Origin of the sequence: Streptomyces sp. NPDC029041 (genome assembly GCF_040637515.1) — a bacterium.
Taxonomy (GTDB): domain Bacteria; phylum Actinomycetota; class Actinomycetes; order Streptomycetales; family Streptomycetaceae; genus Streptomyces.
Genome location: NZ_JBEZWO010000004.1, coordinates 295,205 through 409,575, shown reverse-complemented (window position 1 = coordinate 409,575; position 114,371 = coordinate 295,205). Strand labels below are relative to the sequence as shown.

The 114,371-nt window shown below is 71.7% G+C and carries 99 protein-coding genes and 5 pseudogenes (1 of these 104 cut by a window edge); 58 read left to right on the top strand and 46 right to left on the bottom strand.

Features of this window, described 5'->3' with window-relative positions; translation table 11 throughout:
* A protein-coding gene (locus AB0F04_RS12210) for a transglycosylase domain-containing protein (protein ID WP_362040433.1) crosses the window boundary here: on the top strand, positions 1-1,351 show its 3' portion. Its footprint begins 947 nt before the window's first position; only the last 1,351 of its 2,298 coding nucleotides appear in the window; its start codon lies off the left edge, out of view; the stop codon is at positions 1,349-1,351.
* 72 nt (positions 1,352-1,423) lie between these two features.
* Here the strand turns inward: AB0F04_RS12210 and AB0F04_RS12205 are convergent, their stop codons facing one another.
* The 4 genes from AB0F04_RS12205 to AB0F04_RS12190 all read right to left on the bottom strand — a co-directional run bounded on the left by AB0F04_RS12205 (position 1,424) and on the right by AB0F04_RS12190 (position 7,809).
* Entirely contained in the window at positions 1,424-3,559 is a 2,136-nt protein-coding gene (locus AB0F04_RS12205; RefSeq protein ID WP_362040431.1) for a SpoIIE family protein phosphatase, read from the bottom strand.
* A gap of 322 nt (positions 3,560-3,881) precedes the next feature.
* Positions 3,882-4,574: a DUF402 domain-containing protein gene (locus AB0F04_RS12200; RefSeq protein ID WP_362040430.1), complete on the bottom strand. Its 693-nt coding sequence runs from the start codon at positions 4,572-4,574 to the stop codon at positions 3,882-3,884.
* 83 nt (positions 4,575-4,657) lie between these two features.
* A complete protein-coding gene (locus AB0F04_RS12195) occupies positions 4,658-6,061 on the bottom strand; it encodes a class II fumarate hydratase (protein WP_362040428.1) in 1,404 nt (467 codons plus the stop codon).
* A 77-nt stretch (positions 6,062-6,138) separates the two neighbouring features.
* Positions 6,139-7,809, bottom strand: a complete 1,671-nt coding sequence (locus AB0F04_RS12190; protein ID WP_362040425.1) for a fumarate hydratase — start codon at positions 7,807-7,809, stop codon at positions 6,139-6,141.
* A gap of 166 nt (positions 7,810-7,975) precedes the next feature.
* Here AB0F04_RS12190 and AB0F04_RS12185 point away from each other — a divergent pair, with 166 nt between their 5' ends.
* Together AB0F04_RS12185 and AB0F04_RS12180 are read left to right on the top strand one after the other, a co-directional pair.
* Entirely contained in the window at positions 7,976-8,692 is a 717-nt protein-coding gene (locus tag AB0F04_RS12185; protein WP_362040423.1) for a DUF1707 domain-containing protein, read from the top strand.
* 114 nt (positions 8,693-8,806) lie between these two features.
* A complete protein-coding gene (locus tag AB0F04_RS12180; RefSeq protein WP_362040421.1) occupies positions 8,807-9,184 on the top strand; it encodes a WhiB family transcriptional regulator in 378 nt (125 codons plus the stop codon).
* A 167-nt stretch (positions 9,185-9,351) separates the two neighbouring features.
* On the opposite strand, the gene glpX is transcribed toward AB0F04_RS12180, so the two are convergent.
* The gene (gene glpX / locus AB0F04_RS12175) at positions 9,352-10,386 is read right to left on the bottom strand and encodes a class II fructose-bisphosphatase (RefSeq protein ID WP_351636234.1); all 1,035 of its coding nucleotides are present in this window, start codon (positions 10,384-10,386) and stop codon (positions 9,352-9,354) included.
* 127 nt (positions 10,387-10,513) lie between these two features.
* Here glpX and AB0F04_RS12170 point away from each other — a divergent pair, with 127 nt between their 5' ends.
* Both AB0F04_RS12170 and AB0F04_RS12165 read left to right on the top strand, forming a co-directional pair.
* Positions 10,514-11,038 carry a DUF4245 domain-containing protein gene (locus AB0F04_RS12170; RefSeq protein ID WP_362040419.1) on the top strand — a complete coding sequence of 175 codons (525 nt, stop codon included), beginning with the start codon at positions 10,514-10,516 and terminating at the stop codon, positions 11,036-11,038.
* A 66-nt stretch (positions 11,039-11,104) separates the two neighbouring features.
* Positions 11,105-11,407: pseudogene (locus tag AB0F04_RS12165) on the top strand (IS30 family transposase); the annotation flags it as partial.
* A gap of 66 nt (positions 11,408-11,473) precedes the next feature.
* Here AB0F04_RS12165 and AB0F04_RS12160 read toward each other — a convergent pair.
* The 3 genes from AB0F04_RS12160 to xseA all read right to left on the bottom strand — a co-directional run bounded on the left by AB0F04_RS12160 (position 11,474) and on the right by xseA (position 13,658).
* Positions 11,474-12,064: a malonic semialdehyde reductase gene (locus AB0F04_RS12160; protein ID WP_362040417.1), complete on the bottom strand. Its 591-nt coding sequence runs from the start codon at positions 12,062-12,064 to the stop codon at positions 11,474-11,476.
* A 121-nt stretch (positions 12,065-12,185) separates the two neighbouring features.
* Positions 12,186-12,440: an exodeoxyribonuclease VII small subunit gene (locus tag AB0F04_RS12155; protein ID WP_362040415.1), complete on the bottom strand. Its 255-nt coding sequence runs from the start codon at positions 12,438-12,440 to the stop codon at positions 12,186-12,188.
* A gap of 9 nt (positions 12,441-12,449) precedes the next feature.
* A complete protein-coding gene (gene xseA / locus AB0F04_RS12150) occupies positions 12,450-13,658 on the bottom strand; it encodes an exodeoxyribonuclease VII large subunit (RefSeq protein WP_362040414.1) in 1,209 nt (402 codons plus the stop codon).
* A gap of 148 nt (positions 13,659-13,806) precedes the next feature.
* Here xseA and AB0F04_RS12145 point away from each other — a divergent pair, with 148 nt between their 5' ends.
* Positions 13,807-14,832 (top strand): 4-hydroxy-3-methylbut-2-enyl diphosphate reductase, encoded by a 1,026-nt coding sequence (locus tag AB0F04_RS12145; protein WP_362040412.1) that lies wholly within the window; start codon positions 13,807-13,809, stop codon positions 14,830-14,832.
* Between the two features lie 68 nt (positions 14,833-14,900).
* Positions 14,901-15,647 carry a polyphosphate--glucose phosphotransferase gene (gene ppgK, locus AB0F04_RS12140; protein ID WP_362040410.1) on the top strand — a complete coding sequence of 249 codons (747 nt, stop codon included), beginning with the start codon at positions 14,901-14,903 and terminating at the stop codon, positions 15,645-15,647.
* A 92-nt stretch (positions 15,648-15,739) separates the two neighbouring features.
* Here ppgK and AB0F04_RS12135 read toward each other — a convergent pair whose 3' ends face one another.
* Positions 15,740-16,330 (bottom strand): DUF6542 domain-containing protein, encoded by a 591-nt coding sequence (locus AB0F04_RS12135; protein ID WP_362040408.1) that lies wholly within the window; start codon positions 16,328-16,330, stop codon positions 15,740-15,742.
* 196 nt (positions 16,331-16,526) lie between these two features.
* Here AB0F04_RS12135 and ychF point away from each other — a divergent pair, with 196 nt between their 5' ends.
* Positions 16,527-17,615 (top strand): redox-regulated ATPase YchF, encoded by a 1,089-nt coding sequence (gene ychF / locus AB0F04_RS12130; RefSeq protein ID WP_030842729.1) that lies wholly within the window; start codon positions 16,527-16,529, stop codon positions 17,613-17,615.
* 261 nt (positions 17,616-17,876) lie between these two features.
* On the top strand, positions 17,877-18,125 hold the full coding sequence (locus tag AB0F04_RS12125) for a hypothetical protein (RefSeq protein WP_362040407.1): 249 nt from the start codon (positions 17,877-17,879) through the stop codon (positions 18,123-18,125).
* Between the two features lie 33 nt (positions 18,126-18,158).
* On the opposite strand, the gene AB0F04_RS12120 is transcribed toward AB0F04_RS12125, so the two are convergent.
* The 5 genes and pseudogenes from AB0F04_RS12120 to AB0F04_RS12100 form a co-directional block, all read right to left on the bottom strand.
* Complete coding sequence (locus AB0F04_RS12120) at positions 18,159-20,417, bottom strand: pentapeptide repeat-containing protein (protein ID WP_362040814.1); 2,259 nt, start codon at positions 20,415-20,417, stop codon at positions 18,159-18,161.
* Between the two features lie 22 nt (positions 20,418-20,439).
* Positions 20,440-20,730: an ABC transporter permease subunit gene (locus AB0F04_RS12115; RefSeq protein WP_362040404.1), complete on the bottom strand. Its 291-nt coding sequence runs from the start codon at positions 20,728-20,730 to the stop codon at positions 20,440-20,442.
* 257 nt (positions 20,731-20,987) lie between these two features.
* A complete protein-coding gene (locus AB0F04_RS12110) occupies positions 20,988-25,604 on the bottom strand; it encodes a caspase family protein (protein ID WP_362040402.1) in 4,617 nt (1,538 codons plus the stop codon).
* Positions 25,601-26,476, bottom strand: a complete 876-nt coding sequence (locus AB0F04_RS12105; protein WP_362040399.1) for a hypothetical protein — start codon at positions 26,474-26,476, stop codon at positions 25,601-25,603. The genes AB0F04_RS12110 and AB0F04_RS12105 overlap by 4 nt, the downstream gene beginning before the upstream one ends.
* A gap of 564 nt (positions 26,477-27,040) precedes the next feature.
* Positions 27,041-27,318 (bottom strand): annotated as a pseudogene (locus tag AB0F04_RS12100) (nuclear transport factor 2 family protein); the annotation flags it as partial.
* An 83-nt stretch (positions 27,319-27,401) separates the two neighbouring features.
* On the opposite strand from AB0F04_RS12100, the pseudogene AB0F04_RS12095 reads away from it, so the two are divergent.
* Positions 27,402-27,551 (top strand): annotated as a pseudogene (locus tag AB0F04_RS12095) (site-specific integrase); the annotation flags it as partial.
* Between the two features lie 163 nt (positions 27,552-27,714).
* Here AB0F04_RS12095 and AB0F04_RS12090 read toward each other — a convergent pair.
* The 4 genes from AB0F04_RS12090 to AB0F04_RS12075 all read right to left on the bottom strand — a co-directional run bounded on the left by AB0F04_RS12090 (position 27,715) and on the right by AB0F04_RS12075 (position 30,256).
* A complete protein-coding gene (locus AB0F04_RS12090; RefSeq protein WP_362040397.1) occupies positions 27,715-28,098 on the bottom strand; it encodes a hypothetical protein in 384 nt (127 codons plus the stop codon).
* Entirely contained in the window at positions 28,086-28,700 is a 615-nt protein-coding gene (locus tag AB0F04_RS12085) for a class F sortase (RefSeq protein WP_362040395.1), read from the bottom strand. Before AB0F04_RS12085 ends, AB0F04_RS12090 begins: the two co-directional genes overlap by 13 nt.
* Before the next feature lie 25 nt (positions 28,701-28,725).
* A complete protein-coding gene (locus tag AB0F04_RS12080) occupies positions 28,726-29,553 on the bottom strand; it encodes a DUF4397 domain-containing protein (protein ID WP_362040392.1) in 828 nt (275 codons plus the stop codon).
* 97 nt (positions 29,554-29,650) lie between these two features.
* Positions 29,651-30,256 (bottom strand): sigma-70 family RNA polymerase sigma factor, encoded by a 606-nt coding sequence (locus AB0F04_RS12075; RefSeq protein WP_053675282.1) that lies wholly within the window; start codon positions 30,254-30,256, stop codon positions 29,651-29,653.
* A 162-nt stretch (positions 30,257-30,418) separates the two neighbouring features.
* On the opposite strand from AB0F04_RS12075, the gene AB0F04_RS12070 reads away from it, so the two are divergent.
* From AB0F04_RS12070 to AB0F04_RS12055, 4 genes are all read left to right on the top strand, one after another.
* A complete protein-coding gene (locus AB0F04_RS12070) occupies positions 30,419-31,699 on the top strand; it encodes a MerR family transcriptional regulator (protein WP_362040389.1) in 1,281 nt (426 codons plus the stop codon).
* A 324-nt stretch (positions 31,700-32,023) separates the two neighbouring features.
* Positions 32,024-33,256 (top strand): lycopene cyclase family protein, encoded by a 1,233-nt coding sequence (locus AB0F04_RS12065; RefSeq protein ID WP_362040386.1) that lies wholly within the window; start codon positions 32,024-32,026, stop codon positions 33,254-33,256.
* Positions 33,253-33,981 carry a class I SAM-dependent methyltransferase gene (locus AB0F04_RS12060; protein ID WP_362040384.1) on the top strand — a complete coding sequence of 243 codons (729 nt, stop codon included), beginning with the start codon at positions 33,253-33,255 and terminating at the stop codon, positions 33,979-33,981. Before AB0F04_RS12065 ends, AB0F04_RS12060 begins: the two co-directional genes overlap by 4 nt.
* A gap of 185 nt (positions 33,982-34,166) precedes the next feature.
* Positions 34,167-35,675, top strand: a complete 1,509-nt coding sequence (locus tag AB0F04_RS12055) for an FAD-dependent oxidoreductase (protein WP_362040382.1) — start codon at positions 34,167-34,169, stop codon at positions 35,673-35,675.
* A gap of 61 nt (positions 35,676-35,736) precedes the next feature.
* Here AB0F04_RS12055 and AB0F04_RS12050 read toward each other — a convergent pair whose 3' ends face one another.
* From AB0F04_RS12050 to AB0F04_RS12020, 7 genes are all read right to left on the bottom strand, one after another.
* On the bottom strand, positions 35,737-36,753 hold the full coding sequence (locus AB0F04_RS12050) for a DUF5914 domain-containing protein (protein ID WP_362040379.1): 1,017 nt from the start codon (positions 36,751-36,753) through the stop codon (positions 35,737-35,739).
* Positions 36,746-37,726 carry a phytoene/squalene synthase family protein gene (locus AB0F04_RS12045; protein ID WP_362040376.1) on the bottom strand — a complete coding sequence of 327 codons (981 nt, stop codon included), beginning with the start codon at positions 37,724-37,726 and terminating at the stop codon, positions 36,746-36,748. Before AB0F04_RS12045 ends, AB0F04_RS12050 begins: the two co-directional genes overlap by 8 nt.
* Positions 37,713-39,275 (bottom strand): phytoene desaturase family protein, encoded by a 1,563-nt coding sequence (gene crtI / locus AB0F04_RS12040; protein ID WP_362040374.1) that lies wholly within the window; start codon positions 39,273-39,275, stop codon positions 37,713-37,715. Before crtI ends, AB0F04_RS12045 begins: the two co-directional genes overlap by 14 nt.
* Positions 39,272-40,414 (bottom strand): polyprenyl synthetase family protein, encoded by a 1,143-nt coding sequence (locus AB0F04_RS12035; protein ID WP_362040371.1) that lies wholly within the window; start codon positions 40,412-40,414, stop codon positions 39,272-39,274. The genes crtI and AB0F04_RS12035 overlap by 4 nt, the downstream gene beginning before the upstream one ends.
* Before the next feature lie 84 nt (positions 40,415-40,498).
* The gene (locus AB0F04_RS12030; protein WP_362040369.1) at positions 40,499-41,872 is read right to left on the bottom strand and encodes a deoxyribodipyrimidine photo-lyase; all 1,374 of its coding nucleotides are present in this window, start codon (positions 41,870-41,872) and stop codon (positions 40,499-40,501) included.
* Between the two features lie 4 nt (positions 41,873-41,876).
* Positions 41,877-43,460: an SDR family oxidoreductase gene (locus AB0F04_RS12025; RefSeq protein WP_362040367.1), complete on the bottom strand. Its 1,584-nt coding sequence runs from the start codon at positions 43,458-43,460 to the stop codon at positions 41,877-41,879.
* 119 nt (positions 43,461-43,579) lie between these two features.
* Entirely contained in the window at positions 43,580-45,661 is a 2,082-nt protein-coding gene (locus AB0F04_RS12020; RefSeq protein ID WP_362040365.1) for an MMPL family transporter, read from the bottom strand.
* Between the two features lie 88 nt (positions 45,662-45,749).
* On the opposite strand from AB0F04_RS12020, the gene AB0F04_RS12015 reads away from it, so the two are divergent.
* From AB0F04_RS12015 to AB0F04_RS11975, 9 genes and pseudogenes are all read left to right on the top strand, one after another.
* Positions 45,750-46,259: a MarR family winged helix-turn-helix transcriptional regulator gene (locus AB0F04_RS12015; protein WP_362040362.1), complete on the top strand. Its 510-nt coding sequence runs from the start codon at positions 45,750-45,752 to the stop codon at positions 46,257-46,259.
* Between the two features lie 254 nt (positions 46,260-46,513).
* A pseudogene (locus AB0F04_RS12010) lies at positions 46,514-46,846 on the top strand (substrate-binding domain-containing protein); the annotation flags it as partial.
* 146 nt (positions 46,847-46,992) lie between these two features.
* Positions 46,993-48,150: a septum formation family protein gene (locus tag AB0F04_RS12005; RefSeq protein ID WP_362040359.1), complete on the top strand. Its 1,158-nt coding sequence runs from the start codon at positions 46,993-46,995 to the stop codon at positions 48,148-48,150.
* A gap of 147 nt (positions 48,151-48,297) precedes the next feature.
* A complete protein-coding gene (locus tag AB0F04_RS12000; RefSeq protein WP_362040356.1) occupies positions 48,298-49,050 on the top strand; it encodes a GntR family transcriptional regulator in 753 nt (250 codons plus the stop codon).
* Between the two features lie 308 nt (positions 49,051-49,358).
* A pseudogene (locus AB0F04_RS11995) lies at positions 49,359-49,586 on the top strand (SPOR domain-containing protein); the annotation flags it as partial.
* Positions 49,587-49,650: 64 nt separating this feature from the next.
* On the top strand, positions 49,651-50,082 hold the full coding sequence (locus AB0F04_RS11990; protein WP_362040353.1) for a (deoxy)nucleoside triphosphate pyrophosphohydrolase: 432 nt from the start codon (positions 49,651-49,653) through the stop codon (positions 50,080-50,082).
* 281 nt (positions 50,083-50,363) lie between these two features.
* Positions 50,364-50,795 (top strand): ATP-binding protein, encoded by a 432-nt coding sequence (locus tag AB0F04_RS11985; protein ID WP_362040350.1) that lies wholly within the window; start codon positions 50,364-50,366, stop codon positions 50,793-50,795.
* Positions 50,796-51,047: 252 nt separating this feature from the next.
* Positions 51,048-53,684: a SpoIIE family protein phosphatase gene (locus AB0F04_RS11980; protein ID WP_362040347.1), complete on the top strand. Its 2,637-nt coding sequence runs from the start codon at positions 51,048-51,050 to the stop codon at positions 53,682-53,684.
* A gap of 69 nt (positions 53,685-53,753) precedes the next feature.
* Positions 53,754-54,842 carry a hypothetical protein gene (locus tag AB0F04_RS11975; protein ID WP_362040344.1) on the top strand — a complete coding sequence of 363 codons (1,089 nt, stop codon included), beginning with the start codon at positions 53,754-53,756 and terminating at the stop codon, positions 54,840-54,842.
* On the opposite strand, the gene AB0F04_RS11970 is transcribed toward AB0F04_RS11975, so the two are convergent.
* From AB0F04_RS11970 to AB0F04_RS11955, 4 genes are read right to left on the bottom strand one after another with little or no spacing between them, the layout of a single operon-like run.
* The gene (locus AB0F04_RS11970) at positions 54,843-55,619 is read right to left on the bottom strand and encodes a succinate dehydrogenase/fumarate reductase iron-sulfur subunit (protein WP_362040341.1); all 777 of its coding nucleotides are present in this window, start codon (positions 55,617-55,619) and stop codon (positions 54,843-54,845) included.
* Positions 55,616-57,556, bottom strand: coding sequence for a fumarate reductase/succinate dehydrogenase flavoprotein subunit (locus AB0F04_RS11965; RefSeq protein WP_362040338.1), 1,941 nt, complete (start codon positions 57,554-57,556; stop codon positions 55,616-55,618). The genes AB0F04_RS11970 and AB0F04_RS11965 overlap by 4 nt, the downstream gene beginning before the upstream one ends.
* A gap of 18 nt (positions 57,557-57,574) precedes the next feature.
* Positions 57,575-58,411, bottom strand: coding sequence for a hypothetical protein (locus tag AB0F04_RS11960; RefSeq protein WP_362040336.1), 837 nt, complete (start codon positions 58,409-58,411; stop codon positions 57,575-57,577).
* Between the two features lie 57 nt (positions 58,412-58,468).
* Positions 58,469-58,759 carry a hypothetical protein gene (locus AB0F04_RS11955; protein WP_362040333.1) on the bottom strand — a complete coding sequence of 97 codons (291 nt, stop codon included), beginning with the start codon at positions 58,757-58,759 and terminating at the stop codon, positions 58,469-58,471.
* A 288-nt stretch (positions 58,760-59,047) separates the two neighbouring features.
* Between AB0F04_RS11955 and AB0F04_RS11950 the strand changes: the two genes are divergently transcribed.
* The 9 genes from AB0F04_RS11950 to AB0F04_RS11910 all read left to right on the top strand — a co-directional run bounded on the left by AB0F04_RS11950 (position 59,048) and on the right by AB0F04_RS11910 (position 71,066).
* The gene (locus AB0F04_RS11950; RefSeq protein WP_362040330.1) at positions 59,048-61,249 is read left to right on the top strand and encodes an ABC transporter family substrate-binding protein; all 2,202 of its coding nucleotides are present in this window, start codon (positions 59,048-59,050) and stop codon (positions 61,247-61,249) included.
* A gap of 48 nt (positions 61,250-61,297) precedes the next feature.
* The gene (locus AB0F04_RS11945; protein ID WP_362040327.1) at positions 61,298-62,017 is read left to right on the top strand and encodes a hypothetical protein; all 720 of its coding nucleotides are present in this window, start codon (positions 61,298-61,300) and stop codon (positions 62,015-62,017) included.
* A 158-nt stretch (positions 62,018-62,175) separates the two neighbouring features.
* On the top strand, positions 62,176-64,083 hold the full coding sequence (gene typA / locus AB0F04_RS11940; protein WP_362040324.1) for a translational GTPase TypA: 1,908 nt from the start codon (positions 62,176-62,178) through the stop codon (positions 64,081-64,083).
* 611 nt (positions 64,084-64,694) lie between these two features.
* Positions 64,695-66,335: an ABC transporter substrate-binding protein gene (locus AB0F04_RS11935; RefSeq protein ID WP_362040321.1), complete on the top strand. Its 1,641-nt coding sequence runs from the start codon at positions 64,695-64,697 to the stop codon at positions 66,333-66,335.
* 147 nt (positions 66,336-66,482) lie between these two features.
* Complete coding sequence (locus AB0F04_RS11930; RefSeq protein ID WP_053671697.1) at positions 66,483-67,409, top strand: ABC transporter permease; 927 nt, start codon at positions 66,483-66,485, stop codon at positions 67,407-67,409.
* On the top strand, positions 67,402-68,370 hold the full coding sequence (locus AB0F04_RS11925) for an ABC transporter permease (protein WP_362040318.1): 969 nt from the start codon (positions 67,402-67,404) through the stop codon (positions 68,368-68,370). Before AB0F04_RS11930 ends, AB0F04_RS11925 begins: the two co-directional genes overlap by 8 nt.
* An 11-nt stretch (positions 68,371-68,381) precedes the next feature.
* Complete coding sequence (locus tag AB0F04_RS11920) at positions 68,382-69,440, top strand: ABC transporter ATP-binding protein (protein WP_362040315.1); 1,059 nt, start codon at positions 68,382-68,384, stop codon at positions 69,438-69,440.
* On the top strand, positions 69,433-70,581 hold the full coding sequence (locus AB0F04_RS11915; RefSeq protein WP_053671694.1) for a dipeptide ABC transporter ATP-binding protein: 1,149 nt from the start codon (positions 69,433-69,435) through the stop codon (positions 70,579-70,581). The genes AB0F04_RS11920 and AB0F04_RS11915 overlap by 8 nt, the downstream gene beginning before the upstream one ends.
* Positions 70,582-70,649: 68 nt before the next feature.
* Positions 70,650-71,066 (top strand): VOC family protein, encoded by a 417-nt coding sequence (locus AB0F04_RS11910; RefSeq protein ID WP_362040312.1) that lies wholly within the window; start codon positions 70,650-70,652, stop codon positions 71,064-71,066.
* 122 nt (positions 71,067-71,188) lie between these two features.
* On the opposite strand, the gene AB0F04_RS11905 is transcribed toward AB0F04_RS11910, so the two are convergent.
* On the bottom strand, positions 71,189-73,315 hold the full coding sequence (locus AB0F04_RS11905) for a prolyl oligopeptidase family serine peptidase (protein ID WP_362040309.1): 2,127 nt from the start codon (positions 73,313-73,315) through the stop codon (positions 71,189-71,191).
* Between the two features lie 177 nt (positions 73,316-73,492).
* Here AB0F04_RS11905 and AB0F04_RS11900 point away from each other — a divergent pair, with 177 nt between their 5' ends.
* From AB0F04_RS11900 to AB0F04_RS11865, 8 genes are all read left to right on the top strand, one after another.
* Positions 73,493-73,687, top strand: coding sequence for a hypothetical protein (locus tag AB0F04_RS11900; RefSeq protein ID WP_003992731.1), 195 nt, complete (start codon positions 73,493-73,495; stop codon positions 73,685-73,687).
* Between the two features lie 28 nt (positions 73,688-73,715).
* Positions 73,716-74,576, top strand: a complete 861-nt coding sequence (mshB, locus tag AB0F04_RS11895) for an N-acetyl-1-D-myo-inositol-2-amino-2-deoxy-alpha-D-glucopyranoside deacetylase (RefSeq protein ID WP_362040306.1) — start codon at positions 73,716-73,718, stop codon at positions 74,574-74,576.
* Positions 74,573-74,983 carry a DUF6113 family protein gene (locus tag AB0F04_RS11890; protein WP_362040303.1) on the top strand — a complete coding sequence of 137 codons (411 nt, stop codon included), beginning with the start codon at positions 74,573-74,575 and terminating at the stop codon, positions 74,981-74,983. The genes mshB and AB0F04_RS11890 overlap by 4 nt, the downstream gene beginning before the upstream one ends.
* A gap of 155 nt (positions 74,984-75,138) precedes the next feature.
* The gene (locus tag AB0F04_RS11885) at positions 75,139-77,763 is read left to right on the top strand and encodes a hypothetical protein (RefSeq protein WP_362040300.1); all 2,625 of its coding nucleotides are present in this window, start codon (positions 75,139-75,141) and stop codon (positions 77,761-77,763) included.
* 143 nt (positions 77,764-77,906) lie between these two features.
* Positions 77,907-78,818, top strand: a complete 912-nt coding sequence (locus AB0F04_RS11880) for an ABC transporter ATP-binding protein (RefSeq protein WP_362040297.1) — start codon at positions 77,907-77,909, stop codon at positions 78,816-78,818.
* Positions 78,815-79,555 (top strand): ABC transporter permease, encoded by a 741-nt coding sequence (locus AB0F04_RS11875; RefSeq protein WP_362040294.1) that lies wholly within the window; start codon positions 78,815-78,817, stop codon positions 79,553-79,555. The genes AB0F04_RS11880 and AB0F04_RS11875 overlap by 4 nt, the downstream gene beginning before the upstream one ends.
* Positions 79,552-80,718, top strand: a complete 1,167-nt coding sequence (locus AB0F04_RS11870) for a histidine kinase (RefSeq protein WP_362040291.1) — start codon at positions 79,552-79,554, stop codon at positions 80,716-80,718. The genes AB0F04_RS11875 and AB0F04_RS11870 overlap by 4 nt, the downstream gene beginning before the upstream one ends.
* Entirely contained in the window at positions 80,715-81,329 is a 615-nt protein-coding gene (locus AB0F04_RS11865) for a response regulator transcription factor (protein ID WP_362040288.1), read from the top strand. Before AB0F04_RS11870 ends, AB0F04_RS11865 begins: the two co-directional genes overlap by 4 nt.
* Before the next feature lie 91 nt (positions 81,330-81,420).
* On the opposite strand, the gene AB0F04_RS11860 is transcribed toward AB0F04_RS11865, so the two are convergent.
* Together AB0F04_RS11860 and AB0F04_RS11855 are read right to left on the bottom strand one after the other, a co-directional pair.
* Complete coding sequence (locus AB0F04_RS11860) at positions 81,421-82,272, bottom strand: transglutaminase-like domain-containing protein (protein WP_362040285.1); 852 nt, start codon at positions 82,270-82,272, stop codon at positions 81,421-81,423.
* Between the two features lie 30 nt (positions 82,273-82,302).
* A complete protein-coding gene (locus AB0F04_RS11855) occupies positions 82,303-83,310 on the bottom strand; it encodes a GNAT family N-acetyltransferase (protein WP_362040282.1) in 1,008 nt (335 codons plus the stop codon).
* Positions 83,311-83,450: 140 nt separating this feature from the next.
* Here AB0F04_RS11855 and fdxA point away from each other — a divergent pair, with 140 nt between their 5' ends.
* Positions 83,451-83,771, top strand: coding sequence for a ferredoxin (gene fdxA, locus AB0F04_RS11850; protein ID WP_003973842.1), 321 nt, complete (start codon positions 83,451-83,453; stop codon positions 83,769-83,771).
* A gap of 121 nt (positions 83,772-83,892) precedes the next feature.
* The gene (locus tag AB0F04_RS11845; RefSeq protein ID WP_362040279.1) at positions 83,893-84,984 is read left to right on the top strand and encodes a bifunctional succinyldiaminopimelate transaminase/glutamate-prephenate aminotransferase; all 1,092 of its coding nucleotides are present in this window, start codon (positions 83,893-83,895) and stop codon (positions 84,982-84,984) included.
* An 88-nt stretch (positions 84,985-85,072) separates the two neighbouring features.
* Here AB0F04_RS11845 and AB0F04_RS11840 read toward each other — a convergent pair whose 3' ends face one another.
* Together AB0F04_RS11840 and AB0F04_RS11835 are read right to left on the bottom strand one after the other, a co-directional pair.
* On the bottom strand, positions 85,073-85,519 hold the full coding sequence (locus AB0F04_RS11840) for an ATP-binding protein (RefSeq protein WP_362040276.1): 447 nt from the start codon (positions 85,517-85,519) through the stop codon (positions 85,073-85,075).
* A 344-nt stretch (positions 85,520-85,863) separates the two neighbouring features.
* Positions 85,864-86,844, bottom strand: coding sequence for a heavy metal transporter (locus AB0F04_RS11835; protein ID WP_362040274.1), 981 nt, complete (start codon positions 86,842-86,844; stop codon positions 85,864-85,866).
* An 85-nt stretch (positions 86,845-86,929) separates the two neighbouring features.
* Between AB0F04_RS11835 and dapE the strand changes: the two genes are divergently transcribed.
* Both dapE and AB0F04_RS11825 read left to right on the top strand, forming a co-directional pair.
* Positions 86,930-88,009 carry a succinyl-diaminopimelate desuccinylase gene (gene dapE / locus AB0F04_RS11830; protein WP_362040271.1) on the top strand — a complete coding sequence of 360 codons (1,080 nt, stop codon included), beginning with the start codon at positions 86,930-86,932 and terminating at the stop codon, positions 88,007-88,009.
* 119 nt (positions 88,010-88,128) lie between these two features.
* Positions 88,129-88,887, top strand: a complete 759-nt coding sequence (locus AB0F04_RS11825) for a TIGR00730 family Rossman fold protein (RefSeq protein WP_094057422.1) — start codon at positions 88,129-88,131, stop codon at positions 88,885-88,887.
* Positions 88,888-88,982: 95 nt separating this feature from the next.
* Here AB0F04_RS11825 and folP read toward each other — a convergent pair whose 3' ends face one another.
* On the bottom strand, positions 88,983-89,843 hold the full coding sequence (gene folP / locus AB0F04_RS11820; protein ID WP_362040268.1) for a dihydropteroate synthase: 861 nt from the start codon (positions 89,841-89,843) through the stop codon (positions 88,983-88,985).
* A gap of 145 nt (positions 89,844-89,988) precedes the next feature.
* On the opposite strand from folP, the gene AB0F04_RS11815 reads away from it, so the two are divergent.
* Both AB0F04_RS11815 and AB0F04_RS11810 read left to right on the top strand, forming a co-directional pair.
* A complete protein-coding gene (locus tag AB0F04_RS11815; protein ID WP_362040265.1) occupies positions 89,989-90,369 on the top strand; it encodes a DivIVA domain-containing protein in 381 nt (126 codons plus the stop codon).
* Positions 90,366-90,953: a DNA-3-methyladenine glycosylase I gene (locus AB0F04_RS11810; RefSeq protein ID WP_362040262.1), complete on the top strand. Its 588-nt coding sequence runs from the start codon at positions 90,366-90,368 to the stop codon at positions 90,951-90,953. Before AB0F04_RS11815 ends, AB0F04_RS11810 begins: the two co-directional genes overlap by 4 nt.
* 66 nt (positions 90,954-91,019) lie before the next feature.
* Here the strand turns inward: AB0F04_RS11810 and AB0F04_RS11805 are convergent, their stop codons facing one another.
* Positions 91,020-91,823, bottom strand: a complete 804-nt coding sequence (locus AB0F04_RS11805; protein WP_362040259.1) for an enoyl-CoA hydratase-related protein — start codon at positions 91,821-91,823, stop codon at positions 91,020-91,022.
* Positions 91,824-92,208: 385 nt separating this feature from the next.
* On the opposite strand from AB0F04_RS11805, the gene AB0F04_RS11800 reads away from it, so the two are divergent.
* Positions 92,209-92,376, top strand: coding sequence for a DUF3117 domain-containing protein (locus AB0F04_RS11800; RefSeq protein ID WP_003966491.1), 168 nt, complete (start codon positions 92,209-92,211; stop codon positions 92,374-92,376).
* A gap of 118 nt (positions 92,377-92,494) precedes the next feature.
* Here AB0F04_RS11800 and AB0F04_RS11795 read toward each other — a convergent pair whose 3' ends face one another.
* Complete coding sequence (locus tag AB0F04_RS11795; protein ID WP_362040813.1) at positions 92,495-93,193, bottom strand: O-methyltransferase; 699 nt, start codon at positions 93,191-93,193, stop codon at positions 92,495-92,497.
* 277 nt (positions 93,194-93,470) lie between these two features.
* On the opposite strand from AB0F04_RS11795, the gene sigE reads away from it, so the two are divergent.
* The 5 genes from sigE (at position 93,471) to AB0F04_RS11770 (ending at position 98,756) form a co-directional block, all read left to right on the top strand.
* Positions 93,471-94,130, top strand: a complete 660-nt coding sequence (gene sigE, locus AB0F04_RS11790) for an RNA polymerase sigma factor SigE (RefSeq protein WP_362040257.1) — start codon at positions 93,471-93,473, stop codon at positions 94,128-94,130.
* A complete protein-coding gene (locus tag AB0F04_RS11785) occupies positions 94,127-95,164 on the top strand; it encodes a zf-HC2 domain-containing protein (RefSeq protein WP_362040255.1) in 1,038 nt (345 codons plus the stop codon). Before sigE ends, AB0F04_RS11785 begins: the two co-directional genes overlap by 4 nt.
* 132 nt (positions 95,165-95,296) lie before the next feature.
* Positions 95,297-97,189 (top strand): trypsin-like peptidase domain-containing protein, encoded by a 1,893-nt coding sequence (locus AB0F04_RS11780; protein ID WP_362040252.1) that lies wholly within the window; start codon positions 95,297-95,299, stop codon positions 97,187-97,189.
* A 217-nt stretch (positions 97,190-97,406) separates the two neighbouring features.
* Positions 97,407-97,859, top strand: coding sequence for a sec-independent translocase (locus AB0F04_RS11775; RefSeq protein ID WP_362040249.1), 453 nt, complete (start codon positions 97,407-97,409; stop codon positions 97,857-97,859).
* A gap of 225 nt (positions 97,860-98,084) precedes the next feature.
* A complete protein-coding gene (locus AB0F04_RS11770; RefSeq protein ID WP_362040246.1) occupies positions 98,085-98,756 on the top strand; it encodes a hypothetical protein in 672 nt (223 codons plus the stop codon).
* Between the two features lie 113 nt (positions 98,757-98,869).
* Here the strand turns inward: AB0F04_RS11770 and AB0F04_RS11765 are convergent, their stop codons facing one another.
* From AB0F04_RS11765 to AB0F04_RS11755, 3 genes are read right to left on the bottom strand one after another with little or no spacing between them, the layout of a single operon-like run.
* Entirely contained in the window at positions 98,870-100,003 is a 1,134-nt protein-coding gene (locus AB0F04_RS11765; RefSeq protein WP_362040243.1) for an Mrp/NBP35 family ATP-binding protein, read from the bottom strand.
* A 42-nt stretch (positions 100,004-100,045) separates the two neighbouring features.
* On the bottom strand, positions 100,046-100,645 hold the full coding sequence (locus AB0F04_RS11760) for a DUF1003 domain-containing protein (protein WP_362040241.1): 600 nt from the start codon (positions 100,643-100,645) through the stop codon (positions 100,046-100,048).
* Entirely contained in the window at positions 100,635-101,918 is a 1,284-nt protein-coding gene (locus AB0F04_RS11755; RefSeq protein ID WP_362040239.1) for a CBS domain-containing protein, read from the bottom strand. The genes AB0F04_RS11760 and AB0F04_RS11755 overlap by 11 nt, the downstream gene beginning before the upstream one ends.
* Before the next feature lie 225 nt (positions 101,919-102,143).
* On the opposite strand from AB0F04_RS11755, the gene AB0F04_RS11750 reads away from it, so the two are divergent.
* On the top strand, positions 102,144-102,899 hold the full coding sequence (locus tag AB0F04_RS11750; protein ID WP_362040236.1) for a hypothetical protein: 756 nt from the start codon (positions 102,144-102,146) through the stop codon (positions 102,897-102,899).
* 4 nt (positions 102,900-102,903) lie between these two features.
* On the opposite strand, the gene AB0F04_RS11745 is transcribed toward AB0F04_RS11750, so the two are convergent.
* Positions 102,904-103,416 (bottom strand): hypothetical protein, encoded by a 513-nt coding sequence (locus tag AB0F04_RS11745; RefSeq protein WP_362040234.1) that lies wholly within the window; start codon positions 103,414-103,416, stop codon positions 102,904-102,906.
* A 22-nt stretch (positions 103,417-103,438) separates the two neighbouring features.
* Positions 103,439-104,554 carry a magnesium and cobalt transport protein CorA gene (locus AB0F04_RS11740; protein ID WP_362040231.1) on the bottom strand — a complete coding sequence of 372 codons (1,116 nt, stop codon included), beginning with the start codon at positions 104,552-104,554 and terminating at the stop codon, positions 103,439-103,441.
* A gap of 455 nt (positions 104,555-105,009) precedes the next feature.
* Between AB0F04_RS11740 and AB0F04_RS11735 the strand changes: the two genes are divergently transcribed.
* Entirely contained in the window at positions 105,010-105,594 is a 585-nt protein-coding gene (locus AB0F04_RS11735) for a suppressor of fused domain protein (protein WP_362040228.1), read from the top strand.
* 30 nt (positions 105,595-105,624) lie between these two features.
* Here AB0F04_RS11735 and AB0F04_RS11730 read toward each other — a convergent pair whose 3' ends face one another.
* Positions 105,625-106,848 carry an MFS transporter gene (locus tag AB0F04_RS11730; RefSeq protein WP_362040226.1) on the bottom strand — a complete coding sequence of 408 codons (1,224 nt, stop codon included), beginning with the start codon at positions 106,846-106,848 and terminating at the stop codon, positions 105,625-105,627.
* A gap of 160 nt (positions 106,849-107,008) precedes the next feature.
* On the opposite strand from AB0F04_RS11730, the gene AB0F04_RS11725 reads away from it, so the two are divergent.
* From AB0F04_RS11725 to AB0F04_RS11715, 3 genes are all read left to right on the top strand, one after another.
* Positions 107,009-107,650 (top strand): DUF6758 family protein, encoded by a 642-nt coding sequence (locus tag AB0F04_RS11725; RefSeq protein ID WP_234850136.1) that lies wholly within the window; start codon positions 107,009-107,011, stop codon positions 107,648-107,650.
* 192 nt (positions 107,651-107,842) lie between these two features.
* Entirely contained in the window at positions 107,843-108,703 is an 861-nt protein-coding gene (locus AB0F04_RS11720; RefSeq protein ID WP_362040223.1) for a PHP domain-containing protein, read from the top strand.
* Positions 108,704-108,861: 158 nt separating this feature from the next.
* Positions 108,862-109,467, top strand: coding sequence for a MarC family protein (locus AB0F04_RS11715; RefSeq protein ID WP_053671659.1), 606 nt, complete (start codon positions 108,862-108,864; stop codon positions 109,465-109,467).
* A 15-nt stretch (positions 109,468-109,482) separates the two neighbouring features.
* Here AB0F04_RS11715 and AB0F04_RS11710 read toward each other — a convergent pair whose 3' ends face one another.
* Together AB0F04_RS11710 and AB0F04_RS11705 are read right to left on the bottom strand one after the other, a co-directional pair.
* On the bottom strand, positions 109,483-111,582 hold the full coding sequence (locus tag AB0F04_RS11710) for a serine protease (RefSeq protein ID WP_362040220.1): 2,100 nt from the start codon (positions 111,580-111,582) through the stop codon (positions 109,483-109,485).
* Positions 111,583-111,715: 133 nt separating this feature from the next.
* Positions 111,716-111,868, bottom strand: coding sequence for a hypothetical protein (locus AB0F04_RS11705; protein WP_003992775.1), 153 nt, complete (start codon positions 111,866-111,868; stop codon positions 111,716-111,718).
* A 199-nt stretch (positions 111,869-112,067) separates the two neighbouring features.
* Here AB0F04_RS11705 and AB0F04_RS11700 point away from each other — a divergent pair, with 199 nt between their 5' ends.
* Positions 112,068-112,961, top strand: a complete 894-nt coding sequence (locus AB0F04_RS11700; RefSeq protein WP_362040217.1) for an NYN domain-containing protein — start codon at positions 112,068-112,070, stop codon at positions 112,959-112,961.
* On the opposite strand, the gene AB0F04_RS11695 is transcribed toward AB0F04_RS11700, so the two are convergent.
* On the bottom strand, positions 112,958-113,857 hold the full coding sequence (locus AB0F04_RS11695) for an alpha/beta hydrolase (protein WP_362040214.1): 900 nt from the start codon (positions 113,855-113,857) through the stop codon (positions 112,958-112,960). The genes AB0F04_RS11700 and AB0F04_RS11695 overlap by 4 nt on opposite strands.
* Between the last annotated feature and the right edge of the window lie 514 nt (positions 113,858-114,371).

The following is a 114,371-nucleotide window of genomic DNA, read 5'->3' as shown; positions in this document are numbered from 1 at the left end:
GGACGCGAAGCAGGCGGAGGCCATGGTCAACCAGGGCGGCTGGACCGTCACGCTCAACATCGACAAGAAGAAGCAGGCCGCGCTGGAGAAGTCCGTCAAGCAGCAGCTGACCAGCAGGCTCGACCCCGACAAGCGCAAGGTCGACGGGGACGTCCAGGCCGGTGCCGCGTCCGTGAACCCGAAGACGGGCGCCGTGGTCGCGATGTACGGCGGAGTGGACTACTTCAAGCACTACATGAACAACGCCACCCGCACCGACTACCAGCCGGCCTCCACCTTCAAGCCGGTCATCCTGGCCGCGGCCCTGGAGGAGCAGGCGAAGACGCAGGACGGCAAGCCGATCACCGCGAGCACCGTCTACGACGGCACGAGCAAGCGCCCGGTCGTGGAGGACGGCCGCAAGGTCGGCTTCGCCCCCGAGAACGAGGACGACCGGAACTACGGCCCGATCTCCGTCCAGACGGCCATGAACAAGTCCGTCAACTCGGTCTTCGCGCAGATGGGCGTCGACGTCGGCATGTCCGAGGTGGTGGACGTCGCCGGCAAGCTCGGGATGGACACCAAGGACATGGAGGCCGTGCCGGCCCAGACGCTGGGCAGCATGGGCGCGAGCCCTCTGCAGATGGCGGGGGTCTACGCGACCCTCGACAACCACGGCAAGAAGGTCACCCCGGCCCTCGTGAAGTCGGCCGAGCACCTGAACCGGACGGTCACCATGCCCGACCCGGTCGGCGACCAGGTCATCAGCCGCGAGGCCGCCGACTCCGTCACCTCCGTGCTGACCGGCGTGGTCGACGACGGCACCGCCCAGGCGTCCGTGCGCAACAACCCCCTGCGCGACGGTCAGCAGGTCGCGGGCAAGACGGGTACGTCCGACAACAACAAGTCGGCCTGGTTCACCGGCTACACGCCGAAGCTGGTCACCTCGGTGGGCCTGTTCGGCGAGGACGCCAAGACCCACGCCCAGGTTCCGATGTACAAGGCGCTCGGCGAGCCCCGGATCAATGGCGGCGGCTTCCCGGCGCGGATCTGGGCGCAGTACACCTTCGGCGTGATGGGCGACGTCAGCAAGTTCGACCTGGAGACCCAGCAGGGCGCGGCCGTCCAGCCGACCTGGACGCCGACGCCCACGCAGGAGCCGACGACCGAGGAGCCGACGCAGGAGCCGACGACCGAGGAGCCCTCGTCGTCCCCGCCGCCGACGACGGAGAAGCCCTCGTCGTCCCCGCCGGCCACCCCGTCGACGAACCCGCCCAGCTTCACCCCGCCCACGACCCCGCAGACGACACCGCCCGACGGCGGTGGCGGCGACCCCTTCGACCCGGTCAAGCCGGGCGAGGACGACCAGTAGGAGACGAGGGGCAGGAGACGCAGAAGGGCGCCCGGTGTTCACCGGGCGCCCTTCGCTCGTCCCTGCGGCCCTTCAGCCGCGGTTCAGCTCGAACCAGACCACCTTGCCCGTGCTGAGCCGGGTCGCGCCCCAGCGCCGGGCCAGCCGGTTGACCAGGTACAGCCCGCGCCCGCCCTCGTCGGTGGCGCGTGCCTGGCGCAGCCGCGGCAGCTGCGGCACGTCGTCGCCGACCTCGCAGCGCAGCACGTCCGTGCGCAGCAGCCGCAACGTGACCGGCCGGGAGGCGTACCGCACGGCGTTCGTCACGACCTCGCTGACGAGCAGCTCGACGGAGTCGCTCAGCTCCTCCAGGCCCCAGCGCGACAGCGCGCGCCGGGCCAGCCGGCGGGCCCGGCCGGGGGCCGCGTCCTCCGGCTCCAGGAACCAGTACGCCACGTCGCTCGGCGCGATCCCGTCGAAGCGGGCGGCGAGCAGCGCGATGTCGTCGTCCCGGTCGCCCGGGCCGAGCATGTCGAGCACCTCGTCGCACAGTGCTTCCAGGGGCGGCGGATGGTCCGGCCCGGTGAGCTGCGCGACCGCGGCGAGCTTCTCCCGCAGCTGCTCGATGCCGGTCCACACGTCGCGCAGCCGGGACTCGACCAGGCCGTCGGTGTAGAGCAGCAGCGTCCCGCCGGCGGGCGCGTCCAGCTCCACCGCCTCGAAGTCCACGCCGCCCACCCCGATCGGGGCCCCGGCGGGCACGCGCAGTACCTCGGCGCGACCGCCCAGATGGAGCAGGACGGGCGGCGGATGACCGGCGTTGGCGATGGTGATGCGGTGCGATACCGGGTCGTACACGGCGTAGAGGCACGTCGCCATGCGGTCCACGCCGAGGCGCTGGGCCTGTTCGTCGAGGTGGTGCAGGACCTCCTGCGGCGGCAGGTCGAGGCCGGCGAGGGTCTGGGCCGTGGTGCGCAGCTGGCCCATGATGGCGGCCGACGTCATGGAGTGGCCCATGACGTCACCGACGACCAGGGCGACCCGGCTGCCGGGCAGCGGGATCGCGTCGTACCAGTCGCCGCCCACCCGGGCCGTCTCCGCCGCCGGCAGGTACCGGGAGGCCAGCCGCACGCCCGTCGGGCGGGGCAGCGTCTCGGGCAGCATGGTGCGCTGCAGCTCGTCCGCGATGTAGGCCTCGCGGCCGTACAGCACGGCCTTGTCGATACCGAGGGCGCTGTGCGTGGCGAGCTGGGCGGCGACCAGGAGGTCGTCCGGGTCGAACGCGATGCGCTCGGGGCGGCGCAGGAACAGGGCGGCACCGATCACCCGGCGCCGTCCGCGCAGCGGGGCGAGGATCGCGCGCTGCCCGTCCGGCACGGCGAAGTCGCCGTCCTCCCCGAGCAGTTCCGGCAGCGCGGCGCGGGCCGCGGGGGCGTCGGTGAACACCGGGCGCACGCCCCGCAGCACCTCGGCGAGCGCGCTGCCGGGCCGCACCTCGCACAGCTCGGCGCCGACCGTGTCCAGTTCGTTCGGCTCGGGCTGCGCGGCCGGGAGGAAGCCGTTCTCGGTGTCGCGCTCCGCCGGTATCCGGTCGGTGCGGCGCAGCCGCAGCACCAGCGGACCGGTGGGCCGCTCGTCGCCCACGGGCAGCGGATCGCGCAGATACACCAGGATCGCGTCGGAGAAGGTGGGCACGGTGGCCCGGCACAGACCCATGACGATCTCGTCGAGGTCGATGCCGCGGGCGATCCGCCGGGTGGCGGCCCCCACGAACCTGAGCCGGTCGCCGTCCCGCCGCATCGGCGTGGGGCGGCCGGGCGGCAGGCTCTGGCCGCTGCGGCGCTCCTGCCCGTCGCTGGTCACGGGCGGCCGGTCCTGTTCGTCGGCCGGCTGGACCGGAATGCCCTCGGGGGCGGGGCGCGGCCGAGGCGTCTCACGCTCGGCGGTCTGCTCGGCACCCGGCTGGGAGTGCTCGGAGGCGGGGTCGCTCACGGTGTCCTTGCCCTTGCCGAACGGCGTGGAGGTGCCCGGCTCCGACGTGCCCGTGCTGTGTGCCGTCGTGACCGGAACGCTGACGTCGCCGCCTGGGCGGCCCTGTACCGGTAAGGCGCCGGGCGCACGCGCCGGTGCCGGGGTATGCACGAGAGCCCCGCGGGGGTCCGCGGGGTCGACGCCCGCCTGGGGGCGTTCGAACGAGGTCGGCTGCTCCGTCACGCGTGTCGAATCCATCCGTCCGGGGCTGCGCGCCGCGCGCGCAGTGGGTCCCGCCGAAACTCCGATACCCGGATTACCTGTCCCAGGAACGGAATTCCCGCGTGGTCAGAGGTTGTCTGTGTGCCACCGGCGGACCGTCTGCGGCCCGCAGGGGCCTTCCGACGGCCCTCAGGGCCTGTGGCGCAGGCCCTGCCGGTGTTGCCCTCGTACCCCTCGCTCACGTCCTGCCGCCCCTCGGTGACGATCGGTCAAGCCCAGCGCGTGCTCCGGTAGTTGCCGCCGCGCGCCCTTGCGGAGGACGATCCTACGTTTCTTGCCCGGGGGCGCAGCAAGGGTCTCATGAGGACACGTGCGCGGGTGTCCGATCCCAGTCCTCCGGCAGTGACGGTACAGCCCAGGAGGGGTCCGGGCGCCAGTGCTGCCAGCCTTCCGAGAACGGCGGCCCCCAGTCGCGGATCACCTCCACCGCGTCCCGCCCCGCCTGCTGTACCTTTTCCGCCAGTTGGTCGTCCATCAGCCCGTCCCGGCGGGCCTGGGCGAACTCGTCCTCGTCCCGCCAGTGCCAACTGCGGTCGGGATGGACGGAGATGTCCAGGAAGTGGTCGACGGAGTCGACGCCGCCCGCCCAACGGGCCAGGGGCTCCTCAAGGTTCACGTACCAGTTCTTGAACCGCCAGCCCGGCTCCCAGAACAGCCACACCGACCAGGGCTCTCCGGGGCGGGCCAGCTTCAGCACGCCCGTGCCGAACCACCGGTCGCGCTGCACGGCCCGCGGCTTGGTGTAGCGCGACTCCAGCGGCTCCAGGTGTACGGGCGTGCCGTCGGCGAGCACGGGCTTCACGCACTCGGTGCCGGGCGCCAGCCACACGGCGAGCAGGTCCGCGTCGTCCCGGACGACGGTGACGGGCCGCGCGATGTGCACCTGCGTGCCGCCGTTCTCCCGGTACCGCCACAGGATCCGGCTCCCGGGCGCCCAGAAGCCTGCCGCACCACCCGTTTGCGCGCGTCTCATCGCTCCACCGTCTGCCATGACCAGATATTAGGTGCCGTAGGCATACGACGCTGCGGCGCGTGTCACGGTTCACGCGCCGGGCACACGAACGAGCCCCTTCGTCACGGGTGCGTCATCCGCAGGACATCGAGCGCCTCGTCGAGCTGCTCGGCGGTCAGGTCCCCGCGCTCCACGTACCCGCCGTCCAGCACGACCTGACGGATGGTCTTGCGCTCGGCCAGCGCCTTCTTGGCGACCTTCGCGGCCTCCTCGTACCCGATGTACTTGTTCAGCGGGGTCACGACGGAGGGGGAGGACTCCGCGTACTCCCGCGCCCGCTCCCGGTTCGCGGTGATGCCGTCGACGGTACGGTCGGCGAGCAGCCGCGTCGCGTTGGCGAGCAGCCGGATCGACTCCAGCACGTTCTTGGCGATGACGGGCAGCATCACGTTGAGCTCGAAGTTGCCGGCGGCGCCGGCGGTCGCGACGGTGGCGTCGTTGCCCACGACCTGGGCGGCCACCATCAGCACCGCCTCGGGAATGACCGGATTCACCTTGCCCGGCATGATCGAGGAACCGGGCTGGAGGTCGGGCAGGGCGATCTCGGCGAGTCCGGTGCGCGGCCCCGAGGACATCCAGCGCAGATCGTTGGCGATCTTCGTCAGCCCCACCGCGATGGTCCGCAGCTGGCCGCTGGTCTCGACGATGCCGTCCTGGGCGCCCTGCGCCTCGAAGTGGTTGCGGGCCTCGGTGAGGGGCAGCCCCGTCGTCCGGGCCACCTCCTCGATCACGGCGGCGGAGAAGCCGGGCGGGGTGTTGATGCCGGTGCCCACGGCCGTACCGCCGAGCGGCAGCTCGGCGAGCCGGGGGAGGGCGGCCTCGAGACGCTCGACGCCGTACCGCACCTGGGCCGCGTATCCGCCGAACTCCTGGCCCAGCGTCACGGGCGTGGCGTCCATGAGGTGCGTCCGCCCGGACTTCACGACGTCGGCGAACTCCCCGGCCTTGCGCTCCAGGGAGGCGGCGAGGTGCTCCAGGGCCGGGATCAGGTCGCGCGTCACCGCGGCGGTGGCGGCGATGTGGATCGAGGACGGGAAGACGTCGTTGGACGACTGGGAGGCGTTGACGTGGTCGTTGGGGTGCACGCCACCGCCCAGCCGCTCGCTCGCCAGCGTGGCGATGACCTCGTTGGTGTTCATGTTGGACGAGGTCCCCGACCCGGTCTGGAACACGTCGACCGGGAAGTGCTCGTCCCACCTGCCCTCGGCGACCTCCCCGGCCGCCTCCTGGATCGCCTGCGCGACGTCCTTGTCCAGGACCCCCAGCTCGGCGTTGACCTTGGCCGCCGCCCCCTTGATGCGGGCCAGCGCCTCGATGTGCGCGCGCTCGAGGCGCTGCCCGGAGACGGGGAAGTTCTCCACGGCCCGCTGGGTCTGGGCACGCCACTTGGCGTGCGCGGGCACCCGCACCTCGCCCATGGAGTCGTGCTCGGTGCGGTACTCGGTCCTGTCCTGCTCGTCGGTCATCGACGATCACCTCCACGTGTCACAGCGTCAGCGCCGCGACCACTGTTCCCCGCGGAGGCGAATCATCACCGCCGTCGTCAGGCGAGTCCGGGCCCGCGTACCGGAATGGAGGTGAACGTGGGCGCGGGCGCGGGGTCCTGGAAGAAGTCGTTGCCCTTGTCGTCGACGACGATGAAGGCCGGGAAGTCCTCGACCTCGATCTTCCAGACCGCCTCCATGCCGAGCTCCTCGTACTCGACGACCTCGACCTTCTTGATGCAGTCCTGCGCCAGGCGCGCGGCCGGGCCGCCGATGGAGCCCAGGTAGAAGCCGCCGTGGGCGTCGCACGCGTCGGTGACCTGCTTGCTGCGGTTGCCCTTGGCGAGCATCACCTTGGAGCCGCCCGCCGCCTGGAACTGCTCCACGTAGGAGTCCATCCGGCCGGCCGTGGTCGGGCCGAAGGAGCCCGACGCGTAACCCTCGGGCGTCTTGGCGGGACCGGCGTAGTACACCGGGTGGTCCTTCAGGTACTGCGGCATCTCCTCGCCCGCGTCCAGCCGCTCCTTGATCTTGGCGTGCGCGATGTCGCGGGCCACGACCAGCGGGCCGGTCAGGGACAGGCGGGTCTTCACCGGGTACTTGGTGAGCTCCGCCAGGATCGTCTCCATCGGCTGGTTCAGGTCGATCTTCACGACGTCGCCGCTCTCGTCGAGCTGCTCGTCGGTGGTCTCCGGCAGGAACCGCGCCGGGTCCGTCTCCAGCTGCTCCAGGAAGACGCCCTCGGCGGTGATCTTCGCGACGGCCTGGCGGTCGGCGGAGCAGGAGACCGCGATGGCCACCGGGCACGACGCGCCGTGCCGGGGCAGGCGCACGACGCGCACGTCGTGGCAGAAGTACTTGCCGCCGAACTGCGCGCCGATGCCGATCTTCTGCGTCAGCTCGAAGACCTTCTGCTCCAGCTCCTTGTCCCGGAAGCCGTGCCCCAGCTCGGAGCCCTCGGCCGGGATCTCGTCGAGGTAGTGCGCGGAGGCGTACTTCGCGGTCTTCAGGGCGTACTCGGCGGACGTGCCGCCGACCACGATCGCCAGGTGGTAGGGCGGGCAGGCCGCCGTGCCCAGCGAGCGGATCTTCTCCTCCAGGAACTTCATCATGGAGGACTCGTTCAGGACGGCCTTCGTCTCCTGGTACAGGAACGACTTGTTGGCCGAGCCGCCGCCCTTGGCCATGAAGAGGAACTTGTAGGCGCCGCCGTCGGCCGCATACAGCTCGATCTGCGCGGGGAGGTTGGAGCCGGTGTTCTTCTCCTCCCACATGGTGAGGGGAGCCATCTGCGAGTAGCGCAGGTTGAGGTTCTGGTACGCGTCGTAGATACCGCGGCTCAGGGCCTCCTCGTCGCGGCCCCGGGTCAGCACGTTCTGCCCGCGCTTGCCCATCACGATCGCCGTGCCCGTGTCCTGGCACATGGGCAGCACGCCGGCCGCCGCGATGTTCGCGTTCTTCAGCAGGTCCAGCGCCACGAACTTGTCGTTGCCCGACGCCTCGGGGTCGTCGATGATGCGGCGCAGCTGCGCGAGGTGGGCCGGGCGCAGGTAGTGCTGGATGTCGTGGATGGCCTCCTCGGCGAGCTTGCGCAGCGCCTCCGGCTCCACCTGGAGGAAGGTCCGACCGTCCGGCCCCTCGACCGTGGAGACACCCTCGGAGGTCACCAGCCGGTAGGGCGTGGTGTCCTCTCCCTGGGGGAGCAGATCGGTGTACGCGAACTCAGGCATCTCAGCCCATTCCTCACTCTGCGGACGGCGGCCCGCCTCCTTTGGCGAGCGCCCACCAGCGTAGAACCTGCCGTCGGCGCCGGGCTTGTGAGGTGAGGCTCAGTTCGTCACACCTGGCCGCGAGCGAGGGGTATCGCGATCTATCGTGTTTCGGTACTCTGCTGCCGTGGACCTTCAGAAGCAGGACCTCCAGAAGCCGGATCCTCCGCGGCAGGGCGCACCCTCCGCCTCCGAGCTCCGCGCGTCCGACGCCGAGCGCGACCGCATCGCCGACCTCCTGCACGACGCCCTGGCCGAGGGCCGCCTCACCGCGGACGAACACGCCGAGCGGGTCGAGGGGGTGCTGCGCGCCAAGACGGTCGGCGAGCTGGAGGTCTTCGTGCGGGACCTGCCCGCGGCCCATCACCGGGCCCCCGGCGGGGCCCATGCCCCGGCCCCCTGGCGTCCCACCGCCGGCGCCATCCCGATCGACCCGGACGACAACGTCGTCGCGGTGTTCAGCGCCGCCGTCCGCAAGGGCCGCCGGCGCGCGGGCCGCCGGATCCACGCGTACGCGATCTTCGGCAGTGTCGAGATAGACCTCAGCGAGGCCCTCTTCGACCACCAGCAGGTCGTCGTCAAATCCTTCGCGATCTTCGGCAGCGTCGACATCCGCGTCCCGGAGAACGTGTCGCTGCGCGGCATGGGCGGCGGCGTCCTCGGCAGCTTCGAGGTGGCCACGCTCGACTCCGACGACCCGGAGGCCCCCATCGTCTACGTCGACGGCTGGGCGGTCCTGGGCAGCGTCGAGGCGCGGCCGAGGCGGGGCAAGGTCGTCGCGGACATCCTGGACCGGGTGCAGCGCAAGGTCGACCGGAGTTTGCGCAAACACCTGGGGCATTGACAGCCGCGAATCCCCCGAAACCGGCGGTTCGGAACTCAGTGCATAGGCGCGCGTACAGCGGGTAGGCCTTGCTGCATCGTCGCTCGCTCGCGAAGCCGTCGTCAGGAGTAGACCGTGCTGCAACCGCCGCATTCGTCCCTGCAGGTCGCTGCCGTTCCGGCCCCGCGGGTGCCAGCGCGAGACAGGGACCAGGACGCCCCGTGGCACACCGAGGCCGTGTGCCGGCGCGACGAGGCCGGCCTGTTCTTCGCCCCCTCCAAGGAACCGACCGCCGCGAGGCTGTCGCGGGAGGAAGCGGCGAAGCGGGTCTGCGCCCGCTGTCCCGTGATGGTCGAGTGCCGCGAGCACGCCCTGCTGCAGCCCGAGCCCTACGGTGTCTGGGGCGGCCTCACCGCCGCGGAACGCCGCGTGGTGCTGGCCCGGCGGCGCCGCCGCGAGATGGAACTGAAGAAGACGGCCCACCCGGCGGACCGGATAGCCGCGGCCGGCTGAGGCCGAGCGGCACGAAAAGGGCGTCCCCACCGCACCGGGGACGCCCTTTCGTTCAACCGGCCCGTAGGGGGCGGGGCTGCGTCGACATGCGGCTCCGCCGCACGGGCGCGGCAAGCCACGTGCGCGGCACGGCCGCGCCACACCCCGCACCCCCGGGCCGAGCGGCGCTACTTGCCTTTGTCGAAGTCGATCGCGCTGTAGGCCCGCAGCTTGCTCAGCCGGTGCTCGGAGGAGATCCGGCGGACCGTGCCCGACCGCGACCGCATCACGATCGAGTCGGTCGTGGCGGTCTCCGCCCGGTAGCGCACCCCGCGCAGCAGTTCGCCGTCGGTGATGCCGGTCGCCACGAAGAACACGTTCTCGCCGGTGACGAGGTCCTCGGTCGTCAGCACCCGGTCGAGATCGTGCCCCGCGTCGATCGCCCGCTGCCGCTCCTCGTCGTCCTTGGGCCACAGCTTGCCCTGGATCGTGCCGCCCAGGCACTTCACCGCGCAGGCCGAGATGATGCCCTCGGGCGTACCGCCGATGCCGAGCAGCAGATCGACCCCGGTGCCCTCCCGCAGCGCCAGGATCGATCCGGCCACGTCGCCGTCGGAGATCAGCTTGATGCGTGCCCCGGTGTCCCGGATCTCCTTGATGATGCCCTCGTGCCGCGGGCGGTCCAGGATCACCACCGTCACGTCCTCCGGCGCGGACCGCTTCGCCTTGGCGACCCGGCGGATGTTCACCGACACCGGGGCGTTGATGTCGACGAAGTCGGCCGCCTCGGGCCCGGTGACCAGCTTGTCCATGTAGAAGACGGCGGACGGGTCGAACATGGACCCGCGCTCCGCGGCGGCCAGCACCGCGATCGCGTTCGTCATGCCCTTCGCCGTCAGCGTGGTGCCGTCGATCGGGTCCACGGCGATGTCGCACTCGGGCCCGGTCCCGTCGCCCACGCGCTCCCCGTTGAACAGCATCGGGGCTTCGTCCTTCTCGCCCTCGCCGATGACGACGACGCCGTTCATCGAGACGGTGGAGACGAGGGTCCGCATGGCACGCACCGCGGCACCGTCGGCGCCGTTCTTGTCACCCCGGCCGACCCAACGGCCCGCGGCCATCGCCGCCGCCTCGGTGACCCGGACGAGCTCCAGGGCGAGGTTGCGGTCGGGGGCCTCGGAGGGCACATCGAGTTCGGACGGCAAATGATGATGCTCGGTCATCGGAGCGCACCTTTCTGTACGGCGACGGCCGGATGAGGGTGTTGTCGCCCGACTCTATCCCCGAGCCCGCAAAATGAGCAGGGGCCCCCACGGATGAGCGCGGCAGGGACCTGCGACGATAGGGGGCGTGGCAGGCGAGAACGGCAAGCAGAAGACGGCGCGGGACATGATCCTCTCCCTGGGGATCATCATCCTGGTGTCGGGCTTCGTGTACCTCTTCATCCCGCACGACGACAGCGCGCCCGACGTCAAGGCCGTCGACTACCGGGTCGAGCTGCTCACGGCACGCCGCGCCGCCTCCTACCCCGTGGCCGCGCCCGAGGGTCTGCCCGGCGCATGGAAGGCCACCTCCGTCCGCTTCCGGGGCGACGAGTACGACGCCTGGCACCTCGGCTTCCACGATCCCGAGGGGGAGTACGTGGCGGTCGAGCAGTCCACTCAGCGCCGCCCCGTCTTCCTGGACGAGGCGACACAGGGCGCTCGCGAGACCGGGAAGACGGAGAAGATCGACGGCGAGACCTGGACCCGTTACGAGGGCGGCCGCTACGACGCGCTGGTCCTGGAGGGCACCAAGGGTTCGACGACGGTCGTGACGGGCACCGCGTCGTTCGCGCAGCTGGCGAAGATGGCCGGGGCGCTGGAGACGAAGTAGGCGCACGAGGAAGGCCCCCGGCGACGCTTGGGTTCTAACGGTCCTCGCAACACCACGATCCACACCCTGCCCGCCCACCTGCGCGGCTCTCTCACCTGGGACCAGGGCAGCGAGATGGCACGCCACAAGCAGTTCAGCATGGCCACCGACATGCCCGTCTACTTCTGCGACCCGGCCTCGCCCTGGCAACGCGGCTCGAACGAGAACACCAACGGACTGCTGCGCCAGTACTTCCCGAAGGGCACCGACCTGAGCGTCCACAGCCCCGAAGACCTCGAACACGTCGCCCAGGAACTCAACGGCCGCCCACGCAAGACGCTCGGCTGGGATACCCCAGCCGAGCGACTACGTGATCTACTCACCACCTGAAACCAAGTGGTGTTGCGACGACCCCTTGAACCCAAGGACGCCGGGGGCCTGTGTCGTCTTCGCCGGTCAGACGGTCGTGACGACCTGGTCGAACTCCAGGCGCGGGGAGCGCGGGTGGTAGGCGTCCGGGCCGGGGCGGCCGATGTTGACGACCATCAGCGGGGTGTGGTCGTCGTCCAGGAACTCCTTGCGGACACCCGCGGAGTCGAAGCCCGTCATCGGGCCGGCGGCGAGACCGGCGGCGCGCACACCGACGATGAAGTACGCGGCCTGGAGGGCGGCGTTCAGCGCGGCGGCGTTCTCGCGGACCGGGCGCTCGGTGAAGAAGACGTCCTTGATCTGCGGGGCGGCCGGGAACAGGTGCGGCAGCTCCTCGTGGAACTCGTTGTCCGCGGAGAGGATCGCCACCAGCGGGGCGCTCGCCGTCTTGGGCCGGTTGCCCTCGGCCATGTGCGCCACCAGGCGCTCGCGGGCCTCGGGGGAGCGGACCAGGGTGATGCGCAGCGGGGTCTGGTTGAAGGCGGTCGGACCGTACTTGACCAGGTCGTAGATCGCCTGCACCTGCTCGTCGGTCACCGGCTCGTCGGTGAAGGTGTTGGCGGACCGGGCCTCGCGGAACAGCAGGTCCTGGGCGGCGGGGTCAAGAACGAGGGACATGGATGCACTTTCTCGTGTCTGGTCCGGAAGATCGGCTGACGGCTTCGACCGTACGCCAGTGAAGTTCAACGTTCAACTAATGTGAGGGTGTCGTGTGTCACCCCGAACCGAACGGTCCCGGTCACCGCCCCTCCGCATCCTCCGCGTTCTCCGCGGCCTCCTCCGCCAGCGCCGCGTCCAGCCGCGCCCGGGCCCCGTCGAGCCAGCGCCGGCACACCTTCGCCAGCTCCTCGCCGCGCTCCCAGAGCGCGAGGGACTCCTCCAGCGTCGTACCGCCCGCCTCCAGGCGCCGGACGACCTCGATCAGCTCGTCCCGCGCCTGCTCGTACCCGAGCGCCTCGCTCGTGCCCGGTGTCTCGTCAACCTCGCTGGTCATCCACCCACCCTATGTGTCCACTCGTACGGAGAACTCACCCTCGGAGACCCGCGCGCGCAGGGCCTCGCCGGCCTCCACCTCGCCCGGGTCGCGGACGGCGTGCCCGTCCGCCTTCTGCAGCACGGCGTACCCGCGCTTCAGGGTCGCGGCGGGGGACAGGGCCACCACGCGCGCGTGCGTGTGCGCCAGCTCCGAGTCCGCCCGGTCGAGCTGGTGCCGCAGACACCGCCGGCCCCGGTCGAGCAGGTCCGCCACCTGGTCGGCCCGCACATCGATCATCCGGTGCGGATCCTCTATCGACGGCCGTGCCAGCGCGTGCGCCAGGCCGCGCTCCTCACGCTCCACCAGCGCCGCCACACACCGCCGCGCCCGGTCCCGCAGCAGCCGCACCCGCTCGTACTCCTCGCCGACGTCCGGCACGACCTTCTTGGCCGCGTCGGTCGGGGTGGAGGCGCGCAGGTCGGCGACCTGGTCCAGCAGCGGGTTGTCCGGTTCGTGCCCGATGGCGGACACCACCGGCGTACGGCACTGCGCGACCGTGCGGATCAGCTGCTCGTCGGAGAACGGCAGCAGGTCCTCCACGCTGCCACCGCCCCGGGCGACGATGATCACGTCCACGTCGTCGAGCGCGTCGAGCTCCTTCACCGCCTGCACCACCTGCGGCACCGCGTGCACGCCCTGCACGGCGACGTTGCGCACCTCGAAACGGACGGCCGGCCAGCGGTGCCGGGCGTTCTCCAGCACGTCGCGCTCGGCGGCCGAGGCCCGCCCGCAGACCAGCCCGATCAGCTGCGGCAGGAACGGCAGCGGCTTCTTGCGCTCCGGCGCGAACAGCCCCTCCCGCGCGAGGGCCTTCTTCAGCTGCTCCAGCCGCGCGAGCAGCTCACCCACTCCGACGGGCCGTATCTCGGCGGCCCGCAGCGACAGCTGCCCGCGCGGGGCGTACCACTCGGGCTTCGCGAGGACGACGACCCGGGCGCCCTCGCTCACCACGTCCGCGACGGCGTCGAACACCTGCCGGTAGCAGGTGACGCTGACGGAGATGTCGTACGAGGGGTCGCGCAGCGTCAGGAACACCACACCGGCACCCGGCCGCCGCGACAACTGCGTGATCTGCCCCTCGACCCACACCGCCCCGAGCCGGTCGATCCAGCCCCCGATGAGCCGCGACACCTCGCCGACGGGCAGCGGGGCTTCCGGAGTCGTGTTCACAGCCATGCCGCGAGGGTAGTGGGCACCGCCGACAACACGGCTCAGCGGCGGGCGGGGGCCGGGCGTGCGCCGTCGGTCTTCTCCGTCTCCCTCCTCGGTCTTCGCGGGGACTTCACCAGCGTGCGATCTTCGAGCCGCGGAACGCGGCCTTACGATGGGACGCATGTCTGCTTCGCCTGGCCGCCGTGTCCTGCTCGCCGCCCCCCGTGGCTACTGCGCGGGTGTGGACCGCGCCGTGATCGCCGTCGAGAAAGCCCTGGAGCAGTACGGCGCTCCGGTGTACGTCCGGCACGAGATCGTCCACAACAAGTACGTCGTGCAGACCCTGGAGAAGAAGGGCGCGATCTTCGTCGAGCAGACGGAGGAAGTGCCCCCGGGGAACATCGTCATGTTCTCCGCGCACGGCGTGGCCCCCGTCGTCCACGAGGAGGCCGAGCGCGGCAAGCTCGCCACCATCGACGCCACCTGCCCCCTGGTCACCAAGGTCCACAAGGAAGCCGTCCGCTTCGCGAACGAGGACTACGACATCCTCCTGATCGGCCACGAGGGCCACGAGGAGGTCATCGGCACCTCCGGCGAGGCCCCCGACCACATCCAGCTCGTCGACGGGCCCGGGGATGTGGCGAAGGTCGAGGTCCGCGACCCGTCCAAGGTCGTCTGGCTCTCCCAGACCACGCTGTCCGTCGACGAGACCATGGAGACCGTCGACGCCCTGAAGGACAAGTTCCCGCAGCTCATCTCCCCGCCCAGCGACGACATCTGCTACGCCACCCAGAACCGCCAGCTGGCCGTGAAGCAGATGGGCGCCGAGTCCGACCTGGTCATCGTGGTCGGCTCGCGCAACTCCTCCAACTCCAAGCGGCTCGTCGAGGTCGCCAAGATCGCCGGTGCCCGTGAGGCCTACCTCGTGGACTTCGCCGACGAGATCGACGAGGCCTGGCTGGAGGGCGTGAACACGGTCGGCGTGACCTCGGGCGCCTCCGTGCCGGAGATCCTGGTCGAGCAGGTGCTGGAGTTCCTCTCGCAGCGCGGCTTCGAGGACGTCGAGATCGTCAAGGCGGCCGAGGAGTCCATCACGTTCTCCCTGCCCAAGGAACTGCGCCGTGACCTGCGCGAGGAGGCCGCCGCCCTGGCCGCCGAGCGGGGCGGGGCCGGTGCCGGTGAACATTCCGCGGAGTGATCGGGGACAGGCCGGGCAGGGCCGCTGCCCGGCCTGTGACGGTCAGTCGTTCGTCGTAACGTAGGGCCATGCAGATCTTCGGAGTGGACATCGGCGGATCCGGGATCAAGGGAGCGCCGGTGGACCTGGACAAGGGCGATCTGGCGCAGGAGCGCCACAAGGTCCTCACCCCCCACCCGGCCACGCCCGACTCGGTGGCCGACGGCGTCAAGCAGGTCGTCGACCACTTCGGCTGGACGGGCCCGGTCGGAGTGACCTTCCCGGGCGTGGTCACCGACGGAGCCACGATCCGCACGGCGGCGAACGTCGACGACAGCTGGATCGACACCGACGCCCGCGCACTGCTCGGCGAGCGGCTGGGCGGGCTGCCGGTCACGGTGGTCAACGACGCGGACGCGGCGGGCGTCGCCGAGATGCACTTCGGCGCCGGCCGCGGCCGCCGGGGCACGGTGATCCTGCTGACCTTCGGCACCGGCATCGGCAGCGCGGTCTTCACCGACGGCGTCCTCGTGCCCAACACCGAACTGGGCCACCTGGAGCTCGACGGGCACGACGCGGAGAAGCGGGCCTCGAGCAAGGCGCGCGAGGACCACGACATGTCGTGGGAGCACTGGGCGGCGCACCGCGTGCGCAAGTACCTCGCCCACGTCGAGATGCTGTTCTCGCCGGAGCTGTTCATCATCGGCGGGGGCGTCAGCCGCAAGTCCCACAAGTTCCTGCCCCACATCGAGGGCATCAAGGCCGAGATCGTCCCGGCGCAGCTGCAGAACAACGCGGGCATCGTGGGCGCGGCGATGCGGGCGGCCGGACACTAGGGCTGTTCCGGGCGGCCGGACACAAGGGCTGTTCCGGGCCGGGCGGTGTGAGACCGGTGGCCGGCGCGGCCTGTCGTTCAGGCCGAAGGACGTCAGACCGGTGGCCGGACTCCCGCCGTCCGCCGTCGGTGCTGCAGCCGGATCCGCCGGACGATCACGATCAGGCCGGCGATCAGCGTCCCTCCGTACAGCCAGCCGGCCTGTGTGGCGAGCGCGGTCACCAGGCTCATCAGCGTGCCGCCGGTCCCTCCCTCGGCGTCGGCCACCGGCAGCAGTCCCACGGCGAACGCGATCGGCACCACGACGGGCGCGGTCATCAGGTCCCCCGGGCGCACCCAGAGGGCGGTCAGCGCGCACACCGGCAGGAACAGCACGCCGTACGCCGTCAGGGACGCCGCGAACAGCGTCGCGCAGAGCAGACCGAGCAGGAACATCACCACCGCGCAGAACAGCCCGCTGCCCCGCCCGGTCAGCCGGGGCTTGGGCAGTCCTCCCGCGGTGGGCGCCGGTGCGGGCGCGGGCCCTCGGGCCGGCGCCGGACGGCGCTGTCCGGAAGGCCGTGCCGCACGCACGGGCTCGGCCCGCGCCCCCCGTCCCGACTGCGACGGCACGGGGTGCCGGGGCCGCCCGGGCCGGTCCTGTCGCGGTCCGTACCGGGGAGATCGCGTCCTGTATCGCTCCACGGAACCAACTTAGGTCGTTCAATATGCCGAATGGCCCCTCAGACACACCGTCGACCGGGCTTGGCCAAGCGTTCGATACGTCGCCGGTACGGTTCCGGACACGCCGTAGACTGGTGGATCGGCCGGCCCTCTGGCCCGCAGGCCCTGCACGCACGGGACCCGGCCCCCTGGCCCTCCACTCACGGGAAGTCGCAACGTGTCGCTCACGATCGGAATCGTCGGTCTGCCGAATGTCGGCAAGTCGACCCTGTTCAACGCCCTGACCAAGAACGACGTGCTGGCGGCCAACTACCCGTTCGCCACCATCGAGCCGAACGTCGGCGTGGTCGGCGTCCCCGACCCGCGCCTCACCAAGCTGGCCGAGATCTTCTCCTCGCAGCGGGTGCTTCCGGCCACGGTCGACTTCGTCGACATCGCCGGCATCGTGCGCGGCGCGTCCGAGGGCGAGGGCCTCGGCAACAAGTTCCTCGCGAACATCCGCGAGTCCGATGCGATCTGCCAGGTCATCCGTGCCTTCAAGGACGAGAACGTCGTGCACGTGGACGGCAAGGTCTCGCCCAAGGACGACATCGAGACGATCAACACCGAGCTGATCCTCGCGGACCTGCAGACCATCGAGAAGGTCCTGCCGCGCCTCCAGAAGGAGTCGCGCATCAAGAAGGACATCGCGCCGAAGGTCAAGGCCGTCGAAGAGGCGAAGGAGATCCTGGAGAAGGGCGACACGCTGTTCTCCGCGGGCATCGTCCAGGGCTCCGGCAACGAAGAACTCCTGCACGACCTGCACCTGCTCACCACCAAGCCGTTCCTCTACGTCTTCAACGTCGACGAGGACGAGCTGACCGACGAGGACTTCAAGAACGAGCAGCGTGCGCTGGTCGCCCCGGCCGAGGCGATCTTCCTCAACGCCAAGCTGGAGGCGGACCTCGCCGAGCTCGACGAGGACGAGGCGCTGGAGCTCCTCCAGTCCGTCGGCCAGGAGGAGCCGGGCCTGGCGACCCTCGCCCACGTCGGCTTCCGCACCCTGGGACTCCAGACGTACCTGACCGCCGGCCCCAAGGAATCCCGGGCCTGGACGATCAAGAAGGGCGCCACGGCCCCCGAGGCCGCCGGCGTCATCCACACCGACTTCCAGAAGGGCTTCATCAAGGCGGAGGTCATCTCCTTCGACGACCTGGTGGAGACGGGGTCGGTGGCGGAGGCCCGCGCGAAGGGGAAGGCGCGGATGGAGGGCAAGGAGTATGTGATGCAGGACGGGGATGTGGTGGAGTTCCGGTTCAACGTCTAGCGGGTGACTTAGCACCACTTCCTGATCTAGCAAACAGGCAGGTCAAAAGGGGTCTGACTCTTCGGGGTCAGGCCCCTAGCGTTTTTAACGGTGTTGGACAGGTGCTGGATGCCTGTGCAGCGCTGGGTACGCAGGGGCGTGTGTGCGTGCGCTTGACGGCCGTTGCGGAAACCAATCTCGCCCCGACGGACTTTGTCGATCTTCATTGCGATAGCGGGGGGCGGCGTGAAGTTGTTTCGTACGGGCGCAATGAAAAGAGGCGTGACTGAGGTCACGCCGCATCTTGCTGAGGTGGCGGCAGCGGTGCAGGAGCACCGCGTCGCCGGCATGTGGATTCCCGACGCCTCGGGCGGCAGCCGCTGGGTGGATGAAGAGATGCCCTACGGCGAGCACCTCGCCGTTCTCCACCTTCAGCCCGCTGGCGATCATCCACTACAGCGGGCAGGCCCGCTCCCGAAGCTGTGGCGTAATGACAACGGGCCTTCTGTAATCGCCCTTGCTCTGCGGTGACGGGGTCGACTGCGCGGGAGATGACCGCTGAGGTCAGCGTTTGACGCGGTTGCGGATGGCGAGCACGGCGAGGCCCAGGAGGACGGGTTCGGTCAGGCGTGAGGTCATCTCGATGTAGGTGCCGGTGGTGGTCAGGTCTTGGCCGGAGGAGCGGAACACCACCGAGTTCAGTGTGATGTTCAGGGCCTTCTCGAAGCGCTCGCCGGTGAATCGGTCGCCGGTGGGGTTCTGCGGGTCGTCCTTGTCGATCTCGAAGATGACGGTGCCTCCGTCGGCCGGGACGGTGCCGGTCGCGGTCTGTTTCGGGGTGTCCTTCGCGAGGCCGACGGCCATGAGCAGCACGACAGTGAGGCATATGGCGGCGCTGAGCCAGGCCACCGCGCGGGAGGCGCGCAGGCCGTAGCCGGACAATGCCCAGTACGCGGTCAGCAGGCTTCGTTCGCTGCGGGGGATGTCGTCGGCGTGGCGACGCATCTCCATCTCCCCGTAGTAGAAGTCCGCAGCCCCCGGCTCATGTTTGCCGTCCTCCAGAGTTTTGCGCAGCGCCCGGTACACGGGTGCCAGCTGCAATGGCCCCGCGCGCCCGGCGCCCAGCACCGCGACATTCCAGCCCCGGACCGCTCCGGGCTGGCCGGCGCGCCAGTGGTGTTCCTCGGCGAGGGTACGGCGCTGGGTGAACCGTAGGGGCGGCCAGCGCCGCCAGTGCACGGCGCGTGGGGCCGTGTCAAAGGTACAGGCACCCTCCAGCCTCAGTTGGTCCAGATGCACCGTGCCGGCGAACAGACATTCCGACAGGTCGACATCGGAAAGGACCAGATGAGCCGCGTCCACTCCGCGCAACGACGACAGCCGCACACCGGGGCCAGGCGCACTCGCACAAAGATCCTCGGCCACCTGGCGGCCGTCGGCGAGCACGAATGGATCCGGCTCCGCGGCGATCGTGAGGGGGTACTCGAACACCGCATGCGCGAAATCCACGGTGGCGTACCGCAGACGTACCTCAGCCGTCGACGACCAGCGGGTCCGTCGGCACTCCAGACGGCGCGCGGCAAACGAGACAGTTACCGGGCCACCGAACACCACACCTGACACTACGACGCGCCCAGCACATACCGACGGTCCTACGCTGACGGCTCTCTCGAAGGTCGCTGACTCGAACCAGGCGTCGCCCTTGAAGGTCGTTGACTCGAACCTAGCGTCGCCCTTGAAGGTTGCTGACTCGAACCTAGCGTCGCCCTCGAAAGTCGCCAACCCGAACCCGGCGTCGCCCTCGATGGTCGCTGACACGAACCAGGCGTCGCCCTTGAAGGTCGCTGTTCTGAACCAGGCGTCGCCCTCGAAGGTCGCCATCCAGAACCAGGCGTCGCCCTCGAAGGTCACCAACCCGAACCAGGCGCCGTCCTCGAAGGTCGCCAACTTGAACCCGGCGCCGTCCTTGAAGGTGGCCGAGTCGAACCCGGCGACGCCCTTAAAGGTCGCCGACTCGAACGCGGCGTCGTCCTTGAAGGTTGCCGAGTCGAACCCGGCGTCGCCCTCGATGGTCGCTGACACGAACCAGGCGTCGCCCTGGAAGGTCGCTGTTCTGAACCCAGCGTCGCCCTTGAAGGTCGCCGACCCGAACCTGGCGCTTCCCTCGAAGGTCGCTGACCCGAACGCAGCGCTCCTCTTGAAGGTCGCCGAGTCGAACCAGGCGCTGTCCTTGAAGGTTGCCGACTCGAACGCGGCGGCGCCCTCGAAGCTTGCAGAGTCGAACCCGGCGCGGTCCTCGAAGGCTGCCGACTCGAACCAGGCGTCGCCCTTGAAGGTCGCCGACTCGAACGCGGCGCTCCCCTTGAAGGTCGCCGACGTGAACCAGGCGCCGTTCTCGAAGGTTGCCGACTCGAACCTCGCGTCGTCCTCGAAGGTCGCCGAGTCGAACCCGGCGACGCCTTCGAAGGTCGCCGACCCGAACCGGGCGATGCCCAGGTGAGGGTGGCCGGTTTCGGAGTCGCGGAGAGGGGCGAGCAAGGCGTCGAGGAGTGGTTCGGTGAATGGGGTACCGCGGTGGTCGAAGTCGGCGCCGGGCGTCAGGCCCGCAAGGTAGGCATCGCGTTCGGGGCCGCCGAGATGGGCGAGACATGCGGTGTGGCCGGAAACGTGGATGCCGGGGCAGCCGATGGGGTCTTCCGCGCTGGCGTCCTCGCCGCAGTGCGGCCAGCTAGGCGGGACCGCTGATGGGCTGGGGCTGGGCTGAGACATACCCGGGAGACGATCGAGCGCGGACAATCGGTTGCCGATCTCACCGATGAGCATCGACACCGCAGGACAAGGGTGATCACAGAGTGCTATTTGGCACCTCACCGCAGCGTCGGGTGTGCAGGGTCGGGTAGACCATCACGAGCCCGAAGGCGATCAGCACGAGGTGCTTGAGGAGCCCGCCTACGCGGGCCGCGCGCCTGTGGTGGTGCGCGGCAAGACAAGGAGAACGGGGTTGAAGAAGATGATCGGGGTGGAGCAGCGGCAGGGTGACGTGCCGGAACTGGTGCCGGCGGCTTGCGCTGTCGAGGGCGGCGGCCTCGTAGTACTGCTCGGGGATCTGCCGCAGCCCAGCCAGGAAGATCACCATGGAGGACGACGAGGCTGAACAGCGCGGTGTCCGGGTTGGAGATGCAATTGGGGCCGTGGAGGCCGAACGGTCCGAGGAACTTGTTCACCAGGCCGTCGGTGCCGAAAACCTGTCGCCACAGGATGCCCACGGCGACCGAGGCGCCGAGGATAGCCCACACATTCGGGCTTCAGGCAGCGGCAACGTGTAAGGCGTTGGACGCTAAGCTCCGGCGCATCGTAATGACCGCCCAATCCCAGCCCGGGACGGCCGATCCTTCACTCGTGGGCGTCACCGGACGGCGGGGTCGGGTCCCGCGCAATGCCCCCCGGCCGCAGGGCTGTGCTTCCCGAAGCTGTCATGACTACGACGACCAGGCCCTCGCCGATCTCCAGTGAGAGGACCGGCTCACCGATCTGCACGGTGAAGGCGGTGCCCTGGGGACGAACGGCGATGTTGACGGTTCCGCCGTGGTCGGCCGCCGCCATGACACAGGCGCCATGCTCTTCCCGGATGGCGAGCGCATGGATGGTCGAGGGCCTCTTCAGCTGATCCTGGAGGGCCAGGGCCCGCTGGTCGGTGGTGGCGAGATAGACCCGGCCGCGCTCCGTCCCCAGCAGTACGGCGGGGGATCCATTGTGGGAGCCCACGGCGAGCGCCGTCGCACGCTTGCCTCGCAGTGAAAGGGACAGTACTGGGGACGCGGTGCGCGCCGTGTCCCAGAGCTGCAGCCGGCGGTTCGTGACAGTGGCCACCAAGTGTCGGCCCGCCGCCGTGGCCGGGCGCAGGTGGAGGACCGCCCTTCGGAGTCGTTGGGCCAGGAAGGCCGGATATGCTTCCGCATCCGGCCCGGCTGGTTCGTATCCGGTCGGTGCGAGATGCCAGACGTTCCCACTCTGCCCCACCCTGCGCGAGGCCCAGGTGAGAACACGGTCGGCACCGGATGGACCGATGACGGCGAGGCCCTCGGGGTTCTGATGGCCCAGGGTCTCCGGCGCCGGTTCCAGCGGCGGGCGACCCGGAGTCCGGCCCGGCCGCTTACCGCCAAGGGGGGCCAGGGCGGCCACCCCCCGGGCGGAATCCATCAGGGCGACCGTCTCACCGGTGGTCAGCCGGACGGAGGTCACTCGACCGCTGGAGTCCGCGATGTGCGCCAGTGGAGCCTCCCCGGGAGCCGAGCCAGTCACCGCGAGCGCCGTGAGGGAAGACATGTGCGGCGAAGTGGACGGCTGTACCTCGCACACCAGGACGTCGCCTCCGGCACGTGCGATCGCCACACGGTCGCCGGGCAGGATCGCCAGGCTCTGCACGCGGGCGCGGCCACCGACGAAGAACGAGGACCCGATCGGCCTGCCGCCGTCGAGGGGTTCGACATCGACGAATCCGTCATCGCGCCCGGCGATTACGACTGGTCGCCCCAGCAGGACGCCTACCCCGAGCGCCGTCACGCTCCTGACGTGGGTCTCCGGATCCGCACGGTGAAGGACGGGCGCCTTGGTGTCCAAAGCCATGGTGTCGCCGGCCAAATGCCACGCCATGACCAGATCCTGCTGTGTCCCTACCGCCACGACGGCGCCACCCTGCACGCAGCCGGTGCCCAGGGCGCTGATCCGTGTTTCGTGACCAAGCTTGTAGTAGCGGCGGCTGCCCGCGTCGTTGGTCGCGGGATCGGGGACGAGGGTACGCAGCCGGTTCGTGACGGGGTTCCAGATCTGTGTCCGCAACAAGGGCGCACGGATACGTCCGCCGGTCTGCACCCCGTCGGCGATCACCACGACGACCAGGCCAGGGCTCTCCTCCACCAGATCCACGCCGTGGAAGGACCTGGCGCGCCACCGGTGTGTCCGGGACCAGCCCGTCGCTCCATCGTGGGGCTCGAAGGCGACCTGGACGGCGTGTTCCCAGAACGGGAACGGCTCGGCCAGCAAGAGCGCGCCCCAGCCCGGCGCTTTCGAGTGGACCCAGGCCACGTAACGGCCGTCAGCGGTCTCCAGCGCCGCCACCGGGCCCGGCGCCCACCGCGACCCCTTGGGCGGTGGGGCGTTCCAGGAGTGCCTTCCCTCGACCGGGCTGCCGGTGGCGGTGTCGCGGAGCACGATGATGCCGTCCTCCCGGGCCGCGACACACACACTTTCGTTCTGCAGTATGGCCAGCGAGCAGTGTCCGGCTTCGACAGTGCAGGTGCTCTGTGCGGTCTCCGCTGTGGTGTCCCACACCCTGACTCGTCCGGTGTCGTCGACGGTGACGACACCGCCGTCGCCGGTCGCGGCCATGGCAAGTGCGGTGGGCTGCGGCAGCACGTGCCGGATCTTCCACCAGCTGACGGTGGTCGCCCACAGCGCATGCCAGGGCAAGCGAACACCCGTCGAGGTCTCGAAGCGCTCGACCGCCGTCGCCAGGGCATGCGCGCCGTTCCGGCGTGCCGCCAGTTGAAGGTAGGACAGGAGTTCCCCCCGTGGTCCTTCCTGCCGCCGTACCGAGTAGGCATGGAACGCGGAGGCGGCCGGTGCGTGCACCGAGGACGGGGCGAGAGCGCCCAGGGTGCGGCGGAGTTGTGCCGGCGCTGCCGCGAGCAGAAAGTACGGATCGGTCACCAGTGGTCCAAGCCGGTTGGCCTCGGCGGCGTGTGCGGCGAGGTGCCGCCGGGTATAGGGGTGGGCCCGGAACCAGTCCCGGCTCACCGGCGGGTCACCGTGGGAACCTTCGCTCGTCGCCCCGTTCGTCCCGTCCGCGGGGTCGGGGCGGTCGCCGCGCTCGCCCCAGTGGAGCGGGGCGACCGCGGCGGTGAGCACCTCGGTGAACGCCGCGTGTACTTCAGGGGCATCCCGCAGGCCGCGGACGTACTCCGTGAGGGCCTGGTGGAAGAGGCGGTACACCGACCGTCCTTCAACGGCGTATTCGAGGATGTAGGAACCAGCGCGTTCACGCATCCGGACGATGTCGTCGTCGGTGTAGGGCCGGCCAGAGATATGGGAGGCCAGGGGCGCCCAGACGTTCTCCCACGGCAGGCCCTGGCCTTCGGCGTAGGCCAGCGGCAGCAGCAGGTCACGAGCGCTGTCCACATCAGGGCCGAACCGCTGCTCCATGTCGCGGCGCATGGCGTCACCGGGCACCTTGGGCAGGCCGGCCCGCCAGGCGTCGTCCTGCGGGTCGGGCAGGTGGGGCGCGCGCACCAGTGTGGTGGTGATGATCCGGGCGACGAGGAACGAGTGCCCGGCGGCGTCGGCGACTGCATCGGCAACACCGGAAACGATCTGGGGCGGAGCCGCCGAGAAGGGTGAGCCGGGAGGCGCCGCTCGCAGTCCCTGGACGACATGGGCGTGGACGGCGGCGGGGTCGGAGTAGGCGGCGTCCAGGTCAATGACACGCGCGCCGCCCGAGACGCTTGGGGGGTCGGCCTCCATGGTCGTGCGGTGGGTCAGCAGGGGCAGCAGGAAGGGTCGGGCGCCGATCACCAGCCGTAGCCCGGTGTCGTGCCCCCGCGCGATCAGCGGGCGCAGCAGAGAGTTCACCAGGTCGACGGGGTCGGAAGCCTCGTCCACGGCGTCCACGATGACCGTGGTGGGCTCGGAACGGTGGTGTAGATGCTCGATGAGGGCGCCGGTGCTGCGTGCGTCCGTTCCCACCGCGGCGGCGATCCCGGCGCGTACATCGGCCTCGGTCGCGCCTCGGGCGTAGATGGCGGCGGTGACCGAGCCCGGAGGCGGGACGGCCGTTTCCGGCAAGTCGAGGGCCTTCAACGGGACAGCGGCGTTCCATTGTCGGTGAGTCAGGGCGGCGACCAGCCCCAGCAACGCGGACTTGCCCGAGCCGGGCGCTCCCGTCACCACCAGTGCTGGTGAGCCCGTGTCGGCGGGTGACGCGTCGTCCCGCTCGGCGGGGGCCGGGGCGACGGAGCCCGGGCCGGCTACGGGGCCCGCCTGACGGGTCAGCCAGGACGTCAGCGCGCGCAGGGCCTCGCGCCGGCCCGTGAAGTGCCAGCCGGAGATGGCGTCTGCGGCGCCAGCGGGGTGGTAGGCGAAGGCCGCACGGGCTTTGGGGAGGAGTTCCTGTTGGAATTCCTCCTCGCGGAGAGCCCGTTGCTCCGTCCAGAGTTGGAGCATCGCGTCGATCCTGTCGCCCGTCCCCGAGCGGCGGGGGTTGGGCAGGAAGGCGGGCAACTGGCCGGTGAGCCGTACCGCGTCCAGCACCACCCGCTGGGTGCTGGTCTCCGGGTCCTGTCGGCCGTGCATGACGTCGACCACGGCCCCGAGGGGAAGATGGTCGGGCACCTTGCCCACAGTGGCCACACTGTGCACCGCCTCGGTGAACGCGTGGGTGAAAGCGCCAGGCGTCGCCAGTTGGTAGGGCTGTGTGGACGAGAGCACCACGAACCCGCGTTGCCGGTCGGCGTCCCCCCAAGAAGGATCGGTGGTCACGGCCCGCGCCGCGACCTGTGCGCCGCCGCTGCCGGAGTCGCAGGTGTCCAGCATCAGCAGGATGCGGCGCAACGGAGTTTCGTCGATCAGGACACGTGCGAGTTCCTCCGTGCGCAGCGCCGTGAACGCCAGGTCGGCCGGATCGGCATCACTCGTGAGCAGGAGGTGCTCGCCGGTGGCCTCCCGGACCTCACCGTGCCCGGCGAAGTAGACGACGACGTAATCACCGGGTGTGCGCTGCGGGCTGGTGCAGAACGCCCTCAGCTCGGTGAGCAGTTGGTCCTTCGTCGGATCGAGGCCGAGCACCGGGACATGCGTGTACCCGAAGTCGCCAGTGAACAGAGTGGTGATGCGCTCGACGTCGGTGGTCAGCTCAGGCCGGTCCCACCTCGGGGCCTTCGGGTAGCGGCAGACCGCGGACGTCAGCAGGAAACGTCGACTCTCGCCGTCCGGGCCGGCCTGACTCCGGTCGGTCAACCGATGTCCGCCAGTCCTGCGGTGACCGCTCTCCCGACCTCCGGGCTGGTGAGATATGGCCGGGCGTCGTGCGCGTGGGAGCCGTTGTGGACGAGGTGGCAGGCGACGCGGCGGCCGAACAGCGGCTGGAGGTCCTTCTCCAAGGCGACGATGTCTCCCCCGTCGGCCACGTTGGTCCAGGCGCGCACGGTGCCCGGCCAACGGCCGGTTCCCGGCCACGTGCCGTCGGCGAGGTCGGGCGGCGGGCGTAGCCGAGTGAACACCATGTCCCGTATACCCAGCGGGGAGCCCATAGTGACCAAGGTGGTGACGGGGCTGTCGCTACGGTGCCAGAGCCATTCATAGGCGGCGACCGAGCCGAGGGAGTGTCCTACGAGGACTCGGGTGTCGGGGCCGACCGCAGAGTCGATACGTTCCCAAACGCGTTCCCGGATACCCGCCTCCAGCAGGTAGCGGCGCACCTGCTTGAGATCGGCGATCATGGCGCGCAGCGCCACGTCGGCGAAGTAGGGCAGCCGGGAGAGCATGCGCAGGCCGGTCTGGACGAGGCCCGGCGTGCGCAGCAGGGTTCGGCTGTCCGGGCCGAGGACCGTGGAGTCGACGCGGGCCGCCTCGCGCCACCAGGCCAGCAGCAGTTCTTCTTCCAGGCCGTCCTCGACGTCTGCCGCCGTGTACCGCACGTCACCCACAGCGAGTGATCGGCCCGGGGGTCGAAACAGATCGCCGTAGAACGCCATCCCCACGTCTTCGCGCCGCAGATGCCCCCCGGCCAAGCGCACACCACCGACGAGGCACGGCGCCCAGTCATCCACCAGCACGGCGTCGGCCAGCACCTGCTGCCCGATGCCGTGTACCCCCACCACTGCCGCCATCGTGCCCCCCACCGTCCGTCACGCATACTATGCGCCGCCCGACATACTCCGACCGCTCAATACGGAAACAGCAACTGGGCTTACAGACAAGTGGGTGACGCGAGGGCGGTGCCGGTCACTGTCTCGCCGCGAGTGTGGACGCGAGCCTGCATGGTGCCTTCTAGGCCGGCCCTTTCGGTGTTCCGACACCTACAGCCCGCACCGCTCACGAGGAGGTGGCGCATATGTCCTCCGCACAGAGACCAGCACAGGGCTGGTGGCGTGCCGACTCGGCGCTGGTGCCGACAGGCATCGCCGCCCGCTCTATCGGCCCCGACGGCATCCGTGATACGAGCCGATGCAACAGTCCCCATACGTGACCGGGGAAGTACATGACAGGGGAAGACATTCTCCCGAAGGCCGACCAGCCATCTTCGGCGACACGGGCTTGGAACCCAAGGCCGTCTATGCCCACGTGGGACCGCCTCGAACAGGAGGTGGCCGGCGCCCCGTAGGCTCCTGACAGCTGGTGCAGCGCAGTCTCGAACTCGAAGCGGGCGCGCGGAAGGAGGTGGCGCAGCCGCGTCACTGCTCGGCAGCCTCCCGGGCGATCTGCTCGAACTGAGCGCCCATGGCCTCGGAGATTGCCTGGCGGCGGAGACCGGGCGCACCATCACCGTGAACTTGGCGATCTTCCCGTTGTCGTCGAAGTGCAGGAAGTCGCGTCCCTGGAGCTGCTTGCCGGCGATGGTGCCGGTGAAGACGAAGGCGTGATCGCGGCCGTCGGGGTTGGCGATGCCATGGATGTAGGTGAAGTCCCCGAAGTCCCGGGACACACCGCGCAGGATCGTCGCGGTGATCGACGGAAGAACTGAAGCGCAGGGGAATGTGTCAAAATGGGAGCCGATAAGGACCAGGGTGTCTGCATCGACCGAGCGCCGGAAAGATGAGTCTGCGGGTGTATGCAGATGACTGGCTGCAGCGCCGGAGTGTCGGTGAAGCGACGGCCTCGAATTACCAGGGCTTCCTCGAAAACCACTTTGTGCCGCACCTTGGGTCGAAGACGCTCGTCTCGATCAGAAAGCGAGATATCGAGCACTTCAAGGCAGCGATCCTCCAGGTCCTCGCGGAAAGTACCGTGCACGAGTGTGCCATGTGTACACAACTGCCCCGTGGTGGAGCGGGCCGTGGTTCCCGTAGGCCCCGCAGGTGTCGGCCGGGCGCTGCGGTGTCGCGTGGCCGGGCAGCTCCGTCCGGCCCTAAGGGGCGACCCCGCCCCTCACGACTCTCGAGCGCTCTCGCAGGCAGCGGAGGGCGACGGCTACCCCGAGGGCGGTGGCGAGGGCGAGCAGAGCGAGGAGGGCCCGCCTCCTGCGGTCCCGGATGCGCGGGGGTGGCCCGGGAGTGTTCGGTTCGGGGGAGAGGTCTCCGCTGATCCGCCGCCAGACGCGTTCCGGGGGTGCTGTCGGCAGGTCCACCAGTTGGGCGGTGCGGGCCGCGGTCACCAGGCGGGTCAGGACGCCGAGTTCGTCACGGCAGCGGGCGCACTCGTCGACGTGACGCAGGGCCTCGGTGTCGGCCTCGCTCGGGGTGGCGTTGCCCAGCGCCAGTTCCACCAGGTGCGCGGGCTCTACGTGGGCCACTGCGCCCTCCCGGACTTCACGGGCTCCGCCGTGACGACGAGGTTGGACAGGTAGCCGCCCCGCTCGGGGACGAACGGAGGCGCGCAGGTGATGAGGGTGAGGACGGGGGCGCCGGTGCGGCGGAACGCCGAGGGGGGCAGCTCGTCCTTGGGGACGGTGACGCGTGAGACGACGCGGTACCGTACCGGTTCCGCCCCGGTCCGCCGCACCTCCACGCGGTCTCCACGCCGTACGTCGTACAGCCCGGCGAATTCGCCGATGACCCCGGTGTCGCCGTCCACGTGTCCGACGAGCACCGCCGAACCCGAAGCGCTGCCCGGCGCCGGGCCGTAGCGGTACCAGCCGGCCATGGACGGCTCGTCGGGAACCTGCATCTCGCCCCGGTCCGTCACGCCCACGGGGGTGACCCGGGCATCGACGCCCGCGCGGGACAGCAGGACGCGGCGGGGCGGCGGGGCCGGTGCCGTGCTCGGTGGCGCCTTCGTCGCCGGGCCGGCCGCCCGTGCGGGGGGCGCGGCCGCGACGTCGGGGGGCGGCGCGGCCGGTTGCGACGGTCCGGCCGGGAGACCGAGGGCGGCTGCCAGGGCGGCAGCCGCCAGCATCGGTCCCCTCAGCCGGCGCGCACCGTCAGCCACGTCGGCGGACGGCCCGGCCGGCCACCAGCACGCCCGCCACCGCGACCGCTCCCGCCCCGGCGGCCCAGGCCGCGTCGAGGTCGGAGGAGTTCGGTGCGACGGCGGCACCGCTGCCGCCCGCGGGAACTCCGCGGGGCGACGACGCCATGCCGCTGAACGTCTGGGTCGCCAGGGCCAGGTTCTTGTCGTCGGCGCTGCCCCACGCGTAGACGACGTTGCTCGTGCCCTCGCCGAGCTTCAGGTCGGCCGGGCCGATGGCCACGGTGTCCGTGCCGGCCAGCACCACATCGGTGTTGACGGTGCCCGCGTCGACCTCGGCGGTGTCCTCCTTCGGGTTGGTCAGGTTGCTGAAGACGGGCTGTCCGCCGGCCCGGACGTCGACGGCCGGGGCCGCCGCGACATGGCGGACCGTCAGACGGGACTTGCCGGCGTCCACCTGGGAGACGTCGTTGGTGAAGGCCGTCAACTCCGGCTTGCCGTCGGCGGAGAGGTGGGCGGCGACCGTGGCGTTCGCGCCCTCGGGCACCTCGATCTTCTTCTCCAGGGCCGGAGTTCCGCTGGGATCCTTGCCTGCTTCGAAGATCTTGATGTCGTAAGTGCCGGCGTCCAGGGACGTGGGGTCCGTCACCGTGCCGGGCTTGAAGTCGCCGATCAGTTCGTCGCCGTTGGCGTACACGTCCACGGTCATACCGGGGATGCCGTGGAAGACGGACACCATGGCCTGCTCCTGCTGTTCTGCCAGGGCGGGAGCGGAAACGCCGAGGGCCAGGGCACAGGCTCCGGCCGAGGCGGCGATGGCGATGCGGGTGTGGGAGGTCATGGGAATCATCCCTTCGAACGGAGTCTCCGTACGGTGCGGAGTCTCGGTCCTGTTTTCGGGTGTGGGGGCCGCCGCGGATGCGTGTACGGCGGCACCGCTACAGATCCGCGTCGGCGGCCCGGTGCTGCTCGATCACCATGCGCAGCCGGTGCAGGCCGCGACGGGCGTGGCTCTTGACGGTCCCCAGCGGCATCCCGGTCCGCTCCGCGATCTGCGCCTGGGTCAGGTCCTCGTAGAAGGCCATGCACAGCACCTCCCGCTGGTGGCGCGGCAGCCGGGCCAGGGCGTCGACCAGCAGTACCCGGTCCAGGACGCGGTCCGGTGCCGCCTCGTCGGGGCCGGTGGTGTCCGCGTCGCGGCCGGCCGAGTCGATGAGCGTCAGCCGTCGCGTCCGGGCCGCCAGCGCGTCGACGATCTTGCGGCGCGTGATGCCGACCAGCCACGCGCCGAGCGGACCCCGTTCGGGGCGGAAGCCCGCCCGGCCGTGCCAGGCGCCGAGGAAGACCTGCTGGGTCACGTCCTCCGCCTCGTGGGTGTCGCCGAGCAGTCGGGTGGCCATGGTGTGGACGAGCGAGCCCCAGCGCCGGTAGATGGCGGCGAACGCCTCCTCGTCGGCGGCGACGAGGCCACGGGCCAGCTCTTCTTCGTACCGCGTTTCCTCCGTGGGTGCGGCGGGGGCGGTGAGTCGGGTGTTCGTGATCATGGCCTGGTTCCTCCTGCAGTGCGTCGTGCGGGGACGGAAGGCCGTCTGCCGAACCGCACCGGTCGCGCTGTGTGAGCCGCGCTCCGTGCGCTCCAGGCCAGTGTTCGGTGCACAAACGACGCGGCTCAACATGCGTCGTTTATGCGTCGTACAGTCGGAGGTATGGGTGCACACGAACGGGACAGCGAAGGCCGCGGACGCGCGGGCGGGCCGACCGGTGACGGGCCGATCGGTGACGGGCCCGTGGGCGGCGAGCCCATCGGTGGTGGACCGACCACCGGCGGTGGACTGACCACCGGCGAGGTGGCCAGGCGGCTGGGGGTGGCCCCCACCACGGTCCGCACGTGGGACCGCCGCTACGGCCTGGGACCCGACGCGCACACCGGTGGCCGGCACCGGCGGTGGACCCCGACGGACGTGGCCCGGCTGGAGCGGATGTGCGCACTGACCGCGACCGGGATACCCCCCGCCGAGGCGGCCCGCGCGGTCCTCGGCGAAACGACGCACGCATCGACTGCTCCCGCCGGTCGCGCCCGAGCGACGCAGGCGGAGGCCCTCGCCCACCCGGCCGCTCGAGCGGCGCAGCAAGCGGACTCGGCCGGGGTGGCTGCCCCGGTGCCCCCGGAGGCGATCCGGACCCCCGGCCTGCGCGACCCCGGGGCGTCACCGGAACCAGGGCTGACGGACCCGGGCCGGCCGGCCGCCGGCACAGCACCGCCACCGTCGGACCGCGCCCCCGCCCGCAGCCGCACGGGCGCCACCGCCCTCCCCAGCCGCAGCCGTGCGGGCAGCGGGCTGCGTCTCGGTGATGTGCGTCAGGAATGCAAGGGCATCGCCCGCGCCGCACTGCGCCTCGACGCCCCCGCTCTCGACGACCTGCTCCAGTCCGCGATCGCCGAGCACGGGCTGATCGCCGCCTGGACCGAGGTGATCATGCCGACCCTCCAGGCGGTCGGCCGCAAGTGGGAGAGCTCGGGTGAGAGGTACGTCGAGGTCGAGCACTTCCTGTCCTGGCACGTCTCCGGCGCACTGCGGCGCGGCGCCCCGCCCGCGGCCCCCGACCGCCCGGGCGCGACCGTCGTTCTCGCCTGTGTGCCGGGGGAGAACCACACGCTGCCCCTGGAGGTGCTGGCGGCCGCACTCGCCGAACGGGGTCTGCCGGTGCGGATGTTCGGCGGCGCCCTGCCCGTGGAGTCCCTCGTCACGGCCGTCCGCAGAACGGGGCCCGCGGCGGTGGGGCTGTGGGCGCAGTCCCGCACGACCGCCAGCCGGCCGCTGGCCCAGCACGTCGCCGCGATGGAGTGGGGGGTGCGCGGGGCCCGCCGCAAGCCGGTCGTCCTGACGATAGGACCCGGCTGGACCGGCCGGACCGTTGCCGGGCTGCCGCGTCCGACGGGGCTGGCCGAGGCCGTCGCCGTCTTGGAGTCGGTCGTGTCGCGGTGAGTTCCGGCTGACCGTATTCGTCTTGCGGTGGCTTGCGGCTGACCGTATTCGTCTTGCGGTGGCTTGCGGCCGACCGTACTCGTCTTGCGGTGGCTTGCGGCCGATCGCGTCCGTCTTGCGGTGGCTTCCGGCCGACCGTATCCGCCTCGCGGTGGCTTCCGGCCGATCGCGTCCGCCTCGCGGGTGCCTGCCGACCAGCTTCCGGCCGATCGCAGCCGACTGCATCCGCACACGGCCGACGGCCAGAAGCGGTGAACGGACAGAACACAGTCGGCACAGTGGCCAGGAGCGGGGTGCGGAGATGGGCGGTGTGCGGTGGGCCCGGTGAACCGGGGGCCCGTCGGCGCGCCGGACGTGGTGATCCTCGGGGGCGGTGCCGCGGGCCTCAGTCTCGCGTACCGGCTGCTCGACACCGCCGGCGCGACCGTGACCGTGGTGGAGCCGCCCGATGGTCCCGCGCGCCCGGCGGAGCGGACCTGGTGTTACTGGGACGAGGATGACGAGGACGGCGAGGGCGACGACGGTTTCGGCGAAGCGGTCGCCGCCAGCTGGCCCCTGCTGCGGGTGCACGCCCCCGACGGCAGCCCGCTCACGGTCGATCCGGCCCCCGCCCGCTACCGCATGGTGTCGTCCACGGCGTTCGAACGGCTGGTGCACGCCCGGCTGGCGCGGTCGTCCGGGGGAAGGCTGCTGCGCGCGACCGCCGACACGGTGCGCGACGTGCCCGGAGGCGCCGAGGTCCGCTGCACGGCACCCGGCGGCCGGACCCTGACCCTGCGCGCCGGGCTCGTGTTCGACTCGCGGCCCCTGCGTGCCCTGCCGCCGGCCCGGACGCAGTTGCTGCAGCACTTCCGCGGCTGGTTCGTGCGTACCCGCACCGACCGGTTCGATCCGGCGGTCGCCGACCTCATGGACTTCCGGGTGCCGCAGCCGCGGCACGGCCTCGCCTTCGGCTACGTCCTGCCGCTGGCCCCGGACCGGGCGCTCGTCGAGTACACCGAGTTCTCCCGGACCCCGCTGACGACGACGGCGTACGAGGCGGCGCTCGGTCACTACGCCCGTGAGGTGCTGTGCCTGGGCGAGTTCGCCGTGGAGAGCGCCGAGCAGGGCGTCATCCCCATGACCGACGCCCGCTTCCCCCGGCGGACCGGTACGGCCGTCTTCCGCATCGGGACGGCGGGCGGCGCCACCCGCCCCGCCACCGGTTACACCTTCGCGGCCGTACAGCGGCACAGCCGGGCCGTCGCCGCCGCACTGCGGGACGGCCGCGCCGTGGTGCCCGCGCCGCACGGGCGGCGGGCGCTCGCCATGGACGCGGTGCTGCTGCGGGCCCTGGACACCGGCCGGATCGACGGTCCCGCGTTCTTCACCGGCCTCTTCCGCCGGACCCCGGCCCATCGCCTGCTGCGCTTCCTCGACGGCGCCACCTCGCTCCGCGAGGAGTGGGGCATCGGACTGCGCACCCCGGTGGGCCCGATGCTGCGCACCGCGCTCGAGGTGCCCTTTCTGCCCCGCCGCACCCACCCCGCCCCAGGAACCGGAGAGAGCCCCCGATGACCCTGCTGCGCGACCGCGACCTGGCACGCGCCTTCGACCACGCGTCCCGCACCTACGACCGTCTCACCGGCCTCAACCCGGGCTACCGTGCCGACCTGCTGCGCTCGGCCCGCCGGCTGAGGCTCCCGGAGGACGGGGCCGGGCTGCACCTGCTCGACCTGGGCTGCGGCACCGGCGCCTCCACCCGGGCCCTGCTGCGGGCCGCACCCCGTGCGCGGATCACCGCGGTGGACGCCTCCGCCGGCATGCTGGGGCGGGCCCTGACCAAGCCCTGGCCCGGCACCGTGCGCTTCCTGCACCTGAGCGCCGAGGAGCTGGCGACGGCCGGCGAAGGGCCCTTCGACGCGGTCTTCGCCGCCTACCTGTTCCGCAACGTCTCCGATCCGGACGGCGTCCTCGGCACGGTGCGCGGACTGCTGCGGCCGGGCGGGAGGCTCGCCGTCCACGAGTACAGCCTCGGCGGCTCGCCCGCGCACCGGACGTTGTGGACGGCCGTGTGCCAAGGGGTGATCATCCCGGCGGGCACGCTCACCGGTGACCGGGCCCTGTACCGGCACCTGTTTCACAGCGTCCTCGACTTCGACACGGCTTCCGGCTTCACCGGGCGGCTGACCCGGGCCGGGTTCACGGGCGCGCGGGCCCTGCCCCTCGCGGGATGGCAGACCGGCGTCACGCACACGTTCGTCGCCCGCAACGGATCGGCCGCGGCCGGGGAGGCCACCTGATGAGTCTCCCGAGGAGCACACCGGACAGGACACCGGACAGCACACCGACGACCACACGGAAGGGCACACGGAAGAGCACTCCGAGAAGCACACCGAAGAGCACTCCGAGAAGCACACCCAAGAGCCGTCCCGCGAGCTCCCGCCCGGCCGCCCGCCGCGGCCGGGACCGCAAGGCCGAGATCCTGATGCCGGCGCCCGGCCGGGACCGGTTCGCGCCCGGGGACGCACCGTCCGTCGCCGTGGTGGGCGGCGGCATCGCGGGACTCGCCGCGGCCACCGGACTGGCCGAACGCGGCGCCCGGGTGACCCTCTACGAGCGCGAGGACTCCCTGGGCGGCCGGCTCGCCGGGTACCGCACCCGGCTGGCCGACGGCTCCGAGGTGACCATGAGCCGCGGCTTCCACGCCTTCTTCCGGCAGTACTACAACCTGCGCGGCCTGCTGCGGCGCATCGACCCCGCCCTCGCCCGGCTCACCCCGCTGCCCGACTACCCCCTGCGGCACAGCGGCGGACTGACCGACAGCTTCGCCCGCGTCCCGCGCACCCCGCCCCTGAGCGCCCTCGGCTTCGTCGCCCTCAGCCCCACTTTCGGCTGGCGCGACCTCACCGCCCTGGACGCCCGGGCGGCGCTGCCGCTGACGGACGTGCGTGTGCCCGACGTCTACACACGCTTCGACGATCTCAGCGCGACCGCCTTCCTCGAACGCGTCCGCTTCCCCGAGGCCGCGCACCATCTGGCCTTCGAGGTGTTCTCGCGCAGCTTCTTCGCCGACCCGCGCGAACTCTCCGCCGCCGAACTGATGCTGATGTTCCACATCTACTTCCTCGGCTCCTCGGAGGGGCTGCTCTTCGACGTGCCCGACGAGCCCTTCCCGCAGGCCCTGTGGGAGCCGCTCGGCGACTACCTCGGGCGGCTCGGCGCGACCGTGCGTACCGGCACCCCCGTGGACGGCGTCGACCCCGTCGGCACCGACGGAGCCGAGGTGCGCACCGGCACCGGCACCGAACGGCACGACGCGGTGGTGCTCGCGCTCGACACCGGGGGACTGCGCCGGGTCGTCGCCGCCTCGCCGGCCCTGGGCACCGCCCCCTGGCGCGACGGCATCGCCGCCCTGCGCACCGCCCCGCCGTTCCTCGTGTCGCGGCTCTGGCTCGACCGGCCGGTCCGGGCCGACCGCCCCGGCTTCCTCGGCACCAGCGGCTACCACGGCCTCGACAACATCAGCGTCCTGGAACGCTACGAGGGCGAGGCCGCCCGCTGGGCCGGGAAGCACGGCGGCTCCGTGGTGGAACTGCACGCCTACGCCGTCACTCCCGGTGCGGACCCCGGGGCCGTGCAGGGCGCGCTGCTCGGGCAGTTGCACCGGGTGTACCCGGAGACCGCCGCGGCGCGGATCGTCGACGCCCGGCACGAGTGGCGCTCGGACTGCCCGCTCTTCCCGGTCGGCACCCACCACCGGCGCCCCGCGGTGCGGACCCCCCACCCGTGGCTGACGCTGGCCGGCGACGGGCTCCGCTGCGACCTGCCCGTGGCCCTGATGGAACGCGCGGCCACCACGGGTTTCCTGGCGTCCAACGCTCTGCTCGCCGGGTGGGGCGTCCGCGGCCAGGCGCTGTGGACCGTGCCACGGGCGGGCCGCTCCCCGGTGCTGCGGGCCCTCGCCGCACTAGCGGGGCGTCCGGCACGCCGGTGACGCCGGTGACGTCAGGCCACTGGGCGGGGCAGCGCCCGGTGCTGTGCGGCGGGCGTCCACCTCACCCCGGGAACCGCCCGGCGCTGCGCAACTCCCAGCGCCTCTCGGCGTAGGTGAGGTCGTCGCGCCACAGGCGCCCCGCCGTCCGCCGCATCAGGGGACGCAGCACGGGTGCGGCGGCGCGGGCCAGTGCGAAACCGGGCCGGTCCGAAGCGGCGACGACCGCCTCGATCACGGCCGTCCGCGGCTGCTCGGCGTCCGCGGCGGTCAGCGGCGTGGCATGGGTCTCCACCACGGACGTGGCGCCCTCGCCGTCGGTGATGCGCATGACGACGGTGCGCGGTTCCGGCGCGGTGAACTCGGCCCGTACGGGCACCACCAGACGGCCCGCCACCCGGAAGGAGACATCGACCTCGAAGGCGTCGTCCTCGTCGCCCCCTTCGTCACCGTGAGGTTCCCGCACGACCGTCAGGTCGACGAACGAGTAGGGGTGGAACCAGGACCCGTGCCACGGGTCGAGCCGGTTGGCCACCACGTCCTGCGGTTCGCACCGTCCGGCCGCCGTGAACACGGCGTCCACCCCGCTGCCCGGCGCGGGCCGGGCCGGGACCACGGGCCGCTCCGAGGGCTCCTCGCCGCCCACCGCGTCCAGCCGGACCCACACCAGCACGCCGTCGTCGTGGACGGGGTACGGCTGCCAGCCGGCGAACGCGGAGCCCTCCAGGGCCAGTCCGTGCCAGTGGCACACCAGCGTGCCGCACATCACCCGGCTGTCCCGCAGCGGGGCACCGAGGTGCGGGCAGGCGCCGGGCCCGGCCCGGAGCTCACCCGCCGCGGAGCGCCACAGCACCACCTCCACGCCCCCGACGGTCCTGCCGTAGGGGCGGCCGGGGCGCACGTCCCGGGAGGCGCCCACCACGAACCAGTTGCCGGAGGGCCGGGCGGACGCCCGTTTGAGGGTGTCGGCGATCAGCGCCGGACGGGCCGCGCGCCAGGTCGGTCGCTGCTCCGCCCAGCCGGGGCCGCGGCGCCGCCGCAGCGGTGACGTCCAGCGTGTCCTGTCCGCTCGGTCAGGCACGACCCTGCTCCTTCCGTTCCGGTGCGGCCGGAGCCGCCGCGGGGGACGCCCACCGCGCACGGGCCACCTTGAGCACACCGGCCGCGGCGGTCGCCGCCCGCCGCCGGCGGGGCACCACGGCACGGCGGTGCAGCACGGTGTAGTCGTGCCGCGCGATCGCGTCGAGGATGCCGCCGTACAGCGTGAACGCGGTCCTGATGCAGGGGCGCACCCGCGGGTCGAGCATCGCGATGCCCGGTTCCGCCTCCCGGTACACGTCCCTGGTCAGGGCCTCGGCCGCGACCAGGGCGGCCCGGATGCGCGGGTCGCGGCGGCCGCTGCGCCGGCTCCACTCCAGCAGCGGCCGGTCCACGCCGTGGGCGGCCAGCAGGTCCGCCGGCAGGTAGACGCGGCCGCGGTCCAGGTCCTCGCCCACGTCCCGCAGGAAGTTGGTCAGCTGGAACGCCACCCCGAGGGCCGCGGCGTGCGGTGCCGCCTCCTCGCGCGGGACGACCGTGCCGAGCACGGGCAGCATCTGCAGGCCGATCACCGCGGCCGAACCGTGCATGTAGTCCCGCAGGTCGGCATAGGTGGGATAGTCCGTGACGGTCAGGTCGGCGCGCATCGAGGCCAGGAAGTCGGCGAACAGGTCCACCTCGATGCGGTAGCGCTCGGCGGTGTCGGCCACGGCCCGGACCACCGGTTCGTCCCCGCCGCCGGTGCGCAACGCGTGTCCGAGGTCCTCCTCCAGCCGCTTCAGCAGCAGGTCCCGCTCGTCGGGTGTCACGCGACGGTCCAGGTCGTCGACGATGTCGTCGGCCCAGCGGGCGAAGCCGTACAGCGCGTGCACGGCCGTACGGCGTTCCAGCGGCAGCAGGCGCGTGGCCAGGAAGTAGGTGCGCCCGTGGCGGGCGTTGAGCTGCCGGCACCGGCTGTAGGCGGCGCGCAGGCCGGGGTCGGTGATCCCGGCGGCGTCCAGTTCACGACGGGTCATGGGCACCTGCTCCGGTCGGGGTGGACGGGCGGCGGTACGAGGCCCGGCCGGCCCGGGGCACCCGCCCACCGCCCCCGGTGACGCGGGCGGCGGCGAGCTTCCCGCTGATGAGCACGGTCGGGACGCCGACACCGGGGGTCGTCCCGCAGCCGGCGAGCACCACGTTGTCCAGCCCGCGGACGAGGTTGCGCGGCCGGAAGGGCCCGGTCTGGGCGAAGGTGTGGGAGACCGAGAAGGGACTGCCCGCCGCATGGCCCTGCACCGTCCAGTCGAGCGGTGTCACCAGCAGCTCCTCCTCGATACCGGAGGCGAAACCGTCGAGGCCGCGGCGTTCCAGCTCGGCGACCAGGCTGTCGCGGTACCGCGGGCCGAGGTCGCGCCAGGCGGCGGCGGAGGGGCCGACGGCGGTGTTGGGGCAGGGGGCCAGGACGTAGTGGAGGTGGCGGCCCGGCGGCGCGAGCGAGGCGTCGTGCGTCGTCGGCCGGGTGATCAGCAGCGACGGGTCGCTCATCAGCGTCCCGGAGCGGGTCAGCTCGTCGAAGGTGCGCTCCCACGCGGCGCCGAAGGACAGCGTGTGGTGGGCCAGCTGGGGCCAGGTGCGGTCGGTCCCGGCGTGCAGGACCACCGCGGACGGCGAGTGCCTGAGCGGCACCGGACGCCGGGGTGCCCGGCCCAGGAGCCGGTGCGCGGCGGGCAGTTCGCAGGTCAGCACCACCGTGTCGCACGGGATGCGCTCACCCGAGGCGAGCCGGACCGCCCGCACCCGTCCGGCGGAGCGTTCCAGGACGCTCACCTCGGCCGACCAGCGCAGCTCGGCCCCGGCTGCGGCCGCCACGTCCGCCATCGCCCGGGGCAGCGCGTGCATGCCGCCCTTGGGGAACCAGACGCCGGCCACGGTGTCCATGTAGGCGATCACCGCGTAGGCCGCGAGCGCCCGGGCCGGTGCCACACCGGCGTACAGGGCCTGGAAGGAGAAGACCCGGCGCAGGCGGGCGTCGGACAGGAAGCGGCCGATCCGGCCGTCCAGGCGCCCGAAACCGCCGAGGGCCGCCAGCCGGGCCAGGTCCGGGTGCGCGAGCTGGAACGGCGAGTCGAAGTTCGTGTCGATGAAACGGCGCATCTGCGCCCGGTACAGCCGCTCCAGCCACTGGCGCAGCCTGCGGTAGCCCGCCGCCTCCGCCGGTCCGGCGAAGCGCCGCACCTCCGCCTCCATGGCGTCGCCGTCGGTGTGCACGTCGAGCGAGGAACCGTCCGCGAATCCGGCCCGGTAGGCGGGGTGCAGGGCCACCAGCTCGACGTGCCGGTCGAGGCGTTCGCCGACCGCCGCGAACGCCTCGTCGGCCAGATGCGGCATCGTCAGCACGGTGGGTCCGGTGTCCGCCAGGTAGTCGCCGAGCCGGACCCGCCCGGCCCGCCCGCCCGGCCCGGCGTCCCGTTCGACGAGCGTGACCCGTCGGCCGGCGCCCAGCAGGTGCAGGGCGCACGCCAGTCCGGACAGCCCGGCCCCCACCACGACGACATGGTCCGTCGGGCCCGTCACCGTCCTCATACGAGCTCCTGCGCGTGCCGCGGGGCGACGCCCGTGGCCCGCTCGACGAGGGCGGCGAACTCCCGCCGCACGGCGGGGGCCGCGCCGGTCTCCTCGAAGCGCCGCAGACCGGCGGCCGCCAGGTCCGCGATCCTCGACTCCACCTCGGCCCGGGCGCCCGTGCGTTCCAGTGCCGCCCGCATCCGCTCGACGCTGTGCCCCGGCAGGGCGTCCGCGTCCGGGGCGAGCACGGCGGCCGCGTCCCGGTCGCCGCCGGCCTCCGCGAGCCGGACGGCGACGGCGAGCAAAGGGGTCAGCTTGCGGGAGCGCAGGTCGTCGTCGGCCGGTTTGCCGGTGAGCGCCGGGTCCCCGAACGCACCGAGGAGATCGTCGCGCAGCTGGAAGGCCAGCCCCGCGCACCGGCCCGCGGCCCGCAGCGCGTCCAGGGTCGGCGCGTCGGCACCGGCCAGACAGGCACCGAGCGCCAGGGGCCGTGCGACCGTGTACCGGGCGCTCTTCAGGACGGCGATGGTCAGCGCCTCCTCGGCGCCGGACGAGCCGCTCTCCTGTGCGCGCAGGTCGCGGTACTGCCCGGCGACCATCTCGGTGCGCATGGCCCGCCACTCGTCGTTCAGCCGCGGGCCGTACGGTGAGGCGAGCGCCGTCTCGGTCAGCAGGTCGTCCGCCCACGCCAGCGCCAGATCGCCCGCGAGTACGGCCGCCGACCTCCCGAACGCCTCGGCGGACCCGTTCGTCCGGCCGGCCCGGTGCCCGTGGGCGAAGTCCACGTGCAGTGCGGGGCCGCCCCGGCGCAGCGGCGAGCCGTCCATCACGTCGTCGTGGACGAGGGCGCAGGCCTGCAGCAGTTCGAGGGCCGCGCCCGTGCGCAGGACGGCGTCCGCGTCACCGGAGCCGCCCGCGGCCCGCCAGCCGCACCACACGAACGCCGTCCGCAGCCGCTTGCCGCCGCGCCGGACGAACGCGGCGACGCGCTCGGCCATCTCCTGGGTGAACACCGCATCCGTGTCGCGGGCCTGCCGCAGCCGCGCCTCGAGCACCCGCTCGAGGACCGCCTCCATGGCACGCGTGGCCCCGGGAGCCGTGAGCGGGGCGTCGTCCGTCTCCGCCGGTCCGGCCACCGTCGGCCGCGGTCCAAGCATGCGCCACCCCTTCTCGCTTCCGGTCATCCGCACATCAGTGCTTCCGCGGGGAGCGGTGTTTCGGATGCGCCGGGATCCGGGCTGTCAGTCGCGCCCCCGGGCCTGCCGGAAGCGGGCCAGGCCCTCGCCCAGGTCGAGGAGCGGCTCCGGATAGCGCAGCAGGGCCCGCTCGTCGTCCGGCAGCCGCCAGGGTTCGTGCACCGCGGCGCCTGAGACGTCCGCCAGTTCCGGCACCCAGCGGCGTACGTAGGTGCCGTCCGGGTCGTAGCGCTTGCCCTGGAGCACGGGGTTGAGGACGCGGTGGGGGCGGGTGTCGGTGCCGGTGCCCGCGACCCACTGCCAGTTCAGCTGGTTGTTGACCAGGTCGCCGTCCACCAGGTGCCGCAGGAAGTGCCGGGCGCCGATCCGCCAGTCCACGTACAGCGTCTTGGTCAGAAAGCTCGCCACCACCAGCCGTGCCCGGTTGTGCATCCAGCCCTCGTGGCGCAGCTGGCGCATGCCCGCGTCGACCACGGGATAGCCGGTGCGGCCCTCCTTCCACGCCTCGATGTCCTCGGCGGCCTCCTCCTCGCCGCGCCACCGGTCGTCCCGGGAGCGGTAGTCCCGGACGGACGCCTCGGGCCGGGCCGCGAGGACCTGGTGGTGGAAGTCGCGCCAGCACAACTGGCGGACGAACGCCTCCGCCCCGGCACCGCCCCGCTCGCGGGCCCGCCGGACGACCTCCACCGGCGACAGCGCCCCGAAGTGGAGGTAGGGCGACAGGCGTGAGGTCGCGTCACCCGCCAGGTCGTCGTGCCGTTCCTCGTAGCGGGACAGGCCGGTGTCCGCCCACCGCGCGAACCTGTTGCGCCCCGCCGACTCCCCGCCGGCCGGGAGGTCCGGCGACAGGTCGGCCGCCTCCGGACGGGACGGCGGTTCCTCGCCGCGCACCGTGTCGGGGACCCGCACCGCACGCGGCGCGGGCAGGAGGTCGCGCAGCGGCTCCTTGGACCAGCGGCGCATGTAGGGGGTGAACACGGCGAAGTGGTCCGAGCCGAGCGGTGTCACGGCCCCCGGCGCGACGGCGGTGACCACGCTGTCGTGCACCCGCAGCGCGACCCCGGCGGCGTCGAGTTCCTCGCGCAGCCGCTCCTCGCGGCGGTGGGCGTAGCCGGTGACCCCCGCCGCCATGTGCACCTGCGTGGCACCGCACGCGGTGGCGACCGCGCGGACCTCACGGGCGACCGGCCCGCTGCGCACCACCAGCCGTCCGCCGAGGCGGCGCAGCGAGGAGTCGAGGTCGGCGAGGCAGTCGGCGAGGAAGGCGGCGCGGTTGGGCACGTCGAAGCCGGCGGCGTGCACGGCGGGGTCGCGGACGAACAGGGGCACCACCTCGTCGGCCGTGTGCAGCGCGGCGTGCAGGGGCGGATGGTCGTGCAGACGCAGGTCCGAGGTGAACAGGACGACCGCGACGGTCATGGCGTCACTCCTGGTGCGGTGGTGCGGATTGCGATCGGTGCCGCCGGACGCTTCGCCGCGCGCGGGCCCGCCTGCTGCGCGCGGCCCCGCGGGGCCCGCCGGTGCCCTCGGACGCGGCCCGGGCGATGTTGCGGGCCATGCCGCCGAACACGGCGGCGTGGAACGGGGCGACGCTCCACCAGTAGGCGTGGCCCAGCAGGCCGCGCGGATGGAACAGGGCGCGCTGCCGGTAGCGGGTGCGGCCGTCGTCGTCGGTCTCGGCGTACATCTCCAGCCAGGCGAGTCCGGGCAGCCGCATCTCGGCGCGCAGCCGCAGCAGATGACCGGGTTCGAGCTCCTCGACCCGCCAGAAGTCGAGCGAGTCACCGACCCTCAGCCGCTCGGTGTCCCGTCGTCCGCGGCGCAGTCCCACCCCGCCCGCGAACCGGTCCAGCAGGCCCCGGACGGTCCAGGCGAGCGGGGAGGAGTACCAGCCGTTCTCGCCGCCGATACCCTCCACGACCTTCCACAGCGCCGCCCGGGACGCGTCGACCGGCCGCTGCCTGACGTCCTCGTAGAGGCTGCCGCCCGCCCAGTCGGGGTCCGTGGGCAGCGGGTCGCTGGGCGCTCCGGGCACCGAGGCCGAGGACCAGCGCGTGGCGACCTGCGCCTCACGCACCTTGCGCAGCGCCAGGGTCAGGGCCTCGTCGAACGGCAGTGGGCGGCCCGGGATGTCCGGCACGTACCGGGCGATGTCGTGTTCGCGGCAGACGACCTCGTGCCGCAGCGACTCGGTCAGCGGCCGGGCCAGGGAGGCGGGCACCGGGGTGACCAGGCCGACCCAGTGGCTGGACAGCCGCGGGGTGAGGACGGGGACCGGCACGATGAACCGCCGCGGCAGCCCGGCCACGGCGGCGTAGCGCAGCATCATGTCGCGGTAGGTGAGGACGTCCGGCCCGCCGATGTCGAAGGCCCGGTCGACGTCGTCCGGCATGCCGGCCGACCCGACGAGGTAGCGCAGCACGTCCCGCACCCCGATGGGCTGGGTGCGGGTGTGCACCCAGCTGGGGGTGACCATGACGGGCAGGCGTTCGGTGAGGTAGCGCAGCATCTCGAAAGACGCCGACCCGGAGCCGATGACGACGGCGGCCCGCAGCACCGTCGCGGGCACGGGGGAGTCGAGGAAGATCTGCCCGACCTCGGCCCGGGACCGCAGGTGCGGGGAGAGCGACGCCTCCGGCACGCCGTGGGGTGTGAGCCCGCCGAGGTAGACGATCCGCCGTACGCCCGCGGCCCGGGCCTGCTCGGCGAAGATCCGGGCGGCGGCGCGGTCGGTGTCCTCGAAGCGGGAGCCGGAGCCCAGGGCGTGCACCAGGTAGTAGGCGACGTCGACTCCCCGCATGGCGGCGGCGACCGACTCGGGGTCGGTGACGTCGCCCCGGACCGACTCGGCGTGTGCCGCCCAGGGGTGGTCGCGGAGCTTGCCGGGGGAGCGGGCCAGGCACCGGACGCGATGGCCCTCCTGCAGCAGTTCCGGCACCAGGCGACCGCCGATGTATCCGGACGCCCCGGTGACCAGGCAGTGCAGCCGCTGCCCGTCCGTCGTCATACCCGTACCTCCCCGGCGCCCCGCACCGCTGCCCGTGCCGCCGGATCGCGACCGGCCCTGACGGGAACACTTCCGGCCCGGCGCCCGCGGCGGATGCACCCCCGGTCGGCGCGGGTGGTTCAGTCCTCCCGGCGGGCGAGAGCGCTCGGCCACCACGCCCGGGGCCCGATGTCGATCATCAGCGCGGGCACCAGCAGGGAGCGCACCACGAGCGTGTCGAGCAGCACTCCGAAGGCGACGATGAACGCGATCTGCACCAGGAACGCCAGGGGGATCACCATCAGTGCCGCGAACGTCGCGGCGAGCACGACCCCCGCCGAGGTGATCACGCCGCCGGTGGTGGTCAGCCCGCGCAGCACGCCCTGCCGGTTGCCGTGCGCGAGCGCCTCCTCCCGGACCCGGGACATGAGGAAGATGTTGTAGTCGACGCCGAGCGCCACCAGGAACACGAAGCCGTACAGCGGCACCGAGGCGTCCGTGCCGCTGAACCCGAGGAGGTGCTGGAAGACCAGCGCCGACACCCCCAGAGTCGCCAGGAAGTTGAGCCCCACGGTCGCCACCAGCAGTACCGGCACCAGCAGCGAGCGCAGCAGCAGCATGAGGATCAGCAGGATGACCGCGAGCACGATCGGCACGATGACCGTGCGGTCCCGGGCGGCGGTCTGCTGGGTGTCGTACTGCTGCGCCGTGTACCCGCCGACCAGGGCGTCGGCGCCGGGCACCGCGTGCACCTTCGCGCGCAGCCGCTCGACGGTCTCCTTGGCGGCATCGCTGTCCGCGGCCGCCTCCAGGGTGGCGTCGACGCGTACGCGCCCGTCGGCGACGAGCGGCTCGCCCGCCCCGGGCCGTCCGGAGGCGGAGACGGCGCCGGCGAAGGCGACGCCCTCGGTGCTGCGCGCGGCGGCCGTCACCTCGGCGGCCCGGCCGGCGTCGGCGATGATCACGGCGGGGTTGCCGGACCCGCCGGGGAAGTGCTCGCCCAGGGTGCGCTGCGCGGCCACCGACGGCGCGTCGTTGACGAAGATCTCGTCCAGCGGAACGCCCTTGGAGGACAGGGAGGGTGAGAAGGCCGCGCACACGGCCAGCAGCAGCGCCGTCACCGCCCAGGTGCGGCGCGGCCGGGTGGCGACGACGGCCGCGACCCGCCGCCACACGCCGCTGCCCTCGGCGGACTCCCGCGGCGGCTTCGGCCGGGAGGGCCAGTACGCGGCACGGCCCAGCAGGGCCAGGGCGGCCGGCAGGAAGGTGAGCGTGACGAGCACGGCGCAGCCGATGCCGATGGCGCCGACCGGTCCGAGGGCGCGGTTGTTGGTGAGGTCGCTCGCGAGCAGGGCCAGCAGCCCGAGTGCCACGGTGGCGGCGCTGGCGGTGATCGCCCCGAAGGAACGGCGTACGGCGGCCACCGCGGCTGTGAAACGGTCTCCGTGCAGGGTGAGTTCCTCCCGGAAGCGCGCGGCCAGCAGCAGGGCGTAGTCGGTGGCGGCGCCGATCACCAGGATCGACAGGATGCCCTGCACCTGGCCGTCGACCCGGACCGCATCCCGGTCGGCCAGGACGTAGACCACGGCACAGGCGAGGCCCAGCGCGAAGACCGACCCCAGGATGATCAGGAACGGCAGCAGGACGCTCCGGTACACCAGCAGCAGGATCAGCAGCACGGCGCCGAGAGCCACACCCAGCAGCAGTCCGTCGATGCCCGCGAAGGCGTCCGACAGGTCGGCCTGGCTGGCCGCCGGCCCGGCGATCCGCGCCGTGGTGCCGGGCACGCCCCGGGCCGCCTCGCGCACCGTGCCGAGAACGGCGGGCAGGTCGTCACCGAGGTCGGGCCTCAGCTGGACGACGGCCTGTATCGCCTCGCGGTCGTCGGAGAGCAGGGCGGGGGAGGGGCGGCCCACGACGCCGGGCTTCCCGGCGAGCGCGGCGACGGCCCGGCCGGCCTCGGCCTGCTGGTCCTTCGTGAACCGTGCCCCGTCCGCCGTCCAGACCACGACGGCCGGCACGGTCCCGGTCCGGTCGAAGGCGGCGCGGGCTTCGAGGGCCCGGGTGGACTCGGCGCTCCGCGGCAGGAAGGCGGCCTGGTCGTTGGTGGCCACCTCGCCGAGCTTGCCCGCGTAGGGGCCGAGCGTTCCGCCCACCCCCAGCCAGACGAGCAGCAGAACGAGCGGTACGAGCCGCCGGACCCGACGCTGTGCGGTACTCATGCGCATCCCATGCCGTAGGAAGTGAGTCGCGGAGAAACTAACTCACTCATAAAGTATCTCAATGATTGAGAGATACTAGGCTGGGGGGATGAGCGGCTCCGGTGCACCCACGGCATCTCTTCCGGCGGACGACCCCACCGGGTTGCAGACCTTCGCCGTTCTGTTGCGCCGGATGAACAGCGAGTTCAACCGCATCGCCCAGGAGTTCGCCCAGGATCAGGGCCTGCACCTGACCGACATGCAGGCCCTGATCGCGATCCTGGACGCCGACTCCGACCCGGAGGCGGCGGGCGAGCCCATGACCCCGGGCCGCCTGCGGGGGCAGCTCAATCTCACGTCCGGCGCGGTGACCGCCTGCCTCGACCGGCTGGAGCGGGCCGGGCACATCCGCCGGGTCCGCGACGCCGGCGACCGCCGCGTGGTGCACCTGCACTACGCCGACACGGCCCGGGGCCTGGCCCGGGACTACTTCCGCCCCCTGGCCCGGAGCACCGACGCGGCCCGCGGCCGTTTCAGCTCCGAGGAGCTGGAGGTGGTCGTCCGGTTCCTCGCCGAGATGAACGCGGAACTCGTCCTGCTGCGGCGCAACTCCGGCTGAGCCGAGGGCCCGGCGGGCGCGGCTCGCGGCGCCCCGGGTGCTCCGGTCGAGTGGCCGAAAACGACCCAAGCACGCGGACATCCGCCTGACCTGCGTCGGCGGCCGGCTGTTCGCGGCACGGAAGAGGACCGAGCCGGACCAGGTGGACGGACGCTACGGCGACACCCCGCACACCTGGGAACCGGTTCAGGTACCCGACCGCATCCGCAAGTCGGTCCACGACTAAGGCGACTTGGCCGGACTGGCGTAGGCCCGACGAGCCGTTCCTCGCCCTGCCGGAGAGCACGGGTCCGCTGCGCGACCACTGGCTGGCCCTCGACGCGCGCGGTGGCCGCCCGCCCCGCATCGGCGCCGAGATCGCGAGCACCGAGGAGACGTACGAGGCCCTGGCCGCCGGCCTCGGCGTCTGCCTCGTGGCGGAGGGCAACGTCCCCCTGCTCACGCTGGGCGGCGTGACGGCCCGTCCGGTGCGCGGCCTCGCCCCGAGCCGCTACGTCCTGGCCTGGAGACGCGGGGACGGGCAGCAACCCCTGGTGCGGGCGTATGTGCGGGCCTGCCGCCGGGTGACGGGCCACCGCACGGGATGAGGGGCGCACCCGATCCGAGCCCGCCGGCACCCTCCGACACCCAGGAACATTCCGCCCCCGCGATCCGGCCGCTTACGATGCGCCCAGCCGTACGTCGGTTCCGGACGGCCCGCTCTCTCACCGCCTCAGCCAGGAGCACCGTAACCGTGTCCATACCCCCGCCCCCGGGGCACCAGCAGCCCCGGGACCCGTTCGGCCCGCCTCCGGGGGACCGGCCCCGGGGAGCCCCGGATCACGGCCTCCACAGCCCCTACGGCCCCGCCGGCCGCCCCTACGGCACTCCGGTCTCCGTCAACGCGCTCGCCGTGGCCGCACTGGTCCTCGGCGTGCTCTGCTTCCTGCCGGCCGCGGGGCTGGTGCTGGGGCTGATCGCGCTGCGGCAGATCCGGCGGTCCGGGCAGAGCGGGCGGGGCATGGCGATCGCGGGCTCGGTGCTGTCGTCCGCCGGGATCGCCCTGTGGGCGGTGGTGCTGTCCACGGGGGCCGCGTCGGAGGTCTGGGAGGGGTTCAAGGACACCGCGCGGGGCAACGAGAGCCTGTCGCTGGAGAAGGGCGACTGCTTCGACGCGCCCGGCGGGCTGGAGGGCGACACCCTCGACGTCGACCGGGTGCCGTGCCGGGGAGGGCACGACGGCGAGGTGTTCGCGGTCGTCACCCTGCCCGGCGGCCCCTTCCCGGGAGACGCCCGGATCACCGACATCGCCGACGAGAAGTGCTACGCCCTCCAGGACCAGTACGCGATGGACACCTGGGCGATGCCGGCCGATGTCGACGTGTACTACCTGATGCCGTCCCGGGAGAGCTGGCGCTTCGGCGACCGCGCGATCACCTGCCTCTTCGGCAACACCGAGGCCGGAGCCGGGCTCACCGGATCGCTGCGCGGCGACCCCACCACCCTCGACACCCACCAGGTCGTCTTCCTGTCCACGGCCAACGCCCTCGACGCGGCGCTCTACGAGGAGCCCGAGAAGGCCCCAGAGGAGGACCTCGCCGCCCACCGGGCCTGGGCCGCCCAGGTCCACGACGTGCTCGGCGAGCAGATCGAGGCCCTGCGCGGACACCCCTGGCCGGCCGGCGCCCGCACACCCGTCGCCGGCCTCGTGGCGGACCTGGAGGACGCGCGGACGGAGTGGGAGAGGGCGAGCACCGCGGGTGACGCGGACACCTACCAGGCGCACTACGACAAGGCGTACGGCTCCGTGGACGGACCGGCGACCGTCACGGCGCGCAAGGCCCTCGGTCTGGCGGCCACCCCGCCGGCCCCCGGGGAAGGCGAGAGGGAAGTGTCCGAAGCGCAGGTGTGAGGGTGGCTATAGCGGGGAGAAAGTGCCTGCGTAAAGCCCTCCGCCCCCCCATGTCATCACATCGAGTGATTCTCTGGCCTTTACTTGCCTCGCACAACCTACGGTTGCCACGCTGTTGCTGTCTGTACAAGCTGATGGGAGCGGCCAGTGACATTCGGTGAGCAGCCGGCGTACCTGCGCGTCGCGGGTGATCTCCGCAAGAAGATCGTCGACGGTCAGCTGCCACCGCACACCCGCCTGCCCTCCCAGGCCAGGATCCGCCAGGAGTACGGGGTCTCGGACACGGTCGCGCTGGAGGCCCGCAAGGTGCTCATGGCGGAGGGCCTGGTCGAGGGCCGTTCCGGCTCGGGGACCTATGTGCGCGAGCGGCCCGTGCCCCGCCGCATCTCCCGCTCCGGCTACCGCCCGTCCGGCGGAGCCACGCCGTTCCGCCAGGAGCAGGCCGACGGCGAGGGGCGCGGCACCTGGGAATCCAGCAGCGAGCAGTCCGAGGCGAGCGTCGCGATCGCCGGACGGCTGGGCATCGAGCCGGGCGAGCGGGTCATGTGCACGCGGTACCTCTACCGCGAGGGCGGCGAGGCGATGATGCTCTCCACCTCCTGGGAGCCGCTCACCGTCACGGGGCGCACGCCCGTGATGCTGCCGGAGGAGGGGCCGGTCGGCGGCATGGGTGTCGTCGAGCGCATGCGCGCCATCGACGTGGTCGTGGACAACGTCACGGAGGAGGTCGGCGCCCGGCCCGGCCTCGCCGAGGAGCTGCTCGTCCTGGGCGGTGTCCCGGGGCATGTGGTCCTGGTCATCCAGCGGACCTTTTACGCCTCCGGACGTCCGGTGGAGACGGCCGACGTGGTCATTCCGGCCGATCGGTACCGGGTCGCCTACCACCTTCCGGTCAAGTAGCGCACGCTCCCATCCGCCCCGCGGCGCGCTTCTCGCGCGCCCCGCTCACCCGGTCGCCGTACGGGCCGACCTGGACCGGGGTGCCGCACAACCCTTGACCGACCGTCGTTCACGCAGGTCGGCAGCCGTGTATGCGGTATGCCCGCGGCCGGTTGCTCAGAGGCGCGCGAACGGCGCGTTCACCGGCGTGCGCCCCCTGGGTTCTGGCTGGTTGCGTACCTCTTCGTGAAAACCCGTATTCGCTCCGTGAAGGTTAGGCGTAGGCTCGGGCATATGCGCATTGCGGTTTCCTCGGCGGGCGGGGCACGGCACAGGCCGCGGGCGGGAAGTGGAGGGGCGCGATGAACGACAGCACGGTCACTCTCCCCTGGCTCGTGATACGAGAGGACGACAACGGCAACCGCTACCGAGTGGGCCGGTACGCGACCCGGGCCGAGGCCCAGAGGATCGCGGACAGCCTCGACGGTCGCGGCCACAAGCAGCTCTACTGGGTCGAGCGGCTCGGCCACAACGGGCCGGCCGTGGCGCACGACTGACCGGCGCGAGGGCGCCCGGGGAGGGCCGCCCCGCAGACCGGCGGCGCTCCCGTAGGCTCCCGGCATGAGTGAGCGGATCGTCGTGGGGGCCGCGCTGGTCGAGGACGGGCGGTTGCTGGCCGCCCGGCGCAGCGCGCCCGTCGAGCTGGCCGGGCGCTGGGAGCTGCCCGGCGGCAAGGTGGAACCCGGGGAGACGGCCGACGCGGCGCTCGCGCGGGAGCTGCGCGAGGAACTCGGCGTCGACGCCGAGGTCAGGGGGCGCGTTCCGGGGGAGTGGCCCCTCAGGGCGCCCTACGTCCTGCACGTGTGGGCCGCCCGGCTGCGCCCCGGCTCAGCGGCTCCCGTGCCGCTCCAGGACCACGACGAACTGCGCTGGCTCGGCCCCGGCGAGATCTGGGACGTGCCCTGGCTCGACCAGGACGTCCCGGCCGTACGGCAGGCCCTCGCGCACCTGGGAATCGGGCACCCCCCGGCCTCGCGCGGCCCCGCTTCCTGAAGGCCGGGACGCCTTCGCCGGAGGGCCGCGACGCCTTCGGCCCCGGAGGGCCGGGACGCCTTCGGCCCCGGAGGGCCGGGATACTTCGCCCCCGGAAAGCCGAAACATCCGGACCCCGGAAGGCCGGAACAGCCCGGCGCCTGAAGCCTGCCGGGGGCGCGCGACCTCCATCGCGCTGCCGTACCAGCGCTCTTTACGCCGTTCGTGCCACAGTGCGCTGCTCCGCGCGGTACTCCACCTCCAATATCGGGTATGTGCCCATTAACCCCATGAAACCGGACATGGGTGGGGCTCCTGCCTGGGAAGTGATCGGCGTGATCGACACCGAGGACGACTGCGCCGGCTGGACCTTCCCCGCCGAACCGGGCGCCGTGCGCACCGCCCGCCATGCCGTGCGCGGCCAACTGCGCAACTGGGACCTCGACAGCCTCGCGGACCTCGCGGCACTGCTGGTCAGCGAGTTGGTCACCAACGCCCTGCGGCACGCCACGGGCCCCATCGGCGTCCGCCTGGTGCGCCGCTCGGGCCTGGACGGCGCCCTCCTGGTCGAGGTCTCCGACCCGCTGCCGGACCCGCCCCGCGAGCGCGCCGCCCGACTCGAGGACGAGGGCGGCCGCGGACTGCATCTGGTGGCCTCCTCCTCCCGCCGCTGGGGCACCCGGCCCGGTGCCACGGGCAAGACGGTGTGGTTCGAACTCGCGGTGCCGGAGTGAATATCCGGTGTACGTACGGATCGCCGCTGTAGAGCGATTGGTTCAGGCCAGTGGCGGTTGCCGGTGCACGGGATTCGACGGCGTGTCCCCTGGTTAGAAGACTGGCAGTGTTGTCACGGTCCGGACCGAAAACCATCGGGACCGTGCTGTGATCGTGAACATCGTGTTGTGCGGCACCGTAGTGCTGGATACTGCGGGCAGCCGCCCCCGGTGACCGGTGCCGGACGCGGTGAGCTGGAGGGGACGGTTCGCGTGAGCGAGATACCAGCGAAGGCCACGGAGTCCGAGGACCCGTCGGAGGGCGCGAGGGCAAGGGCTGCCGACGGCCTGGCCTCCGCGGTGGGAGGTGCGCTCGCCGCCGACGGGGTCCCGCAGGGGGACGCCATCTGGCAGAGCAGTCCCCCCGGCTCCATCTACGACTACATCAAGGTCGCGTCCTTCTCCATCGGCCCCGACGGGCTCGTCGACCAGTGGAGCCTGCGCGCCGAGCACCTGTTCGGCATCCGCGCCGACCGTGCCGTGGGCATGGACCCCATCGAGGCGTTCATCGACCCGCGCCACCGTGAGCGCGGCATGCGCAAGATGGCCGAGATCCTCGACGGCCGCGAGTGGACCGGCGTGGTGCCCTTCCGGATGCCGAGCGGCGCCGAGGGGGAATGCGGCCACGAGGGGCTCGCCGAGGTGTACGTCATGCCGACGCGCACCGAGGAGGGTGAGAAGGCCGCCGTCTGCATCGTCGTCGACGTGCGCACCCTGCGCAGCATCGAGACCGACCTCGCCGCCTCGCAGGCCATTTTCAGTCAATCCCCTTTCGGTTTCCTGCTGATCGACACCGATCTGCGGGTCCGCCGCGTCAACCAGCGGTTCGCGTCGATCTTCGGCGGGGACGTCGACGACCACCGCGGCAAGGGCGTCCACGACTACCTCCAGCGCGGCGAGGCCGACCGGGTCGCCGCCACGCTGCGGCGGGTGCTGGAGACCGGCAGTTCCATCACCGACATGCACGTCACCGGCTTCGTGCCGGGTTCCGACGAGCGGCGCCACTGGTCCGTCAACCTCTATCGCGTGCACAGCGGTTCGGGCCGTCCCATCGGGATCGCCTGGCTCGGGATCGACATCACCGCCCGCCGCGCCGCCGCCCGCGAGGCCGCCGCCGCCCGGCGCAATCTGGCCCTGCTGAACGAGGCCGGAGCCCGCATCGGCAACTCCCTCGACCTGGAGATCACCGCCCGGCAGCTCCTCGACGTGGTCGTCCCGGGCTTCTGCGACCTGGCCACGGTCGACCTCTACCAGGGCCTGCTGGCCGGCGACGAGACGCCGCCCGGGCTCGCCGACGGCAGCGCCGAGCTGCGCCGGGTGGCCTTCGCCAGCGCCGTCTCCGACGCGCCCTTCGCGGGCGCCGGTGTGCCCGTCGCGGTCGGCGCGGTCCACCACTACCCGTTCAACTCGCCCTGCGCGGACGCCCTGCGCACGGCCCGGCCCCAGACCGTCGCGGGCGAGGACGGCGGGCTCGTGCAGTCCACGCTCGCCGTGCCGATGGTCGCCCACGACACCGTCGTGGGACTCGTGCAGTTCGCCCGCACCAAGGGCAGCGAGCCGTTCGGCGACCGGGACCGGGACCTGGCCGTCGAACTCGCCGCCCGGGCCGCGGTCTGCATCGACAACGCCCGCCTCTACCGGCGCGAGCACGAACGCGCGTTGATACTGCAGCGGTCCCTGCTCCCGCCCGGCGACCCGGAGGCCTCCGGCCTCGACATCGCCTGCCGCTATCTGCCCGGCAACGTCAACACCGGCCGTCCCAGCGAGGTCGGCGGCGACTGGTTCGACGTCATCGAACTGCCCGGGCACCGCACCGCGCTGGTCGTCGGCGACGTCATGGGCCGCGGCCTGCGTGCCGCCGTCGCGATGGGCGAACTGCGCACGGCGGTCCGCACGCTGGCCCAGCTCGACCTCGAACCGGCCGAAGTGCTCTCCCAGCTGGACGAGATCGCCCGTGGCCTCGGCGCTCCCGGAGGAGTCCAGCAGGCGACCCGGGCGGCCCGCCGCCCCCGCGAGGCGGACCTGTCGGAGGTGTACCTCGCCACCTGCGTCTACGCCGTCTACGACTCCGTCACCCGGCGCTGCACCTTCGCCAACGCGGGCCATCTGCCGCCGGTGCTGGTCGAGCCGGGCGAGGCGGCGCTGATGCTCGACGTGCCGCCGGGCATGCCGCTCGGCGTCGGCGGGGAGCCCTTCGAGGAGGTCGAGGTCGAACTGCCCGAAGGCGCCCTCCTCGCGCTCTACACGGACGGACTGGTCGAAAGCCGCGACCACCCCCTGGACGAGGGCCTCCAGGCCTTCGTCAGCGCCCTCTCCGACCCGGCCCAGCCGCTGGAGGACGTCTGTGACCACGTCCTCAACACCCTCGACACCCATCACGGCGAGGACGACATCGCCCTGCTGATGGCACGTGTCCAGGGCCTGCCCACGGAATCCGTCGGCGACTGGACCCTGCCGCGCGAGCCGCGCAGCGTGGGCCGGGCCCGTGAGTACGCCCGCGCCCAGTTGCTCGCCTGGGACATGGAACCCCTGGTCGACACCACGGAACTCCTGGTCAGTGAACTGGTCACCAACGCCCTGCGCTACGGCGAGGGCGAGATCCGTCTGCGCCTCCTGCTCGACCGGACCCTGGTCTGCGAGGTGTGGGACTCCGGCCTGGTCCAGCCCCGCCGCCGCCGGGCCCGTGACACCGACGAGGGCGGCCGGGGACTCCAACTGGTGGGCCTCCTGAGCGCGGCATGGGGCTCCCGCCGCACCCCCCGGGGCAAGACCGTCTGGTTCGAACTGCCCCTGCCCGGCGGCGACACGAGCCTCACGGATCCGGCGGAGGCCCTCCTGAGTCTGTTCTGACCCGCAACCGAACAGAGGTGCTGATCGTCCTCCCCGGCAACATCAACCGCACCACCGGGGGGAGACGGCATGCACCGCACGAAAGACGCCGACAACGAGAACTCCGCACCGTTACAGGGGGATCCCGAGCCCGCCCGGGGCAGCGGCACCAGGCGCAGACGCTGGGTCAGACGCACGGCCATCGCCGTCCCCCTGCTCCTCCTGCTCCCTCTCCTCGCCGTTCTGGCAGCCGCCCGCATCAACTACATGGGCGACCCGGCGGACGGCACCCGGACCCGTGACCGGGACGCCCTCTGGCTCGGTCACGCCTGGGTCGACGGACGGAAGAAGGACGCCGACGTCGACGCCCTGGCCCGGCGGCTGAAGGACACCGGCATCCGTGACCTGTACGTCCACTCGGGCCCGCTGGAGCACGACGGGACACTCCCGAAGTCGGTGTATCCGAGGGCCCGTTGGTTCATCGAGGCCGTCCACGACAAGATCCCCGGCGTCCGTGTCCAGGCCTTCCTCGGCGATGTCCTCGCCACCGAGAGCCCGGACGGCATGCGTCTGGAGAAGCCGGAGACCCGTGCCGAGGTCGTCCGCTCCGCCCGCCAGGTCCTGGACACCGGCTACGAGGGCGTCCATCTGGACCTGGAGCCCCTGCACTCCGGCGACCGCGACTACCTCACCCTCCTCGACGCCCTGCGCCGCGAGACCCGCTCCCGGGACGCGCAACTCTCCGTCGCCGCCCACCAGATCGACCCGCTCCCGGCCTTCCACACCGTCTGGGGCGGCATCACCGGCCACCCCAAGTGGTGGTCGCAGGAGTTCTTCGGTCAGGTCGCCCGCCGCGTCGACCAGATCGCCATGATGTCGTACGACACGATGCAGCCCCTGCAGAGCACCTACGGCGGTTACGTCGCCCAGCAGACCTCCCTCGCCCTGGAGGTCACCCCGTCCTCCACCGACCTGCTGATGGGACTGCCCTTCTTCCACGAGAACCGCTTCGGGCACTGGAACCACGCCGAGACCGTCCCCCCCGCCGTACGCGGTGTCCGCCTCGGCCTGTCCCGGACGGACGCGGACCGGGCCCGCTTCGGTGTCGCGCTGTACATCGACTTCGCCGCGACCGAGGCGGACTGGCGGGCGTACGAAGAGGGCTGGGCCGGCGAGTGATCAGCCTGCCGAGGAGCGCCTCCTGATCTTCGATCCCAGCCACACCAGCGGGTCGTACTTGCGGTCGACCGCCCGCTCCTTCAGGGGGATCAGCGCGTTGTCCGTGATCTTGATGCCCTCCGGGCAGACCTCCGTGCAGCACTTGGTGATGTTGCAGTAGCCGAGGCCGTGTTCGTCCTGGGCGGTGGTCTTGCGGTCCAGGCCCGACTCCGCTGCCGCGTCCAGCGGGTGCATGTCCAGCTCCGCCACCCGCATCAGGAAACGCGGCCCGGCGAACGCCTGCTTGTTCTCCTCGTGGTCGCGCACCACATGGCAGGTGTCCTGGCACAGGAAGCACTCGATGCACTTGCGGAACTCCTGCGAGCGGTCCACGTCCTCCTGCATCATCCGGTACTCGCCCGGCGCGACACCGGCCGGCGGCACGAAGGCCGGGACCTCCCTGGCCTTGGCGTAGTTGAAGCCGACGTCGGTGACCAGGTCGCGGACGACCGGGAACGCCCGCAGCGGCGTCACCGTGATGGTCTCCTCCCGGTCGAACACCGACATGCGCGTCATGCACAGCAGCCGCGGCCGGCCGTTGATCTCCGCCGAGCAGGAACCGCACTTGCCCGCCTTGCAGTTCCAGCGCACGGCGAGGTCGGGCGCCTGGGTCGCCTGGAGGCGGTGGATGATGTCGAGCACCACCTCGCCCTCGTTGACCTCGACCTCGAAGTCCTCCAGGCCGCCGCCGCTCACGTCCCCGCGCCACACCTTGAAGTGGGCCGTATAGCCGCTCATTCGTAGAGCTCCTCTTCGGAGAGGTACTTGACCAGCTCCTCCTTGTCGAACAGGGCGAGCAGGTCGGCACGGACGGGTTCGGTGGTCTCACGGGTGAGGGCGATCTGGCCGCGGACCGGGTCCGTCGCCGCCAGTCCGCCCGTCGGGTCGGTGAGCGCGCACAGCAGGTTGATCCGCCGCCACGCGCGGTCCATCGACGGGTGGTCCTCGCGCGTGTGCCCGCCACGCGACTCGGTGCGCTCCAGCGCGGCCCGCGCCACGCACTCGCTGACCAGCAGCATGTTCCTGAGGTCCAGGGCGAGGTGCCAGCCGGGGTTGAACTGCCGGTGCCCCTCCACCCCGGCCCGTCGGGCCCGCAGCCGCAGCTCGGCCAGCTTCTCCAGGGCCTGCTCCATCTCCGGCTCCCGGCGGATGATGCCGACCAGGTCGTTCATCGTCTGCTGGAGCTCCTGGTGCAGGGTGTACGGGTTCTCCGGCGGGCCGCCCGCCGGTTCCTCGATCTCCGCCTCGGCCGAGAAGGGCCGCAGGGCCTCCGCCGCCGCCGAGTCGATCTGTTCGTCGTCCACGACGGGCCGCGTCCCCGCCAGACCGGCCGCGTACTCGGCCGCGTGCCGGCCCGCCCGGCGGCCGAACACCAGCAGGTCGGACAGGGAGTTGCCGCCGAGCCGGTTGGAGCCGTGCATGCCGCCGGCCACCTCGCCGGCCGCGTACAGCCCGGGCACCCCGCGCGCGGCCGCCGTGTCGGAGTCGACCGCGACCCCGCCCATCACGTAGTGGCAGGTGGGCCCGACCTCCATGGCCTCCGCCGTGATGTCGACGTCCGCCAGCTCCTTGAACTGGTGGTACATCGACGGCAGCCGGCGCCTGATGACCTCGGCGGGCATCCGCGTCGACACGTCGAGGAACACGCCTCCGTGCGGCGAGCCGCGCCCCTCCTTCACCTCGGCGTTGATCGCCCGCGCGACCTCGTCACGGGGGAGCAGTTCGGGCGGGCGCCGGTTGTGGTCCGGGTCGTCGTACCAGCGGTCGCCCTCCTCCTCCGTCTCGGCGTACTTGTCCTTGAAGACGTCGGGGATGTAGTCGAACATGAACCGCTTGCCGTCGGAGTTGCGCAGCACCCCGCCGTCGCCGCGCACCGACTCGGTGACGAGGATGCCCTTCACCGACGGCGGCCAGACCATGCCGGTCGGGTGGAACTGCACGAACTCCATGTTCAGCAGCGGAGCGCCCGCGAGCAGGGCCAGCGCGTGGCCGTCGCCGGTGTACTCCCAGGAGTTCGACGTCACCTTGAAGGACTTGCCGATGCCGCCGGTGGCGATCACCACGGACGGTGCCTCCAGCACGAAGAAGCGGCCCGACTCGCGCTCGTAGGCGAAGACTCCGCAGACCCGGCCCCCTTCCTTCAGCACGCGCGTGACCGTGCACTCCTGGAAGACCTTCAGCCGGGACTCGTAGTCGCCGGTCGCACGGAAGTCCTCCTGCTGGAGGGAGACGATCTTCTGCTGGAGGGTGCGGATCAGCTCCAGGCCGGTACGGTCACCGACGTGCGCGAGGCGCGGGTACTCGTGGCCGCCGAAGTTGCGCTGGGAGATCCGGCCGTCCTTCGTACGGTCGAAGAGTGCGCCCCAGGTCTCCAGCTCCCAGACCCGCTGCGGCGCCTCCTGGGCGTGCAGCTCGGCCATCCGCCACTGGTTGAGGAACTTGCCGCCGCGCATGGTGTCGCGGAAGTGCACCTGCCAGTTGTCACCGCTGTTGACGTTGGCCATGGCCGCGGCGATGCCGCCCTCGGCCATCACCGTGTGCGCCTTGCCGAACAGCGACTTGCAGATCACGGCCGTACGGGCGCCCCGCTCCCGGGCCTCGATGGCGGCGCGCAGGCCCGCGCCGCCCGCGCCCACCACGACGACGTCCCACTCCTGCCGGTCGACCACGGACATCGATAAGGCCCCATCCCTCTAGAAGAAGCGCGGATCGTCGAAGGCACCCGACGCGACCAGGTAGACGTAGAAGTCGGCGAGCGCCACGCTCAGCAGCGACGCCCAGGCGAGCTGCATGTGCCGGGCGTTGAGCTTCCCCGCCCACTGCCACATCCGGTAGCGCACCGGATGCCTGGAGAAGTGCTTGAGCTTGCCGCCGACGATGTGCCGGCAGGAGTGGCAGGAGATCGTGTACGCCCAGATCAGGACGATGTTGACCAGGAACACGAGGGTGCCGAGCCCCATGTGGCCCCAGGCGTAGGTCTCGTCGCGGAAGGCGAGCACCGTGTCGTAGGTCAGGATCCCGGCGACCACGAGCGCGGCGTAGAAGAAGTACCGGTGGATGTTCTGCAGGATCAGCGGGAAGCGGGTCTCGCCGGTGTACTTCCGGTGCGGTTCGGCCACCGCGCAGGCCGGCGGGGACGCCCAGAAGCCCCGGTAGTAGGCCTTGCGGTAGTAGTAGCAGGTCAGGCGGAAGCCGAGCGGGAAGATCAGGATGATGATCGCGGGCGAGATGCCCCACCAGCTGCCGAAGATCTCCCAGTTCGGGCCGGACCGCATCGGCTCGCAGTTCTCCGCCAGGCACGGGGAGTAGAAGGGCGAGACGTACGGCGCCGCGTAGTAGTCGGTGTTCGCGAAGGCGCGCCAGGTCGAGTACACGATGAAGGCGAGCAGGCCGGCGGCGGTGCCGGCCGGGGCCAGCCACCAGCGGTCGGTCCGCAGGTGCGGGGCGGCGATCGCGGCCCGCGCAGCGCCCCGCACACCGCCGCTCTCAGGTCTGGGTTCGGTGGCGGGGGGTTCCGTACCAGTGGCCACGTGACGACTCCGGTCGGGTTCGGGGGAGGTGCCGGTCGGGCTCGACTCCTCCCCGGGTCAGGGAGCGCGCCGGTCCCGGGCGCCGAGCCCCTCGTCGTCCGAGTCGCTCCACAGGGCGGAGTCGTACGGCGTGTCCGAGATGGTGACCAGCTCGGGGCGGATCGGCGCGGCAGGTGACGCGGCGGCGTCGCGCAGGAGGGCGACGCTCTCGCGCAGGTGGTTCGCGTCGGCACGGACGCGGCGCATCTCCAGGCCGCCGGTGCCGAGCTGCTTCTCCAGGCGCCCCAGCGACCGGAACACTTCGTCGAGACTGCGCTGGACGGACATCAGTTCGTCGTGAACGGACATGACTTGCCCTCACTTCCGCGGGTCCTTCATGGCCCAAGGCGGCAACGCGCATGCGCCTGCGAGTGTTGCGCGTCACACCTTGTGCTGTGAAGGGATGTGCATCGATTGGCCGAGGCGTACGGGTGCACTGCGCGGTGCGTTGCGCCGCACGGGTGACTTCCCGTCCGTGGCCGCCGTGTCGCCCTGTGTTGCCGAACCCTTTCCTCTTCAGTGGCCGCATACATCAGATGAACGCCAAATACCGCCAAAAGTGATCGTAACGCCCGCGGCTTCCCGGAGGTAGCACAGATGTCCCAGCACGGCGTCGGCCCGCGCGCGGTCATGCGCTCGGTCGCCTTCCTCACCGCCGGAGTGCTCGCGGTGCCCGCGCTCGCCGGATGCGGCTCCGACGACCCCTCCGGCAAGCCGCTCGCCGGGCAGGACATCCAGCCCGCGCCCCGCGACCGGATCACCGACGGGGGCACCCTGCGCTGGGCCGTCGACTCCGTGCCGGACACGCTGAACACCTTCCAGTCGGACGCCGACGCCACCACCGCCCGCGTCGCCCAGGCCGTCCTGCCGTCGATGTTCCGCATGGACGCCTCCGGACGCCCGGAGCGCAACCCCGACCATCTGGAGTCCGCCGAGGTCGTCGACACCGAGCCCAAGCAGGTCGTCCTGTACAAGCTCAACCAGCAGGCCGTCTGGAGCGACGGCCGGGAGATCGGCGCCGCCGACTTCGCCGCTCAGTGGCGCGCCCTGTCCGGCAAGAACACCGCCTACTGGACCGCCCGCAACGCCGGCTACGACCGTATCCAGAAGATCGAGCGCGGCGACAACGCCCTGGAGGTCCGGGTCACCTTCAGCCGCCCCTACGCCGACTGGCGCTCGCTGTTCTCCCCGCTGTACCCGAAGGACGTCATGGGCACCCCGGACTCCTTCAACGACGGGGCCCGCAAGAAGCTCAAGGTCACCGCCGGACCCTTCACGGTGAAGAAGGTCGACCGCAAGGACGAAAAAATCACCCTCGCCCGCAGCCCGCGCTGGTGGGGCAAGCCGGCCAAGCTCTCCGAGATCGTGCTGCGCACCGTCCCGCGCGACGAGCGGGCCGCCGAGTTGGCCGCGGGCGAGCTCGACCTGGCCGAGATCGATCCCACGGCTGCCCGCCGCATCACCGTCGCCGCCCGCCCCAAGGGCTCCGCAAGCGCCCTGATGGGCCCCGGCGCGGACCGGTCCGCCGCGGACTCCCTCGAGTCCTGGGCCCGCGCCAACGGCTCCGACGAGGACGCAGCCGACGAGGAGATCGTCGCCCGCAAGAAGCTGCGCAAGGCGGCCGCCACGTACGCCCGGCAGCAGCGGGCCCTCAGCGGCTTCGAGGTCCGCAAGTCCCTGGAGCCCGCCTACACCCAGCTCGCCCTGAACGGCTCCGAGGGCCCGCTCACCGACGAGCGCGTCCGCAGGGCCGTCGCCCGCGCCCTGGACCGCAAGGAACTCGCCCGGGTCGTCCTGGGGCCCCTAGGCCTGCCCGCCGTCCCGGTCGGCAGCCACCTGGCCCTGTCCGGCCAGGCCGCCTACGCCGACAACAGCGGCGCCCTCGGCGGCCAGGACACCAAGGAGGCCCAGGCCCTGCTCGCGGACGCCGGGTGGGTGCGCGGCGGCCCGGTGGAGGAGGAGAAGAAGAAGGAGAAGGCGGCCGGTCCCGAGGGCGGCAAGGCCGACGACACCGGCGAGGACAGCAAGGCCGACGAGACCGGCGAGAGCGGCAAGGCCGACGACACCGGCGAGGACGACAAGGCGCGGCGCGGACCGGACCCCGCCGAGCACCTCGCCCGGGACGGCAAGCAGTACGCACCCGGGCACCAGGGTGGCGCACCCGGGGCGTACGCCCCGGAGGGCACGGCCGCCCCGGCGAACCAGGAGGCCGCCCCGCTCGCGAAGAACGGCAAGCCCCTGACCCTCCGCTTCGTGCTGCCCTCCGGCCCCGGGTCCCAGACACTGCGCACGGTCGCGGACCGCGTCTCCCGCATGCTGGGGCGCGTCGGCATCACCACCGAGATCTCCAAGGTCTCCGACGAGTCCTACTTCAAGGACCACATCGCCTCCGGCCAGTACGACCTCGCCCTGTACTCCTGGCCCGCCACGGCGTTCCCCGCCACCGACGCCCGCCCCGTCTACGCCAAGCCCGTCCCGGCCGCCGACGGCTCGCTGAACGTCGAGCAGAACTACACCCGGGTCGGCACCGACCAGGTCGACCAGCTCTTCGACGAGGCCGTGGCCACGCTCGACGAGGGCGAGTCCAACGCCCTGCTCCGCAAGGCCGACTCCCGGATCTGGGCGGCGGCCGGCTCGATCCCCCTCTTCCAGCGTCCCCAGCTCCTGGCGGCCCGCAAGAACCTGGTCAACACCGGCGCCTTCGGCTTCGGCACGCCGGTCTACGAGGACATGGGCTTCCTGAAGAAGGGCGTGAAGCCGGCGGCGGGGCCGTCGGTGAAGGGCTCGACCGCGCCGTAGCTCTGGGAACGCTCAAACGCCTTGCCGCCGCCGCCCGGCGTCCGCACCATGAGACCAGCAGTGATCATGGTGCGGCCGCCGGGCGTCCGCACGCGGGGGGACGGGGGCATGCGGATGCGCGGCACGGTGGGACGGGTCTGCGGGGCCGGACTGGTCGTCGGGGTGCTGGTGACGGGGGTGGGGGCGTGTACGGGGAGCGCGGGCGGCGGCAAGGAGGCCGACCAGGGCCGTAGGCCGGACAGACCCGTCGCGACGGTCTGCGCGAACGGCACCTTCACCTGGTCCCACCTCACCGAGCGGGACCGCCTGACCGGCGTCTCCGACCCCGAACGGCTCGGGAAGGCAACCGGCACCCTGCAGAGCCCGATGCGGCGGGTGTACACCCCCAGCCCCTCGGTACGCGCCGAAGGACCGGCCCCGTCCGCCGCGGAGATCCTCTTCTCCCTCGGAAAGAAGATCGGCGAGATCGACTCCGACGCGCGCACCCTTGCCGAGGCGGGCGGCGACACCTGGTCGTTCACCGACGTCCGGCAGCCGGCCCCGAAGCTCGAAGAGGAGCGCATCAGGCCCGGTGCGCCGGGAAGGTTCGTCCAGTACGCCGGTGTGCGGGAAGTGACGGCCGGCTTCCGCTACACCTGCCCGGACGGCCGGACCGTCTCCGGCCGGGCCCGCAACTGGACCGTCGACATCTCCGGCCTGACCGACTGCGACGAGCGCCCCGACACGGCCCTGGCCAGGGAGGTCGCCCAAAACGCCTGCTCCGAGTAGTCCTCGGACAGGGCCTGACCTGCACAGACGGAGCCCGGCTAACCCCTGCGCCCGCAGCCCCGTACCATGGGGTGAGGCCGTGGCATGTTGAGCCCGGCAGGGCCCGCGCACCACCGACGTACGCGCAGGGCATTCACTACTCCGGGAGTACGCCTTTTATGGCCACGCGCCACGACATCCGCAACGTCGCCATCGTCGCCCACGTCGACCACGGCAAGACCACCATCGTCGACGGCATGCTGAAGCAGGCCGGTGCCTTCGCCGCGCACCAGCTCGACTCGGTCGACGACCGCATGATGGACTCGAACGACCTGGAGCGTGAGAAGGGCATCACGATCCTGGCCAAGAACACGGCGGTGAAGTACCACCCGAAGGACGGGGGGGACGTCATCACCATCAACATCATCGACACCCCCGGTCACGCCGACTTCGGCGGTGAGGTCGAGCGCGGTCTGTCGATGGTCGACGGCGTCGTCCTGCTCGTGGACGCCTCCGAGGGCCCGCTCCCGCAGACCCGCTTCGTGCTGCGCAAGGCCCTCCAGCAGCGCCTGCCCGTCATCCTGTGCATCAACAAGACGGACCGCCCGGACTCCCGGATCGACGAGGTCGTCAACGAGACCTACGACCTCTTCCTCGACCTGGACGCCGACGAGGAGCAGATCGAGTTCCCGATCGTCTACGCCTGCGGCCGCGACGGCATCGCCTCGCTGACCAAGCCGGACAACGGCACGGTCCCGTCCGACTCCACCAGCCTGGAGCCGTTCTTCTCGACGATCCTGGAGCACATCCCGGCCCCGACCTACGACGAGGACGCCCCGCTCCAGGCCCACGTCACGAACCTGGACGCCGACAACTTCCTCGGCCGTATCGCGCTGCTGCGCGTCGAGCAGGGCGAGCTGCGCAAGGGCCAGACGGTCGCGTGGATGAAGCGCGACGGGTCCGTCAGCAACGTCCGCATCTCCGAGCTGATGATGACCGAGGCGCTCACCCGCAAGCCGGCCGAGATGGCCGGCCCCGGTGACATCTGTGCCGTCGCCGGTATCCCGGACATCATGATCGGCGAAACCCTGGCCGACCCGGAGAACCCGGTCGCGCTGCCGCTGATCACGGTCGACGAGCCCGCGATCTCCATGGTCATCGGTACCAACACCTCCCCGCTGGTCGGCCGCGGCGCCACCGGCAAGGGCGCCGACAACAAGGCGGCCGTCAAGGACCGCAAGGTCACCGCCCGCCAGGTCAAGGACCGCCTCGACCGCGAGCTGATCGGTAACGTCAGCCTCCGGGTGCTGGACACCGACCGGCCGGACGCCTGGGAGGTGCAGGGCCGCGGTGAGCTGGCGCTGGCCATCCTGGTCGAGACGATGCGCCGGGAAGGCTTCGAGCTGACCATCGGCAAGCCGCAGGTCGTCACCAAGGAGGTCGACGGCAAGACCTACGAGCCCGTCGAGCGCATGACGATCGACGTGCCCGAGGAGCACATGGGCGCCGTCACGCAGCTCATGGGCGTCCGCAAGGGCCGCATGGACAACATGTCCAACCACGGCTCCGGCTGGGTCCGCATGGAGTTCGTCGTGCCCTCGCGCGGTCTCATCGGCTTCCGGACCGAGTTCCTGACCCAGACCCGCGGCACGGGCATCGGCCACTCCATCCACGAGGGCTTCGAGCCCTGGTTCGGCGCGCTCCAGACCCGTAACAACGGCTCCCTGGTCGCCGACCGTGCCGGTGCGGTCACCGCGTTCGCGATGACCAACCTCCAGGAGCGCGGCGTGCTCTTCGTCGAGCCGGGCACCGAGGTGTACGAGGGCATGATCGTCGGCGAGAACTCCCGCTCCGACGACATGGACGTCAACATCACCAAGGAGAAGAAGCTCACCAACATGCGGTCGTCCACGGCCGATGTGACCGAGTCGATCGTCCCGCCGCGCAAGCTGTCGCTGGAGCAGTCCCTGGAGTTCTGCCGCGACGACGAGTGCGTCGAGGTCACCCCGGAGGCCGTGCGCATCCGCAAGGTGAACCTGGACGCCCGCGAGCGCGCCCGCGCCGCGAGCCGCGCCAAGCACGGCTGACGCCCGCCGCCGAGAGACGACGACACCGGGCACCCCGCGAGGCGGGGTGCCCGGTGCTGTTGTCTGAAGGAGGGGCAACGCGAAGGCAAGGGTAGGGAAAACCCTCGACTTGCCCGCGACAGCCGTCCGGGGCGCTTCTCTCCCACTACCCTGCTCCGGAAGCGCCACGCGCCCCCGGCCTCGGGGGATCGCGCAACGGCCTTGCCGCACAAGCTACTTGAGCGCGCGACGGACGCCGATGGAACCCTGCACGGATTCCACGGTACGTCGCAAGCGGTTTATCTCACTCTCGCGTCCGGAATGCGGACAGTCGGCACCGATAGATGTGTAACAAGTCCGTTTCGCAGGGATCTTTCACCAAACCCTTTGTCCGGATTTTGGAAGATGTATACGCGAGCTGTGATCGAACCGAGACCTCGAGGGTGTGGTTCGGTCCCGGTGTTTGGCAGATAGTTAGGCGCGTAGAGCTCGGATGAACGGGTCAGTAGCCGGCAGCGGCGCGACTCACGAGCGCGGGGGCACTCGACGAATTCCGGCACCGGCGACGGGCGGGGGCCGTGATGTGTCGTGTGCTCCCTTCGCGGTGAACCAATGACTTCTAGGAGGAACCCATGCGCGGTGCCAAGAGCGCCAAGTGGGTCGCGGGGGCGATAGTCGTCGCCCTGGCCGCCACTGCCTGCGGCGGCGGCGACGACAGTGCCGGCGACGACATGAACAAGGGGAAGGCCGACCCGAACGGCATCGTCACTGCGCAGCTGAGCGAACCTCAGAACCCGCTGCAGCCGGCCAACGCCAAGGAGAGCCAGGGCAGCCGCGTGCTGCGCACGATCTTCGCCGGCCTGGTCGACTACGAGCCCGGCACCGGCAAGCTCGAGTACGTCAACGCCGAGTCGGTCACGCCGAACGACGACTCGTCCGAGTGGACCGTCAAGCTCAAGCCGGGCTGGAAGTTCCACGACGGCACGCCGGTCACCGCCAAGTCCTACGTGGACTCCTGGAACTGGTCCGCCAACATCAAGAACAACCAGACCAACTCCAGCTGGTTCGCGGACATCGTCGGCTACGAGGACGTGCACCCGGAGAAGGGTGACCCGAAGAGCGACAAGATGTCGGGTCTGAAGGTCGTCGACGACAACACCTTCACGATCAAGCTCACGCAGCCGGTCTCGTACTTCGCGTACAAGCTGGGCTACGACGTGTGGGCGCCGCTGCCCGAGGCCTTCTTCAAGGACCCGAAGGGCTTCGGCGAGAAGCCGGTCGGCAACGGCCCGTACAAGTTCGTGTCCTGGGAGCACAACAAGCTCATCAAGGTCCGCAAGTTCGCGGGCTACAAGGGCCCGAACGCCGCCAAGAACGGCGGTATCGACTTCAAGAACTACACGACCGCCGACGCCGCGTACTCGGACCTGCGCTCGAACAACGTGGACTGGATCGAGCAGGTCCCGACCACGGCGCTGACGAACTACAAGTCGGACCTCGGCGACCGCGCCATCGACCAGCCGTACTCGGCCGTCCAGTCGATCGTCCCGGCGTTCTACACCAAGCAGTTCAAGGACATCGACCCCAAGGTCATCCAGGGTCTGTCCATGGCGATCGACCGCACGACGATCACCAAGACCGTCCTCCAGGGCACGCGTACCCCGGCCGACTCCTACGTCGCCCCGGGCGTCCTCGGCTACAAGAAGGGCGCGCTCGGCGACATCGTCAAGTTCGACCCGGCCCAGGCCAAGAAGCTCATCCAGGAGGGTGGCGGCGTCCCGGGCAACAAGATCCAGATCCAGTACAACGCCGACCAGGACCACAAGCCCTGGGTCGACGCGGTCTGCAACTCGATCCGCAAGTCCACCGGCGTGGAGTGCACGGGCGACCCGAAGCCGACCTTCCAGGCCGACCTCGACGCCCGTGACAAGGAGCAGGTCAAGTCCATGTACCGCGGTGGCTGGGTGCTGGACTACCCGGTCAACTCGAACTTCATGCGCGACCTGTACGGCTCCACGGCGGCCGGCAACACCAGCGGCTACTCCAACAAGGAGTTCGACAAGCTGAGCTCCGAGGCGGACAAGGCCGGCTCGATCGACGAGACGGTGGCCAAGTACCAGGAGGCGGAGCAGCTCCTCGCCAAGGACATGCCGGCGATCCCGCTCTGGTTCTACAAGGTCAACAGTGGTCAGTCCACGCACATCCTGGGCAAGATCAAGTACGGCCAGGACGGTGACCCGATCTTCGACCAGATCCAGGTCAAGCAGAAGTAACCAGACGACCGCAGACCGGTGCCGCCCCTCCCGCACAAGGGGAGCGGCGGCGCCGGTCCGTAGGCACAGGCCTCCACCTCACCCCTCAACCTGCGGTGCAGATGAGTGCGCAGGCCTCGCCGACCCCTCACGGCATGGAGGCGCAAGATGGGGCGCTACGCCGCCAGGCGACTGCTCCAGATGATCCCGATCTTCATCGGGACAACTCTGTTGATCTTCCTGATGGTCCACATCCTGCCGGGCGACCCGGTCCGGGCCATCTACGGGGACAAGGCTCCCGATCCCGCACAGATCGCGCAGATCAAGCGCGAGTACGGCTTCGACAAGCCCGTCCTCGAGCAGTACTTCCACTACATGCTGAATCTCCTCAAGGGAGACTTCGGCAACAACCTCGCCGGACGCCCGGTCATCGACCTCATGTCCGAGGCCTTCCCGGTGACCCTGCGGCTGACGCTGCTGGCCATCACCATCGAGATCATCATCGGTGTCGGGCTGGGCGCGTGGGCCGGTCTGCGGGCCGGTAAGGCCGCCGACACCGGCGTGCTGGTCTTCACCCTGACGGTGATCTCCATCCCGGTGTTCGTGCTGGGCTTCATCGCCCGCTTCATCTTCGCCGACGAACTCGGCTGGCTGCCGCCCAACGTCCAGGACTCCACGGACTACTCGCAGTTGTTCCTGCCCGCGTTCGTCCTGGCCATGCTCTCCATGGCCTACGTGGCGCGGCTGACCCGGACGACCTTCGCCGAGAACCTGCGGGCCGACTACATGCGTACCGCGCTGGCCAAGGGCCTGCCCCGGCGCCGCATCATCGGTGTCCACCTGCTGCGCAACTCGCTGATCCCCGTGGTCACCTTCGTCGGTACCGACGTCGGCGGCTTCATCGGCGGCGCGGTCATCACCGAGGGCATCTTCAACATCCAGGGTGTCGGCAACCTCCTCTACCGGGCGATCCAGACGAGCGAGGGCTCGACGGTCACGGGTGTGGTGACGGTCCTCGTCCTCGTCATCCTCCTGATCAACCTGCTCATCGACCTGCTGTACGCGGTCCTGGACCCGAGGATCCGGTATGCCTGACGTGACCAAGGCCCAGACCACCGACGCCGTGACCGTGGACGCCGTGGCCCCGCCGGCCGTCGACGCTCCCGGCAAGCAGAGCGCGCAGAAGAGCGACAAGCCCCGCTCCCTGTGGGGCGACGCCTGGTACGACCTGCGGCACCGGCCCATGTTCTGGATCTCCTCGGTGCTGCTGGTCCTGCTGCTGGTGATCGCCGCGTTCCCCGGCTGGTTCACCAGCGTCGACCCGCGCGACGGCGACCTCGTCCACCACTACCTGGGCAAGCCGGAGCTGGGTCACTTCTTCCAGCCCGACTGGTTCGGTTACGACCAGCAGGGCCGCTCCATCTACTCGCGCGTCATCCACGGCACCCGCGCCTCGATCCTCGTCGGCGTCTGCGTCACCGCGGCCGTCACGCTGATCGGCGGTCTGCTCGGCATGCTGGCCGGCTACTTCGGCGGCTGGGTCGACTCGGTGATCTCCCGGGTCGTCGACATCTTCTTCGGCCTGCCGTTCCTGCTCGGCACCATGGTCGTCCTGAACGCCTTCACCGAGCGCAAGGTGTACGTCGTCATCCTGGCCCTGGCCTTCCTCGGCTGGACGTCGATCGCGCGGGTCATGCGCAGCTCCGTCATCACGGCGAAGCAGGCGGACTATGTGACGGCTGCCCGGGCGCTGGGCGCCGGCACCCCGCGGATCCTGTTCCGCCACGTGATGCCGAACGCCGTCGCGCCCACCATCGTCGTGGCCACGATCGCCCTCGGCGGTTACATCTCCGCGGAGGCTACGCTGTCCTTCCTGGGCCTCGGGCTCAGCGACCCGACGATCTCGTGGGGCATCGACATCTCCGAGGGCAGCAAGGTGATCAGGGACAACCCGCACACGCTGCTGTTCCCCGCGGGCATGCTCAGCCTCACCGTCTTCGCGTTCATCATGCTCGGCGACGCGGTGCGCGACGCCCTCGACCCGAAGCTGCGCTGAGGAGGGCGTACGTGACCACCATCGACAAGACCCGGAACGTCCCCGAGCCGCGCGGCGCGGCCGACGGCGACGTCCCCCTGCTCGAAGTGCGCGACCTGCACGTCGAGTTCCACACCCGTGACGGTGTGGCCAAGGCCGTCAACGGCGTCAACTACACCGTGAACTCCGGCGAGACCCTCGCCGTGCTCGGTGAGTCCGGCTCCGGCAAGTCCGTGACCGCGCAGGCGATCATGGGCATCCTCGACATGCCGCCCGGGCGGATCCCCCAGGGCCAGATCCTGTACCGGGGCGAGGACATGCTCACCATGTCCGGCGACGCCCGGCGCAAGATCCGCGGCCGGAAGATCGCCATGATCTTCCAGGACGCGCTGTCCGCGCTGAACCCGGTGCTGTCCGTCGGCTACCAGCTCGGCGAGATGTTCCGCGTCCACCAGGGCTTGAGCAAGAAGGAAGCCAAGGCCAAGGCCATCGAGCTGATGGACCGCGTGAAGATCCCGGCCGCGAAGGAGCGCGTCGGCGACTACCCGCACCAGTTCTCCGGCGGTATGCGCCAGCGCATCATGATCGCGATGGCGCTCGCCCTGGAGCCGGATCTGATCATCGCCGACGAGCCGACCACGGCCCTCGACGTGACGGTCCAGGCCCAGGTGATGGACCTGCTCGCGGAGCTTCAGCGCGAGTACAACATGGGCCTCATCCTCATCACCCACGACCTCGGCGTCGTCGCCGACGTCGCGGACAAGATCGCGGTGATGTACGCGGGCCGGATCGTGGAGACCGCGCCCGTGCACGAGCTGTACAAGCGGCCCGCGCACCCCTACACCAAGGGTCTGCTCGAGTCGATCCCGCGCCTGGACCAGAAGGGCCAGGACCTGTACGCGATCAAGGGTCTGCCGCCCAACCTGACGCGTATCCCGTCGGGCTGTGCCTTCAACCCGCGCTGCCCCATGGCGCAGGACATCTGCCGCACGGACGTCCCGCCGCTGCTCCCGGTCACCGAGCGGGACGGCGGCGAGCTGGCCGGCCGCGGCAGCGCGTGCCACTTCTGGAAGGAGACGATCCATGGCTGAGCTGGACAAGACGGACGAGTCCATGGACGCCACCCCCAACGTCACCGAGGTCGAGACGGTGGAGGCCGCCACCGACGAGGAGGCCGTCGCCGCCATCGAGGCGCCGGTCGAACGCGGTGAGCCGATCCTGCAGGTGCGCAACCTGGTCAAGCACTTCCCGCTGACGCAGGGCATCCTGTTCAAGCGTCAGATCGGCGCGGTCAAGGCCGTGGACGGGGTCTCCTTCGACCTCTACCAGGGCGAGACCCTCGGCATCGTGGGCGAGTCCGGCTGTGGCAAATCCACCGTCGCCAAGCTCCTGATGATGCTGGAGAAGGCCACCGCGGGCGAGATCTTCTACAAGGGCCAGGACATCACCAAGCTGTCCGGGCGCGCGCTGAAGGCGGTCCGGCGCAACATCCAGATGGTGTTCCAGGACCCGTACACCTCGCTCAACCCCCGTATGACGGTGGGCGACATCATCGGGGAGACCTTCGAGATCCACCCCGAGGTGGCGCCGAAGGGCGACCGCCGCCGCAAGGTCCAGGACCTCCTGGACGTCGTCGGCCTCAACCCCGAGTACATCAACCGCTACCCGCACCAGTTCTCGGGCGGTCAGCGCCAGCGCATCGGCATCGCCCGCGGCCTCGCGCTCAACCCCGAGATCATCATCTGCGACGAGCCGGTCTCCGCGCTGGACGTGTCCGTCCAGGCCCAGGTCATCAACCTGATGGAGAAGCTGCAGAACGAGTTCAACCTCTCGTACCTCTTCATCGCGCACGACCTGTCGATCGTCCGGCACATCTCGGACCGCGTGGGTGTGATGTACCTCGGCAAGATGGCCGAGATCGGCTCGGACACGGAGATCTACGACCACCCGACGCACCCCTACACCCAGGCGCTGCTGTCGGCCGTCCCGGTCCCCGACCCGGAGTCCCGTGAGGGCCGCGAGCGGATCATCCTCACCGGCGACGTCCCGTCCCCGGCCAACCCGCCCTCGGGTTGCCGCTTCCGCACCCGCTGCTGGAAGGCGCAGGACAAGTGCGCCCAGGAGGTACCCCTCCTGGCGATCCCCGAGCGCTTCCAGGGCGCGGACACCCCGGCGGCCCACGAGTCCGCCTGCCACTTCGCAGAGGAGAAGGACGTGGTCCACGCGGCCTGACCTCTTCGCCTCGTCTTCCCGGCCTCCCTGCAAGGGGATGCCGGGAAGACGTCGTTCGGGGAGCCCGGATGCTGCATCACATCGAACTGTGGGTTCCGGACCTGCCGCGGGCGGCCGCCGAATGGGGCTGGCTCCTCGGCCGCCTGGGCTGCCGTCCGTACCAGGAATGGGAACACGGCCGCAGCTGGCGTCTCGGCCCGGCGTACCTCGTCGTCGAGCAGTCGCCGGCGATGAGCGCCGCCGAGCACGACCGCATGCGGCCGGGGCTCAACCATCTGGCGTTCCACGCCGGGGCACCGGCGCGCGTCGACGCGTTGGCCGTCGAGGCCCCCGCCCACGGCTGGAGGCCGCTCTTCGCCGACCGCTACCCGAACGCCGGCGGCCCCGAGCATCACGCGGCGTATCTGACGAACTCCGACGGCTTCGAGGTGGAACTCGTGGCCTCCGAGCCTCCCACCCCCTCAGACGCCCGCCAACTGCGTTAACACGCAGGCAACTTCGCCGACCCGGTTCCGATATACGGACACGTCAGGCTGGTCAGCGTACGGCCGTGCGGGTGCCGTAGACGGGCCGGGACGCCGGAAGGCGTGCCGGCCCGTCGCCGTGTTCAGCCGGTCGTGAGGCCCAGGGAACGCTTCAGGAAGTCGACCTGCAGGAGGAGCAGGTTCTCGGCGACCTGTTCCTGCGGGGTGATGTGGGTGACGCCGGACAGCGGCAGCACCTCATGGGGGCGGCCGGCGGCCAGCAGGGCCGAGGACAGGCGCAGGGCGTGGGCGACCACGACGTTGTCGTCGGCGAGGCCGTGCACGACCATCAGGGGGCGGTGCGGCCCGGCGGGGGAGGACAGCCCCTCGGCCGTGACGAGGGAGCTCTTCGCGTACGCCTCCGGGTGCTCCGCCGGAGTGCCCAGGTAGCGCTCGGTGTAGTGGGTGTCGTACAGACTCCAGTCCGTCACCGGTGCGCCCGCGATGCCGGCGTGGAAGACGTCCGGGCGGCGCAGCACCGCCAGGCCCGCCAGCCAGCCGCCGTAGGACCAGCCGCGGATCGCCACCCGGGACAGGTCCAGGGGGTGGCGCTTCGCGAGGTCCTCCAGCGCCTCCACCTGGTCGTCCAGCGACAGCGTGAAGTCGTGGTGGATCGCCTTCTCCCAGGCGGGGGAGCGGCCCGGGGTGCCGCGGCCGTCCGCGACCACGACCGCGAAGCCCTGGTCCGCGAACCACTGCGAGGTGAGGTGGGCGTTGTGCGCGGCCACCACCCGCTGGCCGTGCGGACCTCCGTAGGGGTCCATGAGCACCGGCAGTGGGGTGTCACCGTCGTAGTCCCGAGGCATAAGCACGGCGCACGGGATGCGACGTGCGCCCCCCTCGGTGAGCGTCACGCGGGGGGACATACCAGGATCTTCGGCGTACGAAGGGACAGTCCTGGTCGGTTTTCCGTCGCGCAGGACCTGCACCAGAGAACCTGGCCGGTTCAGTGCCGCCGAGACCAGGACCGTCACCTCCCCGGCCCGCACCGCCGCGTGCACGCCCGGCTCCCGCGACACGCGCTCCACGCCCAGCTCGTTCACCCGGTACACGTGCACCTCGCCCGTCTCCGCCTCCCCCGCGGCCTCCGCGCCCGCCGACGCCGAGATCAGCACGTCGTGCTCGGAGACGTCCAGCAGGGCCCGGACGTGCAGCTGCGCCCCGGTGAGCGGCCGGTCCCCGACCGCCAGTACCCGCGCACCGCCCTCGTCGGCGATCCGCACCAGCTGACCGGACGGGCTCCAGCACGGCACCCCGGGGAAAAGATCAAGCCATGTTCGATCTTCGTCGGCGTGCACCATCCGTGTCGCGCCGGAATCCGGATCCACGGCCAGGATCAGCTGACTGCGCTGGTCGCGCGCCTGTACGAGCAACAGCGGCGCGCCCGCCGCTGACCAGTGGACATGTGCCAGGTACGGGTAGCGCGTCCGGTCCCAGACGACCTCCGTCCGCACTCCGTCCAGGTCGATCACGAACAGCCGCACCTCCGCGTTGGCGGTGCCCGCCGCCGGGTACGGCACCCGCTGCGGCTCCCGCTCCGGATGGGCGGGGTCGGCGATCCACCAGCGCCGCACCGGCGTGTCGTCCACCCGCGCCACGAGCAGCCGGTCCGACTCCGGAGCCCACCAGAAGCCCCGCGAACGCCCCATCTCCTCGGCCGCGATGAACTCGGCCAGTCCGAACGAGACATTCTCCGACTCCGGCTCGGCGAGCGCCCGGTCGCCCTCTCCCTCGGCGCCCACCACGCGCAGGGCGCCCTGCGCGGCATACGCGACGTGCCGCCCGTCGGGCGAGGGACGCGGGTCGATCACGGGCCCCGGCACGGGCAGTTCACGTGCCGTCCCGGCCCGCAGCTCGGCCGCGAAAAGCCGCCCCGACAAGGCGAAAGAGGCCAGCTCGACGGCCGTGTCGGTGGCGTACCCGACGATGCCGGCACCACCCTCGCGGCTGCGTTCACGCCGGGCCCGTTCCTCGGGCGAGAGGTCCTCCGAGGCGCCGCCCAGCAGGGCGCGCGGGTCGGCGGCAACGCGCTCGGTGCCCTCCTCGGGGGCGAGGACCCAGAGTGCATTCGCCCGGTCCGTGCCGGAACCGGAGCGCAGGAACACGACACGCGAACCGTCGGGTGCCACGGTGAACGAACGCGGCGCGCCGAGCGTGAAGCGCTGGGTACGGGCGTGCCGGCGGGGGAAGGAGTGAGGCTCGGTCGTCATGGCCTGACCATATTGGCCATGCGCCCCCTTGTGCGGCCGTGCGCCGATCGATGCGCGCAGAGGGATAGTTATGATCAATGTCGCATAGTGGGTATGAACCTGCTGGCTGCTGTACGGATTTGATGCCCCCATAGTCCGACCCCCCGCGCCCTCGTGGATCTTTGGAGGTGAACCGCCGTGGCACTCTCGATTTCGGCGGTGGTGCTGCTGGCGATCATCGTCTTCCTGCTGATCAAGAAGTCGGGACTGAAGGCGGGGCATGCGATCGTCTGCATGCTGCTCGGCTTCTACCTGGCCTCCTCGACCGTCGCTCCCACGATCAGCGAGCTGACGACGAACATCGCGGGCATGATCGGCAGCATCAAGTTCTGAGCGCCGTGGGACCTCGTAGGCTGGCCCCATGACGGAACTGCCCGACCGGCGTCTGCTCCTGGTGCACGCGCACCCGGACGACGAGTCGATCAACAACGGCGCGACCATGGCCAGGTACGCGGCCGAGGGTGCCCACGTCACCCTGGTCACCTGCACCCTCGGCGAACGCGGCGAGGTCATCCCGCCCGGGCTCGCCCATCTGACGGGTGCCGCGCTGGGCAAGCATCGCCGCCGTGAGCTCTCCGCCGCCGTGGCCGAGCTCGGCGTCCAGGACGTCCGCCTGCTCGGCGGCGCCGGGCGCTACAGCGACTCCGGGATGATGGGCCTGCCCGACAACGACGACCCCGGCTGCTTCTGGCAGGCCGACGTCGACGAGGCCGCCGCGCACCTCGTCGAGGTGATCCGCGAGGTACGCCCCCAGGTCCTCGTCACCTACGACGACCACGGCGGCTACGGTCACCCGGACCACATCCAGGCCCACCGCGTCGCCATGCGTGCCGCGGAACTGGCCGCCGACGCCGGCCTGCCGATCCCCAAGGTGTACTGGAACCGGGTCCCCCGGCCGGTTGTGGAGGAGTCCTTCGCGCGGCTGAGGGAGGACCTGCCCGGCACGGTCTTCACCAAGGCCGCCGACGTCGACGACGTCCCGGGTGTCGTGCCGGAGGAGCGGATCACCACCGTGATCGACGGCACCGCCCACGCCGCCGCCAAGGCAGCCGCGATGCGCGCCCACGCCACCCAGATCACCGTGGACGGGCCCTACTTCGTCCTGTCCAACGAACTCGCCCAGCCGATCCTCGCCACCGAGTACTACGAACTGGTGCGGGGCGAGGCGGGTCCCGGTGAGCGGGAGACGGACCTGTTCGCCGGCCTCGGGGAGGCATCGTGAGCGACCGGACGTCGATGCTGGCCCAGCCGATGCGCCCGCCCACCGCCGGACGCGTCGCTGCCTGCCTCGGGTTCTTCGTGCTCGGGGCCGTGGTCGGCGTCGCCGGGGCCCTGGTGCAGCCCGGCTGGTTCCCGGGCGGTCTGCTGCTCGCCCTTCTCGCGGAGGCCGGAGCGGTGCTGGGCGCCTCATGGGCGGTCCGCGGCCGGGTGGGGGGTGTCGTGGCCGCCGCCGGCTGGATGCTCGCCGTCGTCCTGCTCACCGCCAGCCGCCCCGAGGGTGACTTCCTCTTCGCCGCGGGGAGCGGCTCCTATCTCTTCCTGCTCGGGGGCATCGCCGTAGCTGTGATCTGCGCCACCCTCGCCCCGGGGCGGCAACCGGACGGCGGTCCCGTCCGACTTGCCAAGTGACGTACCACTTCGCCAGGCGTGGCCGTGGGGGTCCGGTGTGGGTTTCCACGGCGGTCACGGGATACGGGCGAGAAGTGGCCAGTATGGTGGTGCGCGCCGCCGAGCTGCCCGCGTGAGGTCGTGTCGGGCGGCGGAGCCAACCGGGAGAACCTGCCTTGAGTCGTGAAACTGACACTCCGTCCTCCGGGCCCAACGGGCGCGGCGGAGCCGCCTACCCGTCGGGTACGCCGCCTTACGGCATTCCGGCGGTCCCCGACGCCGGTACGGACGCGGCCCGTTCCGCCACGCGGCCGGAGGAACGCAAGACCGAGACCACGCTGACGACCCGGATCCGGATCAACATCCCCGGGTCGCGGCCCATTCCGCCCGTGGTCGTGCGCAAGCCCGTCGCCGAGACGGAGGGCACGGCCGACACGGACACCCGCGGTGAGGCTCCGGCGACGCCGGGCACCGCCCCGTCCCCGTCACCGGTCGAGCCTCCCGCCGAGCCCGGCCAGCCGGGCGACGACAAGCCGGCCAGCGACTGGTTCGCACCCCGCAAGTCGGGCGGCGGCAAGGGCGGTCAGGGCAGCGGTTCGACCAACGGGGCCGGAATGCCGGGCGGTTCGCGTCCGGCGGCGGGCGGTCCCGGTGCCGCGGCGCCGGGTTCCGGTGCTTCCGGTGGGGCGCGGCCCGGCACCGGACGGCCCGGCGGTGTGGTCGGCTCCATGGGTGCGCCGGGCGGCTCCCGGTCCGGCGGTACGAACGGCGCAGGGCTTGCGGGCGGCGCGACCGGTGGCCCCGTCGCGCCCGGGCACGGTGGCGGCACCGGCTCCTTCGACGTCACCGAGGCCCTGGCCGCCGGCCCGCTGGGCAACGGCTCGCGCCCCGCCCCGGGCGGCGGCGAACCGCGCCGCGACGACCTGCCGTACTTCTCCGAGAACGGCCGCGAGGGGCAGAACGGGCAGAGCGGACAGGGTGCCTACGGCGGCCCCTCCGGCGGTCCCGGGTCGCACGGCCCGGCCGGCCCGACCGGCGGACCGGTCACAGGCGACGGCCCGATGGTGCCGCCGGCCGGCGGCCCGGGTGGCTTCGACGCACCCGGCGGGCAGCAGGGCTCCGGCGGCTTCGACGCACCGGGCGGTCCTGGCGGCTTCGGCAACGAGCCGGGCGGACCGGGCGGCCCCAACGACTTCAGCTCCTCCAACGGACCCGCTGCCCCCGGCGGCCCCGGCGGCCTTGGCGCCAACGGCCCCGGCGGCTTCGGTGCCCCGGGTCGGCCCGGTGCCCCCGAGGCGTTCAACGAGCCCGGCCGCCCCGGCACCCCCACTGCCCCCGGCGGCTTCGGTGACCCGGGCAGGTCCGGTGGCCCCGAGGCGTTCAACGAGCCCGGCCGCCCCGGCGGGCCCAACGGCCCCGGGGCCCCCGGTGCCTTCAACGAGCCCGGCCGGCCGGGAGGCGCCGGTGCTCCCGGCGGCCCCGGCGGCATGGGCGGCGGCCATGGCGCCCCCGGAGCGCCTGGCGGCCCCATGGGCAGCGGCCCGCTCGCCGGCGCCCCCGGCGGCACCCCCGCTCCCGGCGCCGCAGGCCCCGGCCCCGGCGGCGGCATGAGCGACGACACCGCCATCCTCACCCCGCAGAAGCCCGCTCCCGAGCCGTCGGACGGCCCGGGCCACGGCCCCCGGCACGACAACGTCTCCGGGCACACCGTCACCAGCGGCATCCCCGTCGTACCGTCCGGCGCGGCCTCGCCGTTCGCCCCGGGCGCTCCCGGTGACGGCCCGGTGCCCCACGCGGCTCCGAAGCTGCCCGAGCCGGTCTCCCCGCCCCCGGCGAGTTCCGCGAAGGCGCCGAAGAAGAAGGGGCGCAGCAAGCTCGTGCTGGTGGCCGTCGGCGTGGTCGTCCTCGCCGGTGGCGTCTACGGCGCCGGTCTGCTGATGAACCGCACCGACGTGCCCAAGGGCACCACCGTGCTCGGTGTCGACATCGGCGGCACCACCCGCGACGGCGCCGTCAGGAAGCTCGACCAGGCTTTCGACGGCCGCGTCGGCACGCCGCTGAAGGTGTCGGTGGGCGGCAAGACGGTCCCGCTCGACCCGGACAAGGCGGGCCTGCAGTTCGACATGGACGCCACGGCCGACGCGGCGGCGAAGAGCGACTACAACCCGGTCTCCGTGATCGGCTCGCTCTTCGGCGACCACCGTGTCGTCACGCCGGTCATGCCCGTCGACGAGGAGAAGCTGCACGCCTCCCTGGAGGCGGCGGCGGGCGGCTCCGGCGCGTCGACCGACGGCACGATCGAGTTCAGGAACGGCAAGGCCGTCCCGGTGTACGGCAAGACCGGCAAGGGCATCGACCTCGCCAAGTCGACGACGGTGGTGGAGGAGGCGTACCGCACCCAGGTGGAGACCGGCACCGCGGGCACGGTGAACCTCCCGACCACCACCCGGCAGCCGACCGTCTCGAACGCCGAGGTCGACCGGGTGCTGAAGGACTTCGCGCAGCCCGCGATGTCGGCCAAGGCCTTCGTGCAGACCGACCCCGCGCACAGCATCCCGTTCGGCGCGCTGTCGCTGCCGAAGATCCTGAGCTTCAAGGCCGTCGACGGCAAGCTGGTCGACACGTACAACCTCAAGGCGCTCCAGGAGGCGTACGGCACGACCTTCGACGGCGTGCAGATCGAGGGCGCGAGCGGCAAGCGCGACGTCACACCGCAGGACGTCGTCACGGCCCTGCGCAAGGCCCTGCGCGGCAAGACGCCCGCGGAGCGCGTCGGAGTCATCGTCACCAAGCCGAACTGACCTCCGGCCACGCGCCGTACGAGAGCCCCTGCCCGGCGAGGGCGGGGGCTTTCGCCGTCACCCCGTCGGCATGACACCTGTCATGCGGCACTCCGGACTCCCGGCACTGCCCCCGCCGGCACCCCCGAAGCCACGATGTCCGTATGACAACGACAGCTTCGGTGGTCGCGTTCGACCAGGTGAGCAAGGCGTACGACGCGGTCCGGGCCGTGGACGGGCTGACCCTCGCCCTCAGGCCGGGGGAGACGGTGGCACTGCTCGGCCCCAACGGTGCCGGCAAGTCCACCACCCTCGACCTGCTCCTCGGCCTCAAGAACCCCGACAGCGGCACCGTCCGGCTCTTCGGCGCCGGCCCCCGGGAGGCCATCGTCGCCGGGCGTGTGGGCGCCATGCTGCAGAGCGGCGGGCTCATGGACGAGGTCACCGTCGCCGAACTCGTGCGGCTCGCCTGCGACCTGCACCCCAAGGCGTACCGGCCTTCCGAGGTCCTGTCCCGGGCGGGTGTCGCGCAGATCGCCGACCGCAAGGTCGACAAGCTCTCCGGCGGACAGGCCCAGCGCGTCCGCTTCGCCCTCGCCACCGTCGGCGACAGCGACCTCATCGTCCTGGACGAGCCCACCACCGGCATGGACGTCACCACCCGCCAGGCCTTCTGGGCCACCATGCGGGAGCAGGCCGACCAGGGCCGGACCGTCCTCTTCGCCACCCACTACCTCGAAGAGGCCGACGCCGTCGCCGACCGGGTCCTCGTCCTGCACCGCGGCCGGCTCCTCGCCGACGGCACCGCCGCCGAGATCAAGGCCAAGGCGGGCGCCCGCCGGGTCTCCTTCGACGTGGAGGGCACCGTCGACGAGGTGGCCCTGCGCGCCCTGCCCTTCCTGACCGGCATCGACGTCTCCGGCCGGACCGTGCGCATCCAGTCCGCCGACGCCGACGCCACCGTCCACGCCCTGTACGGCCTCGGCGTGTACCCCCGCAACCTCGAAGTCGCCGGACTCGGCCTGGAACAGGCCTTCGTCGCCCTCACCACCGCCGAGGAGGCGAAGTCGAAGTGAACAGCCTGATCAAGCTGGAGCTCACCCGCGCCCTGCGCAACCGCAAGTTCCTGTTCTTCTCCGTGATCTACCCGTCGGTGCTGTTCCTGATCATCGCGGGCAACGCCGACAGCACCGCGAAGGTCCCCGGCAGCGACCTGACCCTCCCGACCTACATGATGGTCTCGATGGCGTCCTTCGGCGCCCTCACGGCCGTCCTCATGGGCAACAGCGAGCGCATCGCCAAGGAGCGCGAGGGCGGCTGGGTGCGGCAACTGCGCCTGACCACCCTGCCGGGCCGCGGCTACGTCCTCGCCAAGACCGCGAGCGCCGCCGTCGTCAGCCTGCCGTCCATCGTCATCGTCTTCGCCGTCGCGGCGGCCGTGAAGGACGTCCGCCTGGACGCCTGGCAGTGGCTCGCCCTCACCGGCGCGATCTGGGCCGGCAGCCTCGTCTTCGCCGCGCTCGGCGTCGCCATCGGCTACCTGGCCAGCGGCGACGCGGTCCGGCCGATCACGATGATCACCTACTTCGGCCTGTCCATGCTCGGCGGCCTGTGGATGCCCACGACGACCTTCCCGGGCTGGCTCCAGGACATCGCGAAGTGGCTGCCCACGCACGCGTACGCTGCCCTGGGACAGGCCATCGAGCAGAGCCGGGCCCCGCACGCGCAGGACCTCGCCGTCCTCGTGGTGTCGTTCGTCCTCTTCGCGGGCGGTGCGGCCTGGCTGTACCGGAAGGACACCCTGAAGGCGTGAACGACGTCGGCGTCGGGATCGGGCAGCGCCCGGTCAACCGCAGGCAGAAGGTGGTGAAGTCCCTGTGGACCGGCATCTGGCTGGTCTACCTGGGCGCACCCGTCACCGACCTGCTGCACGGCGGCCACAGCACCGGAGTGCGGATCCTCGGCTGGCTCGGCCTGGCCGCCTTCGTGGCCTGGTACATGCTGCTGGTCTTCCGCACCGGCCGCGGTGAGCGCAACGGCCTGGTCCTCGGCTCGCTCGGGGTCCTCGCCGCCCAGTCCACGCTCCTCGCCCTCACCCTGGGCCGTGAGTGGCTGGTGCTGTTCGTGTACGTGTCGATCGCGTCCGGCGCCGCCCTGCCGCTGCGCATCGCCCGCTGTACCATCCCGGGCGCCTGCGCGCTGCTGACCGCCGTGGCGTTCGCCGTGCCGGGCGGACACTCCTATCTGGCCGGGCTGCTCATCCCGGCCCTGCTCGGCGGCTTCGCGATGACCGGCGTGCGCGAACTCGTCCGGACGACCATCGCCCTGCGCGAGGCCCGCGCGACCGTCGCCCAGCTCGCCGCCAACGAGGAGCGCCTGCGCCTGGCCAGGGACCTGCACGACCTGCTCGGCCACTCGCTGTCCCTGATCACGCTCAAGAGCGAGCTGGCCGGGCGGATGCTGCCCGACCGTCCCGACAAGGCGGCCCAGCAGGTCGCCGACATCGAGCAGGTCAGCCGCCAGGCCCTCGTCGACGTGCGCGAGGCCGTCACCGGCTATCGCCGGCCCCGCCTGAACGCCGAACTCGCCGGTGCCCGCGTCGCCCTGACCGCGGCCGGAGTCACCGCCGAACTGCCCGCCGAACCCGGCCTCGCCGGTGTGCCCGAGGAGTGCGAGTCCGCCCTCGCGTGGGCGCTGCGCGAGGCGGTCACCAACGTCGTACGGCACAGCGGCGCCCGCCGCTGCACGGTCGAGCTGGTGCGCCGTCAGACCCTCGACGGGCCGGTCCTGGAACTCACCGTCGAGGACGACGGCTCGGGCGGCAAGGGCACCGGCGCCGGAAACGGTCTCGCGGGTCTCACCGAACGCCTCACGAAGGCGGGCGGCACCCTGGAGGCGGGCCCGTCCCAGCACGGCTTCCGCCTGGTCGCCCGCGTGCCGGCGGCCGGAGGGGCGGACGTAGGATCCCGGGCATGAGCCGCACGATCAAGGTCCTGCTGGCCGAGGACCAGTCGATGGTCCGCGAGGCCCTGGCCGCCCTGCTCGGCCTGGAGGAGGACATCGAGGTCGTGGCCCAGGTGGCCCGCGGCGACGAGGTCCTCGACGCGGCCCGCCGGCACGCCGTGGACGTGGCCCTGCTGGACATCGAGATGCCCGGCGCGACCGGCATAGAGGCCGCGGCGCGCCTGCACACCGAGCTCCCCGCCGTGAAGCTGGTCATCCTCACCACGTTCGGCCGCCCCGGTTATCTGCGCAGCGCCATGGAGTCCGGCGCCGACGCCTTCCTCGTCAAGGACGCCCCGGCCGCCCAGCTCGCCGAGGCCGTCCGCAAGGTCCTCACCGGGGAACGGGTCATCGACCCGACCCTCGCGGCAGCGGCTCTGGCGGAGGGCGCCAACCCGCTGACGGACCGGGAGCGAGAGGTCCTGCGGGCGGCCGCCGACGGCTCCACCAACGCCGAACTGGCCACGACCCTGCACCTCTCCCAGGGCACGGTCCGCAACTACCTCTCCACGGCGATCCAGAAGCTGGCGGTACGCAACCGGGCGGAGGCGGTCCGGGTGGCACGGGAAAAAGGCTGGTTGTGAGAGCGCCCCGTCAGGGGCGCGGGGAACTGCGCGAAGCAGGTCCACGCACCCGCACACGCAAGACCACAGGAGCCCCTGTGGCGAGAAGACGTCAGTTGAGCATCGCCCGGGCCGCGAAAGCCTCCCCCCGCACCCGCTCCGCCGCGGCCTCGTCCACGGCCTCCACCACCTCCGCGTAGGCCTCCAGCTCCGAGGCGCCATCGAGAAACTCCCCCCGCCGCACGAGCAACTGCGCCCGCTCGTACCGCAACCGCGCCGGATGCGACGGCAGCAGCAGCGACAGCTCGACCGCCCACAAGGCCACATCCGACCGCTCGGGCCGGGCCGCGGCCCACGCCCGCACGTTGTTCAGGATCCGCAGCACCACATCCAGCGGATCCGCCGGCCGGAGCATCGACGGATCGATCCCCGCCCCCGTCGCCCCGGCCACCAGCACCTGCGCGTCGGCCCCGCTGAGCACCCGCCCCCCGTCGTACGGATCGGCGAGCACCTGCTCCTCCTCGGGCCCGAACCCGACGACGAAATGCCCCGGCAGGGCCACCCCGTACACCGGCGCCCCCGCCCGCCTGGCGACCTCCATCCACACCACCGACAGCAGGATCGGCAGCCCTCTGCGCCGCACGAGCACCTCGTGCAGCAGCGACGACTCCAGGCGCCGATAGTCGGCCGGGGTGCCGTGGAACCCCATCCGGTCGCCGAGCAGCTCCCGCAGGGCGACCGCCCAGGCCCGCGGTCCGGCGGGCCGGTAGGGCAGCAGACCGGCCAACCGGTCCAGTTCGACCTGCGCGGCGTCCAGGCCCGCCTCGTCCAGCTCCCCGTCCGCCTCCGCGCCCACCAGCAGGCACAGCGTCGACAGATCGGGCCGTTCGGACCGGGCCTCCTCGGCGAACCGCCGCCGTAGCTCGGCGGAACGCCCGGGGGACGGGGGATACGGGGGACGCATGGCTGGCTCGTGCCCTCTCGCGACGATCGTCTACCGGCCGGTGCCGTCGGCGTCCGGCGCCCGGTAGTGGTGGTAGGCGTGGTGCACGGCGAAGCCCATGGGGGCGTACAGCGCCCGCGCTCCGGCGTTGTCGGCCTCGACCTGGAGCCACGCGGCCGACGCGCCCTCGTCGAGCGCCCGGCGGGCCAGCGCGGCCATCACGGCCGTGGCGAGACCCTGCCGCCGCAGCGCCGGATCGACCTCGACGGCGGCGAACCCGGCCCACCGCCCGTCGACGACACACCGCCCGATGGCGGCCGGCCCCGTCGGCCCGGGCACGCTCGCGAACCACACGGAGGGCCCGCTTCGCAGCACCCGCAACGCCACCTCGCTCACGCCCTTGCGCTGGTACCGGCCCAGCCAGGCCTCATCGGCCTCCCGGGACAGGACGACCCCCGCCGCGTCCCCCCGGTCGGCGACCGGCGCCAGCGGCCCGGTCCACAGCTCGGCGGTCACCTCCCGCACCCAGCCACGTCGCTCCAGCTCGGCGCAGAGCAGCTCCTGCGTGCCCTCGGCACCGGTCGCGGTCTGGACGTAGGCCGGCAGTCCGCGCTCGCCGTACCAGCGCCGTACGGCACCGAGCGCCTCGTCGAGCGGCACGCCCGGCTCGCCCAGCGGCAGCACCGAGTTGGCCCGCCGGGTGAACCCCGACGCGGCCCGCAGCTCCCACTCGCCGAGCCGTTCGCTCTCCACGGGCCGCCAGGCCCGCGCGGCGACCCGGGCCAGTTCCTCGTAGGAGGCGGCCGGGCCACGGCGACGCGCCGGTGCGGAGGGCACGGTCTTGCCCGCGACCAGCGCCGATTCCGCGATACGGACGCTCTCGCCACTCTTGCGTGTGATGAGCAGCACACCGTTGTCCCATGATGTGAGAACACCGACCGTGTCGGTGAACTTCTCCACCGGAACCGGATGTTCCATCAAGCTCCGCACGGAGACCCGTTTGCCCACGTCAGCAGGCGTGATACGGACCTCGAGTCGCCCGGCGGCAGAGATTTCCACAGGTCAGTTCACCCCTCCTGTTCGGATCATGCCCAGGAACGGAGATACTAGGGGCGGGCATCGACGACGCCGCGCTCCCGCGCGCCAGGCGGCGGAGCCTGAGGAGGCCCGCCAGCGCCCTATCGAGGAGGAACGACAGCGTGACCTACGTCATCGCGCAGCCTTGTGTCGACGTCAAGGACAAGGCGTGCATCGAGGAGTGCCCGGTCGACTGCATCTACGAGGGCCAGCGGTCCTTGTACATCCACCCGGACGAATGCGTCGACTGTGGTGCCTGTGAACCGGTCTGCCCGGTCGAGGCGATCTTCTACGAGGACGACACTCCCGAGGAGTGGAAGGACTACTACAAGGCGAACGTCGAGTTCTTCGACGAGCTCGGCTCGCCGGGCGGCGCCAGCAAGCTGGGGCTGATCGAGCGCGACCACCCCTTCGTCGCCGCGCTGCCGCCGCAGAACCAGTAGGAGCGGCCCGCACTTCCGTGCCGCCTCGGTCCCGTACGGCCCGATCACCCGTTGGTCGCCGTACGGGGCCGAGGCGTTTGCCGTCACCGGCTCGTACGTACCAGAAAGTGAGCCAGAACCCGTGTCCGCAGTCTCCGACCGCCTGCCCACCTTCCCCTGGGACAAGCTGACCCCGTACAAGGCCACGGCCGCCGCCCATCCGGACGGCATCGTCGACCTGTCCGTCGGCACCCCCGTCGACCCGGTGCCCGAGCTGATCCAGAAAGCGCTGGTGGCCGCCGCCGACTCGCCCGGCTACCCGACCGTCTGGGGCACGCCCGAGCTGCGCGACGCGATCACCGGATGGGTGGAGCGCCGCCTCGGCGCCCGGGACGTCACCCACCGCCATGTGCTGCCGATCGTCGGCTCCAAGGAACTCGTCGCCTGGCTCCCCACCCAGCTGGGCCTCGGCCCCGGCGACCGGGTCGCCTTCCCGCGCCTGGCCTACCCGACGTACGAGGTCGGCGCCCGGCTGGCGCGCGCCCCGTACGAGGTCTACGACGACCCGACGGAGCTCGATCCCGAGGGCCTGAAGCTGCTCTGGCTGAACTCCCCGTCGAACCCCACGGGCAAGGTCCTGGCCAAGGAGGAGCTGACCAGGATCGTCGCCTGGGCCCGCTCGCACGGCATCCTGCTCTTCTCCGACGAGTGCTACCTGGAGCTGGGCTGGGAGGCCGACCCGGTCTCGGTCCTGCACCCGGACGTCAACGGCGGTTCGTACGAGGGCATCGTCGCCGTCCACTCGCTCTCCAAGCGCTCGAACCTCGCCGGCTACCGCGCTGCCTTCCTGGCCGGCGACCCGGCGGTCCTCGGCCCGCTGCTGGAGATCCGCAAGCACGGCGGCATGATGACCTCGGCGCCGACACAGGCGGCGGTGATCGCGGCGCTCGGCGACGACGACCACGTCCGGGTCCAGCGCGCGCGCTACGCCTCCCGCCGTGAGCTGCTGCGCGAGGCCCTGGTCACCCACGGCTTCCGCATCGAGCACAGCGAGGCCAGCCTCTACCTGTGGGCCACCCGGGGCGAATCCTGCTGGGACACGGTGGACCACCTCGCCGAGCGGGGCATCCTCGTGGCCCCCGGCGACTTCTACGGCCCGGCCGGCGCCGAGTTCGTCCGGGTGGCGCTGACGGCGTCGGACGAGAGGGTCGCGGCGGCGGTACGGCGCCTGTAGCCGCTGCCGCGGTGAGTGAGCACATGCCCGAGGGGCCCGGGGAAGCTTCCCCGGGCCCCTCAGGACTCGTCGGACATGGGGCTCGGCGTCAGCCGACCGGCAGGCCCTTCGTCGGCAGGGTGCCCGTGGCGGGCACGCCGCCCTTGGTCAGGGAGCCCGTCGGCAGACCGCCCTTGGCCGAACCGGCTGCCTCACCGACGAGCTTCCCGGCGGTGCCCGCCGCCTCGCCGGCCGCCTTCTGCGCGACGGGCGTGGCCTTCTTGACCGTCTTGCCGCTGAGCTTGCCCGCGGTCGGCACCGCCTTCTTGACGGTCTTGCTGCCGGTGTCGCCCGCGGTCTTGGAGACGTCCGTCGCCGCGGTGTCGACGGTCTTGCCGGCGTTCGCCGTGTCCAGGGCGGTCAGCCCGCCGAGGTTCGGGTTGGCCGGCAGCTCGGGGGCCGCACTGGCGGAGCCGGCCGCACCGACCCCGGCAGCCGCTCCCGCAGCGACGATCAGCGCGGCACGGGCGATACGGCGGGTCAGGGGGAGGGACATGGTGCTCCTTCAACGGGAGAGAACAGAGGTTCGTGAAGTGTCCGACCGACACCGGGCGTTGATCGACTGGCTGTGATCGGCTCCGGGCTCGGACGCAGTGACTACCGCTCGAAACCCTCGAAGGTTGCGGCGCCGGAACGTAAAGAGTTGGTAATGCGTCGCATAATCAGCTACGGACAAACGGGCGAAAAGGTCGCCGCCGGAAAGCCCGCCGCATCCCTTCCCGCCCTGTGCGCCCAAGGGTTTTCATGAGGGTGTGGGGGAGGGGCGAAAACCCGCGCACACCGTCGCCGCGGGGCCGCACGGATAACGCCCAAGGGTGAGTTCCCGTACCCCTGCGCGATCTAGCGCATCGTGACAATACGGACGGCGTCCGCGGTGCGTTCCGCACCCGCGGTGCCCTTCCGCGCGGTGGTGCGCCACTGGCTGGCGGTGTTCCCCGCCACCCACTCCCGCCCCGCGTAGGTGACGCGCGCGATGTGCAGCTCGGAGGCGTTGGCCACGGCCCAGTGCGCCAGCTGCCAGCCGCGCAGGCCCGGGCCCCGCCCGGTTGCCGAAGGGGTGCCGCCGCTCACCGGCAGTGTCACGGTCCGCCCGCCGCTCCCGTCCGTGGCGCTCGGGGACGGTGTGGGCGTGCTCTCCGACGTACCGCGCACCTCGGCACCGGCGGGGTCCAGAACGTCCCGCCCGAAGTCGCGCACGAGCGCGGCACGCACCCCGTCCGGGCCCGACGCCCGGGTCGCGGCCGGGCGGCCGTCGCAGGTCAGCGTGGCCGCGGACTGGCCGGTGAGGGCCGCGGCCAGCAGTGCGGCGTCCGGCTCGTGCTTGGCGTAGGCCTGCGGGAAGCCGCTGCGCTGCACGCGCTGCGCTGCGACGGTGAGCGGCAGCCGGGTGTACCCGGGCACCTTGACGAGATGGTCGTAGAACTCACCGGCCGAGTACGTCGGGTCCATGATCTCCTTCGGCGTTCCCCAGCCCTGCGAGGGCCGCTGCTGGAACAGGCCGAGGGAGTCCCGGTCGCCGTGCCTGATGTTGCGCAGGGCCGACTCCTGCAGCGCGGTCGCCAGGGCGATGGTCACGGCCCGCTCGGGCAGACGGCGCGCGGTCCCGACGGCGGTGATCGTCGCAGCGTTCACCGCCTGCTCGGGCGTGAACTCGTACGACGCCCCGTCGCCCTTGCCGGAGACCACCTTGCAGCCCGGCCCGCCCGAGCCCCCGGTGACGTACTGCACGACGAGGTAACCGGCCACCGCGAGCAGGGCCACGAAGGCGGCTCCGCATCGGAAGAGGCGGCCACGACGCTTGGGGGAGGACGACTCTGGCACGCCGTACAAGGTACTGGAGAGTACGCAGTGACATGAGCCAGGTGGGGACAGTGCGGCCGGGACAGGGCGCGTTAGGGTCGACAGCATGGCCGACACCTCGCTTGACCTCACGCTGGACGCCGCGGAGCTCACCGCCCGGCTCGTCGACTTCCGCTCCGAGAGCGGCACCGAGAAGCCCCTCGCCGACGCGATCGAGACCGCGCTGCGCGCCCTGCCCCATCTGACGGTCGACCGGTACGGCAACAACGTCGTGGCCCGCACGAACCTCGGGCGCTCCGAGCGGGTGATCCTGGCCGGGCACATCGACACCGTCCCTATCGCGGACAACGTCCCCTCCCGGCTCGACGAGGACGGCGTCCTGTGGGGCTGCGGCACCTGCGACATGAAGTCGGGCGTCGCCGTGCAGCTGCGCATCGCGGCCACGGTCCCGGCCCCCAACCGCGACCTGACCTTCGTCTTCTACGACAACGAGGAGGTCGCCGCCGAGCTGAACGGCCTCAAGCACGTCTCCGAGACGCACCCCGAATGGCTGGAGGGCGACTTCGCGGTGCTCCTCGAGCCGTCGGACGGCCAGGTCGAGGGCGGCTGCCAGGGCACGCTGCGGGTCCTGCTGAAGACCACCGGCGAGCGGGCGCACTCCGCGCGCGGCTGGATGGGCTCCAACGCGATCCACGCCGCGTCCCCGATCCTCGCCCGGCTGGCCTCCTACGAGCCCCGCTGGCCGGTCATCGACGGCCTGGAGTACCGCGAGGGCCTGAACGCGGTCGGCATCAGCGGGGGAGTGGCCGGCAACGTGATCCCCGACGAGTGCGTCGTCACCGTCAACTTCCGCTACGCCCCCGACCGCACGCCCGAGGAGGCCGTCGCGCACGTCCGGGAGGTCTTCGCGGACTGCGGGGTCACCGAGTTCGAGGTCGTCGACCACAGCGGCGCGGCGATGCCCGGACTGTCCCACCCGGCGGCGAAGGCGTTCATCGAGGCGGTCGGCGGCACCCCGATGCCCAAGTACGGCTGGACGGACGTCTCCCGCTTCTCGGCGCTCGGTGTGCCCGCGGTCAACTACGGCCCGGGCAACCCCCACTTGGCGCACAAGCGGGACGAGCGCGTGGAGGTCGCCAAGATCCTCGCGGGCGAGGAACGGCTGCGGAACTGGCTGACCGCCTGAGCCCGCCGGACGCCCCGCGGGTTTACGCCGCTCCATCGCGGACATGCTCACGTCCCTCGTTCGTAACCCGCGTAGATCTACGCTGAGGTGGAAAGACAGGCACGACGGAGGGAGCGCACATGGCGACCGGCAACCCCGAGGGGAAGAAGCAGCCGCCGGAGGAGAAGCGCCTGGGCCCGGTCCTCCAGCGGCGGGACCAGGTGCAGGCCAGCACCACCGACCAGCGGCTGCTGGACGAGCGGGCCCCCTCCGACTGGGTCCACACCGACCCCTGGCGCGTGCTGCGCATCCAGTCGGAGTTCATCGAGGGCTTCGGCACCCTCGCCGAACTCCCGCCCGCGATCAGCGTGTTCGGCTCGGCCCGGACCCCGGCGGAGTCGCCGGAGTACGAGGCGGGCGTGCGGCTGGGCCGGGGCCTGGTGGAGGCGGGCTTCGCGGTCATCACGGGCGGTGGTCCGGGCGCGATGGAGGCGGCCAACAAGGGCGCCCTGGAGGCCAAGGGCATCTCGGTCGGCCTCGGCATCGAGCTGCCGTTCGAGCAAGGCCTCAACCCGTACGTCGACATCGGCCTGAACTTCCGCTACTTCTTCGTGCGGAAGATGATGTTCGTCAAGTACGCCCAGGGCTTCGTCGTCCTGCCCGGCGGACTCGGCACCCTCGACGAGCTCTTCGAGGCCCTCACCCTCGTCCAGACCCAGAAGGTGACCCGCTTCCCGATCGTCCTGTTCGGCACGGAGTACTGGGGCGGCCTCGTGGACTGGCTGCGGGACACGGTGATCGCGCAGGGCAAGGCGGCGGAGAAGGACCTGCTGCTGTTCCACGTGACGGACGACGTGGACGAGGCGGTGGCGCTGGTGTCGAAGGAGGCGGGGCGGTAGGAGCCTTTCGAGGTCATCTTCCTGTCCGACCGTGTCGGGCGGCGGGCGGGCGTGGGTTCCGGGGGTCCAGGGGGCGGAGCCCCCTGGTACTCGGGCTAGGCCAACCCCCGCCGCGCTACGGCAGGACCCCGATGCCCCGCGATCGCCGCCACCATCTCCAGCACCTGCCGCGTCTCCGCGACCTCGTGCACCCGGTACACCTGCGCCCCCAGCCACGCGGACACCGCAGTCGTCGCCAGCGTCCCCACGACCCGCTCCTTCACGGGCCGGTCCAGCGTCTCCCCGACGAAGTCCTTGTTGGACAGCGACACCAGCACCGGCCACCCCGTGGCGACCATCTCGTCCAGCCGCCGCGTCGCCTCCAGGCTGTGCCGGGTGTTCTTGCCGAAGTCGTGCCCCGGATCGATCATGATCGACTCCCGCGGCACCCCCAGCGCGAGCGCCCGCTCGGCCAGGCCGACCGTCACGTCCAGGATGTCCGCCATGACGTCGTCGTACTCGATCCGGTGCGGCCGCGTCCGCGGCTCGGCCCCGCCCGCGTGCGTGCACACCAGCCCCACCCGGTGGCGTGCGGCGACCTCCGCCAGCCCGGGATCGACCCCGCCCCAGGCGTCGTTCAGGAGATCGGCCCCGGCCTCGCACACGGCCTCGCCGACCTCGGCCCGCCAGGTGTCCACGCTGATGATCACGTCCGGGAACCGCCGCCGCACCTCCGCGACGAACCCGACCGTCCGCCGGGCCTCCTCCTCGGCCGTGACCTCCTCGCCCGGCCCGGCCTTGACCCCGCCGATGTCGATGATCGCGGCCCCGTCGGCCACCGCCTGTTCCACGCGCGCGAGGGCCGGCTCGTCGCGGAAGGTGGCGCCCCGGTCGTAGAAGGAGTCCGGGGTGCGGTTCACGATCGCCATGATCACCGGCTCGTGTGATCCGAATTCCCGCTTGCCCAGCCTGAGCATCCCCTGTGACCTTTCCTGGATACGTCCCGTCTTCCGCCGCCTGCGACCCTAACGGTCGGACTCGCATGGCACGATCGGAGCCTGACAACATCCGACTCGGAGGACGTCCGCAGCGTCCGATCCATCCGACCGTGGGGGCCCCGCGATGGTTATGTTCCTGTTCCTGGTCGTCGCGCTCGCCGTCGTGGTCGGCGCGGTGACGCTCGCCGTGGTGGGCGGCGGTGAGAGCAGCCCGCTGCCCGAGGCCGCCCCCGAGCGGCTGCGGGACCCGCTGCCCCCGGACCGGCCGGTCGACCGCGCGGACGTCGAGAGCCTGCGCTTCCCGCTCGCCGCCCGCGGTTACCGCATGGCCGACGTGGACGACGCCCTCAGCCGCCTGGGCGCCGAGCTCGCCGAGCGCGACGCCCGCATCGCCGACCTGGAGTCCGCCCTCGCCGGTGCCCGGTCGTCCGCCGCCCACGGGCCGGTGTCCGCCGGGGAGGACCATGTCTCCATGGACAAGCCGGAGCGGGAGGACCGGCCGTGAGCGACGGCGCCGCCCTGGCCGGCCCGGACGGCGCACTGCGCTGCCCCTGGGCCCTGTCCGCCCCGGAGTACGTCGCCTACCACGACGAGGAGTGGGGCCGCACCGTCCACGGCGACGACGCGCTCTTCGAGCGGCTCAGCCTGGAGGCCTTCCAGTCCGGCCTGTCCTGGATCACCATCCTGCGCCGCCGGCCCGGCTTCCGTGCCGCCTTCGCCGACTTCAAGATCGCGTCGGTGGCCGCCTTCACCGAGGAGGACCGCGAGCGCCTCCTGGCCGACGCGGGCATCATCCGCAACCGGGCCAAGATCGACGCGACCCTCGCCAACGCCCGTGCGCTGGCCGAATGGGCCCCGGGCGAGCTGGACGAACTGATCTGGTCCCACGCCCCCGACCCGGCCGGCCGCCCGGCCCCGAAGACCCTGTCCGACGTGCCGCCGGTCACCCCCGGGTCGACGGCCCTGTCCAAGGCCCTGAAGAAGCGGGGCCTGCGCTTCGTCGGCCCGACGACGGCGTACGCATTGATGCAGGCGTGCGGTCTGGTCGACGATCACCTGGAGACCTGCGTCGCCAGAAGCGCCCCGTAAGGGGCGCGGAACGGCGCGACCGGCCCCCACACGCCCGCAGCCGTCGACGGCGCTGCCGCCCCGGGCTCACCGCCCCAGATACTTCGGCTTCTCCTTGTTGACGAAGGCCTGCACCGCGATCGCGTGATCCTCGGAGGAGCCGGCCCGGGTCTGGAGCTCGTCCTCCTTCTCCAGGGCCTCCTCAAGGGAGTGCGTCAGCCCGTACGCCACCGACTCCTTCAGCGCCGCGTACGCCACCGTCGGACCCTCGGCCAGCGCCCGCGCCACCTTCTCGGCCTCCGCGCGCAGCTCGGCGGACGGCACCAGCCGGTTGGCGATGCCCAGCTCGTACGCCTCCTGCGCGCTGATGCTCCGCGGGAAGAGCAGCAGGTCGGCGGCGCGGCCCGGACCGATCACCCGCGGCAGCGTCCAGGAGATCCCCGAGTCGGCGGTCAGCGCCACCCCGGCGAACGAGGTGTTGAACGCCGCGGAGTCCGCCACGATCCGGTAGTCCGCGGCGAGCGCGAAACCGAAGCCCGCCCCGGCCGCCACCCCGTTCACCGCGGCGACGACCGGCTTCGCCGCCCCGGCCAGCGCCCGCACGATCGGGTTGTAGTGGTCCCGGACCGTGCTCATCGTCTGCCCCGAGCCGGTCTCCCGGTCCTGGACCAGCAGCCCGATGTGCTCCTTGAGGTCCTGCCCGACGCAGAACGCCCGGTCCCCGGCGGCGGTCAGCAGGACCGCCCGCACGGCACCGTCGCCCGCCGCCGACTCGACCGCCTCCCGCAGGGCGACCTTGGTCTCCACGTTCAGCGCGTTCATCGCCTCCGGGCGGTTCAGCGTGATCGTCGCGAGTCCGTCGCTCACCTCGTAGAGCACGGTGTCGGGCATGGCGTATCCCCTCCGGGTCGCGGAACGGGGACGTACCGGCCGGTACGCCCCGGGTCTGCAGGACAGCATGACGGAGATCGCGGGCCGGTAACCGGACCGGACGTGTGACCTGCGTCAAACAATTCTTGTCCGGATCGGTTCGGCGGAAGTGCGTGCGGTGGCGGAGTATCGCAGTCTCATCGCCGAATTGAGTGGTTTTGCTCGCGTGCGTTGCCCAAGCGATGCCGACCGATGTTGGTCATCGGGTCCTGAGATGCGGGATAATGGCTTGGAAGCAATGTGTTCGATGCCGGTGTCGCGTGTCCTGCCACAAGGACCGCACGTGTGCCCTTCTCAGGGGCCGTCGGCTTTGGCGATGAGCTGGGTTTCAGGAAGGGGAACGAGCATGGCGGCCATGAAGCCGCGAACGGGTGATGGCCCGCTCGAGGTGACCAAGGAGGGGCGGGGCATCGTCATGCGCGTTCCGCTCGAAGGCGGCGGTCGGCTCGTCGTCGAGCTGACCCCGGACGAGGCCGACGCGCTCGGCGACGCCCTCAAGAAGGTCGTCGGCTGACGCGCAAGCGACCATACCCTTTCAGTTGCCCCGGCATCACCTCGGTGCCGGGGCGGCTGTTTTCCGGCCGATGACACTCGCCTGCCCCGGCTCCCGCTCCGGCTAACGTGCGACCCGGCTAGCGTTTCACCGCGCACAGCAGCCCGTCGCCCACCGGCAGCAGTGACGGCACCAGCTCCTGGCTCTCGCGCACCGCGCGCAGCAGCTCCCGCAGCCGCAGCACCTCCGTGGGCTGCGGCCCGGAGTCCACCGTCCGGCCGTTCGCGAAGGCGCCCTCGAAGACGACCAGCCCGCCGGTGCGCAGCAGACGCAACGATTCGGCGAGGTAGTCCATGACCTCCAGGCGGTCGCCGTCGCAGAAGACCAGGTCGTAACCGGCGTCAGCGAGGCGGGGCAGCACGTCCAGGGCGCGTCCCGGGATGAAGCGGGCCCTGTTGCTGGCGAAGCCGCAGGCGCGGAAGGCCTGACGGGCGAACTGCTGGTGCTCCGGCTCGGGGTCCACGGTCGTCAGGACACCGTCCGGCCGCATACCGTGCAGGAGGTGGATCCCGGAGACCCCGCAGCCGGTCCCGATCTCCGCGACGGCTTTGGCGTCGACCGACGCGGCCAGCAACCGCAGCGCGGCGCCCGTGCCGGGCGTCACCGAGCGCAACCCTGCCTCGCGGGCCCGGTCCCGGGCCCAGTGCAGTGTTTCGTCCTCGGCGACATAGGCGTCGGCGAACGCCCAGCTCGTCTGCCGGTTGCCGGTAATGACCCTCTCCTGTCCCCGTGAATGCCTGGGCGTGACTGTATCCGTTGGGCACGGGAACCCGCAGATGGGACCGGTCGTTTAAAGGGATGAGCGAGCGGCGCGGGCCGGGACGGGGGGACGGGCAGTGGATCAGGACGCCGAGCAAGGGCCGACGCAGCAGTACGAGGCGTATCAGCCCAGATCAAACTCTCGTAAAACCACTTATCCGGTCCTAACGGGCGAGGTGGCTATGGTAGGGGCTCCACTGGACACCACCAGAGCTGACAGGGGAGGTGCGGCTGCGCCTGTGGATCGCGGAGGAGTGTTCCGGCGCTTCCGCGGACCGGCAGGCAGGCCGACATCTGTGAACGACACCGCTGCTGACCACAGTCACGCCGCTGACTTCGCCCAGACCGCGACCTTCACCACCGACGCGGACGGGCAGGCGTGGACTCCGCCCACGTGGGAGGAGATCGTCAGCACGCACAGCGGCCGGGTCTACCGGCTCGCCTACCGTCTGACCGGCAACCAGCACGACGCGGAGGACCTCACGCAGGAGGTCTTCGTCCGCGTCTTCCGCTCCCTGTCGACCTACACGCCGGGCACCTTCGAGGGCTGGCTGCACCGCATCACCACGAACCTCTTCCTGGACATGGTCCGCCGCAAGCAGCGCATCCGCTTCGACGCGCTCGGCGAGGACGCGGCCGAGCGCCTGCCCAGCAAGGAGCCCACGCCCCAGCAGATCTTCAACGACGCGCACTTCGACGCGGACGTCCAGCAGGCCCTCGACACCCTCGCCCCCGAGTTCCGCGCCGCGGTCGTCCTGTGCGACATCGAAGGGCTGTCCTACGAGGAGATCGCGGCGACCCTCGGCGTCAAGCTCGGCACGGTCCGCTCCAGGATCCACCGCGGACGCTCCCAGCTGCGCAAGGCTCTCGCGCACCGCTCCCCGGAGGCGCGCGCCGAGCGCCGCTCCTTCGTGCCCCGGGTTCCCGCCTTGGGAGGAGGGGGCGCGAGCGCGTGAGCGGATCTCGGCCGAAAGCCTCCGAGGGTCACCTCGCAGAGCAGCATCTGGGAGACCGACTCTCCGCCCTGGTGGACGGAGAGCTCGGTCATGACGCGCGTGAGCGCGTACTGGCGCACGTGGCCACCTGCCCGAAGTGCAAGGCGGAGGTGGACGCCCAGCGCCGGCTGAAGAACGTCTTCGCGGAGGCGGCCCCGCCGCCCCCCTCCGAGAGTTTCCTGGCCCGCCTGCAGGGACTACCGGGCGGCGGCCCGGACGGTGAGATCACACCGCCGGGCGGAGGAGCGCTGCCCGGAGGGCTGTCCGGACGCTTCGGATCGTCCGGGGCCTTCGGCGTGAAGAGCGGGGAGCGGTTCGAGTTCGGGTACGCCCCGTCCCGGCCCCACCTGCCCGTGGTGCCCGCCTCCCCGGGTGGAACCCCCGGCCTTCCCTCCGACGCCGGCGGTCCGCTGCCCGGCCACCGGGGTCTGCCCTCGGAGCGGGGCTTCCGCATGCACGACGTGGGCCGGCACGACGGCGACCGGTCGTCCCCACGGCTGCGCATCGCGTTCGTGGCCGCCGGTGCCGTCTCTCTGGCGGCCATCGCGCTGGGCGGCGTCACCACCGGCACCCCGGCCGACGCGGAGGCCCGCGGTGGCCAGGGCACGGGGAGCAAGGTCACCCCGATGCGCACCCAGGGCACCGGCGCGGCGACGCCCGAGTCGCAGCGCCGCCGGACGGCCCCGCAGCTCGGGCCGGTCCACGGCGGGAGCATGCTCGGCCGGCCCCCGGCCGCCCCGACCGAGGTATCGGCTCCGCTGATGCCGGGGGTGCCGTCCGCCGCGCAGCACCACGCGTTCCACGCGCTGACCGCCCCGGTGATGGCCGGAGCCGCCGTCATGTCCCCGTTGATACGTCCGCTCGAAGCTGCCACTCCGGCCGCCCTGACCTCGTGGTCCGCGGTCCCCGAGATCAGGGCTCCGCTGCTCGCCGTGCCCCTCGCGGATCCGACTCCGTCCTCCTCGTCCCCGGCTTCCTCGCGTACGGCTCACTGAACGGCCTCTGCGCACCGGCCCGCGAACCTGATTGAATCCGGGGGGTAGTCGCCCGTGGCCGAGGTGAGGCCGGGCGCCGGTTCGAGGAAGTGCGGCCATCGCGAGGCGCCGTGCCGCGGCTGTGGGGAGAGCATGAACGAGGGGAAGCCCACGAAAGCGAAGTGGTGGAGCCGTCCACGGCCGCAGGACCTCGAGGGGGAGCCGGAGGGCACGGACCAGATCGGGGCGGAGGACCCGGCGGAGAGCGGTGTGCACGGGCCTGTGACGGCCCCGGGCCCGACCGGCTCCGACGGGGACTTCGAGCTGCCCCGTCCCGCGCCCCGGCACGACGCGGACGGCGACTACGAGCTGCGGCGCCCCGAGGCGGTTCCGGCCGAGAGCGCCGGACGGCCGACCGCGGCGCAGCCCGGGGCGGCGGAGGCCGGCGTTGCCGGGGAAGCCGGGCAGGGCGGTCCCGTCGCCTCCGTCTCACCCGCTGAGCCGGTGCAGGACGCTCCCCGGCCGCTGCACGACCCCGACCCGTACAGCACCCCGCCCTACGGCGAGCCCGGTCCCTGGGCCCCCGCACCGCCCGTCCAGCACCCGGCGACGATCCCCGCGCAGGGCGGGGCGATACCGGGACAGCCGGCCGTGCCGGGCCCCGCGGCCGTACCGTCGCCGCCCGAGCCGCACGGCGTACCGTCCGCCCCGGCCACCGGTGAGCACGCGTCCTCCGCTCCTCCCTCGGCCGAGATGCCGCATCCCGGTGCTCCCGCTGCTTCCGCGCCCCTGCCGGCCGCGCCGGTCCACGCCCTCTCTGCCGCACCCGCCTCCGACCCCTGGCAGCGCTACGACCCCTGGGCGTCCCCCGGTGCGGCCGGCGGACCGGCGCCCTTCCAGCAGAACGGCGCCGCCGTGCTCAGCACGGAGCAGCGGCGCAGGCGGGGCAGGAAGTCCCTGGTACTCGGCGCCGTACTGCTCGCCCTCGTGTCCGGGGGCATCGGCGGGGCCGTGGGGACGTACATGGAGCGCAACGGGGGCATCGGGACCGTCGAGTTGCCGCAGGCCGGCAAGGAGGCCTCCGCGCGGGACGCGGACAGTGTGGCCGGGATCGCCGGACGGGCCCTGCCCAGTGTCGTCACCCTGCACGTCAGAGGCACCGGCGAGCAGGGCACGGGCACCGGCTTCGTGCTCGACACCCGAGGGCACATCCTCACCAACAACCACGTCGTGCAGCCCGCCGGATCCGGCGGCGAGATCACCGTGACGTTCAACGGCGGGCAGACCGCGAAGGCCGAGGTCGTCGGCCGGGACAGCGGCTACGACCTCGCCGTCGTGAAGGTGAGGGGCGTCAGCGGACTCACGCCCCTGCCGCTGGGCAACTCGGACAACGTGCAGGTCGGCGACCCGGTCGTGGCCATCGGCGCCCCCTTCGACCTGGCCGGCACGGTCACCTCCGGCATCATCAGCGCCAAGGAGCGGCCCATCACGGCCGGTGGCGAGAAGGGCGACGGCAGCGACGTGTCGTACGTCGACGCGCTGCAGACCGACGCACCCATCAACCCCGGCAACTCCGGCGGGCCCCTGCTCGACGCGCGGGCCCGCGTCATCGGCATCAACTCCGCCATCCGCTCGGCGGACAGCGGCTCCACGCAGGACAGCGCCCGGGCGGGTTCGATAGGCCTCGGCTTCGCCATACCCGTCAACCAGGGCAAACGTGTCGCCGAAGAGCTGATCAACACCGGGAAGGCCACCCACCCGGTCATCGGCATCACCCTCGACATGGACTACACGGGCGACGGCGCCCGCGTCGCCGCCGAGGGCAGCGAGGGCGGGCCGTCCGTCACCGCGGACGGCCCGGGAGCCAAGGCGGGGATCAAGTCGGGCGACGTCATCACGGAGGTCGACGGTGTGCGGGTGCACTCCGGCGAGGAGCTGATCGTCAAGACCCGGGCGCACCGCCCCGGCGACCGGCTGGAGCTGACCGTCCAGCGCGGCGGCAAGGGCCGTGAGGTCTCGCTCGTCCTCGGATCGTCCGATGGCTGAGACATGAGGCCCGGGCCATGGGATGGCGTCCCATCAGGCCGCACAACGGACCCACAAGGCAAACAATCGGGAAAGCGCTCACACCTCCCGCACTCGGAGGTCCCGGGACAGTACCGGTCGGACAGGATCGCCGGGTACCGTGGATCCGGCCCGGACCACGGCAAGACCCGCACCGACCACGAGGGCCGAGGACCGAGGACATCGCTAGGAGCTTCAGGTGTTCAATGACATAGGACCACTCGAGCTGGTGACGCTCATCGTCCTCGCCGTGCTCGTCTTCGGTCCGGACAAGCTCCCCAAGGTCATCCAGGACGTGACGCGCACGATCCGGAAGATCCGTGAGTTCTCGGAGAGCGCCAAGAACGACATCCGGGAAGAACTCGGCCCGGAGTTCAAGGACTTCGAGTTCGAGGACCTCAACCCCAAGACGTTCATCCGCAAGCAGCTGGACAACGAGGACCTGGGGCTCAAGGAGATCCGCAACGGCTTCGACCTGAAGAAGGAGATGGCCGAGGTCACCGACGCCGTCCACAGCCGTGACTCCGACACCTCCTCCGCTTCTCCGTCCGCGGGTTCCGCCGGTCCGTCCGGTGGTCGCATCGACATGACGAAGAAGCCCGAGACGCCCGGCCCGGACGACCGGCCGCCCTTCGACGCCGACGCCACCTGACGGACACGGCCAGGTCGCAGACCCCGGGCGAGTGACGCGTTTCATACTCCGGTCGGGCTGTGTACGGCCTGAACGAGGCGCCCGTGCGGCCCACGCGCCGGGCGGTTTCCCTGCTGCTCGCAGCGGTGTGGCTATGCTGCCGAGTTGTTGTGCGGACCGTGACGAGTACGCCCGAAGGGGGGCGGGCCGTGCCGGTCCGACTAGAGCGAGGAGGCGTCCGGGCACATGGAGACGACGAGTCGGGCTGTCGCGCAGACGCCGGCCGCGGAGGGCGGGCAACAGGCCCCCTTCGCCCGGCGTACGGTCGACGACTACCTGCGTGCGCCCTTCCCGTGGTACGGCCTCGACGAGGCCTTCACGGGGCCGCGCCGGCTGATGCAGGTGGGTACGACGGCCGACGGGGCCGTGGAACACGGGTCGATCGGGCACGGGGACGAGCCCACCATCCGCAACGAGCATGCGGCCGGGGGCGATCAGGACGCCAAGGAGAAGTTCGCGGTCGTCGTGACGGTGGCGGCGAATCCCTCACGGCGCACGGCGGACGGGACGGGGCTCCTGGAGGCCACCTCGGTGTCCTCGGCGGCGTGGCTCGCGGGGGTGGGGCTGCTGTCCTTCACCTGGCCGGGGCAGATGGACCACGCGCTGCGGGACGACTGGCTGGAGCAGCAGACCGAGACGGCGTGGGTGCTGGCGGACGACCTGGACGGGGACGACTGGTCGACGCTGTCGCTGCCCGTGGACGGGGTGCCGACGCCGTTCCACTACCGGGAGTCGGAGTTCGGCTGGGTGCTGGCCGGTTCCACGTCGGCCGGGGTGCATGTCGGGGCGTACGGCAGGGGCATGAGTGCGTACGGGCTCGGGTTCGCCGTGGTGAAGGACATCGCCGCGTACGCGTGAGCTCCCCGGGGCGCCGGGTTTTCGGCGCCCCTTCACCGTGGGGCGTTCGGACCTGGGGGCGGCTGCGGGTACGTCGTGGCTCGTCGCGCGGTTCCCCGCGCCCCTGAGTCAGTTCAGAACTTGTTCCTCGGAGTGATACCGAGCGACAGGCCCGACAGGCCGCGCTGGCGACCGCCCAGCTTGCCCGCGATCGCCCGCAGGGCCGCGCCCGCCGGGGAGTCGGGGTCCGTGAGGACGACCGGCTTGCCGTCGTCGCCGCCCTCGCGCAGGCGGACGTCGATGGGGATGCTGCCGAGGACCGGGACGTTCGCGCCGGTCGTGCGGGTCAGGCCGTCGGCGACCAGTTGGCCGCCGCCCGTGCCGAAGACGTCGACCATCTCGTCGCAGTGCGGGCAGGGCAGGCCGGACATGTTCTCGACCACGCCGACGATCTTCTGGTGGGTCTGCACGGCGATGGAGCCCGCGCGCTCGGCGACCTCGGCCGCCGCCTGCTGCGGGGTCGTGACGACCAGGATCTCGGCGTTCGGGACCAGCTGCGCGACGGAGATCGCGATGTCGCCGGTGCCGGGCGGCAGGTCCAGCAGCAGAACGTCCAGGTCACCCCAGTACACGTCCGCCAGGAACTGCTGCAGGGCGCGGTGCAGCATGGGGCCGCGCCAGACGACCGGGGCGTTGCCCGGGGTGAACATGCCGATGGAGATGACCTTCACGCCGTTCGCCGAGGGCGGCATGATCATGTTCTCGACCTGGGTGGGACGGCCGTCGGCGCCCAGCATGCGCGGCACGGAGTGGCCGTAGATGTCGGCGTCGACGACACCGACCTTGAGACCGTCGGCCGCCATCGCCGCGGCCAGGTTGACCGTCACCGAGGACTTGCCGACGCCGCCCTTGCCGGAGGCGACCGCGTAGACGCGGGTGAGGCTGCCCGGCTTGGCGAAGGGGACCTCGCGCTCGGTCTGGCCGCCGCGCAGGGCGGACGCCAGCTCCTTGCGCTGCTCGTCGCTCATCACGTCGAGCGTGACGTCGACGCGGGTGACGCCCTCGACGGCGGAGACCGCGTCGGTCACGCGTTGCGTGATCGTCTCCCGCATCGGGCAGCCCGAGACCGTGAGGTACACGGTGACCGCGACCGCCCCGTCCGCGCCGATCTCCACCGACTTGACCATCCCGAGTTCGGTGATGGGCTTGTGGATCTCGGGGTCGTTCACCGTCGCCAGTGCCTCGCGCACCGCGTCTTCCATAGCCATAGGACGATGGTACGGCGCCGTACCGGTGCGTAGGAAAGCGTCTCAGCGGTCGTCTGTGTCACGTCCGCGTGACCGTTCCGCCGGGAATACGACGGGCTCGTGACGGTGGCCGTTCTGCCGCTCCTCCATCTCCTTGACCATGTCCTGCAGCTCCGATCGGATCCAGTCGCGGGTGGCGACCTCGCCCAGGCCGATGCGCAGGGCGGCGATCTCGCGCGTCAGGTACTCGGTGTCGGCGATCGACCGCTCGTTCTGCTTGCGGTCCTGCTCCAGGTTGACCCGGTCCCGGTCGTCCTGCCGGTTCTGCGCGAGCAGGATCAGCGGGGCGGCGTAGGAGGCCTGGAGGGACAGCATTAGCGTCAGGAAGATGAACGGGTACTCGTCGAAGCGCAGGTGGCCCGGGGCGAGGCTGTTCCAGACCACCCACAGGATGATGACGACCGTCATCCAGACGATGAACCGCCCGGTGCCCAGGAAGCGCGCGATGCGCTCCGACAGCCTGCCGAAGGCCTCCGGGTCGTACTCGGGCAGGAACCGGCGCCGGCGCGGCAGCGGCTGGTCGAGGCGGGTGGTGCGGGGCCGGGAGGCGGCCGTGGCGCCCGCCGGCGTGCGTTCGCGCGGGCTCTCGCGGTCAGGAACCATCGGTCGCCACCTCCTCGTCCAGGTGGAACTCCTGCTCCCGCCAGTCCTCCGGAAGCATGTGGTCCAGCACGTCGTCCACGGTCACCGCGCCCAGCAGCGATCCGGCCTCGTCGACCACGGGCGCCGCGACCATGTCGTACGTGGCGAAGAACCCGGCGATGGCGGGCAGCTCCGCCTCGGGGTCGAGCGGCTGGAGATCGGTGTCCACGATCGAGCTGACCAGGGACGGCGGTGGCTCCCGCAGCAGGCGCTGGAAGTGGACCGTGCCCAGGTACTTCCCGGTCGGCGTCTCGTCCGGGGGCCGGCAGACGTAGACCTGGGCGGCCAGAGCGGGGGAGAGGTCGCGGTTGCGGACGCGGGCGAGGGCGTCGGCGACGGTGGCGTCCGGACGCAGCACGATCGGCTCGGTGGTCATGAGACCGCCCGCCGTGCGGTCCTCGTACGACATCAGGCGCCGCATGTCGGCCGCGTCGCCGGGCTGCATCAGGCTCAGCAGCCGCTCCTGCTCGTCCGTGGGCAGCTCGCCCAGCAGGTCGGCCGCGTCGTCCGGGTCCATGGCCTCCAGGACGTCGGCGGCGCGTTCCTCCTTCAGCTTGCCGAGGATCTCGATCTGGTCGTCCTCCGGCAGCTCCTCCAGGACGTCGGCGAGCCGGTCGTCGTCGAGGGCGGCGGCGACCTCGGCCCGGCGCTTGGAGGAGAGGTGGTGCAGGACGTTGGCCAGGTCGGCCGGGCGCAGTTGCTCGAAGGTGGCGAGCAGGTTCTCGGCGCCCTGCCCCTGCTCCTCCAGGGAGAAGCCGGTGACGGCGGTCCACTCGACGGTCAGCGCCTCGCCCTTGGCCCGCCGGAAGGCACTGCCCTTCCTGCCCTTGCGGACGAAGACCCGGTCGATCTCCCACTCCCGGCGGGCGGGCAGCTGATGCACCGACAGGTCGAGGACCGTGACCTCCTCGCCGGTCTCGGTGAGCGTCACGCGCCGGTCCAGCAGCTCCCCGAAGACCAGCCGCTCGGTGGGACGCTGCTCGAAACGCCGGACGTTGAGCACGCCGGTGGTGATGATCTGGCCGGACTGGATGGCGGTGACCCGGGTCATCGGCAGGAAGATACGGCGGCGGGTGGCGAGTTCGACGACGAGGCCGAGCAGCCTCGGCGGTCGCTGCCCCACCCGCAGCATGACGACCAGATCGCGCACCCGCCCCACCTGGTCGCCGGCTGGGTCGAAGACGGCGACACCTTGCAGGTGCGATACGAAGATCCGGGGGGCGCCCGCTGCCATGGCCGCGGCTCCTTTTCGTGCGGGGTGGTTCGTGGTGGCTGTTTCTGTGGCTGTTTTTGTGCCTGTGTCTTCCGAATTGCCCGCTCGGGTGGGCTTCAGGCTAGCCCGTCCTGATCGGTGACGCGTCGGCGGCCGGTCCGGACGGACTGGCTCCGATCCGCCCGCACGACCCCGGTACCCTGCGGTACGCCGTTCAGGTCTCCCGTCAGAGAGGCAGCCCCACCTGTGACTCCGATTCGCCAGAGCCGTGGCCGCCGTGCCGCGCTCGCGAGCGCGACGTGCGCCCTGCTCGTGACGGGAACGGTGCTCACCGGCTGCGCGGAGGATCCGAACGAGGGCACCAACGGGGTCGGCAGACTCCCCGCCGCCAAGATCCAGGGCAAGACCCGGTCGGCCGCCGAGGCCGCCGGCGCGGTCCGGGTGCACGGCAACGTCGTCAGCGGCGGGCGGACGTACGCGCTCGACATGCGGCTGAAGGACGACGGCGGCGACGGTTCGGTCACCGCCAAGGGCGCGACCTTCAAACTGCTGCGCATCGGCGAGCAGCTCTACGTCAAGGCGGACGCCGAGTTCTGGACTCACGGCAGCGGCCGGGGCGGGAGCGGCGAGGCGGACGCGGCGGCGGCCTCCAAGCTCGACGGCAAGTTCGTGAAGGTGCCGCAGGGCGACCCCTCGTACAAGAAGTTCAGCGGTCTCACGGACAAGGCTCTCCTCCTCGACGGTCTGCTGACCCTGCACGGGACGCTCGCGACGGACGGCCACGACGAGGAGGCGGGCGTCCGCACCATCCGCGTCACCGGTGACAAGGGCTCCGGCGGCACCCTGGAGGTCTCGCTGGAGGGCAAGCCGTACCCGCTGCGCCTGGAACGGGCCGGCGGGGCGGGCACCCTCACGTTCTCCGCCTGGGGCGAGGACTTCTCCCTCAGGGAGCCGGAGAAGAACGAGACGGTGGACTACGGCAGGCAGCTGCCCTCGTCGTAGGCCGTCAGGTCCGTTTGCGCTTCCTCAGCAGCAGGCGGTGCAGCCCCGCCGGGACCGGCCGGCGGGTGATCGCCGGGGACGGCAGGGGAGGCTCGGACAGCGAGCCGTCGGGCAGGGGCGCCGTCGCCCCCGTCGGTTCCAGGCGCAGCACCCTGCACTCGCGGGCCCAGCGGTCGGTCATGGCCTCGCCGTCCGGTGCGTTCAGCCGCTTGCCCTTGAGCTCGGCGACCGCCGCGTCCCACGCCTCGGAGCCCGGGGCGAGCTCCGTGACCCGCGCCGTCCAGGTGGCCAGCCGGCCGCCCTTGTCCTTGCTGCGGACCGTCACCTCCGCCTCGGCGCCGTCGGCGAGGCCCGGCAGCGGCTGCTCGCCCGGCCCGTCGCCGACCAGGCACGCGGCACCCTCGTGCCACACGTGCCACAGCGCACGCGCCGGGCCGTCGGGGCCCTGGACCCACACGAGGCCGGACTTCTTGGTGGCCTCCTCGACGAGGGCCTGGTCGAGCAGCTCGCTTGTCATGGGCCCAGCCTAACCAGGCCGCTCACAGCCATCCGTTCCGCTTCAGCGTCCGGTGGATGCCGAGACAGATGACCACCGTGACGCCCATGATCGCCGGATAGCCGTAGCGCCAGTGCAGCTCCGGCATGTGGTCGAAGTTCATGCCGTACACGCCGCACACCATGGTCGGCACGGCGATGATCGCGGCCCAGGAGGTGATCTTCCGCATGTCCTCGTTCTGGGCGACGGACGCCTGCGCCAGATTGGCCTGGAGGATGGAGTTGAGCAGCTCGTCGAAGCCGAGGACCTGCTCCTGGACGCGGGCCAGGTGGTCGGCCACATCGCGGAAGTACTTCTGGATGTCCGGGTCGACCAGCCGCATCGGCCGCTCGCTCAGCAGCTGCATGGGCCGCAGCAGCGGCGACACGGCCCGCTTGAACTCCAGTACCTCGCGCTTGAGTTGGTAGATCCGGCCGGCGTCCGAACCGCGCGGTGCGCCCTTGCGCCCCGGGGAGAACACCTCGGTCTCCACCTCGTCGATGTCGTCCTGCACCGCGTCGGCGACGGCGATGTACCCGTCGACGACGTGGTCCGCGATGGCGTGCAGCACGGCCGAGGGACCCTTGGCGAGCAGCTCCGGGTCGTCCTGGAGGCGGTGCCGCAGAGCCCGCAGGGACCCCTGCCCGCCGTGCCGGACGGTGATGAAGAAGTCCCGTCCGGTGAAGCACATGACCTCGCCGGACTCGACGACCTCGCTGTTGGCGTCGAGCTGGTCGTGCTCGACGTAGTGGATGGTCTTGAACACCGTGAACAGGGAGTCGTCGTAGCGCTCCAGCTTGGGCCGCTGGTGGGCCTGGACGGCGTCCTCCACGGCCAGCGGGTGCAGCCCGAACTCACCGGCGATACCGGAGAATTCGGCCTCGGTCGGCTCGTGCAGGCCGATCCACACGAAACCCCCGTCGCGGCGCGCCAGGCGCACCGCCTCATGGGGGGTCAGAGCGGTCTCGGTCTCGACACGGCGGCCGTCCCGGTAGACGGCGCAGTCCACGACGGCCGAGGCCGCGGCGGGGCTGCGGGTGGCGTCGTAGGTCCCGCCCTCCTTGCGCAGCGACACACGGGACGGGCGGACAGCGGCGCGCAGGTCGCGGATCATCGACATGGCGGGCTCCTTCGCGGGCGGGCGACGAACGGCGCCGGCGACGGGTGGAACTACCCGGAATGAGGACGTTGTGACGACAGATGTTTCGCACGTCCACAAAGCGGGGAGCACCGCATCGTCGCGGTGGCCGGTTTCGTCACTGATTCAGCTACTGAGGCAGATCAGGCAAAGCGAAACGAAGCGCTCTTCCGCGGTGAAGCGAGTGCGAGAGGTGGCAGCCGGGGACAGAAGCAGCTACATCGGCGGCGCGAAGAGCGTGGTGCTACTGCACGGTCGACTTCGATCCATTGCAGCCCCACCTCCTCCGGCCGGTCCCTCGTAAGGGAGTTCCTTCGGCGTCGGGGCTTGATCGCGACGCTTCTGCGTGCTGCCCCGAACCACCGGGCAAGAGTAGCAGCCGACGCAACTGTCAAGGTGCTGCTTTGCCCGCTACTGACGAGTTCTATGCTCGCCGCATGGCAGATGTTCTCCCTCTGGTCGAAGCCCGGTTGCGCAGCGCGCTGGGTGAACCGGACGCGCGCGCGGCGGTCACCTTCCTCGGCACGGACCGCATCGAGGTGCTCCGCTTCCAGGAGGGCGGCATCGCCCGCTACGCCTCGCTCGGCATGTCCGCGCACCCCATGACGGACCCCACGGCGGTGGTCGCCGACCCGGTCAAGGGGCCGCGTGCCGAGCTGGTCCTGTCGGTCCGTTCCGGTCTCGCCGACACCGACAAGGTGCTCCGGCCGCTCGCCGTCCTCGCTGCGTCTCCGCAGGTGGAGGGTCTGGTGGTGGCTCCCGGTGCGTCCCTCGACGTCGGTGAGCCGCTGTGGCCGGGCGCCCCCTTCACCTCGGTCCTGGTCGCCGAGCCGGGCGGTCTGGTCGAGGATCTGGAGCTCGACGAGCCCCTCGACCCCGTGCGGTTCCTGCCGCTGCTGCCGATGACCCCGAACGAGGCCGCCTGGAAGCGCGTGCACGGCGCGCAGGCACTCCAGGAGAGGTGGCTGAACCAGGGGACGGACCTCCGGGATCCGTCCCGGAAGTCCGTCCCGCTGGAGTGAGGAAGCTCACCAAACTCCGGCTGCTTCACGTCAGTTGGCGAAGACGGAGACGCCGTCCTCGGTCGCGTGCTGCGGCTCCTGCTCCTCTGCTTCGTTCGTGAGGGCCTTGCGGCGTACGACGACCACGGCCGCGCCGACGACCGCGGTGACCGCCGCGACCACGAAGGGGATGTGGAGGTCGGTCCACTCCTCGATCTTCGGCGCGAAGTAGGGGGCGGCCGCCGCGGCGAACCAGCGCACGAAGTTGTAGCCCGCGCTCGCCACCGGCCGGGGCGCGTCCGAGACGCCGAGGGCCAGCTCGGTGTAGACGGTGTTGTTCACGCCGATGAAGGCGCCGGACAGGATCGTGCAGACGACGGCGGTGGCGTGCGAGCCGTAGCCGAGCACGAGGACGTCGGCCGCGAGCAGGACCAGCGAACCGCCGAGCACCTTCAGTGAGCCGAACCGCTTCTGGAGCCGCGGGGCGACGATCACCGAGAAGACGGCGAGCAGCACGCCCCAGGCGAAGAAGACCGCTCCGGACCGGTAGGGGCTCATGTTCAGCACGAACGGCGTGAAGGCCAGCACGGTGAAGAACGTGTAGTTGTAGAAGAACGCCGAGACCGCCGCGGAGGCGAGGCCGCCGTGCCCGAGGGCATTGAGCGGGTCCAGCAGCGAGGTCTTGCGGGCCGGTGTGGGCTGTTCCTTCAGGAAGACCGCGACGCACAGAAAGCCGACGGCCATCAGGAACGCGGTGCCGAAGAACGGGTAGCGCCAGCTGGCGTCGCCGAGCAGGGCACCCAGCAGCGGGCCGCAGGCCATGCCGAGGCCGAGGGCCGACTCGTAGAGCAGGATGGCCGCGGCACTGCCGCCGGCCGCCGCGCCGACGATGACGGCGAGGGCCGTGGAGACGAACAGTGCGTTGCCGAGGCCCCATCCGGCCCGGTACCCGACCAGTTCGCCGACGGACCCGGAGGTGCCGGCGAGCCCGGCGAACACCACGACGAACGCGAGGCCGAGCAGCAGTGTCTTCTTGCCGCCGATCCGGCTGGAGACGAAGCCGGTCACCAGCATCGCGACAGCGGTGATGAGGAAGTACGAGGTGAAGAGCAGGGAGACCTGGCCGGCCGTGGCGTCGAGGCCCTGGGCGATGGACGGCAGGATCGGGTCGACGAGCCCGATGCCCATGAAGGCGACGACCGAGGCCCCGGCGGTCGCCCACACGGACTTGGGCTGCTTCAGGAGGCCGCCCGCTCCGGCGTCGAAGGGGTCCATTGCTTGCTCCCTTTCCCGAGACGAGATAGTTGGTATATACACATACTAAGTTAGCGAAGCTAATTGATGCAAGCTGCACCTAGTGCGGGTGGTGAAGGGTTCCGTCCGGATGGGTGATCGTCCTTGACGCGGCGCGGCGCGGGTAGGACCGTGGGGCCCTATGAGGGGCGAACCCAGTTGCCCGAAGTGCGGTGGCCGGGTCAGGGCTCCCGGCCTCTTCTCCGACTCGTGGCAGTGCGATGTGCACGGCACCGTTCATCCGGTGCAGCCCGTGATACCGCCCAGCGTCGACGCCCTCAACGTCGTGGTGCACCGCACCCGGGTGCCGCTGTGGATGCCCTGGCCGCTGCCGGTGGGGTGGCTGTTCACGGGGGTGGCCTGCGCGGGGGACGACCGCACCGGCGGACGCGCGACCGCCGTGGCCTGTACGGGGCCCGGGCCGCTCGGCGGCATGGGCGAGCTGATCCTGGTGGCCGAGGAGCTCGGCGTCGGGCTCGGAGCGCGCTACGCGGGCATGGACGGTCCCGACCCGGGGCCGCACATGAACGTCGAGAAGCCGCCGCAGGCCAAGGTGCTGGCGGCCGGGCGCCCCACGCCGCTCTGGCACGTGGCCGGGGCGCCGGGCGACCGGGCGGTGTTCGCGGGAGAGGCGCTCGGGATGTGGCTGTGGGCCGTGGTCTGGCCCGAGCAGTCCGGTCTGCTGATGTACGACGAACTGGTGCTGGCGGATCTCCGCGAGGCGGGGGCCGAGGTGGAGCTGGTGCCGTGTGGCGCGCTGTCGCCGCGCTTGCTTCAGCCGTAGCGCCTACGGGGGTGAGAGTTCGGGGGCGTCGGCGGCTGCGGATGCGATGTGGCCGGTCGCGCAGTCCCCCGCGCCCCTTCGTGGGCGTTGATGTAGGGGGCGCTTGCCGGGTTCAGGTGTGACATCGGGCGTTGAAAATGCGGTTATCCTTGAGCAGCCCTGTTCGTGTCGTCTGTGTCTGGAGTCCGTGTCGTGCGTATCGATCTGCACACCCACTCCACCGCTTCCGACGGCACGGACTCGCCCGCCGAGCTGGTGCGGAAAGCCGCTGTGGCCGGGCTCGACGTCGTCGCGCTCACCGATCACGACACCACGCGCGGGCATGCCGAGGCGATCGCCGCGCTGCCCGAGGGCGTCACGCTGGTGACCGGCGCCGAGCTCTCCTGCCGGATCGACGGCATCAGCATGCACATGCTGGCCTACCTCTTCGATGCCGAGGAGCCGGCGCTGCTCGCCGAGCGGGAGCTGGTCCGGGACGACCGGGTACCGCGCGCCCGGGGCATGATCGCCAAGCTTCAGGAGCTGGGCGTGCCGGTGACGTGGGAGCAGGTGGCACGGATCGCCGGCGACGGGTCCGTCGGGCGCCCGCACGTGGCGAGCGCGCTCGTCGAGCTCGGCGTCGTGCCGACCGTGAACGACGCCTTCACGCAGGACTGGCTGGCCGACGGCGGCCGGGTCTTCGTGGAGAAGCACGAGACCGACCCCTTCGAGGCCATCCGCCTGATCAAGGGCGCGGGCGGGGTGGCGGTGTTCGCGCATCCCGGGGCGAGCAAGCGGGGGCGCACGGTGCCGGAGGCCGCCATCGCCGAGATGGCCGCGGCCGGGCTGGACGGCGTCGAGGTCGACCACATGGACCACGACGCGGACACGCGGGCGCGGCTGCGCGGCCTGGCCAAGGAGCTCGGGCTGCTCGTGACCGGGTCCTCGGACTACCACGGCAGCCGTAAGACCTGCGTGCTCGGGGAGTACACGACGGATCCCGAGGTGTACGGGGAGATCACGCGGCGGGCCTTCGGGGCGTTTCCCGTGCCGGGGGCCGGCGGGGTCGTCTGAGGTTCCCTTCTCCAGCCCCGTTCTGTAGCCCCTTTTCCGTAGGCCCGCTTCCTGCGCGGGTCCGTTTCCTCTTTTCTCACCCGGCGCTGCCCGCTGAGCCCCGCGTCCCGCCCCGCGTGACGCCCGCCCGGCGGCGGCCCCCTGCGCAAGGCTCACTCATGTTCGACCTCGCCGTCTTCGGCTCCCTGTTCCTGACCCTCTTCGTCATCATGGATCCCCCGGGGATCACACCGATCTTCCTCGCCCTCACCGCGGGCCGGCCCGGCAAGGTGCAGAAGCGGATGGCCTTCCAGGCCGTCTGCGTCGCCGCCGGGGTGATCACCGTGTTCGGACTGCTCGGCCACCAGATCCTCGACTACCTGCACGTGTCCGTGCCGGCGCTGATGATCGCGGGCGGCCTGCTGCTCCTCCTGATCGCGCTGGACCTGCTCACCGGCAAGACCGACGAGCCCAAGCAGACCAAGGACGTCAACGTCGCCCTGGTGCCCCTGGGCATGCCGCTGCTGGCCGGACCCGGAGCGATCGTGTCGGTCATCCTCGCCGTGCAGAAGGCCCACAGCGTCGCCACGCAGGTGTCCGTGTGGGCGGCCATCCTCGCCATCCACGTCGTGCTGTGGCTGGTGATGCGCTACTCGCTGGTGATCATCCGGATCATCAAGGACGGCGGTGTGGTCCTGGTGACCCGCCTGGCCGGCATGATGCTCTCCGCGATCGCCGTGCAGCAGATCATCAACGGCGTCACGCAGGTGATCCAGGGGAGCTGAGGGCCCGCTTCCGGGCTACCGGGGCAGTACGCTGCGGATCTCCCGGGCCGGACCGGGGTGGCCGAGGTACTCCTCCATCTTGTGCGCACGCTCGCGGCCGTTGGGGACGGCCAGTTGGTCGAGCTTTCCCCACCGTTCGTCCTCCAGGGGGCAGCCGATGGCCACCGCGTCGGTGGGGCACCAGACGTTCACCCAGTTGCGCACCCTGGGCGGCTGGTGCGGGCCGCGGGTGAGCAGCCGCTCGTTGACGCCGTCCAGGCCGAGCGGGCTTCCCGCGGTGACCAGCAGCACGGGGTCCAGGCTGTCGGGGATCCGGGTCAGCAGGTCCATGCCCACGACCGTGCCCAGGCTGTGCGTGACCAGCACCAGCTCGCCGCTGGTCGGCATCGTCTCCATCACGCTGTCCAGCACCGCCTGCCGCACGGCGCTGTCGCCGAGGTACAGGTCGACGTCGCGCAGGAACGTGGCGATCGTCCACTCGTCCAGGTCCGACCGGGCGGCGAGCCAGCTCAGCGGCCGGTGCAGTGCCCCGACCAGGCCCGCACCGAAGCCCTCGGTGGCCGCCGGACCGTTCTGCGGCATGCCGGCCCGGGCGGCCGCCTCGTAGAGCAGCCGCTCGTAGGAGCCCGTGGGTGATTCCGCGGCGAAGACCTCGGCGGCAGCGGCGGCGCTCACCCGGTCGAGACCGATGGGCTCGGCCGTGCTCTCCCGGCCGCTCACGAGGCCGTGCAGTCTCGTGCCGTAGAACGGGAACCACACGTCCTGCGGGTCGAGCGTGGGCAGGGACGCGAGGGTGAGACCGCGGTTCAGCCCGGCCGTCCAGGACAGGCGGAGTTCGTCGGGGTACTTCTCGTGCTGGTCCCGGCCGTGCAGGAAGACCAGATGACGACTGCCGTCGAAGGCACTACTGCGGGCCCGGAGCCCGACCCTGGGTCGCTCGGTCTCGCTCTCGGCCGTGGGGACCGTCACCGGAAGGCCGGGGGCGGGCCGGGTCGTGACGCCCGGTACCGCGGTCGTCCTCTCGGGCGGTGCCCCGGGGGCGCCTGTGGGGAGGGCCGACGCCGGGGTCAAGGCCTGGCCCAGGCCGGCGTCCGGGCCCATCTCGGCCAGCAGGGCGCGCCGCCCCGGGTCGAGGTCCAGCCCCGCCAGGTGCTTGAGGATCGAGCTGATCCGGACGCCTTCGTTGGCGACCCACTCGATGGCGTCGTCACCGTCGCCCTGCTGCCAGGGCCGGCCGTCCTTGCGCAGGACGCGTCCCCGGTCGTCCTTCTTCGGTACGCCGCTGTGGTGCAGCGCCACGACCTCCCACTGGTCGTTGAAGACGGGGGAGCCGGAGTTCCCCGGTTCGGTGTCGGTCGTGTAGTGCACGAAGTCGTCGAGGCGGACCAGCACCGCGTTGTCGCGCAGCGCGATCTCCTTCAGCCGCCCCGAGGGGTGGCCGATGATGTTCACCTTCTCGCCGAGCACCAGCTTGCCGGTCTGCACGCTCAGCCGGTTCCAGCCGAAGATCTCGCCCGGCGCGGGGCCGTCCGCGGTGGGCGCCAGCGCCACGAGGGCGAAGTCGAGCCGTCGGTCCGCGGCGAAGAAGGTCTGCGGGTCGAGCTCCATCCGGACGACGGTGTCGGGCAGGTTGTCCGCCGTGACCTGGGCGTTGAACTCCACGAAGCAGGTCCGCGCGAAGCCCTCGTCGGGCAGGACGTGGTGGTTGGTCATCAGCAGCCGCGGCGAGACCAGGAAGCCGGTGCCGTGCGGCAGCTCGCGGCCGCCTCGCCGCAGGGTGATCCGGGCGACCGTGGCCCCGGCCCGCACCCCGCGCGGCAGGAAGCTCCAGGCCTGGAGCTCGTTGGACAGGTCGATGATCCGCTCGTTGGCGTCGGGCAGGTCCATGGCCTCGCGGTGGATGTCGGCCACCACCGCCGAGGGCGACAGGCCGCCCCGGTCGAGGATCCGGTCGGCGCGGACGGCCAGGGCGTCGGGGGAGTCCGGGAAGCGCACCCCGGCCGCCAGCCGGCCCTCGACCCGCTCGCGCTCCGCGGTGGAGTCCTCATAGCGCCGCGCCGCCTCGGCGGCGGCCTGCTGGTGCAGTTCCTTGTGCGCCTGGTCCGTCACCGACATGTCCCACCGTCCTGTTCTGGTTCGCACCGTCCCCCTCAGGCCAGTACGCCCCCGACCAGGTGTGTCCGCAACAGCGGAGCCCCCGCACGGCCGATGCCGGCGGGGGCTCCGCGGTGCGGGAGAGCTGCGCGCGTTATGAGGCCGTGGTCTCGGCCGGGCGGATCCACAGGCGCTGCCCGATGGCGGCCGCCTGCTGAACGATGCGGTTGACGGAGGCGGCGTCCACAACGGTCGAGTCCACAGGTGTGCCGTCGACGTCGTCGAGTCGCATGATTTCGAAGCGCAAGGGCTTCTCCCTTCGTCTGGTCATCCTCCTGAGGAGAACTACTCGGTGTTCCGTATGAGTCAACGGGGACGCGTGGGTGAAACATTCCCTACGCTAAGGAAATTTTTCGAACAGCTAATTACTGAGTCGTAAGAGTGTCGTTACGGGACCGACCGGGACCGGTTGTGTTCGCAGCGTGACCGCCGGGACAATGGAGGCGATGAACGACGACCTCGCGGCCCTCAGTGCCCGCATCGACCGCACCAACGAGCTGCTCCAGCGCATGCTCGCCGAGGTGGCGAAGACGCCCTCGACCCACGCGATCTTCGTCGATGCCGGGTATCTGTACGCCGCCGCCGGCCGCCTCGTCGCCGGTACGGAGGACCGCCGCGCCTTCGACGTGGACGCCGAGGGCCTGATCGACGCGCTCATCGACAGGGCCCGCACGATCTTCGCGGACAGCCGGCTGCTGCGGGTCTACTGGTACGACGGTGCCCGGCGCCGGATCCACACGGCCGAACAGCAGACCATCGCGGAACTGCCGGACGTCAAGGTGCGGCTCGGCAACCTCAACGCCAACAACCAGCAGAAGGGCGTCGACTCACTCATCCGCTCCGACCTGGAGTCCCTCGCCCGGCACCGGGCCATCAGCGACGCGGCCCTGCTCGGCGGCGACGAGGACCTGGTCTCGGCCGTCGAGGCGGCCCAGGGGTACGGCGCCCGGGTCCACCTCTGGGGCATCGAGGCGCCGGAGGGCCGCAACCAGGCGGAGCCCCTGCTGTGGGAGGTCGACAGCCAGCGCACCCTCGACCTCGACTTCTTCAAGCCCTACGTCTCCCGGCGTACGGCCGCCGCCCAGGAGACGACGGGGGAGCGGCCCACCCGCGAGAACGTGCGGTTCGTGGGCGCGCAGATCGCGGCGAAGTGGCTGGCGGCCCGCGGCCGGGACGCGCTGGTCGAGCTGCTGCCCGGGCACCCCTACCTGCCCGGCTCGGTCGACCAGGACCTGCTCGTGGAGGCGGAGGGCCTGCTGCAGTACTCGCTGCGCGGCCAGGCGGATCTGCGACGGGCGCTGCGGGACGGGTTCTGGGAGCACCTGCGGTCGCAGTACTAGGCCGTCCCCGGACCTGCCCGGAACCGGCCCTGCCCTGGACCGTCCCAGAAGTCGGCGAGGGCGTGGGCCGTCGGCAGCGGCCGGTCGGCGTTGGGGGAGTGCTCGGCTCCCGTGATGACCGTGCGGTGTGCGTCCAGCCGCAGTGCCATGTCGTCGAGGATCGCCACCGGCCAGGTGTCGTCGTGCGCGCCCGACAGTACGTGGAACGGCAGGGGGACCGCGGCGAGTTCGGCCACACGGTCCGGCTCGGTGCACAGCTGACGCCCCGTCGCGAGCAGTTGGGCAGGGCTGTGGCCAAGCCAGCGGCGGCGCAACTGGTCCTGGTCACCGAGGCCCCGGGCAGGTCCGCCGACCTCCTCCGGCGGGCCCATGGCCTGGATGGCCTCCCACACCTCCGCCATCGACATGACGGCGAGGGCGTCCCGCAGCAGCTTCACGCGCTGCTGCTGGGAGACGGAGATCTCCGCCGGGCCGGACGAGACCAGGGTCAACGAGACGAAGGGGGAGTGGTCGAGCAGCACGGCCGCACGGGCGATCTGCCCGCCGAGCGAGTGGCCCACGAGGTGCACGGCTCCGCCCAGAGCCTCGGCCTGTGCGAGCACGTCCCGCGCCAGCTCCCGCTGGCCGTAGGCCGACTCGTCGTCCGAAGGCCCCTCCGACTCGTGCTGTCCCCGCCCGTCCACGGCGACGAGCCGGTACCCCCGCTCCGCGAGCGGCTCGTGGAGCAGCCTGAAGTCCTCCTTGCTCCCGGTGAACCCGGGCAACATCAGGACGACTCCCCTGACCTCCGCACCCGGCTTCGGCGACGAGTCGACGACGGCGAACTCGCCGCGTGAGGTGCGCAGGGGGTAGGCGCGGGCGCCCGAGGGCGGAGGAAAGGCGGGGTGGCTGGTCACGGGGCGAGGGTAGCGGGTGCGGCCGGCCGTGTGACCCGGGTGCGACACCTCGTCATGGGCTCCGGGTGGCGGTGGTTTCGGGGGTGGGGCCGGACGTGTCCCCTGGCTGAACGCCGACGGCCCGGCTGCGTGCCGGGTCCGGCCGGGGCGGCCGACGTGACCTCGGCGGTCCGTGCCGCGAGGGCCGGGTGCGCGGCCGTCGGGGGGCAGGCCTTTGCGGGACGGGGGGTGGCGGTGGCTTCGGGCGGTGGCCGGGCGTGTCTTCTGGCTGAACGCCGACGGCCCGGCTGCGTGCCGGGTCCGGCCGGGGCGGCCGACGTGACCTCGGCGGTCCGTGCCGCGAGGGCCGGGTGCTCGGACGTCGGGGCAGGCCTTTGCGGGACGGGGGGTGGCGGTGGCTTCGGGCGGTGGCCGGGCGTGTCTTCTGGCTGAACGCCGACGGCCCGGCTGCGTGCCGGGTCCGGCCGGGGCGGCCGACGTGACCTCGGCGGTCCGTGCCGCGAGGGCCGGGTGC

Excerpts from the sequence above, each read along its gene's own strand:
- AB0F04_RS12205 (WP_362040431.1), bottom strand. The coding sequence starts at position 3,559 with ATGGATTCGACACGCGTGACGGAGCAGCCGACCTCGTTCGAACGCCCC.
- AB0F04_RS12200 (WP_362040430.1), bottom strand. The coding sequence starts at position 4,574 with ATGGCAGACGGTGGAGCGATGAGACGCGCGCAAACGGGTGGTGCGGCA.
- AB0F04_RS12195 (WP_362040428.1), bottom strand. The coding sequence starts at position 6,061 with ATGACCGACGAGCAGGACAGGACCGAGTACCGCACCGAGCACGACTCC.
- AB0F04_RS12190 (WP_362040425.1), bottom strand. The coding sequence starts at position 7,809 with ATGCCTGAGTTCGCGTACACCGATCTGCTCCCCCAGGGAGAGGACACC.
- glpX (WP_351636234.1), bottom strand. The coding sequence starts at position 10,386 with ATGACCGAGCATCATCATTTGCCGTCCGAACTCGATGTGCCCTCCGAG.
- AB0F04_RS12160 (WP_362040417.1), bottom strand. The coding sequence starts at position 12,064 with ATGTCCCTCGTTCTTGACCCCGCCGCCCAGGACCTGCTGTTCCGCGAG.
- AB0F04_RS12155 (WP_362040415.1), bottom strand. The coding sequence starts at position 12,440 with ATGACCAGCGAGGTTGACGAGACACCGGGCACGAGCGAGGCGCTCGGG.
- xseA (WP_362040414.1), bottom strand. The coding sequence starts at position 13,658 with ATGGCTGTGAACACGACTCCGGAAGCCCCGCTGCCCGTCGGCGAGGTG.
- AB0F04_RS12145 (WP_362040412.1), top strand. The coding sequence starts at position 13,807 with ATGGGACGCATGTCTGCTTCGCCTGGCCGCCGTGTCCTGCTCGCCGCC.
- ppgK (WP_362040410.1), top strand. The coding sequence starts at position 14,901 with ATGCAGATCTTCGGAGTGGACATCGGCGGATCCGGGATCAAGGGAGCG.
- AB0F04_RS12120 (WP_362040814.1), bottom strand. The coding sequence starts at position 20,417 with ATGCTCATCGGTGAGATCGGCAACCGATTGTCCGCGCTCGATCGTCTC.
- AB0F04_RS12115 (WP_362040404.1), bottom strand. The coding sequence starts at position 20,730 with ATGGTGATCTTCCTGGCTGGGCTGCGGCAGATCCCCGAGCAGTACTAC.
- AB0F04_RS12105 (WP_362040399.1), bottom strand. The coding sequence starts at position 26,476 with ATGGCGGCAGTGGTGGGGGTACACGGCATCGGGCAGCAGGTGCTGGCC.
- AB0F04_RS12085 (WP_362040395.1), bottom strand. The coding sequence starts at position 28,700 with ATGCTGGCGGCTGCCGCCCTGGCAGCCGCCCTCGGTCTCCCGGCCGGA.
- AB0F04_RS12080 (WP_362040392.1), bottom strand. The coding sequence starts at position 29,553 with ATGACCTCCCACACCCGCATCGCCATCGCCGCCTCGGCCGGAGCCTGT.
- AB0F04_RS12075 (WP_053675282.1), bottom strand. The coding sequence starts at position 30,256 with ATGATCACGAACACCCGACTCACCGCCCCCGCCGCACCCACGGAGGAA.
- AB0F04_RS12070 (WP_362040389.1), top strand. The coding sequence starts at position 30,419 with ATGGGTGCACACGAACGGGACAGCGAAGGCCGCGGACGCGCGGGCGGG.
- AB0F04_RS12060 (WP_362040384.1), top strand. The coding sequence starts at position 33,253 with ATGACCCTGCTGCGCGACCGCGACCTGGCACGCGCCTTCGACCACGCG.
- AB0F04_RS12055 (WP_362040382.1), top strand. The coding sequence starts at position 34,167 with ATGCCGGCGCCCGGCCGGGACCGGTTCGCGCCCGGGGACGCACCGTCC.
- AB0F04_RS12045 (WP_362040376.1), bottom strand. The coding sequence starts at position 37,726 with ATGACCCGTCGTGAACTGGACGCCGCCGGGATCACCGACCCCGGCCTG.
- crtI (WP_362040374.1), bottom strand. The coding sequence starts at position 39,275 with ATGAGGACGGTGACGGGCCCGACGGACCATGTCGTCGTGGTGGGGGCC.
- AB0F04_RS12035 (WP_362040371.1), bottom strand. The coding sequence starts at position 40,414 with ATGCTTGGACCGCGGCCGACGGTGGCCGGACCGGCGGAGACGGACGAC.
- AB0F04_RS12030 (WP_362040369.1), bottom strand. The coding sequence starts at position 41,872 with ATGACCGTCGCGGTCGTCCTGTTCACCTCGGACCTGCGTCTGCACGAC.
- AB0F04_RS12025 (WP_362040367.1), bottom strand. The coding sequence starts at position 43,460 with ATGACGACGGACGGGCAGCGGCTGCACTGCCTGGTCACCGGGGCGTCC.
- AB0F04_RS12020 (WP_362040365.1), bottom strand. The coding sequence starts at position 45,661 with ATGAGTACCGCACAGCGTCGGGTCCGGCGGCTCGTACCGCTCGTTCTG.
- AB0F04_RS12015 (WP_362040362.1), top strand. The coding sequence starts at position 45,750 with ATGAGCGGCTCCGGTGCACCCACGGCATCTCTTCCGGCGGACGACCCC.
- AB0F04_RS11990 (WP_362040353.1), top strand. The coding sequence starts at position 49,651 with ATGAGTGAGCGGATCGTCGTGGGGGCCGCGCTGGTCGAGGACGGGCGG.
- AB0F04_RS11985 (WP_362040350.1), top strand. The coding sequence starts at position 50,364 with ATGGGTGGGGCTCCTGCCTGGGAAGTGATCGGCGTGATCGACACCGAG.
- AB0F04_RS11975 (WP_362040344.1), top strand. The coding sequence starts at position 53,754 with ATGCACCGCACGAAAGACGCCGACAACGAGAACTCCGCACCGTTACAG.
- AB0F04_RS11970 (WP_362040341.1), bottom strand. The coding sequence starts at position 55,619 with ATGAGCGGCTATACGGCCCACTTCAAGGTGTGGCGCGGGGACGTGAGC.
- AB0F04_RS11965 (WP_362040338.1), bottom strand. The coding sequence starts at position 57,556 with ATGTCCGTGGTCGACCGGCAGGAGTGGGACGTCGTCGTGGTGGGCGCG.
- AB0F04_RS11955 (WP_362040333.1), bottom strand. The coding sequence starts at position 58,759 with ATGTCCGTTCACGACGAACTGATGTCCGTCCAGCGCAGTCTCGACGAA.
- AB0F04_RS11950 (WP_362040330.1), top strand. The coding sequence starts at position 59,048 with ATGTCCCAGCACGGCGTCGGCCCGCGCGCGGTCATGCGCTCGGTCGCC.
- AB0F04_RS11945 (WP_362040327.1), top strand. The coding sequence starts at position 61,298 with ATGAGACCAGCAGTGATCATGGTGCGGCCGCCGGGCGTCCGCACGCGG.
- typA (WP_362040324.1), top strand. The coding sequence starts at position 62,176 with ATGGCCACGCGCCACGACATCCGCAACGTCGCCATCGTCGCCCACGTC.
- AB0F04_RS11935 (WP_362040321.1), top strand. The coding sequence starts at position 64,695 with ATGCGCGGTGCCAAGAGCGCCAAGTGGGTCGCGGGGGCGATAGTCGTC.
- AB0F04_RS11930 (WP_053671697.1), top strand. The coding sequence starts at position 66,483 with ATGGGGCGCTACGCCGCCAGGCGACTGCTCCAGATGATCCCGATCTTC.
- AB0F04_RS11925 (WP_362040318.1), top strand. The coding sequence starts at position 67,402 with ATGCCTGACGTGACCAAGGCCCAGACCACCGACGCCGTGACCGTGGAC.
- AB0F04_RS11915 (WP_053671694.1), top strand. The coding sequence starts at position 69,433 with ATGGCTGAGCTGGACAAGACGGACGAGTCCATGGACGCCACCCCCAAC.
- AB0F04_RS11910 (WP_362040312.1), top strand. The coding sequence starts at position 70,650 with ATGCTGCATCACATCGAACTGTGGGTTCCGGACCTGCCGCGGGCGGCC.
- AB0F04_RS11905 (WP_362040309.1), bottom strand. The coding sequence starts at position 73,315 with ATGACGACCGAGCCTCACTCCTTCCCCCGCCGGCACGCCCGTACCCAG.
- mshB (WP_362040306.1), top strand. The coding sequence starts at position 73,716 with ATGACGGAACTGCCCGACCGGCGTCTGCTCCTGGTGCACGCGCACCCG.
- AB0F04_RS11880 (WP_362040297.1), top strand. The coding sequence starts at position 77,907 with ATGACAACGACAGCTTCGGTGGTCGCGTTCGACCAGGTGAGCAAGGCG.
- AB0F04_RS11865 (WP_362040288.1), top strand. The coding sequence starts at position 80,715 with ATGAGCCGCACGATCAAGGTCCTGCTGGCCGAGGACCAGTCGATGGTC.
- AB0F04_RS11860 (WP_362040285.1), bottom strand. The coding sequence starts at position 82,272 with ATGCGTCCCCCGTATCCCCCGTCCCCCGGGCGTTCCGCCGAGCTACGG.
- AB0F04_RS11840 (WP_362040276.1), bottom strand. The coding sequence starts at position 85,519 with ATGTCCCTCCCCCTGACCCGCCGTATCGCCCGTGCCGCGCTGATCGTC.
- dapE (WP_362040271.1), top strand. The coding sequence starts at position 86,930 with ATGGCCGACACCTCGCTTGACCTCACGCTGGACGCCGCGGAGCTCACC.
- AB0F04_RS11825 (WP_094057422.1), top strand. The coding sequence starts at position 88,129 with ATGGCGACCGGCAACCCCGAGGGGAAGAAGCAGCCGCCGGAGGAGAAG.
- folP (WP_362040268.1), bottom strand. The coding sequence starts at position 89,843 with ATGCTCAGGCTGGGCAAGCGGGAATTCGGATCACACGAGCCGGTGATC.
- AB0F04_RS11815 (WP_362040265.1), top strand. The coding sequence starts at position 89,989 with ATGGTTATGTTCCTGTTCCTGGTCGTCGCGCTCGCCGTCGTGGTCGGC.
- AB0F04_RS11805 (WP_362040259.1), bottom strand. The coding sequence starts at position 91,823 with ATGCCCGACACCGTGCTCTACGAGGTGAGCGACGGACTCGCGACGATC.
- AB0F04_RS11800 (WP_003966491.1), top strand. The coding sequence starts at position 92,209 with ATGGCGGCCATGAAGCCGCGAACGGGTGATGGCCCGCTCGAGGTGACC.
- AB0F04_RS11780 (WP_362040252.1), top strand. The coding sequence starts at position 95,297 with ATGAACGAGGGGAAGCCCACGAAAGCGAAGTGGTGGAGCCGTCCACGG.
- AB0F04_RS11770 (WP_362040246.1), top strand. The coding sequence starts at position 98,085 with ATGGAGACGACGAGTCGGGCTGTCGCGCAGACGCCGGCCGCGGAGGGC.
- AB0F04_RS11765 (WP_362040243.1), bottom strand. The coding sequence starts at position 100,003 with ATGGCTATGGAAGACGCGGTGCGCGAGGCACTGGCGACGGTGAACGAC.
- AB0F04_RS11760 (WP_362040241.1), bottom strand. The coding sequence starts at position 100,645 with ATGGTTCCTGACCGCGAGAGCCCGCGCGAACGCACGCCGGCGGGCGCC.
- AB0F04_RS11755 (WP_362040239.1), bottom strand. The coding sequence starts at position 101,918 with ATGGCAGCGGGCGCCCCCCGGATCTTCGTATCGCACCTGCAAGGTGTC.
- AB0F04_RS11745 (WP_362040234.1), bottom strand. The coding sequence starts at position 103,416 with ATGACAAGCGAGCTGCTCGACCAGGCCCTCGTCGAGGAGGCCACCAAG.
- AB0F04_RS11740 (WP_362040231.1), bottom strand. The coding sequence starts at position 104,554 with ATGTCGATGATCCGCGACCTGCGCGCCGCTGTCCGCCCGTCCCGTGTG.
- AB0F04_RS11735 (WP_362040228.1), top strand. The coding sequence starts at position 105,010 with ATGGCAGATGTTCTCCCTCTGGTCGAAGCCCGGTTGCGCAGCGCGCTG.
- AB0F04_RS11730 (WP_362040226.1), bottom strand. The coding sequence starts at position 106,848 with ATGGACCCCTTCGACGCCGGAGCGGGCGGCCTCCTGAAGCAGCCCAAG.
- AB0F04_RS11725 (WP_234850136.1), top strand. The coding sequence starts at position 107,009 with ATGAGGGGCGAACCCAGTTGCCCGAAGTGCGGTGGCCGGGTCAGGGCT.
- AB0F04_RS11715 (WP_053671659.1), top strand. The coding sequence starts at position 108,862 with ATGTTCGACCTCGCCGTCTTCGGCTCCCTGTTCCTGACCCTCTTCGTC.
- AB0F04_RS11710 (WP_362040220.1), bottom strand. The coding sequence starts at position 111,582 with ATGTCGGTGACGGACCAGGCGCACAAGGAACTGCACCAGCAGGCCGCC.
- AB0F04_RS11700 (WP_362040217.1), top strand. The coding sequence starts at position 112,068 with ATGAACGACGACCTCGCGGCCCTCAGTGCCCGCATCGACCGCACCAAC.